This window comes from Vibrio sp. Isolate32 (genome assembly GCF_022397955.1).
Taxonomy (GTDB): domain Bacteria; phylum Pseudomonadota; class Gammaproteobacteria; order Enterobacterales; family Vibrionaceae; genus Vibrio.
This window is the reverse complement of record NZ_JAKEUQ010000003.1, coordinates 57672-173014: the sequence shown is the minus strand read 5'-3', so window position 1 is coordinate 173014 and position 115343 is coordinate 57672. Positions and strand designations below refer to the sequence as shown.

The following is a 115343-nucleotide window of genomic DNA, read 5'->3' as shown; positions in this document are numbered from 1 at the left end:
AGTTCTTTTGTTGGATGAATCTCTATCTGCTCTGGATTACAAACTGCGTAAACAGATGCAAATTGAGCTGAAACAATTACAACGCCAACTTGGTATCACGTTCATTTTTGTTACGCATGACCAAGAAGAAGCGCTGTCTATGTCTGACCGTATTATTGTTATGCGTGATGGTGTGATTGAACAAGATGGAACACCAAGAGAGATCTACGAAGAGCCTAAGAACCTATTTGTAGCGCGTTTCATTGGTGAAATTAACGTATTCGAAGCGACAGCGAAATCTCGTCAAGATGAAAAACGCATTGTTGCGACAATCGAAGGTGAAGAGTCCATTATCTATCACGATAAAGACGTAACACCGGGTCAAAAACTGCAAGTATTGCTTCGCCCTGAAGATCTTCGTATCGAAGAAATCAAAGAGTCTGAACAACGCGGTATTGTTGGCTACATTGTCGAGCGAACCTACAAAGGCATGACGTTAGATTCAGTCGTAGAACTTGAATCTGGTATGCGTGTCATGGTTAGCGAATTCTTCAACGAAGATGACCCTGATGTTGATCACTCACTGGGCCAAAAAGTTGCAGTAACTTGGGTTGAAAGCTGGGAAGTGGTATTAGAAGATGAGCAAGAAGTTTAATTTACAAAACGCAATTGTTGCTTTGATCACAGGTTGGCTAGTGTTGTTCGTGATGATTCCAAACATTATGATCATAGGTACTAGTTTCTTAACTCGTGATGAAGCGAACTTGATCGAGATGACCTTCACTCTCGATAATTACGTGCGTTTGGCTGACCCGCTGTATTTTAAAGTATTGATGCACTCTTTCTATATGGCGATTATCGCGACGCTATTGTGTTTAATTATTGGCTACCCGTTTGCCTACATCGTGGCAAAAATGCCGGTGAAATGGCGCCCTATCATGTTGTTCTTAGTGATTGTGCCATTTTGGACGAACTCTTTGATTCGTACTTACGGTTTGAAGATTGTATTGGGTACTCAAGGTGTCTTGAACAAAAGCCTGTTAGCGCTAGATATTATCGATAAACCGTTACGTATCATGTACACAGAAACCTCAGTAATGATCGGCTTAGTGTACATCCTGCTTCCGTTTATGATTCTGCCGCTGTATTCAGCGATTGAAAAACTGGATGACACGTACCTAGAAGCAGCAAAAGACTTAGGCGCAAACAAGCTTCAAACCTTGTTGAAAGTTGTACTTCCGCTAACGATGCCTGGCATTATCGGTGGTTGTTTATTAGTACTTCTTCCAGCGTTAGGCATGTTCTACATCTCTGACCTATTAGGCGGCGCTAAGAACTTGCTGATTGGTAACGTGATTAAGAGCCAAGTACTCAACGCCCGAGATTGGCCGTTTGGCGCGGCTACGAGTATTGCGCTGACGGTTGCGATGGCAATTATGCTTTATGCCTACTACCGAGCAGGCAAGCTATTGAATAAGAAGGTGGAGCTAGACTAATGGGTCGCACAGTTAAGTTCAGCTTTATGGCGTTGGTATACGCTTTTCTATACCTACCTATTATCGTATTGATTGCGAACTCATTTAATGCCAACAAGTTTGGTATGAAATGGGGTGGCTTCACCACCAAGTGGTATGACGCACTTATTAACAACGACAGCCTAATGCAGGCTGCGTGGCACTCGATTAACGTAGCGGTGTTTTCAGCAACAGCTGCTACGATTGTCGGCAGCCTGACAGCCGTAGCCCTATTCCGTTACCAGTTCAAAGGTAAAGGCGTAGTCAATGGCATGTTGTTCATCGTAATGATGTCACCAGATATCGTAATGGCAATCTCGTTACTGGCTCTGTTCTTAGTAATGGGTGTGCAACTAGGCTTCTTTACCCTGCTTGCTGCGCATATTACGTTCTGTTTGCCGTTTGTTGTTGTAACGGTTTACAGTCGCTTGAATGGCTTCGACGTGAAAATGCTTGAAGCAGCAAAAGACTTAGGTGCAAGTGAATGGACGATTCTAAAACAGATCATCCTGCCTCTTGCTAAGCCTGCGGTTGCTGCGGGTTGGTTATTGAGCTTCACACTGTCTCTGGACGATGTGATTATCAGTTCTTTCGTAACCGGTCCAACGTATGAAATCTTGCCACTGAAGATTTACTCTATGGTTAAAGTGGGTATCTCTCCAGAGGTAAACGCCCTAGCAACAGTGATGTTAGTGGTGTCGCTAGTACTGGTGATTATTTCTCAGTTATTAGCGAGAGAGAAAATTAAGTAAGTCTCCTACTCTATACAGAGACTAACTTGATAAGAAGTTAACAAACTTCATGTTCTACAAAGTGTTAATCATAAACAGAATGGTAAATTGCCATTCTGTTTTTCTATCTACTGCCTTCGGGCAACGTTTAGTTTGGAGCTAACGTCAATGAAAAAATGGGCTACTCTATTAGCTGGTAGTGCATGTGCGCTTTCAATGTTATCTGCACCGTCTTTTGCGAAAGATAACAAAGAATTGGTATTCATGAACTGGGGACCTTACATCAACAGTGAGATTCTAGAACAGTTCACTGATGAGACTGGTATCAAGGTTATCTACTCGACTTACGAGTCGAACGAAACCCTGTACGCAAAGCTAAAAACACACAACAAAGGCTATGACCTAGTTGTGCCGTCGACTTACTTCGTATCTAAGATGCGTGATGAGGGTATGCTTCAAAAGATCGACAAAACCAAGCTGAACAACTTTAAGAATCTAGATACAAACTACCTAGATAAGCCTTACGACCCAAATAACGACTACTCTATTCCACACGTAGTTGCTATTACTGGTTTGGCTGTTAACACAGACATGTACGATCCAGAAGATTTTCAAAGCTGGGCTGACTTATGGAAGCCTGAGCTTGAAGGTCAGCTGATGATGATGGACGATACTCGCGAAGTTTTCCACATTGCACTACGCAAGTTAGGTTACTCAGGTAACACAACTAACGAGAAAGAGATCGACGAAGCTTACGCTGAGCTACAAAAGCTAATGCCGAATGTTCTAGTATTTAACTCAGACAACCCTGGCGCACCATACATGTCTGGTGAAGTTGGCCTTGGTATGCTTTGGAACGGCTCTGCAGCAGCGGCTCAAAACGAAGGTCTACCAATTAAACTGGTATTCCCTAAAGAAGGCGGTATCGGTTGGGTTGATAACTTCGCAATCAGCTCTGGTGCAACAAACGTAGAAGCGGCTCACAAGATGATCGACTTCCTACTTCGCCCTGAAATCGCTGAGCAAATCTCTCGTGATACTGGTTACCTAACCGCAGTGAAAGCGTCTAACGAGAAGTTCAAAGACAGCCCTGCTCTGTTCCCGTCTCAAGAAGACCTTGATCGTGTTGAATGGCAAGCTGCAGTCGGCGATAAGACCGTGAAGTACGAAGATTACTTCATGAAGCTTAAAGCGGGTCAATAACTGGCTTATTTGACGAGTCTTACTCGACAGTTAATTGGTTAAAAACAACAATATCAATGAATAGGCAGCTTAGGCTGCCTATTTTATTATATCGCTGCTATAATATATCGCGATTTTTAGGAATCCTTTTACTTTGGGCTCACTACCCAACTTCAAATCAAACAAATGAACGGAACAGTAATGAAAAAAACACTGTATACCGGCGCATTGTGTGCTGCTACTTTACTTTCTACACCCTCTTTCGCAGCTGACCAAGAACTGTATTTTTACAACTGGTCTGAATATATTCCAAATGAAGTATTAGAAGACTTCACAAAAGAGACGGGCATTAAGGTTTATTACTCTACTTACGAGTCAAACGAAAGCATGTACGCTAAGTTAAAAACTCAAGGTACGGGTTATGACTTAGTGGTTCCTTCTACTTACTTCGTTTCTAAGATGCGTAAAGAAGGCATGCTTCAAGAGCTTGATAAAACTAAGCTAAGCCACTTTGCTGATTTGGATCCAAATTACTTAGATAAGCCATTTGACCCAAGCAACAACTACTCGATCCCTTACATCTGGGGTGCAACGGGCATTGGTATCAACTCAGATATGCTAGACAAGTCTTCAGTGAAAAACTGGGGCGATCTGTGGGATACACAGTGGGAAGGTCAACTGATGATGATGGATGACTCTCGTGAGGTTTTCCATATTGCTTTATCTAAACTGGGTTACTCTCCAAACACGACTAACCCTGAAGAAATCAAAGAAGCGTACGAAGAACTTCGTAAGCTAATGCCAAACGTATTGGTATTTAACTCAGATTTCCCTGCTAACCCTTACCTAGCGGGTGAAGTGTCACTTGGTATGCTTTGGAATGGCTCTGCTTACATGGCACGCCAAGAAGGCGCAACGATTGATATTATCTGGCCAGAGAAAGGTGCTATCTTCTGGATGGACAGCCTAGCGATTCCGTCTGGTGCTAAGAACATCGAAGCAGCTCATAAGATGATCGATTTCCTTCTTCGCCCAGAGAACGCAGCAAAAATTGCTCTAGAGATCGGCTACCCGACCCCAGTAAAAACCGCTTACCCTCTTCTTCCAAAAGAATTTGCTGAAGACAAGAACGTTTTCCCACCACAATCAGTGATGGATAACGGTGTATGGCAAGATGAAGTTGGTGAAGCGAGTGTCATTTATGACGAGTACTTCCAAAAACTTAAAGTGAACAACTAAGTTATTGTTAGTTAATCAGTTAAGTAAATAAAGCGGCGTAAGCCGCTTTATTTTTTTCAGATTCAGAAACTGACGTGCTTTATCAAAGACAAGGCTTAGGCCGTTAAAGAACCTTTCTCTGTACATAATAACTCGCCAACCAGTTTAGGCACCACGATACTCGCTTTGCCGTAACGTTTCTCTTCAAACTCGCTCTCTACTGCACTTGGCTCAAGGTTGATTTCGATCGTATGTGCGCCATGCATTTTTGCATCATGCACAAACCCAGCAGCTGGATAAACTACGCCTGATGTACCGATTGAGATAAATAGGTCGGCTTCTTCCAGTGCGGAATAGATGTCGCCCATTCTCAATGGCATCTCACCAAACCAAACAATGTGTGGACGCATTTGCGCGGGAATTTGACAGCAGTGACAAAGTTCACCAGTTTCGATGTCACCTTTATGCTCGATAACTTGGTTAGATTCGCTGCAACGTGCTTTTAACAGTTCACCGTGCATGTGAATAATGTTGTTGCTACCGCCTCTCTCGTGCAGGTTGTCGATATTCTGAGTTATGATTGTAACTTTGCCATCAAGTTTGTCTTCAAGCTCACCTAGCGCCTTATGGGCTGAATTTGGTTGAATGCTCTCACCTTTTAAGCCATGACGACGCTTGTTATAGAATGCTTGAACCAAGTCGGGATCTTTTGCAAACCCTTCTGGGGTGGCGACATCTTCGATTTTATGGTTTTCCCATAGCCCGTCTTGTGCTCGGAATGTTTGTATCCCCGACTCAGCAGAAATGCCGGCACCAGTAAGAATTACGATATTACGATATGGGAAATGCATATAACGTCCTTTTCAATATGTCACTTTGTAACAGCTTAGCACTGTTCAAATTCCAACAATAGTTTTGGGGATTAGACCATAGTCTTAGCCAACTGAATTCATTGGCTATTTGTGACATAACTCGCTAGTCGTTTACTTAACTTTTCAATAAAACTCTCCGACTGATTTCAATAAACGCAAAAAGCGGCCGCAGACACTTAGGGTAGAGATCCGCTGACAGCTATATTTCTAGACAAGAGACTTAAAAACAAAAAGCCCAGCGAAATAATCACTGGGCTTTTCTTTTAAGCTATAGCTAACGCACTGACGTTACAGGTTTGGTCCTGTAGACAGGTTTTGCGGCAGATTTTGACTTAAACGCTGCATGCCTTGATACATACGGATAAACCAAACCACAATCGCAACACCACCGAATAACATACCTACATATGGAATGTAGTAAGCGATGTCATCGATAATATGGTTTTGATACCAGTAATCGTTCACACCGATTAACACGCCGTTTGAGGTCGCTACCGTCACGATAAGAACCACAAAGAAGGTTAGGTTCAAGAAGAACGAGCGGATTAAGCCATAGTAATGCGTATCAACGACTTCGCCATCTTCACCTTTATCTAAACGATAACCTGCGTAAATAATCGCGATCACACCAGAGATAAGACAAGTAAATGGTGTGAAACAGCTTAGAATATAAGCAACCCAAATGCCTTTATGAGGTTTGTTCATTCTTATTCACCCCTTCGTTTGCCTCTGTTGTTACGTTAGCGTCTTGCTGCACGCCGTTCTTTTCTTGTTCCATCACTTCGTTATACCAAAGGTCATGGTGCTCTTTCGCCCAAGTCTCATCAACTTCGCCTGTTATCATGCCTTTTAGTGCACCTTCCATACCAAACAAGCCGATGTAGATGTGAAACACAAAGCCACAGATTAGGATCAGAGCTGCCAACATATGAACTAAGTTTGAAAGTTCCATATCACGGCGAGTTTGACCAAAGATTGGGAAATCCAATACCAAACCACTGATTGCAGCGACACTACCCATTACGATAAGTAGCCAGAACAGCGCTTTTTCACCGGCATTCGAGAACTCTGCAGATGGGTGAGAGCCTTTATGCTTCCCTACCATACCGCCTAGTTTCAAGAACCACTGGATATCCACTTTCTTAAAGATAGACTTGCGCCACCATTTGATAAGAACAGCCATCAACAACACATAGAAAATTGGGCCTATGTAGTTGTGGTATTGCTTAGCTAGTAGAACAATGAAGCCCCATAGATCCGTTGGTATATAAGGTTTCAAGAAGTGTTTACCATAAACCAACATCAAACCACTGAACGCTAGGGTCAGAAAGGTAAACGCCATGCTCCAGTGTAATGCACGATCCAGTCGAGACCACCGTTTGATCTTGCGACCTGTTCTTGGCGCACTGAGCATCAATGGACCAATCACTACGTACATCAGAGTGACAAAAGCAATACTGCCAAAGATAGCAACGGCACCAGCTGGTGACATCCACTTCTCTTTTAAGATGTACCAAGTTTGACCTGGAGTACTGATGAGTACGCCATGCTCAGGAGACTGAGATGTGGTGTAACCTGATTGTCCATCTCTAACTTGTCGCCAGTAATCCGCACCAGCAAGTTGAACCACTTCTCTTTCAGCTGAGTTTGCTTGAGTTTGTGATGAGTTCGTCTCAGATGCATGACTCATAGGAGAAAGCATTGTTAGTGCTGCCACCATTGGCAGCACAACAAGGAAGAGACGCTTAAACAGTGTAAGCATATGCCTCTCCTACTTAGCTCTTAGTTGCGTCATAAGACAAGTCATTGCCGTTTGTCCAACCAGCACCTTTCGCACCACGTTCAACAACACGTTGACGGAAAACATCAGAAACTTTCTCTGCGTCACCCGCTAGCAGTGCTTTAGTTGAACACAAAGAAGCACACATTGGCAGTTTGCCTTCGGCAATACGGTTCGCACCGTACTTTTGACGCTCTTCAACAGAACCTGGTTCTGTTTCAGGACCGCCAGCACAGAAGGTACATTTGTCCATCTTACCGCGCTCACCAAACGCTTCCTGTTTAGGGAATTGAGGGGCGCCAAATGGACAAGCAAACAAACAGTAACCACAACCGATACACAGATCTTTGTTGTGAAGGACGATACCGTCTTCTGTATGTTCAAAACAGTCTGCAGGACAAACAGCCATACATGGCGCATCAGTACAGTGCATACACGCAACTGAGATAGAGTTTTCACCCGGTTCGCCATCGTTCAATGTGACAACGCGACGACGTTGAATTCCCCATTCCAGAGCATCATCATTTTCATTCTTACATGCAGTGACACAACCGTTACATTCGATACAACGCTTGGTGTCACAAAGAAATTTCATTCTAGCCATTTTAAGACTCCTTACGCTTTACGAATATTACAAAGGGTTACTTTCGTTTCCTGCATCAACGTGACAGGGTCGTAACCATAAGTGGTTGCTGTGTTAGCAGCTTCACCAATAACGTAAGGATCAGTGCCTTCTGGGTACTTAGAACGCAAATCTTCGCCTTCAAACTTCCCACCGAAATGGAATGGCAAGAACGCTAAACCCGGTTTCACACTACGTGTTACCATCGCTTTCACCTTAATTCGGCCTTTCTCCGCACCTTCAACCCAAACGTCATCGCCATCTTTAAAGCCAATGTCGTTCGCGTCTTTCGGGTTCACTTCAACATACATTTCTTGTTGTAGCTCAGCTAGCCAAGGGTTAGAACGGGTTTCTTCACCACCACCTTCGTATTCAACCAGACGGCCAGAAGTTAGAACTAACGGATATTCACCAGATTTGTCTTGCTCTTGAATCGACTTGTAAAGCGTAGGAACACGGAAGATAGCTTCTTTGTCGTCCCACGTTGGATAATCAGCAACTAGGTCGCGACGTGGCGTGTAAAGCGGCTCACGGTGCAGTGGTACACGGTCTGGGAATGTCCAAACAATCGCACGTGCTTTCGCATTACCAAATGGGATACAACCGTGTTTAATTGCCACACGTTGGATACCACCTGAAACGTCAGTCTTCCAGTTTTTGCCTTCAGCAGACGCTTTCTCTTCTGTAGTTAGGTCATCCCACCAACCCAGTTGTTTAAGTAGTTTGTCACTAAATTCTGGGTAACCGTCTTTGATCGCACTGCCTTTCGAGTAGCTGTCTTCAGCAAGTAGGCTTTGACCTTCAAACTCAACACCGAAACGAGTACGGAAGTTACCACCACCATCAGCAACCGTCTTAGACGTATCGTAAAGGATGTGCGTGCCGGGGTGTTTCATCTCTGGAGTGCCCCAACATGGCCAAGGCAGACCGTAAGTCTCACCATTTGCTGGACCGCCTTCTGCTTCTAGAGACGTTTTGTGGAACGTGTGCCAGTTCTGTTGGTGTTCTTTCAAGCGCTCAGGGCTTTGGCCTGTGTAGCCGATCGTCCACATACCTTTGTTGAATTCACGTGTGATGTCTTCAATAAGAGGTTGGTTGTTCTCAACTCGAATGTTTTTGAACAGCTGCTCAGAAAAACCAAGCTTCTTAGAAAGCAAGTACATGATTTCGTGGTCAGGTTTAGATTCGAATAGAGGCTCAACGACTTTGTCACGCCATTGTAGAGAGCGGTTTGACGCCGTTACACTGCCGTAGGTTTCAAATTGAGTCGTTGCTGGTAGCAGGTAAACGCCATCGGTACGATCGTTCATTACCGCTGCAACCGTTGGGTATGGGTCAACAATAACCATCATATCCAGTTTCTGCATCGCTTTTTTCATCTCTGGACCACGAGTCTGAGAGTTCACCGCGTGACCCCAGTAGAACATGGCACGGATATTTTCGCGCTGACGAATCTTGTCTTTGTCTTCAAGTACGCCATCTACCCAACGAGATACAGGAATACCTGCACTGTTCATTGGTTTTTGACCACCGTATGCATTGTCATCGAAACGGCCTTTCACCCAATCAAAGTCGATATCCCAAACTTTTGACCAGTGACGCCAAGAACCTTCAGACAAGCCGTAGTAACCTGGAAGTGTGTCAGAAAGTACGCCAAGGTCAGTTGCGCCCTGTACGTTATCGTGACCACGGAAGATGTTTGCACCGCCGCCTGATTTACCGATGTTACCTAGCGCAAGCTCAAGTACACAGTAAGCACGTGTGTTGTTGTTACCAGTCGTGTGCTGAGTACCACCCATACACCAAACGATACAACCCGGACGGTTTTCAGAAAGTAGTTTCGCTGTGTGGTATACATCTTTTTCACTAACACCGGTTACGCGTTCAACTTCTGCTGGGTTCCATTTCGCCACTTCTTCACGGATCTCGTCCATGCCGAATACGCGTTGTTTAATGAACTCTTTGTCTTCCCATTGGTTTGCAAAAACGTGCCATAACACACCCCAGATAAACGCAACGTCAGAACCAGGACGAAGAGAAACGTAGTGATCTGATTTCGCAGCAGTACGCGTGCGACGAGGATCCGCAACAACGATCTTACAGTTGTTCTTCTCTTTCGCGATCAAGATGTGCTGCATCGCTACTGGGTGAGCTTCTGCAGGGTTTGAACCAATGAACAGCATCGATTTACAGTTGTGCATGTCGTTGAACGAGTTTGTCATTGCACCGTAACCCCAAGTGTTCGCAACACCGGCTACTGTGGTTGAGTGACAAATACGCGCTTGGTGGTCGACGTTGTTCGTTCCCCAAAGCGACGCCATCTTACGGAATGCGTAAGCTTGTTCATTACTGTGTTTCGCACTACCTAGGAAGTAAACTGAATCAGGGCCAGACTCTTTACGAAGTTCTAGCGCTTTGTTACCGATCTCTTCAATCGCTTGTTCCCAAGAAAGCTTCTTCCACTTACCGCCTTCCAATTTCATTGGGTACTTAAGACGACGTTCACCGTGGCCGTGCTCACGAAGTGCTGCACCTTTCGCACAGTGTCCACCAGCGTTGAATGGGTGATCGAATGCAGGTTCTTGACCTGTCCAAACACCATTTTGAACTTCAGCGTAGATGCCACAGCCCACAGAACAGTGAGAACAGATAGTACGCTTTACTTCTGTTTTCGCTTCTGGATCGACTGATTTAGCCTGTGCTTTCTTCATCATGCCTGGTGCAAATAGACTTGCGCCTACGACTGCACCACCAGCAGCTAATGAAGTATTTTTCATGAAGGCACGTCGAGACACACCTAGCTGATTGGTTTCTTTGCTCACACTATCGGAGCGTTTGACAAGTTTCATCTGTTATCTCCTAAAGTGTGTCGTAGTAATCGCGAATATGTTGCGTTTCACGATAGCCAGTCTTCTTCACGTCTTCTTTCGAAATTTCAACTGTTTCTGAAGCGGTTGCCACTTTAGTTGTACCAGCGACAACGGCTCCAGCAACGGCTGCAGTCGTCAAGCCTTTGAGTAGATCCCTACGGCTTGTATTTATATCTTTATTATCTTTCATCATTGCTTCCTTACCTTACGGTAGATCTTTTTTGGAGGCTTAATGCCCCTCTATCGATATAATCGCGTACTGCTCGATTACTCGTAATCAGTGACGTTTTTCACATCAATCTTTAATTTGTGCTTACTGCTTTTTGTATTCACGCTAAAACGCACTTGTTCTAACGTTAAGAAGGCTTCACATAACTGAGCGGCCGATTTGTAGAAGTTTGCACTTTCTGCCTCTTCAAGCTGACGCGTGAAAGAGTTAAACCAAGGACCAAGGTGCTTATTGAATACCGTTTGTTGCAGTGCTTCTTCCTCAGCCGTTAGCATCGCCATCACTTCACAAAGCGCCGCGACGTGATCTTCTGGCTCTTTCACTTGATCATCACGCTCAATGCCTAAAAGATCTAAATCATGACGAATGTCAGCCAATGGTTTTTCCATCATGGCGCCAGTGCGATGCCAAGAACCAAATGGAACGACCTCTCCGCGACCAATGCCGATGAACAGGTCTTGATATTCATCTTCTAGTGCTTCTCGGTTTGATTCTGTTGCTGCTTGTTGAATGGCAATCCAAGCTTTCTGCATCGAGCTTTCAGACGCTTCAATATCTAGCGTTTTTAGAAAGTCGATCACCTCTTCAGAAGGTGCGCTACGAAACAGTGCAGACAGAACCAAATAGATCTCAGTTCTTAGTGTCTGTTCTTGTGCCTGACCCAAATTCGTTTCCAAGGCTAACTCCTAGTATTTCAATTGTTTCAATGGGTCTTGAGCCATTGAATCAAACATATCCACCACACGGCAGTCTTCACACATTGCAATACGATTAATCGCTGCTTCGTCTGAAAAGTGAGAGTGACCGCGTAACTTGTTCTGTAGCATGTCAATCATAGACTGAGGTGCGAATGGTTTATGGCAACGTACACATTCCGCTGCTTTCTCTTCATGAATCACAACCGCTTTCTGACGCTCCTCTTTCACCCAGTTCATACGAGGCGTAAGAGTCAGAACATTTTCAGGACATGCCTTTTCACACAGACCACATTGAATACAGTCTTGTTCTACAAACTTAAGTGATGGAGAAGCTCCGTCGGTATGAAGTGCACGTGTCGGACATACAGCCACACAACTCATACATAACGTACAATCTTTGCTATCACACGAAACATTGCCGTAAGGTGCGTTTGACGGAAGCTCAACAATATTTTCAACAGGAATACGAGCTGAAGACATCGCATCAAGTGCTGTGAATAGACGCTGACGCTTGTTGCCTTGAAGATCGCCAAGCGCAAGGTCGAATGAATCCACACAAAGTGTTGGAGGACCTTCACGTAGAGATTCTAAGTACAGAATATCGATCGTTTCTTTCGGAATACCGATTTGGTCTAGTAACTCTTGAGCGATCCCTACTTCGTTATTCAGAACACGAATGATCGTTTCTGGCATAAAGCGAGATGCTGCAAACAGAACTTGAGTCGCGCCATTAACTAATGCTGCAAACCAAGTATCGATACCAATAGATGGCAGCTCTTCGACAACAATAGGAATCACGTTGTCTGGTAGCGCTTTAAGTGCCATCACGTTGTAAGTTTCATGACGTGAGCTACAGATAAGTACGATCGGATCCAAACCGCCCGCTTGCTCGTAGTTAGCTAGCGTACGTTCAATGAATTTTTGAGTATCATCAGGATTAGGCAATGCGTAAGAGATAGCTTCTGTCGGACAGCTCGTTGCACAAGTGCCCACGCCTTGGCATAGGTAAGGGTTGATCTCAATCTTGTGACCCGTCTTATCAGAGCCTTCACTTGAAAGTGCGCCAGCAGGACAAGCGTCAACACAACGCTCACAACCTTTAACACCACGAGAACTGTGTGCACATAGGTCAGTGTCCAAACGGAAGAACTTAGGCTTATCAAACGTGCCCATTAACGTAGGAATTTCTTCTAACGCTTCAGCCAGTTTTGGATAGCCACGCCCTACCGGGTAATAACCTGGAACAGGCACTTCTTCTGTCATGCAGCTATTCAGACATAAATCCAAAACCACATCAAAACAGTCATGATTGATTGCCACTTTTGCAAGGTTATTGGTTAGGCCTTTGTTTTCGATCAGAACTTCGAACGTACCAAGGAATCCAGAAACCTGAACAGCATTTGCGTAGTAAAGCGCTGACTCAGTGTTGGTCGCTTTCGCACCGTCTGTTGAAAGTAGTGTCAGGCTTGTTAAATGAGGCAATTGAGCTGCAGCACTTTCAATGATCGCAGTTGGACCAATAATTAGCGTATTACCACCACTTTCATAACTTACTGTCGGTGGAATTAGGTTTGTTAACTCAACGGTATTCTCAAACGCATACAGCCTCGCCTTTGCGTTATTTGAAGTTGCTTGTTCTAATAATTGTTTAAGCATTGCTCAGTTCCATTTTTGGATATGGATAATCTGTTCAATCTTCATTGTAGTTAACGTTGGAGAACTTGCTGAGTAATCAGTTAACAACTTATGGTCTCGTTAACTATTCATTCACTCGTCAAGCTTACGCGAGTTATCTACAAAAAAGTCGATAGTGGACTATTTTATGCAAATTCCACGCCAATTTAATAGTTAAATATTTTCAAAGAATTAGATTGAATTTAAAGAGATATTAATAATAAAAAAACCGCTTGGGACATTTTGTCGCAAGCGGTTCGTTGAGTGTTTAGTCAAAATGTACCTATTCTTTGCGTGGTATATTTTGTTCCACCTCTTTTGGGTCATTTTCAATAGCGTCAGTGTCGATATCATTCGATACTGTGTTTTTACACAGTCCTTTTTGTTGCCCCGCAATTTCACCACTTTCAACAAGATCTGATTCCGCTTCTTCAGCGTTGTTAACCGAATCTTTTTCTCTACTTTCAGTGACTTGCTCTTGTTCGCTTGACATTTCTTCTTCTGACTTCTCTTTTAACCAATCGCGTAAGCTTTCAGCGACACCTTCGGAAAGTGACTTAAGATTACTGTAATCGTCATCGTAATCGTCTAAGCCATCACGTACGTTAAATTCTTCTGAGAGAAATAATTTACGTAATGCGGCTTTTTTTACGCTTTCTGATGCTTCTGATACCAATAATTGAGCCATAGACAGCTCTTCAGTAGCCTCTGATGCCGGCCCTTCAGTGTCAGCAGCGTCTTCTAAAGCTTCAGTTAGCTCAGTAGAAGCTGGGTCATCTGGTGCTAGTTCTTCAGCAGAGGTTCGTATTTGAAGTGCAGACTCAGAAGAAGTAACCGAGGTTTCCTCAAGAGGCTGTTCAGCTTCAAGCGCTTTATCAGTCGATTCATCGAGCTTTCGTTGAGACCAACGGCTAAAAAAGTTAGTTGCCATTAGAACGACCTGCTCCTTTGCGCTTCTTGCGTCTCGCTTCTAATAATTCACCATGACGACCAATAAAGGCTTCCATCCACGCTTGTACAGGTAAAGGCATGTCGTAAGACAATACTTGGTTATCTCCGTCCATGTATTGGCCTGCGACCGTTTGTGATGCTGTCAGTAATTGAATAATAGGTTTACCGGAGTCAACATTATCCATAACTAAGAATAGCTTAGGTTGCTGAGAGCTTAAATTGAAGCGGTAGTCGGTGCGTTCATCTTTGTGTAGTTGGAGCAAACATACGTCTAGGGTTTCATTTTCAGGTGATAATTCAAAACCGATGAGTTCCCATTGAGTCGTTACCCAAATGCCCGTTTTGATCTCTTTCTCTATTCTTTGGACACCTATTGGCCAAACTGATTCTGTTTTTTCATAGTGTTCTTGGAATTCTTTTATCTCAGACATACTGCACCCAATTGATTTTCTTTATTCTGATCGTACGTAGGACATTTTGTACTTCGCATAATCATATACCCTCTAGCATAGCAATAAACCATAGCAATAAACACGCCAATACAGCTTAAGTCCTGCGGCGTCTTTAGTGCGTTTGTCGTAGAGTTACCCTTATAACGTTAGTCGATTGCGCTGGTTTGAGACAGTTAGTCTCGGTGAACTCTCATATTTTGCGTTATTTTAATCTAATGCTTCATGTTTTAACGAATCCCCGTTATTTTGGAATAAGATTTGCAGCCGCTCTTCGCCGTGCTGTCACATGTTTAATAATTGAAGCATGAACGATAACGATATATACAAACTAGCGCATTGATGAATGAGAGCTTTATTGCTCCTGTTGACTTCTTATCTCATAAAATCGCTATCTCATTAAGTAGGAAATGACTGTGGTAAAACCAAACATAATAAAAACCAGTGAGAATCCACTTCAGACCATCGAAGTTGAAGTGTTTGATGAATATGGCGAAAAGCTAACAAAACAGATCGCGTGTGAGCGTCCCCTTACCGTAATGCTGAACTGGAAAGAGATCGTAACCTTAATGACATTGGGTTCTCGTCCTGAGTCATTAGTATTAGGCTATTTAAAAAACCAAAGCTTCCTTTCTGATCCAGAAGCCGTTGAATCTATTATCATCGATTGGGAAACCAGCTCTGCAGCGGTTATCACTAAAGAAGACACAAGCCAACTGGAGCAAGCATTGAAGAAGAAGACGGTGACGTCTGGCTGTGGTCAAGGCACCATGTACGGCAATGTGATGAAGCAGTTGGAAGATTACCAAGTGCCTAAAACCAAGGTTAAGCAATCTGAAATCTATAAGGCTCTAGAGGCTTTGACCCACTACAACGATACTTACAAGAAAGCCGGTGCCGTGCACGGTTGTGCTGTTTGCAAAGATGACCATGTGTTGTCGTTTGTGGAAGATGTTGGTCGTCACAATGCCGTTGATACCCTAGCGGGTGAGATGTGGCTCAACAAAGAAGATGGCGCAGACAAGATCTTCTACACCACAGGTCGCCTTACCTCTGAAATGGTAATCAAAGTGGCGCAGATGGGAATTCCTGTTCTTCTATCACGCTCTGGCGTGACCCAAATGGGTTTAGACTTAGCGCAGAAGTTTGGCATCATTACGATTGCTCGTGCTAAAGGCTTGCGCTTCCAAGTCTTTACAGGTGCAGACAAGATAGACTTCGATGTCAAAGGCGAGCAATAAGCGTAAAGGTGCGCCTTTACTTAATTCCAGTGATTTATGTCGGAGCTCGTTCAAAGGTACTTGGCTTCTCAGGAACCGTTGCATGGTTTGGGGCTTCGGCAGCAGATGAAGGCCTTAACCTTCCTTTTCCTGAGTTGTTAGCTTTCTTAGCTGCAGCAACCGAAGTACTGGGGTGTATCTGTATCGTATTAGGGGTCTATTCACTCGTTTTATTTCAATTCCGATGATTTTCATGATGAGTGTGGCAAGTGCCATGGTTCACTGGAAACACGGTTGGGACGCAATCGCGACTGGCGGTATGGAAGCGACCATAAGACTGAATGGTTTCATCGAGTGGTTGGCTGTTAACTTCCCAGGCCGCTAAAACTACATCACTGAACTTGACGACCCGGTAATGGTGAACAACGTCATGGAGTTCGCAGGCACCTATTTTGTAATGCTGTTGGTTCTTCTTGTCTTCGGTGGCGGTCGCTACGTAAGTGCTGATTACTGGCTACGTAAACAGTTCTCAAAAAACAAGACAAAGCACTTCGTTGGTAATCAACCTCAATTACGTCTAACGCCATAGCGCTATATATAACCTCCTAATTAACTCTCTCTAATTATCCTTTTATTTTTCCATTATCTTACCCGTCACACACGTGGCGGGAAGGAGTTTTTATGCTTACAGATGTCGTCAATCTGTCGCGGTTTCAATTCGCGAGTACCGCGCTTTATCATTTTATATTCGTTCCCCTAACGATAGGCCTCTCCTTTTTACTTGCAGTGATGGAATCGCTGTATATCATGGCCAATAAGACAATCTACAAGGACATGACTAAGTTCTGGGGTAAATTGTTCGGTATTAACTTCGCGGTTGGTGTGGCAACCGGCTTAACGATGGAATTCCAGTTTAGTACTAACTGAGCGTACTACTCTCACTACGTGGGTGATATTTTTGGTGCCCCGCTCGCGATCGAAGCTTTGATTGCGTTTTTCTTGGAATCCACCTTAGTTGGCATGTTCTTCTTTGGTTGGGACAAGTTATCTAAGCGTCAGCACTTGTCTGTAACTTGGCTAACAGCCTTGGGTTCTAACTTCTCTGGTCTATGGATTTTGATGGCCAACGGTTGGATGCAAAACCCTGTTGGTGCGGAGTTTAACTTCGAAACCATGCGCATTGAGATGACAGACTTCATAATTGTGATGTTTGATGACTTACTTCTACACAACTACGAAACCTATCCTGTACTTTGGATTATTCCAGCGTTAGGCATCATTGGGATGTTGGGCTGCGCAATAATGACTCGACTGAACCGTGCAGGGTTAGCCTTTGCGTCTTCAAGCTTATCTATTGCAAGCATTATATCAACGGCAGGCGTCGCTTTGTTTCCAATGATCATGCCATCTGCCTTGGTGCTATCTCATAGTTTGACGCTGTGGGACGGAACCTCTAGTCAGCTGACTCTAAGCATTATCTCTGTTGTCGCGGTAATCGTTATACCTATTATCTTGGGCTACACAATTTGGTGTTACTACAAGATGTTCGGTCGATTAGAAAGCAAATACATTCACGATAACAGTTCATCACTGTATTAATTTAGGTGAACCAAGAGGATAACTTATGTGGTATTTATGTTGGGTTCTGGGAATCTTGCTCGCTTGTGCGCTTGGCATCATTAATGCGCTATGGTTAGAAAACACAGACCTTCTAGATGAGACGGATTAACTGATATCTCGTTTTATACAAACGAGCATATTGTCGGCAATTTTCATTTCTATATATTGAAAATTCCCCGCTAATGTTTGTGGAAAGCCTTCGTTCTCCTGTGGAATGGAGGCTTTTTTGATCCTACATGAAGCACTCGTACCATCTAAACCTGCACGTATTATGTCTTGAATTAGCTTTTCCTTAAATGAATCTTGATTTAACACCTCAATAAGCTATTAGTTACATATTCATCAATTTAATGAATCTATTAATACAAACTAAAGATGAATATCAACGTCACCGGCTTAAAGGGAATTAACCATGAACAATCCATCGAAATCTCAGCACCGTTTGCTGTCTCTTTCTATTCGCAGTAAGTTTATTTTAATCAACCTCACCCTGTTTGTTTCTGTTTCTGTCTATGCGATTTACGAGCAGTTCAGCTTAGACAAATTAGAATCATTGGAGGTCGCAGCGATCGAAAACCTTAAAAGCTCAGTCGACTTATTAACGCTTAGGCGATATGAGAAAGACTTCTTATCTCGACACGATCAAAAATACGCAGACCGTTTCGATAAAACCGCCGACACACTGAATCAAAGATTGGTGACGTTGAACCAAACCCTAACTTCGCATGAGCTCCACCTGACCGAACAAATGACGAAGATCTTCGATACCCTTCATCAGTACCAGAAACAGTTCGACCAAGTCGTCAATCAAGTTAATGACATTGAACGCACAACCGCACCTTTTGGCTTTGTCGCAGCTCTCGATGGAAAAAGAACAGCGCTGAAATCAGCAATCGAATCAGAGTCAAGTTTGGCACTGGAACTTGCGTTGTTAGAGCTGATCGAAAAAGACTTCCATTACCTTGCACATATCAATAACCAAACGAATGCGGCGTTAACCAATGCTCTTATTGAGTTTGAACCCTACGCCCAAACTTCGATTGCGACTGAACAAGCCTATTCCGAATATAAGGCTGCAGTTGAAACTCTGTTGGTTGCTAACAGCAATCTAGGTTTGTCTGCGGAGTTGGGGCTCAGAGGCGCCTTACGTAGCAATGTCCATCAAACGGAACAAGCCATTGAAGAAGTGCAGAATGAGATAAGCCAAGCGATTACAGCGGCAGTTAGACACACACAAAATATGTTGCATCTGTTTGGCGCCGCTATTGTTGTTCTGCTTTCGTTGTTGTTTGTGTTCATTGGTCGCAACATACTCGCGCGTATTAAAGCGATTAACGTCATGATGGAGTCGATTGCCAATGGCGATGGTGATTTAACCGTAAGAATGAACGCTAAAGGTAACGACGAGCTCGCTCAACTTGCTCACTCGTTTGATACCTTCATCAACAAGCTGCACGGCAACATTAAAGAGTTGTCGGGAGTTATGACTGTGTTGACAGAGAGTTCATGTAGTTCTGAAGAAGCGGCGATCAAAAGCATGAGCAATGCAGAGAAACAGAAACAACAATCGGAGTCTGTCGCAACGGCAGTTAACGAATTGGTGATGACCAGTAACGAGGTCACAGCCAATATAGAAAACGCAGCAACTAATGCAGAGAAGATTAAAGACAACGCACATCAAGCACTACAAGAAACACATTTAACGGATGCGAGTATCAATGTGTTGGTTGAGAACATTGCAGAGTCGCAAGACTTAATTGTACAACTTGAACAACAGAGTCGTGAAATCAATCAAGTGGTGACGACGATTCAAGGGATTGCCGAGCAAACTAACCTACTCGCGCTTAACGCGGCAATTGAGGCTGCACGTGCAGGTGATCATGGACGAGGCTTTGCGGTGGTCGCCTCTGAAGTGAGAGAGCTTTCTTTGATGACTAACGACTCAACTCATCAGATTGAATCGACTATCCATGGTTTGACATCCGGTATTGCGAAGACAGTCGCTAAGATGTCGGCAAGCTTGGAACAAACCGAACAAGTTAAGCACCAGACTAAAGATGTGGTCAATGCGATTGAAGGTATCCACTTCCAAGTTGGAGAGATGTTTGACCTTAACAGTCAAATAGCGACTGCGTCTGAAGAACAATCCATGGTATCTGCGGAGATCGACCGAAACATCAGCGACATCGCTCATCTAGCTAGTGATACACATACCCTGGTATCAGGTTCAGTGCGTTGTAGTGAACAGGTATCGAGCGTGAGTGTAAAATTAGAGAAGATTGTGGCTCAGTTTAAATACTGATGTGTATTCCACTTTGTTGTGGACTATCACCACCTCTGAATAAACTGCAGGTAATAAAAAACGCCCTTATCGCTTTATGCTGATAAGGGCGTTTTAATTCTATAAGGACATTTTCCGTTACCTGTAGACTATCGATGTCTACAAACAGCGGTTGTCCGAAGCACTAGTCTTAATTAGCCACGTGCTTTTAGGAATTCAGCGTAAGTACCACGGAAATCATTGATCTTGCCATCTTTGATTTCAAGAATACGTGTTGCTAGAGAGTCTACGAATACGCGGTCGTGAGATACGAAGAACAATGTGCCTTTGTAGTTCTCAAGAGCCAAGTTAAGCGCTTCGATAGATTCCATATCCATGTGGTTAGTCGGTTCATCCATAAGTAGGATGTTTGGCTTGTGCATCATGATTTTACCAAGAAGCATACGACCTTGCTCACCACCAGAAATTACCTTAACTGATTTCTTAATGTCGTCTTGACCAAACAGCATACGACCTAGGAAGCCACGAACAACCTGCTCGTCTTCACCTTCTTGACGCCATTGGCTCATCCAGTCGAACAGGTTCATGTCTTCTTCGAAGTCATGAGCATGGTCTTGAGCGTAGTAACCGATGTTTGAGTTTTCAGACCACTTGTACTCACCTGTACGAGCTTCAAGTTCGCCAGCTAGTGTGTTCAGTAGTGTTGTTTTACCCACACCGTTCTCACCGATGATAGCTACGCGTTCACCTACTTCGAAGATTGCATCGAACTTGTTGAATAGGTCTTCTTCAAAACCTTGAGATAGGCTTTCAACCACAAGTGCGTTACGGAATAGCTCTTTAGACTGTTCAAAACGAATGAATGGGTTTTGACGGCTAGAAGCTTTCACTTCTTCAAGCTGAATCTTATCGATTTGCTTAGCACGAGACGTAGCTTGCTTCGCTTTAGATGCGTTAGCAGAGAAACGAGAAACGAACGTTTGAAGTTCAGCGATTTGCGCTTTCTTCTTAGCGTTGTCAGACAGTAGACGTTCACGCGCTTGAGTTGCTGCAGTCATGTACTCATCGTAGTTACCTGGGAACAGGCGAAGCTCACCGTAATCTAGGTCAGCCATGTGTGTACATACAGAGTTTAGGAAATGACGGTCGTGCGAAATGATGATCATTGTGCAGTTACGTTGGTTTAGTGTCTCTTCCAACCAGCGGATAGTGTCCATGTCCAGGTTGTTCGTTGGTTCGTCTAGAAGCATGATGTGCGGGTCTGCGAATAGAACTTGCGCTAGAAGCACACGAAGTTTCCAACCTGGTGCAACTTCGCTCATCAGACCGAAGTGTTGTGATTCTTCAATACCAACAGCAAGAAGAAGCTCACCCGCTTTCGCTTCAGCCATGTAACCGTCCATTTCAGCGAACTGAACTTCTAGGTCAGCAACTTTCATGCCGTCTTCTTCGCTCATTTCTGGCAAAGAGTAAATGCGGTCACGCTCTTGCTTGATTGCCCATAGCTCTTTGTGACCCATGATAACCGTGTCGATTACCGTGAATTCTTCGTAAGCAAATTGGTCCTGGTTTAGCTTAGCTACGCGCTCGTTTGGATCGTAGCTTACGTTACCAGAAGTCGGCTCTAGTTCACCAGATAGGATCTTCATGAACGTCGATTTACCACAGCCATTCGCGCCGATTAAACCGTAACGGTTACCTTCGCCGAACTTAACTGAAATATTTTCGAAAAGTGGCTTAGCGCCGAATTGTTGGGTGATATTTGCTGTGGAGATCAATGCCTTTACCTTTTTAATGTGAAAAACGCCGCAACGTTACTTGTTCAGTGCTTGAACTGCAAGTATTGATTGCAATTACACGCTAATAAGTGAGCGATAACCTAGCTAAATCATAGTTTGAGGTAACTCACATTTTTGATTTCTATTTATGGAGTGATAAATAAGCCAATAATCTCTGATCACTAGTTCCGTCACATTACCAACGTTCTCGACCGTCAACATTTATTGGTGAAGTAAAATGAAGAAGTTATTTATCCTATGACTTGCTGGCTTAGCGACGGCGGTAAGTTTCCCGACTTACGCGACAGAAGATTAGCCAATGTAGAAAACATTGCTAAGATTGCGAGTTTGGTGCGCTGGAATGGCGTGTTCTTCTCTATTATCGTCATTGCAGCGATGTGGTTATTATTGAAACTCATTAACTCAATGGTGACGAACTATAGCCAGTTCATTCAATATCGAATGCTGTTGCAAAAGCTTCAATCGTTCATGCAGTTCTTTATTTACGTGAGCACTGCTCTATCGTGTTCATGATGAGTTTCCGCATCAACGACCTAATCTTGGCTCTGATTGGCGGTACCCTAGCGGTGTCGGTTGGCTTTGCCTTAAAAGATTTGGCGGCCTCTTTCATCGCGAGCATCACCGTAATAATTGATAGACCACCTCACACAGGTGACAGTGTCACACTCAAGGGTAACTACGGTGACATTATTACTATCGGTTTACGCTCGGTACGTATCAGAACTTTGAAAGACGACATCATCACAATTCCTAACAACAAGTTCTTAAACGATGTCACCACCAGTGGTAACTATGGCGCGTTGGTTATGCACGTGGTGATTCCGTTTTACGTCGGTATGGATGAGGACATCACCCTCGCCCGTGATCTAATACAGGAAACGGCATCATCAAGCCGTTACATCCACCTACCTAAGTCAGTGATAGTATTGTGAAACAGACTATTACCGACAACTACCTAGCAATACAGCTAACCTGTAAGGCTTATGTGGTCGATACAGCCTATGAGAAACTATTCGAGACTGACATTACGCTTCGTGTCATGAAAGAGTTTAAGAAACACAATATCAACCCACCTAAAATCTCAGTGGCTGCCACTCGTAGCTTTAGTTTGATAACTAGATTGTTCGAAACAAGAACACCTCCGCATTTGAATAAGGTTCGGAGGTGGTTTTTATGGTTGCCGCCTATTTAACAGCTATTGGTTCTAAGATTCTATGAGTTTAATGGTGAGCAGCGTTAAACCTTAAAGTACTTCAACTGTTCAGTGAGATGTTCAGTGGTGTTTGCCATCTTCTGACTGTCTTCAGCAAGCGATTGGGAAGCCTGTAGTACCTCGTTAGCGGCCAAATGAATACCAGTTACACTCTCACTCATCTCTGTTGCTACTGTGCTCTGCTGTTCAGACACTGCAGCAATTTGAGAGACCAGGTCATTAGCGTTGTGTAGCTCATTTACAATCACATCGAGTTGCTGGCGTGTCTCGTTAGATGCAACCACGCTGTGGTCCACTTTTTCATTGCTGCTTTGCATAGCATTAAATGTGCGTTCGGCTTGTTGTGTTAGCTTTTCGATGGTTGATTGTACCTCGTTAGTCGAGTTCTGCGTGCGACTCGCTAGATTACGAACTTCATCAGCAACCACAGCAAACCCACGGCCCTGCTCTCCTGCGCGTGCTGCTTCAATAGCTGCGTTTAATGCTAATAGATTAGTTTGCTCAGACACATCACGAATCACACCAACCACTTGGCTTATCTCGGTGACGCCAGATTGAAGATCTCTAACCAAGTTATTTGACGTCGAAATATTCTCAGACACTTGAGATATCGTCGTTGCCGTTACCTTCATATTTTCATCATTTTGGTTAGCGTGAACCACTACTTTGTTGGTACTTGCGGCTGTGTTTTCTGCATTCATAGCGACATCTGAAATGGTCGCGCTCATCTCTGTCATTGCAGTCGACAACAACTCAAGCTGCGCGTGTTGTGAATTCACGCTGGTTGCTGCTTCTTCACTGGCCTGTGCGATATGACTTGCCATATTACTAGACAGGTCCGCAGACTCGTTTGCTGTACGAACCGTGGTTTGCAGTTTGTCGAGCATGGTATCGATCTGGTGGCTCATATCGCCCAACTCATCTTTGCGTGTCATGTTCATACGAACACGAAGGTCACCATCGGCAATCTTATGCGTGTTATCGATAAGCTTGTTAAGCGGGACAAGGATGTTATTCGAAATCGCATACCCCATCGCAAACAGTAAGCCTGATAGAATAACCTCGACCACGCCTTCATTCAGTGCTAATGCGTAGAAAGCCTCTTGAATATCAGCGACCAGTATTCCCGAACCAATAATCCAGTTCCATTCTGGGAAGAGTTGTACGTAAGAGATTTTATCTTCGAGTTCACCTTGAGGGCTCATCCACTGGTAATCGAGAAAGCCTTTCTCTTGAGGAGAGCGCGAGATCGTCACCATTTCACGCCAATGGTGTTTTCCGGCTCCATCTTTCAAGTTACCTGCGTTAGTGCCGTTTAACTCTGGTTTTAATGGGTGGCTAATAATGTTGAGTTGCTGGTTGAGGACCCAGAAGTAATTGGTGTTGTCGTAACGAAGCGTTTCAATCGCTTGCAGCGCACGCTCCTTTGCGATTTCTTCACCGAGCAAGCTGCGTTGGCTGTAGTAATAGCTAGCTAAGCTAACGGCCGTTTCAACTTGAGCGCTGAGCTTATCTTGCCGTTCCTTCATAGAACTGGCTCGTTGTTGCATCAAATTAAATGTTGATGCCATTACCAGTAATACAACCGCTAGGACGACAATTGAGGCGAGTTTTAACTTGATAGATAAATTACTTAATTTCATAGCTGACTGACTTTAACATTTGTCTTGATTATGTATTTTGAACCAAGTTATCAAAATTTCGTACAGTTCACGATGAAACGCATCAAGATTAATAAATATACATATTATTGCATAACAAAAAGAGGTATAGGTCAAACCGGTAAAGGTTGAGGTTTGGTCGGTGCTGAATTAATAGTGCGGGATTTTCGTGCTTGAGCTGAAAGTTCAAGTAACAGCCTAAGTACTTAAAGTAAATATCGAGTGACAGTTACTTTAATTAACTTAGAGGTTTGAAACCAATAATTGAGGTGTCGCTTTTTGTTGCAAGTAAATACTAAAGCGGCTTCCTTTGCCCACTTCTGATTCTACGCGTATCTCACCCCCAATTTGGCTCAAGATACTTTGAGATACGGATAAGCCTAAGCCAGTACCGTCGCGTTTCGTTGTATAGAATGGTGAGAAGATTCGTTTTAATTGCTCTGCTTTAATGCCACAACCTTCGTCTACAACATGCACGATAGCACCATGAGATATGCCGTTCTCAACCCAGTCTTCACTCGAAATCGTTAATGTTCCCTGTCCGTCCATCGCATGAATCGCATTCATTTGTAGGTTAACCAGAATCTGCAACAGTTGGTTTCTATTTACTTCAACCGATGTTTTAGCGTTTAAGTTCGAAACGTAAACCATATCGCGCTTTTTCGCCCCGGTTTTCACGAGCGTGATACTTTCATCAACGATCGGGTTGATGTGTTGCCACGTAATCTCATCTTGCACGCCGCCGTGGCGGCTGTATTGAAGTAGGCTTCGCGTAATGTTTCGAATTCGGTCTATCTGCTCCATAATGGAGTGGACTTCTTCGTCTACACGGCTCACGTCATCGCCTAGTTCAAACTTCATCAATTCAACGTTGCCAAGAATCACTGCAGTTGGATTATTGATCTCATGAGCAATGCCTGCCGTTAATTCACCTAATGCGGCTAGCTTTTCATTGACCACCAGCTTATCTCTGGCTTGATTAAGCAGTTTGATGTGCAATTCGAGCTCTTCAGTTTTCTCTTTTAAACTCGCGGTACGAGAATGCACTTTACACTCTAGCGATAGCGCTGCTTGTTGAATCTCTTGATTGCGTTCATGCAGCAGATCTAACATTTTGTCGAACTGCTTAGCGAGTAACGTAAGTTCGTGTTGATCATCCAAACCTAGTGTACCAATTCGCTTGTCTTGTCCCATCTGTACGAACTTCACCACTTTATGAATGCGTTCGATTGGGTTGAAAAGATCGCGTGCCCCTCGGTAAACGATGAACCCTGATACAAGCAACAACAGTACAATGGTAATGCTGATCTCGCCTAGGTTGGTCAGATAGGTTTCAATGAGCGGCCAAATTAGGTAACCGGTATAAAGCATGCCGATCACGTTACCAAATTGGTCGTGAATAGGCTGATAAGCTGTAATGTACCAAGCATCGTATACATACGCTCTGTCGAGCCACTTTTTGCCTTCGTTCAAGACTTTAGAATGAACCTCATGAGAAACGCGCGTGCCAATCGCACGCCCTACACTGTCTTCACTGCTCAATGGCACGTTGGTGCTCACGCGGAGATCATCAAGAAATACGGTGACCGTTCCTACATGACGGTTGAAACCCTCTCTGTGGGGATAGATCAGGTTTCTGATCTGATCGACCAACTGAGTGCTGTTATTCAGCAAAATCCCACCATCAAGAAAGCCGATCACATGGTCGTGTTTATCTTTAATGGATACGACAGTGCGGCTCACCAAGCCACGTGTTTCGACATCATACCCATTGAGCATCGGAACCTCTGCCTTTTTAGCAAGATCCCGATCTAAGTAATTGAGCTCATCACTGTCTAACACACTGAAAAAATGAGATTTGTAAGTGAGATTCAGGTACTCAAGTTTCTTATTCATGCTTTCGACACGATGCCAACGCAAAAAATCCAGTTCATATCGAGATTTGTTATCTGAAACCCAACGGATGAGTTCATCTTGAGGCACGTCGCTCGCAAGCTTCATTTGAAAATTGTAAGACTCAGCAAACGCACGCACGTTGTAAGCTTGCTGGTTTTGAATCAGATGAATACTGTTGTCTGCCACGTCTAGGCGCTCATCTACATCGGTCAAAGCCCCTTGCCACGTGTAGTGCACAGACCAATACAAAGTAATAGCGACAAGAGCAAAAAGCGTTAAAAAAATTGGGGCTGACGTGAGAAACAGTAAACGGTAGCGAACCATAGTTTTGAAACGGAACGCCCACTTGGCCCACCACTGGCGTCTAATCGGCATATTCAGAGCCTTCTGTGTTCCAGTCTTTGTATTTGCGTTCTAAGGTTTTACGAGCAACACCAAGATCTCTTGCCGCTGCAGACTTATTGCCCTCGCGGAAACTAACAATTTGTTCTATATGTGCTTTCTCAACTTCCTTAAGCGTCCATGTGTTTGGATACCCCTCAACAGTGCCATTGCTATTTAAGTTAGGCACTTCTGCTTCGTGTGACGCCGTCACTGAAATGTTAGCAGGTACCGGGTCACCATTAATCTCTCGCCAATAGTGAGCTGGTGGCTTGTCTAACAGAATGCAGCGTTCAACTAAGTTCTTAAGTTCACGAATATTGCCAGGCCACTCGTACTCATTCATCGCCAAGATATCCTCATGAGCCCAGTTTGGAATAGGCATACCAAGTTCACTTGATAATAAGCGTGTGAAGTAAGGAACAAGCTCAATCAAATCCGATGGTCGTTCTCTCAACGGAGTCACGTCTATCTTGAGTACATTCAGACGGTAAAATAGATCACGACGGAAGTGTCCTTTCTCGACTTCTTCTTGTAGATTTCGATTGGTTGCCGCGACAACGCGTACATCCACAGAGATCTCTTTCTCACTGCCAACTGGACGAATGGTGCGTTGCTCGAGCACTCTCAGTAATGCAGCTTGCATTGGCAGTGGCATTTCGCCAATTTCATCGAGGAATAACGTACCGCCATTAGCAACTCTGAATAAACCTTCACGATTCTTCTTCGCACCAGTAAAGGCACCAGAAGTATGGCCAAACAATTCACTTTCGAGAAGCTCTGGAGCAATCGCACCACAGTTGATTGGTACAAATGGTCCAGTTCGTTTACTGGCTTCATGAACACCACGTGCAACCAACTCTTTACCGGTACCTGACTCACCTTCAACCAAAACTGACGCTCGTGATGGTGCAAATTGGCTGATAAGCAGTTTAAGTTGTTTGGTCTTATCTGAGTTACCAATGATCTCAGTTTTGATGTGGCGGCTGACATCACGCTTCAACGCGTACTGCATTCTTTGGTCAAGGCGCTTATCCATACAACGCAGTACAGCTTGTATCATCTGTCCTAAGTTAAATGGCTTTAAAATGAAATCTGAGGCACCAAGCTTGAGTGCTGATATGGTCATCTCTAGATCGGCATAGCCAGTCATAAAGATAACGTCTGCCTTTCGGTCGCTATCACTGAAGGCTTCTTCCCACTCAATACCAGAGCGGCCCGGAAGGTTGATATCGAGAACAATCAGATCGAAATGATCATTGCAACGTAGCGTTTCTGCTTCTTCTACAGAACCGGCACTCGACACCTTGCCAAAGTACTTACATAGTGCTTTCTTTAAAATTGCCTGCATACCAATTTCATCATCGACCACCAGGACCGAAAACGCCTGATATTGAGTCAAGGGGTTTAGATTGAGGTTAGAGGCGTTTGAACTAGGTAAAGACATAATGATCAGTTGATAGAGAAAGTTGGGACAGAGTGTACCAATTAACCTTTTATCTAGCAGGGACAATATGCGACATTTTGTCCTTGCTCATGTTTTATTTCATTTTAATGGGTTAAATGACGAAATTTCACCCAAACAACCGCAATTTAATGAGATCCGGCGCATGATTTGTTGGCATTAAGATTGCTTATGAGGTGTAGATTTCTAATTAGAACAATTAGCGTCTTATGCACATGCCCTTCTTTGAGTCGTTTAAAGCTGAAGGCATGTCATTCATTTATAACAGAATGGACATAGTAATAATGAAAGCAATTCCCCTAACTATTGCAGCTTTATCTTTCGTCAGTTGCACGGCTAGCAGCGCGGAAAACACCACTCATATCAAGTTGGCGACAACCACAAGTACTTATCACTCTGGTCTATTGGACTACTTATTACCTGAGTTCGAAAAGGATTCTGGCATCAAGGTTGATGTTCTTGCCGCTGGTACAGGTAAATCCCTTCGCATGGGCGAAAACGGCGATGTCGATTTAGTGATGACTCACGCACCAAAAGCGGAAGAGAATTTTGTAGAAAAAGGTTACGGCGTTCTACCTCGTAAGTTGATGTACAACGACTTTGTCATCGTCGGTCCACAAAGTGACCCCGCGAAAATTGAATCTCAAAAAGCAGTTACTGATGTGTTTAAAGCGATCGCGAATAATAATGTGACATTTGTATCTCGTGGTGACGACTCTGGTACTCACAAAAAAGAGATGGGCATTTGGGAACAAACTAAAATAGAACCAAACTTTGGTGGTTACCGCAGTGTTGGTCAAGGTATGGGCCCTACTCTTAACATGGCGTCTGAGATGCAAGGCTACACAATGACAGACCGTGGTACTTGGCTGGCTTACCAAAACAAATTGCATCTTAAAATCCTCTTCCAAGGCGACAAGAACCTGTTTAACCCTTACCAAGTAATTCTTGTTAACCCAGAACGCTACCCAAGTATCAATTATCAAGCTGCGAAAGTATTCAGTGACTGGTTAGTTAATCCTAAGGGCCAGGAACTGATTAATAACTTTAAACTGCACGGCAAACAACTGTTTGTTGCAAGCGCAGAATAGTTTGTTCTAAGTAATGAGTCATTAGTTGTAAGTAAAGAGTAGCGTTGAAGTGGTCGTCCAAACCAACAAGCACTACACTTAACAAAACAGTTAATGAGCACGCTTAAAAAACAATAGCTGACCAATACAGGCTCAAATATATTGTGTCGGCTATGATTAACATTAGTCACCACCGATAAAACCCTATTATCGATTCACACGAGATACTTCATGACCCTATGGCAAACAACGATTGATGCAATGAACCTACTCGTAAGTTTTGACCTCGAATTGTGGCAAATCGTCGCGGTATCCTTTAGCGTATCTTTGTCCGCCATCTCGTTAGTGATTGTTCCTGCAATCCTTATGGCTTTCTTATTGGCTTATACCGAGTTCCCCGGGAAATGGGCTCTGCTTTCAGTAATAAACACGCTGCAAGCGATCCCTACCGTGGTTATCGGTTTGTTGATGTACATGATGCTTTCTCGCTCTGGTCCGCTAGGTGATTGGCAATTACTGTTCACACAAAAGGCGATGATTTTAGGTCAAATGCTGATCTGTTTCCCTATTCTAGTTGCGATGATGCATGGTGCTCTGCAGGCCAGTGACCGCCGAGCGTTAGAAACAGCGCGCACACTTGGCGTATCAACAACACGCGTGGCGTGTACCTTGATTTGGGAAACACGTTTTCCTCTATTGGCCGCAACCATTGCCGCCTTTTCTCGTATCGTCACAGAAGTAGGTTGTTCAATGATGGTCGGTGGCAACATTATGGGGATGACAAGAAACATCCCAACAGCTATCGCCATGGAAAGCCACAAAGGCGCATTCGCTCAAGGCGTGGCCCTCGGTATGGTGTTATTAGCATTGGCATTAGCCCTTAACTTTTTCCTTTCCAGTGTGAGAGGAAAAGGCTATCTAAGAACTTAGGAATGCTGTCATGAGTATAAAAATAACAACGCAGCAAATTTCAATGCGCTACAAAGAGCGTGTTTTGTTCCACATTCCCGAATTGTCGATCGGCCCCAACGATGCCATTTATCTCAAAGGAGACAATGGTGTTGGTAAAACGACCCTACTTAAAATCTTGTCTGGATTAATTCAGCCGAGTTCTGGCCGTATTCAGTCCCCGTCACAGAGTTGGCAGCAGAAATTATTTCATCGGCTCAAGTTCAAAGACATCATCTACTTGCATCAAACCCCCTATCTTTTTGATGGTTCGGTGTACCAAAATGCCGCTTATGGCATTCGCTTTAACAAAGAGAGCCCAAAAGATAAGCGAGCTCAAATAATTAATGCACTGAGAATGGTAGGTTTAGAGACCTTGGCAGATGAGCACATTTCTGTGTTGTCTGGCGGTGAGCGTCAACGCGTAGCAATGGCTCGAGCTTGGATTCTTAAGCCTTCAATCTTGCTTATGGATGAACCAAGTGCTTCTTTAGACAAAGAATCTATTGAAAGATTGGTGATTATGGCCGAAGATCTTCTTCAGAGAGGCGCGAGTTTAGTCATCACAAGTCACCAAACTAACGCGTTAACCGATTTATGTAAGAAGCAGTGGTGGATCAAAGACAATACTTTGACCGAATCCCCGCTTCTGCAAGTTATTCAGAAAGATAAAGCACAAGAGAATATTTATGCTGCTTCCAACGCAAACTAGTTGGGTTATTTTGGCTGGTGGACAGGCTAGCCGTATGGGCGGAAAAGATAAAGGGCTCGTTGAGCTCAACGGTTCTCCGCTTATTCAATACGTTATAAACAAGCTGTCACAACAAGATGTCAGCATTACTATCAATGCCAATCGTAACCTAGACAGTTACCAAGCATTTGCTCCGGTTGTTTCCGATTCTTTCCCTGACTACCCAGGCCCATTGGGTGGCATTCATGCTGGCCTTAAAAACGCGAACACAGACTGGGTTGGCTTTGTCCCTTGTGACAGCCCACAAATCAGTGACGACCTTGTAGAGCGTTTTTGTTCTGCAGTTAAAGAAGACAGCGACATTCTTGTCGCGCATGATGGCAAATTTAAGCAGCCTGTATTCACCCTATTCCACAAGCGTGTCCTACCAAAGTTAGAATCGTTTTTGGAACGTGGCGATCGTAAAATCATCTTGCTATACAAAGAGTGTGTCACCGAATACGTTGATTTTAGCGACTCTCCTAACTGCTTTGTCAATCTCAACACGCCAGAAGAACTCACCCAATTCGGAACGCTTCAATAATGAAAGATTCTAAACAACGCCCTAACCTTCCTCTATTGGGCTTTGCTGCTTATAGCGGTACAGGCAAAACAACCGTACTTGAAGCACTGCTTCCTTTACTGACTGGCGCGGGTTTAAAAGTTGGCGTGTTAAAACATGCTCACCACGATTTTGATGTCGATAAGCCGAGTAAAGACAGTTACCGCCTACGTAAAGCGGGCGCGAACCAAATGTTGATCGCTTCGCTTAACCGTCATGTAATGATGACAGAAACACCAGAAGCCGAAGCTGATTTTGATTACCTGCTGACTCGCTTTGATACCAACACGCTTGATCTGATTTTGGTTGAAGGCTGTAAGAATATCGCTTTCCCTAAAATTGAATTGCACCGAGATGAAGTGGGTAAACCTTGGTTGTACCCGAACGATAGCAACATTATCGCTATCGCGGCAGACAGACACGTTGAATCCGATCTGCCACAAATGACGATCAGCGACTTAGAAGCGATTCGTGATTTCATCATCGATTACGCGAAGTGCTTTGACCTTGCCTCTACAACAGGCAAAGCCGTGTCATGCTCGTCTTCAAAAGACGCAACACCAGCTGTTTGTTGTGATTCGTTCTCTCCTGCAGGATTAACCGTCACTCAAGGTCAGCAAAAGATTGTTGATAGCATTGACGCGATTGCTCTAACAGAGAGTGTTGAATTACTGCAAGGCTACGGCCGCGTGCTGGCTGAAAATGTTATCTCGCCAATCAATGTACCTCAGAACACTAACTCTGCAATGGACGGTTACGCCATTCGTAGTGAAGACTTAGAACTGGATAGCTACCACGTTGTTGCTGAAGTTATGGCAGGACACAGCTACGACAAGACAGTTCAACAAGGTGAAGCGGTTAAGATCATGACAGGTGCACCAATGCCAGAAGGTGTTGATGTGGTTGTTATGCGTGAGCAGGCTGTTCAAGAAGGTGAAACAGTTAGTTTCCCAGACGCAAAAATCTCAGTAGGACAAAATGTCCGTATGGCGGGTGAAGACCTTGAAATCGGCCAACCTGTCTTTACTCGTGGCACGCGAATCGAAGCGCCAGAAATGGGCATGATGGCATCACTGGGTTTCGGTACCTGCCCTGTTCTACGTAAAGTGAAAGTTGGTGTATTCTCGACAGGTGATGAAGTTCAAGCACCAGGTAGCGAGCAGAAACCAAACTCTATATACGATTCAAACCGTTTTACTATTATCGGTATGCTTCAAAAGCTTGGCTGTGACATCGTCGATTACGGCATCATTGAAGATGACGAACAGAAGATGCTGGATGTCCTTCATGCTGCGTCGTTAGAGACTGACATGGTATTAACGTCTGGCGGTGTATCTGTTGGTGATGCTGACTACATCAAACTCGCGCTAGATAAACTGGGTGAGATTAACTTCTGGCGCATCAACATGCGTCCGGGCCGTCCTCTTGCTTACGGTAAAATTGAAGATAAACCATTCTTCGGTTTACCAGGTAACCCAGTCGCTGTAATGGTGTCGTTTATTAACTTTGTCGAGCCAGCGATACGCAAGTTGCAAGGTCAAACAAACTGGACACCAGTAAAAGCGAACGCGGTAGCTACTGAGCAACTACGTTCTCGCCAAGGCCGTACTGAATTTATCCGTGGTGTATTCACTATGAACGAATCTGGCGTACTTGAAGTTAAGACGACTGGTAAACAAGGTTCAGGCATTCTGCGCTCAATGAGTAAAGCAAACTGCTTAATTGAAATTTCACCATCGGTTGATACCGTGAAAGTTGGTGAAACAGTGACGATCATTCCACTGCAAGGCCGCGTTTAATTAATAAAGCTGCCTAAGGTGTCTGATTGCACTAAAGTTCGAACGCTCGAAGCCCCTTCTGCGATGGTTTAGTCGCAAGGGGCTTTTATATTTCTGAGCTAACCTTAATAAGTAACCCATTAACTAAGTTAATCTTAAGATTTCTTACCATTACCTTGAGCGACGTACGGTTTTTATGTAGAGTGCCCCCAAAGTAAAAATTCTATTGGAGCGCATCATGGCTCGTACCATTCTGTACACGTACAAAGACGAAGAAAAAGAGTTACTGTTTTCAAAACAAGAACACCGCACGATCCAAGAAGCGGTTGCTGATGCTGAAGGCATCGACATCACTGAATACCTAAAAACAGAGCAGCAGCTTGAGTTGATTTCAGATACTAAAGCGGTTCGTAATTACCAAGATAATTACTTCCGTAAGCTAGGTTTTTCAAAGCTTACACTGAAGCAAAAAGAAAACCTTGGTGTTGGTAAAAAGAAGAAGTAATTTCTTAGCGATCCTCGCTCTTAATAACGAGTTACTGGCTCTAATCACCAAACAATAAAAAATGCCGCAACCTCTTTCGAGATTGCGGCATTTTTTATTTATTCTGCGTAATGTGTTTAGCTGAAAACCATCACTATTTGATGTTTAGAAATGCAGCACCACGAACGCCGCCTGAATCACCGTGTTTTGCTTTGATGATCTTCGGACACTTAGCAACAGACAGTAAGTATTTAGGCAAGCGCTTTGGCATTTCTTCGTAGATAAGCTCGAAGTTTGAAAGACCGCCACCCAGTGCAACAACGTGTGGATCTAGGCCAGTAAACAGGTTCGCAAAGCAGATCGCTAAAAGCTCCATGAAGCGGTCAACGTGCTCAGCCGCTTTAGCCTCACCTTCGTTGTAAGCTTGGATGATCTCAATCGCTTTCTTCTTCTCACCAAAGTAATGCTCGTAAATCAATTCGAAGCCACGACCCGATAGGTAGCTGTCTAGACAACCTTTTTTACCACAACCACAACCTAAAAGTGGTGCGTTGTCACCAAGGTGGAACCATGCATCCAAAGGCAGACGCATATGGCCTAGCTCACCGGCAACGTGGTTACGACCAGAGAATACCTTACCTTCGTAAACTAAACCGCCGCCAAAACCTGTACCTAGAATTAAACCAGCAACCGATGGTTCGTCTTTTAGCTCGTCATCCCAAGCTTCAGAAAGCGCGAAACAGTTCGCATCGTTTTCGATTTTTACGCTACGTCCGATTAGCGCTTCTAAATCTTTACGTAGTGGCTTGCCTGTTGATGCTGGAACATTAACAACCAGCATAGTGCCGTCGTCTGCGTTTTCCATACCAGGAAGGCCAAGGCCAATTTTGCCTTCACAAGAGAATTCGCTATCGTATTTCTTTACTAAACCAGTAATCGTATCAAGCAGTAACTGATAGTCATCTGTTGGTGTTGGAACGCGCTCTGTCGCTACTCGCTCAAGTTTCTCATTGAATGCACCAAATTCAATTTTAGTGCCGCCAACATCGAAGCCGTAATACATGAAATCTCTCCAATTTTTCCCTAAATTCGGGCGAATAAACTCTTTAAATAAAACAACTGAGGAACATTATCCATAACACTCCCCCTACAAACCGTGATAGATAACAAACTTATCTCGTGTTTGAGCCTGTTTGAACAACAAGTCAGCACAAAGCGGTTAAAGGTTAGAGTGACGTCTCATTTTTACTGTGCTCTATGAAAGCATTCAGGCTTGGTTTGGTCGGATCCGACTTGTAACGAGTCTTACTTAGCATGTAGCTTTCACGAAATGCTTCAAACCATAGCTGTAATGTTTTTGCGCCTAGCTCCTCACCAGCCTGTTTTAATACTAAGCTCGCGACTTCTGCAGTTGAAAGGTGTTGCTCATTGTCTGACTTTCGCATCATGTATTGAGAAACGGATTCAGGCTCAATCGACAATACAGGTAAATCTTGTAGGTACTCAGAACGTCTAAAGATACGTCTCGCTTCACGCCAGCTACCGTCGATGAAAATCAGAAGTAGCTTTTTGTTTGGATCACGCATTAGTGGCAGGTCTTGAACCACTCGTGATTTGTCATCGGTATAGTCTTCTGGGAACACAATCACAGGTTGATACTTTTCGTCCTTAAGAACATCAAGCATCTCTGTGTTTGGCTCAGTTCGATGCCAAAGGTAAACATGGCTGTCTTTCACCGTGTCTACAATCAAACGGCCTGTATTACTTGGCTTTAAGATTTCGTTATCAGACAAGATCAACATGGTCGCGACGTTCGTATCTATGTCTGGTTGATGCTCACAGATACAACTATCTTGTTTGATTTTGCAATACTCACATCGCACCACTTTACATCCACGCGCGTTAAACGGCTTTGTAGAAAGTGATAAACGGTGTTGGTACAAACGGTGGAAGGCGTGAATTCTCATGGACAATAACGATAGATAGAACTAGAAAAGTGGCACGATTGTACTTACAGTGGCTTGATAATGATAGAAGGAATTCTTATGCAGGACCCATCACTACTTCGCCTTGTCTGTTTTATCACCGCTTTTGTCTTGTGTGCTTTGTGGGAATACCAAGCACCTAGAAAAACACTAACGCAAAACAAGTGGCTTCGGTGGGGAAATAACTTCTCATTAATGGCGCTTAACAGTGTTTTATTGGCGACATTAATACCTGTTGCGGCATTTCAAGCGGCACAGATTGCGGAACAAAATCAATGGGGTCTGTTCAATAACATCAGTCTACCCTTTAAAATCACCGTGTTCCTTTGTGTCGTGTTACTAGATCTTGCCATTTACACTCAGCATCTCGTCTTCCACCGTATCCCGGTTCTGTGGAAGCTTCATCGCGTACATCACGCTGATCTAGATATAGACGTAACAACGGGTACCCGCTTTCACCCAATTGAGATGATTTTGTCGATGTTGATTAAGGTCGCATTGATTTTCATATTGGGCGTGCCGGCGCTAGCGGTGGTGATATTTGAAGTCGTACTGAATGTGAGTGCCATGTTTAATCACAGCAATGGTCGTTTACCTTTATGGTTCGACAATCAGCTTCGTAAATTGATTGTCACGCCAGACATGCATCGAGTGCACCATTCAGTCATCGTCAAAGAGAACCACTCTAATTTTGGTTTCTTCCTATCAGTGTGGGATATCTGGTTTAAGACGTATCGTGCTCAACCCAAGCTTGGTCACGATAAGGTAAGCATTGGCGTGCCAGAGATACGTGATGGGAAGGAACAAAGGCTAGATAAACTGATTACCCAGCCACTTAGATACAACCAGAACAAATAGAATGAGATTTAGCTAACCAACAAACGTTAGGCTTTTAGCTCACGTAGGTAGCGGTAGATGGTATGGATAGAGATATCGAGTCCTTTTGCCGCAATTTGGGCGCTGTCTTTCAAATCGAAAATCCCCATCTCATGTAATCGAGTGACAATCTCTCGGCTCATCTTCGATGGCGCGATGTCTGCGTCATTACTTACCTGTTCTCTTACCGTTTCAATTGAGCTGTGCATCATCTCTTCATTAGTACGCGCAAAGGGTTGAGGTTTTCACTTTCATTGCTCAGGTAGACTTAGCTCCATCACACACCATACCTGAACAATCACCCAGGACATTTTGAATCGCGTAGCAGCCTTGCTCAAACGATCCTTTAGCTAGATATACCATCGCCATAGCCGCTGAAGCGCTAGTGACTGTGTTCCCACAAAATGCAGACAATGGTGGGTAATGCGACTTAATATAAATCGCACCTAAGTGACTCATGATTAAGGCTTGCGCCAATTGCTCTTGAGTCGCTTTAAAGTGCTCTGCAATTACCGCGACAGGGATTGTTGCTGCTATCCCTTGGTTACCGTTACCAAAGTTACTCATAGCAGGTAGAGTCGCACCGCCCATTCGAGCATCAGACGCGGCAGCCGTTTGCATGACGATCTTATTCATCAAGTCTTCTGCCATCAGGCCTAATTGGATGCTTTGTGCCATAGTACGCCCGACTTCAAGGCCATAGGCATGAGCCAATGCTTCGAGTATAAAAGCAATATCGTCGAAATCTGCACTGGTGGCAAAGTTGTAGATGCTACCAATATCAATATCAATATCGGTTCCGTCACAGATAGAACCCGTTGGTATTGTTTGATCGCAATCTTAGCTAAATAGAACGGTGCCATTTAAGATTTTTTGATGATCTGAGTATGATCGCCGCTGATTTCCACCGCCGCTGATTTCCACCGCCGCTATTTGGCCTTCCGATTCTACTTCCGCATAGCAATAGATAAATTCGTCTACATCTTTACGGTGTGCGCTGACTTGGCCTGCGTCAATCAATGCTTATGCTTTTTCGACATCTTTTCTCTGATGTTCGCCAGCACTTCCAAGCCAGCGTTTGGGTCCCCACCAATCGCACCCACGGCTGCAGCTATGGGTAGGCCAATTTTTCCTGTCCCCGCAACAGAACAAGCGTAAGCTGCGGAGATGGGTTCTGTACAGCCAAGCGTTGGCTTCACGACGGTATTCAAAATCTCTTTATACTGTTGCCATTGGTGTTTTTCGCAGAACTTCCCTACTCTCTCGGCCTCGTAATTGCCGCCGTTGTTGGGGTTTACGCAGGCTACCGCATGGACTTATCGACTGAACAAGCGGAACAAGAAGCGACGCAAAATGACCGAGTAACTCAAGAACGTGGATTGGCATAACAATGAATACTACGACTTTTATTCTTATTACTCTTGCGATGGCAGCGGCGACCTTTGTTATTCGATTTTCAGTGATTGGTTTAGCTGGTAAGTTTGAGATGTCGGAGCGATTAAAAAAGACGCTGCGCTTTGTCCCGGTTACAGTTTTACCTGCGATTATTGCTGTCGAGATATTAGGTGCAGGGCCAGATATGGAATTTGATCTACACAACCCAAAAGTATTGGCCGCAATTGTTTGTACGCTTGTGAGCCTGCGCTTCGATTTGATTTGGGTGGTAATCAGTGGTGTTGCATCGCTGATATTTTTCCAGCACGTCATACCTACCTTTTTCATGTATGTATTCCAACACTAGCTAATCGAGTAGGAGGAGGCCTCGCAGCCTCCGTCCTCTCACACCACCGTACAAGCGTGGGTCGCATACGGCGGTTCCGAATATACTTTCAGTGACTCGTACCCATCTCTTAGTGAGTACAGCCCCAACCCCTCGAACCATTTTATTGGCATGGCGTGATTAAMCTGTGGCGTTGAAGATAGATGCCACCAACCCTTATCTGACATCGCTAGCTTCCACGCATTACGCTCCGTTACACCTTGTCGCTGTAACCATATCGCTATGCTGTGTCTGCGTTTGCGCTGCTTTAGTCGGTAGCACCTTAATCTACGCCGTATCCATTCATCTAAGCGCTGCATTGCACTTTTACGAACAGTAAGCTTGAAGTAGTGTTGCCATCCTCTTAGATATTGAGTTAACTCCGTGATTATCACNCTGTGGCGTTGAAGATAGATGCCACCAACCCTTATCTGACATCGCTAGCTTCCACGCATTACGCTCCGTTACACCTTGTCGCTGTAACCATATCGCTATGCTGTGTCTGCGTTTGCGCTGCTTTAGTCGGTAGCACCTTAATCTACGCCGTATCCATTCATCTAAGCGCTGCATTGCACTTTTACGAACAGTAAGCTTGAAGTAGTGTTGCCATCCTCTTAGATATTGAGTTAACTCCGTGATTATCACCTGTAACTCTCGTCCTCGATTTCGCTTCGTTATCTGACGTACTCGCTTCTTCATTTGAGCTTGTGCCGCCTTCGATATCCCGATTCTTCCGTCTATCTGGAAGCGATGGCTTAGGTAAGTTCGCTTTGTCACTCTCGTTGCTGCACTTTTCTTACGGTTTACCGTCAGCTTTAGTTTCTGCTCCAAGAACTCCGTTATCGACTCTTTGACTCGATGAGCGGCTTCCTCACTACGCACGTAGATTTGGCAGTCAYCTGCATATCGACAGAACTTATGCCCTCTACGCTCTAGCTCTTTATCCAGTTCATCTAATACAATATTTGATAGTAGCGGAGATAATGGCCCACCCTGGGGTGTGCCTCGTTGTCTCTGCTCAACTAGTCCATGTCGCATTATGCCTACCTGTAGGTATGACCTAATTAGCTTTAACACGCGTTTATCAGCAATATCTTGTGACAGCCTGTGCATTAGCCTATCGTGATTCACTGTATCGAAATATTTTGCTAGGTCGATATCTACTACATAACCTCGCCCCTCTCGGATGTAGCGACTGGCGGCCGCCAATGCATGGTGCGCACTGCGGTTGGGTCTAAACCCGTAACTACTGTCGGAGAACTTCGGCTCATAGATACATGACARCACTGATGTGATTGCCTGTTGGACTACCCTATCAAGGACTGTTGGGATACCTAATTGCCTTACGCCACCACTAGCTTTGGGGATTTCTACACCAAGAACAGGTTGAGGTTGATAGCTTCCATCCAGAAGACTCTGGCGAAGCTCTTGCCCGTTTGATGCCTGTCGAAGTCTTGAGATAGTGGCGTTGATGTCGAGCTTGTCGACTCCTGCACACCCTTTGTTYTTCTTCACGCGTCTAAGAGCTTGATTCAAATTGGTTGAGGAGCAGATTTGCTCCATCAACGAAGTTGAGGTCACCAAGACTCGCCCTCCTGTCTACGCCGACCATGCTTGTCATTCTTCGTATCCATGAGCTTTACTTGCGGTATTGCCCTTTGGGACGTAGAGATGAGTTTCATCTTGCTATGACTCCACATGATTGAGTGTCTAGTGACTGCTTCTTGATATATTCAGTTCAGGCCTTCCTTTGAGTTGTACATTCTCAAAGTACTATGCCTTCTGCTGACTTCTTATTGCTCATCACACAACATCACTGCTGGATTAGTCTCTATTGAGACAAACAATAAGATCTCCCGAGGTAAGGCGTTGTTCTTTCCCTTGGCTGTGCCTGATTTACCACTACACACTTCCCGTCGAGGCATTGGACTATTCTATCTATGGCTAGGTTGCCCAAGTTGTAATGGCCTACTATCAGATTTCTGTTCGTCACAACCAAGTTTTGCCATTTGCTTCCTTCAGATTTCACCTCACGGTGAACACCCTTGCATAGGCTAACGGTTCTCGCTCGACTGAGCCCGTAGAGGACTTTCACCTCCTAGATCAACGCCATGCTCGGCGCACCANTCCCTTGGCTGTGCCTGATTTACCACTACACACTTCCCGTCGAGGCATTGGACTATTCTATCTATGGCTAGGTTGCCCAAGTTGTAATGGCCTACTATCAGATTTCTGTTCGTCACAACCAAGTTTTGCCATTTGCTTCCTTCAGATTTCACCTCACGGTGAACACCCTTGCATAGGCTAACGGTTCTCGCTCGACTGAGCCCGTAGAGGACTTTCACCTCCTAGATCAACGCCATGCTCGGCGCACCATAAAAAAACCGCTGACGAATCAGCGGCTTTTAAAAACATTAGCGAGTGGCTAAAGGAGAATTACTTCTTCTTTTTCACTGCTTTCTTATTTGGAAGGTCAGTGATTGAACCTTCGAATACTTCCGCAGCAAGACCAACAGACTCGTGTAGAGTTGGGTGAGCGTGGATAGTAAGAGCGATATCTTCTGCGTCACAACCCATTTCGATTGCTAGGCCGATTTCACCAAGAAGCTCACCACCGTTAGTACCAACAACAGCACCACCGATTACGCGATGAGTATCTTTATCGAAGATCATCTTAGTCATACCATCTGCACAGTCAGAAGCGATTGCACGACCAGAAGCAGCCCAAGGGAAAGTCGCCACTTCGTAGTTTAGGCCTTCCGCTTTCGCTTCTTTCTCAGTCTTACCTACCCAAGCAACTTCTGGCTCAGTGTACGCAATTGATGGGATTACTTTAGGGTCGAAGTAGTGCTTCTTACCAGAGATAACTTCAGCAGCTACGTGACCTTCATGCACACCTTTGTGAGCAAGCATTGGTTGACCAACAACGTCACCGATCGCATGGATGTGAGGAACGTTTGTACGCATTTGCTTATCAACGTTGATGAAGCCACGCTCGTCAACTTCGATACCTGCTTTTTCAGCATCGATAAGTGCACCGTTTGGAACACGACCGATAGCAACAAGAACAGCATCGTAGCGCTCAGCTTCAGCTGGTGCTTTCTTGCCTTCCATTGAAACGTAGATACCGTCTTCTTTCGCTTCAACTGCAGTTACTTTAGTTTCAAGCATTAGCTTGAACTTGTTCTTGATACGCTTAGTGAAGACTTTAACGATGTCTTTATCCGCAGCAGGGATAACTTGGTCGAACATCTCAACTACGTCTACTTTAGAACCTAGAGAGTGGTAAACCGTACCCATTTCAAGACCGATGATACCACCGCCCATGATAAGCAGTTTTTCAGGAACTTCTTTCAGCTCAAGTGCATCCGTAGAATCCCAAATACGTGGGTCTTCATGTGGAATGAAAGGAAGTTTGATTGGGCGAGAACCCGCAGCGATGATTGCGTTATCGAAGTTAACTGTTGTTGCTTCGCCTTCGCCTTCAACTAGGATGCTGTTAGGACCAGTGAACTTACCGAAACCGTTAACAACTGTCACGTTACGCATCTTAGCCATACCGCCAAGACCGCCAGTTAGTTGGTCTACTACTTTTTCTTTCCAGATACGGATCTTGCTGATGTCCGTTTGTGGCTCGCCGAATACAACGCCGTGCTCTGCCATCGCTTTCGCTTCTTCGATTACTTTAGAAACGTGAAGAAGTGCTTTCGATGGAATACAACCAACGTTTAGACATACACCACCAAGAGTGCTGTAACGTTCAACTAGTACTGTTTCTAGACCTAAATCCGCACAACGGAATGCAGCTGAGTAACCAGCAGGACCTGAACCAAGTACAACAACTTGGGCTTTAATTTCTTTGCTCATTGTGACCTCTTGTAGTCATTATCCCTAACAGGCTGAGTAGATGTTCTTAAAATTATTGGGCTTTCAAACAGCCAACATTTTACAGAGATGTTAACAGTGTGAAAGTAGCTTTAAGTTAGCCTGTGAGCTAGACAACACTTCCCTTTCGCTTTATGAGAAAAGCGGGAACTGTTCTCTAAAAATAGTCTTTATATAAAGAATTAAGGTGACCCGAAAGCCACCTTAATAATTACTTTCTCAATTACAGTACTAGACGACGGATGTCAGATAGTGCGCTGTTTAGGAAAGTAATGAAGCGTGCACCTTCAGCACCATCGATCACACGGTGGTCGTATGATAGAGATAGTGGAAGCTGAAGACGTGGCTGGAACTCTTTACCATTCCAAACTGGCTTAATTTCAGACTTAGATACACCTAGGATACCTACTTCTGGAGCATTTACGATTGGCGTAAATGCAGTACCGCCGATGCCACCAAGGCTAGAGATTGTGAAACAACCGCCTTGCATGTCAGCTGCAGTTAGCTTACCAGCACGTGCTTTCTTAGACACAGCCATTAGCTCTTCAGATAGCTCGTAAATGCCTTTCTTGTTCACGTCTTTGAATACAGGAACAACTAGACCGTTTGGAGTATCTACCGCGATACCTACGTTTACGTACTTCTTAAGAATGATGCTTTCGCCATCTTCAGAAAGAGAAGAGTTAAACGCTGGGAACGCTTCTAGTGCTTTAGCAACAGCTTTCATGATGAACACAAGAGGAGTGATCTTCATGCCAGTGTCTTTCTTAGCTTCGATTGCGTTCTGCTCTTTACGGAATGCTTCTAGCTCAGTGATGTCTGCGTTATCCCACTGTGTAACGTGAGGGATCATTACCCAGTTACGGTGTAGGTTTGCACCTGAGATCTTCTTGATCTTAGAAAGCTTCTGAACTTCAGTTTCACCGAACTTGCTGAAGTCAACTTTTGGCCATGGTAGTAGACCAAGAGCAGAGCCGTCACCGCCTTTGCCAGATGCAGCAGCACCAGACTCTAGACGCTTAAGTGCATCTTTAACGTAAGACTGAACGTCTTCTTTAAGTACACGGCTCTTACGACCAGTACCTTTAACTTTCGCTAGGTTTACACCGAACTCACGAGCTAGACGACGAACAACCGGAGACGCGTGTGCGTACTCACCGTTTTCTTGGAAGTCGTCTGCAGCTGCAGGAGCTGCTGCCGCTGGAGCTTCAGCTTTAGGTGCAGGTGCCGCCGCTGGAGCTGCTGCTTGTGCAGGTGCTGCAACAGGAGCTGGAGCTGCGCCTTCAACCGGAGTGCCGGCCACAACGAAAGTCATGATTAGAGAGCCAGTTGACACTTTGTCGCCAGCTGCAATCTTGATCTCTTTAACTGTACCAGCGAATGGTGCAGGAACTTCCATTGAAGCTTTGTCGCCTTCAACAGTAATTAGAGATTGCTCTTCTTCTACTGTATCGCCAACCGCTACCATTACTTCAGTAACTTCAACTTCGTCACCGCCGATGTCTGGAACGTTTACTTCTTTTTCAGCTGCGGCAGGCGTACCTGACGCTGCTGGAGCCGCTGCAACTGGTGCTGCAACTGGTGCTGCTGCAGGTGCTGAACCAGCAACCTCGAATACCATTACTAGAGAACCAGTAGACACTGAGTCACCAGAAGCGATCTTGATTTCTTTAACTGTACCAGCGAATGGTGCAGGAACTTCCATTGAAGCCTTGTCACCTTCAACAGTTAGAAGAGATTGCTCTTCTTCTACTGAATCACCGATAGCAACCATGATTTCAGTAACTTCTACTTCGTCGCCACCGATATCTGGAACGTGAACTTCTTTAAGCTCTGCCGCTGCTGCCGCTGCTGCCGCTGCAGGAGCAGCTACTGGAGCTGCCTCTGCTGCTGGAGCAGGCGCAGCTTCAGCTGCACCCTCGGCTTCGAAAATCATGATTAGAGAACCAGTAGAAACTGAATCGCCTTCAGCTACTTTGATTTCTTTAACGATACCTGCTTGAGACGCTGGAACTTCCATAGAAGCTTTGTCGCCTTCAACAGTGATCAGAGACTGTTCTTCTTCAACCTTGTCGCCAACGCTTACAAGAATCTCAGTAACTTCAACCTCATCCGCACCGATGTCAGGTACATTAATTTCGATTGCCATTGCTTATTTACCTTCTAGTTAAGCGCTGTATTAAGCGTATTGTGGGTTTGTTTTTTCAGTGTCGATATCGAATTTAGCAATTGCTTCAACAACTACAGATTTCTCGATATCACCACGTTTAGCCAGTTCAGTTAGAGCTGCAACTACGATGTAGCCAGCGTTAACTTCGAAGTGACGACGTAGGTTTGCACGGCTGTCAGAGCGGCCGAAACCATCAGTACCAAGTACTTTGTAAGACTCGCTTGGCATGTAAGCACGTACTTGCTCAGCGTAGTTCTTCATGTAGTCAGTCACTGCGATTGCAGGTTCTTTACCAAGTACAGTTGTGATGTACGGTACTTTCTCTTCAGCTTCTGGGTGAAGCATGTTGTCACGCTCTACCGCTTGGCCGTCACGAGTTAGCTCGTTGAACGACGTTACAGAGAATACGTCAGATGCTACGCCGTACTCTTCGCTTAGAATTTCAGCTGCTTTACGCGCTTCGTTCATGATAGTACCAGAGCTCATTAGTTGAACTTTGCCCTTAGCACCTTCATGAGACTCAAGCTTGTAGATACCCTTACGGATGCCCTCTTCAGCGCCTTCTGGCATTGCTGGCATTGCGTAGTTCTCGTTCATTACTGTTAGGTAGTAGTAAACGTTCTCTTGCTCAGGGCCGTACATGCGACGGATACCGTCTTGCATGATTACTGCTAGCTCGTAAGCAAATGTTGGATCGTAAGAGATACAGTTCGGGATAGTGTTCGCTTGGATGTGCGAGTGACCATCTTCGTGCTGTAGACCTTCACCGTTCAGTGTTGTACGACCAGCTGTAGCGCCTAGTAGGAAGCCACGCGCTTGTTGGTCACCTGCTAGCCATGCCATGTCGCCAATACGTTGGAAACCGAACATAGAGTAGTAGATGTAGAACGGGATCATTGGTAGGTCGTTCGTGCTGTATGAAGTTGCCGCTGCAACCCATGAAGCCATAGAACCTAGCTCGTTGATACCTTCTTGAAGAACTTGACCAGATGTTGCTTCTTTGTAGTAAGAAACGATGCCTTTATCTTCAGGTGTGTATTCTTGACCGTGTGGGTTGTAGATACCAACCTGACGGAATAGACCTTCCATACCGAATGTACGCGCTTCATCACAGATGATAGGAACGATGTTCTTACCGATGTTCTTGTCTTTCAGTAGGATGTTTAGCGTACGTACGTAAGCCATAGTCGTTGAAATTTCACGCTTCTGTGCACCTAGTAAAGGAGCAAACTCTTCTAGCTCTGGTACTTTGAATTCTTGAGTGAATTTTGGCAGACGTGCAGGCGTGTAACCTTGTAGGGCTTTACGACGAGCATGTAGGTATTCGTATTCAGCAGAACCTTCTTCCAGTTTCAGGTAAGGAAGCTCAGACACTTTCTCATCAGAAAGGATGTCTTGTAGGCCTAGACGGTCACGTAGGTATTGTACGTGAGTCATGTCCATCTTCTTAACACCGTGTGCGATGTTCTTACCTTCTGCTGCTTCACCCATGCCGTAACCTTTAACTGTCTTAGCTAGGATTACTGTTGGCTTGCCACCTGTCTCTTTTGCATTGTTGAATGCAGCAAACAGTTTAGAAGAATCGTGACCACCACGCTTCAGTTCGAAGATTTGGTCGTCAGTCATGTCTGCAACTAGTGCAGCTGTTTCTGGGTACTTACCAAAGAAGTGCTCACGTACGTATGCGCCATCTTTAGATTTGAATGTCTGGTAGTCACCATCGATAGTTTCGTTCATTAGTTGAAGAAGCTTACCAGTAGTGTCTTTAGCTAATAGAGAATCCCAGTTGCTACCCCAGATAACTTTAACAACGTTCCAACCTGCACCTTTGAATAGGCCTTCAAGTTCTTGGATGATGCTACCGTTACCCATAACAGGGCCATCTAGACGCTGTAGGTTACAGTTGATTAGGAAACATAGGTTATCTAGCTTTTCACGCGCAGCGAAAGAGATAGCACCACGTGATTCTGGCTCATCCATCTCACCGTCGCCTAGGAAAGCGTATACGCGTTGAGCTGAAGTATCTTTAAGACCACGGCCTTCTAGGTACTTAAGGAAACGAGCTTGGTAGATCGCAGAGATCGGACCAAGACCCATAGATACTGTAGGGAACTGCCAGAACTCAGGCATCAGTTTCGGGTGCGGGTAAGAAGGGATACCTTTACCATCCACTTCTTGACGGAAGTTATCTAGCTGCTCTTCAGTTAGACGACCTTCAACGAATGCACGAGAGTAGATACCAGGAGAGATGTGACCTTGGTAGTAAACTAGATCGCCACCGTCCGTCTCGTTTGGAGCACGGAAGAAGTGGTTGAAACAAACTTCGTAGAACGCTGCTGCTGACTGGTAAGAAGCCATGTGACCACCTAGGTCTAGGTCTTTCTTAGAAGCACGCAATACGATCATGATCGCGTTCCAGCGAATAATCGAACGAATACGACGCTCAAGAGTTACGTCACCAGGGTAAGCTGGCTCTTGCGCTGCTGGAATTGTGTTGATGTAGTTTGTGTTGATACCTGTAGCCATATCAACGCCATCTAAACGCGCTTTGTCTAGAACTTGTTCTAGTAAAAACTGTGCACGTTCTACACCTTCTTCACGTACTACTGACTCAAGAGCTTCTAACCAATCTTGAGTTTCCAGAGCATCAACGTCATGCTTCATGTCAGACATGGCGATCTATCCTTTTTGTTAGTTGGATTCTACTAAACACGTAAAAAGCCGAAGTATTACGGCTATTTACCCTGTTGAATTCGACGTAGAGAACGTTCGCGGCGCGATTCTTCCTTCGTCAAATCCAGCAATGTTTCTTCGATGTAAGCTAAATGAGAGTGTGACATTTCACGCGCCTTCTCAGGCTGGCCAGAAACGATCGCATCTACGATATTAGCTCGATGTATACTCACTTTCTCCACAACGTCTTTACGACGATGCAACAGCTTTAAATTTTCCAAGACGTTTTGTTCGAGTAACGGAGCCAAGCTACGAACAATGTGCAATAACACCACATTGTGTGCTGCCTCTGTTAAAGCAATAAGAAAAGCCATCACTGCTGCAGATTCGGCTTCAATATCACCCTTATCTTGCGCGCCGTGAATTTTTTCTTGGCAAGCTTGAATACGAGCAAAGTCTTCATCAGTACCACGTAATGCCGCGAAGTAAGCCGAAATCCCTTCCATCGCATGACGCGATTCCAACAAGTCTAGTTGGGTTTCAGAATGGGATGACAACAAATTAAGCAAAGGATCTGAAAAGCTTTTCCAGATATTTTCGCTAACAAACGTACCTCCACCTTGACGGCGAGTAAGCAAGCGTTTTGCTTCTAAACGTTGTATCGCTTCTCGGATTGAAGGACGAGACACATCGAACTGTTTCGCCAGTTCGCGCTCAGGCGGCAGTTGCTGCCCTGGAGCCAGTGTTCCTTCCACAATCAACCTTTCTAACTCTTGTTCGATTACATCGGAGAGTTTTGGCTGACGAATCCTTTGATAAGCCATAGTTTGTTATTCTTCTTTTCTTCGCTGACAATTGGTAATACCAATTTTAAGTTGGGCAGAAATTAACATAATTAAAACGCCACTGTCCAGTATAAAATTGACCTGCATCATAGAACTAAAAGTGAATTAACCATGATTTAACAAATGAAATTTAAAACAGCAACCAAATTGGTCTTACCATTTACAGAGCTAATACTTTTGGGTAAGTTTCGTGCTAGAAAGTTTCAGGATAAAAATGAATTGTTTCAGAAAGATGTGTGTCACTTGATTAAAAATCGAACCAAGCGCACATTTAAGAGGTAAATACTGTTCATAAGTTTTAATATTTGAGCGTTTGATAAGCTCGTCACACTCTCGATTAATTCGTTCGCTCCCTTTAACCACTTTATTTACACAGCAACAACAAAAATTCACAAGTGGTTATGCTAAGCGTTGATTAAGCAAGGCTCTGCAATTGGCAGAGCCATAAATAAGATTAAGGATTAGAAGCGCAATTTGCCTTTAAATTTTGTCCAGTCGAAGACCAACCCAGGGTCTGTTTTGCGTAAAGGTGCTATGTATTGATGGCCAGTGATACGTTCATTAGTGATCTGAGGAAAACTTGAGACCAGTGTTTCCGTTAGCTCAGTCAAGGCTTGATACTGCTGCTCTGTATAGGCAACAAAATCGCTGCCCTCTAATTCGATACCAATAGAATAATCATTACACCTTTCACGACCGGCAAAGCTCGATTGGCCAGCATGCCAAGCCCTGTCTAGGAAAGAAACGAACTGCACCACTTCACCATCACGGCGAATCAAGCAGTGAGCAGATACCCCCATTTGATGAATCACTTTGAAAAACGCGTGTTCCGCTGGATCGAGCTTGCCCGTGAAAAACTGCTCGATATAAGGCCCACCAAATTGCCCCGGTGGCAGGCTTATATTGTGGACCACCAGCAGAGAGATATCATCGACACTCGGCCGAGCATCAAAATACGGGGAAGGAACATGCCGAGCGTTTTCGTACCATCCTTTGGAGCAGATCGTCATCTTGGTCTCGCTTTCTTTTTTTGCTAGCACAGTAGATTGTGACCTCGCCCATGGAGCAGTCACGCTAGCCTCTTTAATTTGAAGTTAAGCAAGAGTATCATTCCATTCCCACTCCCTTTCAAGATTAGATTTGCGATGAAAAACACACATAACAGCCACCAACGCCTTGACTACTTAAAAGAGCAACTGCCTTTCGAGATTACTCGAGCAGTCGCAGAAACAATCAAAGAAGACCTAGGCGGTACGTTAGATCCAGCGGCTGACATCACAGCAAGTCTAATCCCAGCAGACGCGATCAACAGCGCAACCATCATCACTCGTGAACACGGCGTATTCTGTGGTAAAGCATGGGCTGATGAGGTGTTTAAGCAGCTAGGCGGTGAAGTGACTATCGAGTGGAACGTCGAAGATGGCGATAAGGTTGAACCAAACCAAACGCTTTGCACCCTAACCGGTCCAGCGCGCGCACTATTAACGGGTGAGCGTAACGCAATGAACTTCATTCAAACGCTATCTGGTTGTGCGACCGCAACCGCCATCTATGCTGACAAAATCAAACACACAGAGTGCCGCCTGTTAGATACTCGTAAAACCATCCCAGGCCTACGTAGTGCACTAAAATACGCTGTGGCTTGTGGTGGCGGTTTCAACCACCGTATCGGTGTTTTCGATGCCTACCTAATCAAAGAAAACCACATCATCGCATGTGGCGGTATTGAAAAAGCTATCTCAACAGCAAAAGAGCTTAACCCAGGTAAGCCTGTTGAAGTGGAAACTGAGAGCCTAGAAGAGCTAGAGCAAGCTATCAATGCAGGGGCAGACATCATCATGCTAGACAACTTCACCACTGACATGATGCGTGAAGCTGTGAAGATCAACGCTGGCCGTGCTGCACTAGAAAACTCTGGTAACGTGACACTAGATACTATCGCTGAGTTCGCTGAAACGGGTGTTGATTACATCTCGGTTGGCGCATTGACCAAGCACCTAAAAGCAATGGATCTATCAATGAGATTCAAAGCGTAATTTACTGAATAGTAAATAGTTTCCCTAAAGGCACTGTTAATGACAGTGCCTTTTTATTGCCTTAATTATCAGTATTTCAAACCGTTATTTAAGTTGATCGCATAAATTTGCGTGCTATATGCAACAGCTATTCAATAAATTCAAAACCACTCGCGACCGCACCTGAACACCATTCCACTTCCCCATCTCGACTTCTATTCTCTCTACCATCTTGTGCTTGCACTGAAACAAACTAAAGAATGGAATGAAAAGAATGAATAACAAGAACAAAAGAACAAATCAGAAAGGTTTTACGCTGATTGAATTGATGATTGTAGTGGCGATTATTGGTGCTTTATCAGCTATAGCTGTGCCTGCATATAAAAACTATGTAGCGAAAAGCCAAGCATCCTCTGCGTTAGCAACATTAAAAGCGCTAATTACACCTGCTGAATTATTAATTCAAGAAGAAGGCAGTATTAGTGGTGGTGTAAGTGCATTAGGTGTTTCAGCAGGATCAAACACGTTAGGGACAATCTCAGCCTCAGGAACGACTATTTCATTTTCATTTGTGGACGGTAGCCTTGATGGTGACAGCATGACAATGACAAGAAACGCAGATACTGGTTGGTCATGCTCACTATCAGCCTCAAGCGCGATTCCTTCAATAGAAGGTTGTAACTAATTTGAGGCTAACCAACCTCCCTACAGTTCTCCGTCAGGCTGACTTACTTAGCCTGACTCAAGAACAAGCCGTGGCGGAACATGTACAAGCTTCAGGTATTTCAACACCTGAAGCTTTACTCGTTCTTGATCTCTTCACGAGCGACTCCTTAGCAAACAATATACAAACCATCTTCGGCTTACCCTTAGTACAACTTAACAACACAGATTATGAAGCTTTGTGTGACCAACTAGGGCTACGTGAACTGATCACTAAATATCGAGCTATCCCGATTTCAGTCTCTAACTCGACGCTCACACTTGCTTCAGCCGACCCGACCGACTTACAAGCGGAAGATGATTTTCGTTTTGCAACCGGGCTTCAGATAGAACTGGCAGTCGCCAATTACTCTGAATTAGAAGGCGCGATACGCAAACTGTATGGTCGTTCTATTTCCGGACAAGACTCCAAGCGCAAAGAGATCACCCAAGATGAACTAGCTAACCTAGTTGAAGTATCTGATGACGAGCTCGCGTCGATTGAAGACCTTAGTCAAGACGACTCTCCAGTTAGCCGATTTATCAATCAGATACTGGTCGATGCGGTACGTAAAGGCGCATCCGATATCCATTTTGAACCTTACGAAGAGCATTACCGTGTGCGCCTACGTTGTGACGGAATATTGGTTGAAATCCAGCAGCCCGCCTCTCACTTAAGCCGTCGTTTATCCGCCCGTTTAAAAATTCTCGCCAAGCTTGATATTGCCGAGCGTCGTTTACCTCAAGATGGACGCATCAAGTTGCGCCTGAATGATGAGCTTGCGATTGATATGCGCGTCTCAACATTGCCTACCTTGTGGGGCGAGAAAATTGTACTGAGGCTACTCGATAGCAGCGCAGCCAACCTCGATATCGATAAGCTCGGTTACAGCGACGATCAAAAAACACTGTATCTCAATGCACTAAAACGCCCGCAAGGAATGATCTTAATGACAGGCCCTACTGGCAGCGGAAAAACCGTCTCGCTTTATACCGGCCTTCGAGTGTTGAACACCACAGAACGTAATATCTCCACCGCGGAAGATCCGGTAGAGATTAACCTGTCTGGTATCAATCAAGTGCAAGTGATGCCAAAGATCGGCTTCGGGTTTGCTGAAGCCCTACGCTCGTTTTTGCGACAAGATCCAGATGTGGTGATGGTCGGTGAGATCCGAGATTTAGAAACTGCAGAGATCGCTATCAAAGCATCGCAAACGGGTCACTTGGTGCTTTCGACTCTTCATACTAACTCTGCAGCGGAAACCGTCACTCGGCTCGCCCACATGGGTATTGAACCATTTAACTTAGCGTCCTCGTTAAGCTTAATTATCGCTCAGCGACTGGCAAGACGGTTATGCAGCCATTGCAAAGAAAATGACGACTCTCCGGACATCTTTCTGCGTCACTCTATCCCTAACAGCCAAAGCATCTATAAACCCAACCCTCAAGGGTGTAATGAGTGTAATCAAGGCTATTCAGGTCGAGTCGGTATCTATGAAGTGATGCCTTTTACCGACAAACTCAAAAGCAGCCTTATCAATAAACCCAATGCGTTGGCAATTGAAGACCTTGCGCGTCGAGAAGGCATGCGAACACTGCAAGAGTCCGGTCTGGATAAATTGCTTGAAGGCACCACCAGCTACCAAGAACTGCAACGTGTTCTGTACATATAACCCAATGGAGCACCAATGAGTAGCAAGTCCAAACAATCACAATTAAAAAGCTATCACTGGAAAGGCATCAATAGCTCAGGCAAGAAAGTGTCAGGACAAACCTTAGCGCTTACCGAATTAGAAGTGCGAGAAAAGCTCAAAGAACAACATATTCAAATTAAGAAAATCAAAAAGAAAAGTATTTCAGCCGTCACTCGTCTAACACATCGCGTCAAAGCCAAAGACATCACAATTTTAACTCGGCAACTTGCGACTATGCTCGCCACAGGTGTACCCATCGTACAAGCGATAAAGTTGGTTTCAGACAATCACCGCAAAGCAGAAATGAAATCAATTCTATCGCACATCTGCAAAGGTGTAGAAGCCGGAACACCAATCTCAAAAGCGATGCGAACCGCAAGTCGCCACTTTGATGACCTCTACACTGATTTGGTTGCCACAGGTGAGCTTTCCGGTAACCTCGCACAAGTATTTGAACGCTTAGCGACATATCGAGAAAAGAGTGAGCAATTAAAATCTAAAGTCGTCAAAGCACTGATTTACCCCGCGATGGTGGTCACCGTTGCACTGACCGTTTCTTATTTAATGCTGACTATGGTCATTCCGGAGTTTGAGTCGATGTTTTCAGGCTTTGGTGCCGATCTCCCTTGGTTTACCCAACAAGTACTCTACCTTTCCCATTGGATGCAGGCTTACAGTTTTTATGCGGCTGTAGGCATCGGGCTTCTTGTTCTGATTATTTACCAACTGTGTCAGCGCTCCCACTCGTTCAGACTGTCTGTCAGTCGGCTAGGATTGCGTTTCCCTGTTCTCGGTGGCGTATTAGCTAAAGCCTCAATAGCCAAATTCAGCCGAACCTTATCAACAAGCTTTAGTTCCGGTATTCCTATTTTAATGAGCCTAAAAACTACAGCCAAAACCTCAGGCAACCTGCATTATGAATCAGCAATCATTGAGGTTCACCGTGAAACTGCAGCAGGCATGCCGATGTATATCGCGATGCGCAATACCAATGCCTTCCCTGAAATGGTGTTGCAGATGGTGATGATTGGTGAAGAGTCGGGCAACCTTGATGATATGCTCAACAAAGTCGCTTCCATTTACGAGTTTGAAGTAGACAACACCGTCGACAATTTAGGGAAAATTTTAGAACCATTGATCATCGTATTTTTGGGGACGGTTGTTGGCGGGCTTGTAGTTGCGATGTACTTACCGATCTTTAATCTTATGAGTGTGTTAGGATAGTTAAAGCGACTAAACACCCATGAGCAGCAATCTCTGCTCACCTTGATTAAGTGGTAAAGGACACTATGGAAGTATTTCACTACTACCCTTGGCTATTCCCCGTATTAGCTTTCATTTTTAGCCTCCTTATCGGCAGCTTCCTCAACGTCGTCATACATCGTTTACCGATTATGATGGAGCGTGAGTGGCAACAAGAGTGCTCGGAGTATTTCTCTCAATATAAAATTCCGGCACCAGAGGGAAAGTTTAATCTCAACATTCCTCGCTCTACCTGCCCGAAATGCAACACTCAATTAAGAATTATCGACAATATCCCAGTATTAAGCTGGTTATTCTTGAAGGGCAAGTGTCACAGTTGTGCCACCCCGATCAGCATTCGCTACCCTCTGGTTGAACTGCTGACCGCAATACTGTGTACAGTTGTCGCGAGTCACTTTGGTTTCAGCTTTTACGCTATTGCACTGATATTTTTCACCTTTGCGTTAATTACTGCGACTTTCATCGATCTCGATACTATGTTACTGCCGGATCAAATTACCTTGCCTTTGGTTTGGTCTGGTGTCGCTTTAGCTCTGTTTAATGTCAGCCCTGTATCACTTCAAGACTCAGTGGTTGGCGCTATGGCAGGCTACCTAGCTTTATGGTCTGTTTATTGGCTGTTCAAACTGCTAACAGGCAAAGAAGGCATGGGGTACGGTGACTTCAAGTTGTTGGCTGCTCTTGGGGCATGGCTTGGTTGGCAGCACCTACCGATGATCATCCTTTTATCTTCGCTTGTTGGGCTTGTGTTTGGTTTGATTCAACTTCGCTTAAAACAACAAGGCATAGACAAAGCCTTTCCGTTTGGCCCCTACCTTGCGATTGCGGGTTGGGTAAGCTTGATGTGGGGCAACGACATCATGGGTTGGTATTTTACTTCTGTACTAGGAATTTAACCATGGCAATCATTATCGGATTAAGCGGTGGTATCGCCAGCGGCAAAACCACCGTCGCTAACCTATTCAACGAACACTTTGGCATTGATATTGTCGATGCCGATATTGTGGCACGTGAAGTAGTCGCTCTGGGTAGTGAAGGCCTAAAGCGGATTACCGAACACTTTGGCGAGGCTATCTTACTTGAAGATGGAACACTCAACCGAAGTAAGCTGCGAGAGTTGATCTTCTCTGATCCCAAAGAGAAGCAGTGGCTCAATGATCTTCTTCATCCCATGATCCGTGACAAAATTGACAGTGACCTGTCTAAAGTTACCTCTCCCTATGGTTTATTAGTCGCACCTCTATTAGTTGAAAACCAGATGCAAGGCATGACGGATCGCGTATTAATTGTTGATGTGCCTACCGAAGTGCAGATTGAGCGAACGATGAACCGTGACAATGTTTCTAGGGAACAAGTTGCATCAATTTTGAAATCACAAGCTTCAAGAGAACAACGTTTGGCAGTTGCAGATGACGTGATTAATAACCATACTATAAACCAAGAACTTTTGCCGAAAATCACAGATTTACATAAAAAGTATCTGGCAATCAGTACAGTAGATGGGTCAGAATAGAACTATGTTGAATGAAGGCTTGCTCGATGATCACCCACAAATTTGAACATCCTCTAAATGAGAAAACACGCATCTACCTAAGAGTGGAATCGCTCTTGAGGCAGTTACACCTGTCTTCTACATTTTCCGATGCTCAACAGTATCAACTCTTTTTCCGCTCTATCTTCGATCTGATTGAAATCTTCGAACAGATCCAACTCAAGAGCGAACTTGCAAAAGATCTTGAGAAGCAACGTGTCACCTACAAAAGCTGGTTAGACGTTGAAGGTGTCGATCAAGAGATGCTTACGTCACTGCTCAATGACATTGGCAACATCTATCGTGATTTAATGCACGCGGAGCGTTTTGGCCAATCTCTTAAAGAAGACCGCTTCCTAAGTGCCATTCGCCAGCGTTTTAATCTGCCTGGCGGTTCATGCTGCTTTGACCTACCAGCGCTGCATTATTGGTTGCACCTCCCTCTTGATAAGAGAATGAGAGATGCCAAGGCGTGGATGGATAGCCTACAGCCTCTGTATGAAGCGCTAACACTATGGTTAAAGCTAACCCGAGAGACTGGTCACTTTAAAGAGCAAATTGCTCGCGCTGGCTTCTTCCAGAGCGATGCTGAAGAAGCGAATATCCTTCGCCTATCCATTCCGATGCAATACGGTGCCTACCCTATGATCTCAGGGCACAAAAACCGCTTTGCTGTTAAATTCATGAGTTTTGAAACAGGACAAGCCTGTACTCAAGATATCGAATTTGAGCTGGCTATCTGCACCTAATTAATTTCCTTTAGCGTTTGGCTTGAGTGAACACTTGAGCCTAAACTCTTTGTTATTACACTCTCTAATTAAGAATCACTATGTCGAACAAAATCACCATCGTTAAATGCCCTCAATGTAATACTGACGTTGAATGGGGTGAACAGAGCCCACACCGTCCGTTTTGCAGTAAGCAATGTCAGATGATTGATTTCGGTGAATGGGCAGACGAAGAAAACAGTATCGCTGGCGCACCAGATATGTCTGATAGCGATGGTTGGTCGGAAGACCAGTACTAAGGTTCGAGGTTCGAGGTTCGAGGTTCGAGGTTCGAGGTTCGAGGTTCGAGGTTCGAGGTGAATTATTAAGGGTTGGCGTTTTGCGTCAATCCTTTTTTATTGCCGACAGTTTGGCGTTTGCCAAAAGAGATTTCCTACTCCTTGCTTCGTCAGTCTAGGGAATGACGACCAAAGTAGTCCTAGTATCAACTCATCTAGTTTCATGCACTAACTCAGTAATTCAAACCTCCCCGTCATCCACAAGAGCGAGTAACGAACGAATTGGGGATCGCTTACTTTCAAAGCTCTAAACAGCAGGCACAAAAAAGCGGAGCCAAATGGCTCCGCTTTTATCGATAGAATGCAAAAAGAATTACTTCTTAGCAAGCTTCTCTTTAATACGAGCAGACTTACCAGAACGCTCACGTAGGTAGTACAACTTGGCACGACGTACTGCACCACGGCGTTTAACTTCGATGCTATCAACCATTGGAGAGTGAGTTTGGAACGCACGCTCTACACCTTCACCGTTCGAGATCTTACGAACTGTGAATGCAGAGTGAAGACCACGGTTACGAATAGCGATTACTACGCCTTCGAAAGCCTGTAGACGCTCACGGTCACCTTCTTTTACCTTAACCTGAACTACAACAGTGTCACCTGGTGCGAATTTAGGAAGGTCTGATTTTAGTTGCTCTTCTTCAAGAGCCTTAATGATGTTGCTCATTTGTATAAATTCCTAGAATAAACTGATACTAAATTTAATAGGTTACTGCTTGCTTTTCGTTAAGAGCGTTGCTCTTTAATGAATTCAGCCAGTAATTGTTCCTGTTCGTCAGTCAGAGCTAGGTTTTCCAGGAGTTCTGGTCTTCTTAGCCAAGTTCGGCCCAACGATTGTTTTAATCGCCAGCGACGAATGTCCTTATGGTTTCCAGACTTGAGCACCGAAGGCACTTCTTTGTCGTCTAGCACCTCAGGGCGCGTATAGTGAGGGCAATCTAGCAAACCATTTGCAAAAGAATCTTCTTCTGCTGATGCGAAATCTCCAAGTACACCCGGTACAAACCGAGAGACTGAATCAATCAGCGTCATGGCTGGCAGTTCACCACCCGTCATCACAAAATCCCCAATCGACCATTCTTCGTCGACTTCAGATTGAATGATGCGCTCATCTACCCCTTCGTAGCGACCACAAATAAGAAGTAAATTCTCGTTTATTGCCAGCTCTTCAACACCTTTCTGGTCGAGTTTACGACCTTGAGGTGAAAGGTAGATAACTTTCGTCTTTCCCGGTGATGCTTGTTTGGCAGTTTGGATAGCGTCGCGCAAAGGCTGAACCATCATTAACATGCCAGGACCACCACCGTAAGGTCTGTCATCAACAGTGCGATGCTTATCATGAGTGAAATCGCGAGGATTCCATGTCTCAATAGATAAAAGACCTTTCTTTACCGCTTGACCCGTTACTCCAAAATCAGTAACTGAACGGAACATTTCAGGAAATAGGCTAATTACGCCAACCCACATGTGTTCTCTCGCTCTATGATTTTAAAGTTAGAATCCAGGATCCCAGTCAACTTCGATCCGTTGAGCTTCGCGATCAACTTTCTTGATCACTTGCTCTTCAAGGTACGGTACTAACCGTTCCTTTTGTCCGAAAGCATCCTTAAGATTTGCTTTGATTACTAGAACATCGTTTGAGCCAGTTTCTAGCATGTCGGTAACGACACCTAGATCGTAACCTTTGGTGGTTACTACTTGCATACCAAACAATTCACGCCAGTAGAATTCCTCTTCTGACAATTCAGGTAATGAAGCAGGGTCAATAGCAATTTCAAAGTTAGTCATCAGTTGCGCGTCTTCACGAACGTCTAATCCCGCTAGCTTACATACATAACCTTGGCCATGACGTTTCCAGCTCTCAACTTTGTACTCGACCCACTTACCCTTTAGGTTTAAATACCAAGGGCTGTAATCAAATATGCTTTCAGCGTTGTCTGTGTAGGAGAACACTTTAAGCCAGCCACGAATACCATAGGTAGACCCAAGTTTACCCATGACAATTCTATTGTTTTGCTCGCTCATAGTTTCTTTACCCTTCATCGACATAAGCTATTTCTCTTTAAAAAAGAATTAAGCCGCTTTTTGAGCGTCTTTAACTAGCTTAGCTACACGATCAGATAGAGATGCGCCTTGACCAACCCAGTGGTTAACACGATCCAGGTCTAGACGTAGACCTTCTTCTTGACCTTGAGCAGTAGGGTTAAAGAAACCTACTTTCTCGATGAAACGGCCAGTTGCAGCGTTACGGCTATCCGCAACTACGATTTGATAAAATGGGCGCTTCTTTGCACCGTGACGTGCCAAACGAATGGTTACCATGTCGTCCTCTTTGCTTTCTTAATAAAATAATTAACCCCAAGTATAAGTAATAGCTTGGGGTCTCGTGCCAAATTAAAGCCCCGGAATTTTACTCTTATTCCGGTGCAATGCAAGGGCTTTAGCTATTTTTTCACCAACATAGCTGCCGTACACTTTCTGTGACACGGCTAACACTATGAAAAGTAACGTAGCTAAAGCTTACATTTGTAGATTATCGACCAAACGGGTTAAAGCCACCACCCATTCCGCCCATACCTCCACCGCCGCCCATCATGCCTTGCATGTTGCGCATCATGCCTTTCATGCCACCTTTCTGCATCTTCTTCATCATCTTCTGCATTTGGGTGAACTGCTTAAGCATACGGTTTACATCTTGTACCTGTGTACCAGAACCAGCGGCAATACGCTTTTTGCGTGAGCCTTTGATTAGATCAGGGCGTTGACGCTCTTTCATGGTCATGGAGTTGATGATCGCTTCCATTTGCTTGAACATCTTGTCATCAACTTTATCTTTAACGTTATCTGGTAGCTGAGACATGCCTGGAAGCTTATCCATCATGCCCATCATGCCGCCCATGTTTTGCATCTGACCTAGCTGTTCACGGAAGTCTTCAAGATCAAAGCCTTTCTTCTCTTTGAACTTCTTAGCCAGTTTCTCTGCTTTCTCGGTATCAACGTTTTTCTGTAGGTCTTCAATAAGAGACAGTACGTCACCCATCCCTAAGATACGAGAAGCAACACGATCTGGGTGGAACGCTTCTAGTGCGTCAGTCTTTTCACCAACACCTAAGAATTTAATCGGCTTGCCTGTGATATGGCGAACAGACAGAGCAGCACCACCACGCGCATCACCATCAACTTTCGTCAAGATAACGCCGGTTAGTGGTAACGCATCATCAAAGGCTTTTGCAGTGTTCGCAGCATCTTGACCTGTCATTGCGTCAACAACGAACAGTGTCTCTACTGGTTTAATTGCAGTATGAAGCTCTTTGATCTCGCCCATCATCTCTTCATCGATAGCCAAACGACCCGCAGTATCGACAAGTAGCACGTCATAGAATTTCTTCTTCGCGTGGTCGATTGCAGCGTTTGCAATATCAAGAGGCTTTTGATCAGCTGAAGATGGGAAGAAGTCTACGCCCACATCGCTTGCTAACGTTTCAAGCTGTTTGATCGCCGCTGGACGGTAAACGTCGGCAGATACAACCAAGACTTTCTTCTTGTCACGCTCAGTTAGAAGCTTAGATAGCTTACCTACCGATGTGGTTTTACCCGCACCTTGTAGACCCGCCATTAAGATAACTGCTGGCGGCTGCGCTGCTAGGTTAAGAGCCTCATTAGACTCACCCATTACCGCTTCAAGTTCCGCTTGAACGATCTTAATGAATTCTTGACCAGGCGTTAGAGACTTAGAAACCTCAACACCCACAGCGCCTTCTTTTACGCGCTTAACAAAATCGCGGACAACTGGCAGAGCAACGTCGGCTTCAAGTAGCGCCATACGTACTTCACGCAGCGTATCTTTAATATTGTCTTCGGTCAGACGACCTTTACCGCTGATGTTCTTCAGCGTTTTGGATAGACGATCCGTTAAATTATCAAACATAGTTTTCTCTTCGCTCAAAACTGCGACTATTACTGTGAGTATACATTAGCGCGGATTAGAGTCATACCCGTTGTAGAGCCTTAATCATCCGTGCTTGTGATGTGAGACATTATTCACTTGGAATTGAATGAGGTTCGCCATAGCCCCAAAGAGCGATGCGAGGTATAATTCGCCAATTAGTAATCATTAAAATGGATACCATGGACAGTCTTATTGCGATCGCAGCAGCCTTTCTTTATACAATGGCGATTTCCACGATCATTCCAGGTCTCGTGCACCAAACAGGGATCCGTGTAAAAACGGTGTTTATCAGCGCATTACTTGCTCTAGCTTTCCATGCTTGGTTGCTTGGCGATTTGATTTTTAATGCCAGTGGCCAAAACCTCAGTATCTTGAACGTTGCTTCACTCATCAGTTTAATCATATCAGTGGTAATGAGCGGTGCTATGCTCAAAACCCGTCTGTGGTTCATTCTTCCTGTGGTTTATAGCTTCGCAGCCCTAAACTTGATGGCGGCAACAGTTCTTCCAAGTACCTTCATCAAACATTTAGAGAATGACCCAAAACTGCTGATGCACATCTCTTTGGCGCTTTTCTCTTACGCGACGCTCACTATAGGTGCTCTATACGCACTGCAGCTTGCTTGGCTAGATCACAAACTTAAAAAGAAGAAAGCACTGGTTATCAACCCTAACCTACCTCCATTAATGATGGTCGAAAGACAACTTTTCAAGATCATCCTAATCGGTAATGGCTTATTAACGGGTACCTTACTGACTGGTTTTATCTTCGTACAGGACATGTTTGCTCAAGGTAAAGCGCACAAAGCCGTGTTGTCTTTTATTGCTTGGGTTATCTACTCCATTCTTCTTTGGGGTCATTACCAAAAAGGTTGGCGTGGGCAAAAGGTAACTTGGTTCGCCCTTGCCGGTGCCAGCATGCTCACATTAGCCTACTTCGGTAGCCGCTTCGTTCAGGAAATTATCCTGAGATAACACCCAAATTGAAGGCAAGGGAACGCATACCTTGCCTTTAAAATATTGGTCAGATAGATTCAATTGACATCTCGACCATGTTCGGTCATAAATTAATCAAGATATACAAATAGGAAAAGAATAGTTTTGGACGACATATCAACGGGTATCTTATTTGCGCTACTCGCGTGTCTCATTGTAATTTCTGGTTATTTCTCTGGTTCAGAAACGGGCATGATGTCCTTGAACCGCTACCGTTTAAAGCACTTGGCCAACACGGGTCATAAAGGTGCAAAGCGCGTAGAAAAACTTCTGAACCGCCCCGACAGGTTGATAGGCCTCATTCTCATCGGCAATAATCTTGTCAACATTCTCGCTTCTGCGATTGCAACCATTCTTGGTATGCGTATCTACGGGGACATCGGTGTGGCTGTCGCAACCGGTACCCTGACTCTCGTGATCCTCGTATTCGCTGAGGTCACACCAAAAACCATCGCCTCTCTGTTTCCTGAACGTGTCTCCTACGCCAGCAGCATCTTGCTAATGATTCTGATGAAGGTGCTGTCGCCACTGGTGATATTAGTCAACTTCATTACCAATGGCTTTATTCGTATTCTGGGTGTCAAAGCCAGCCACGACGCGACCGATCATTTAAGTTCTGAAGAGCTAAGAACTGTAGTTAATGAAGCGGGTAACCTAATACCTCAACGTCACCAAGATATGTTGGTGTCTATTCTAGATTTAGAGCACGTTACGGTGAACGACATCATGGTGCCTCGTAACGAGATTACCGGTATCGACATTAATGATGATTGGAAATCCATCGTCCGTCAGCTGACTCACTCCCCTCATGGTCGTGTGGTTTTGTACCGTGACCAAATTGATGAAGTGGTTGGCATGCTGAGGCTGCGTGAAGCATATCGCTTGATGCTGGAAAAGAACGAATTCAACAAAGAAACTCTGCTACGCGCTGCAGACGAAATCTACTTCATCCCGGAAGCAACACCACTCAACATTCAGCTGCTTAAATTTCAACGCAACAAACAGCGTATCGGACTAATCGTTGATGAGTACGGTGACATCAATGGCTTGGTTACATTAGAAGATATTCTAGAAGAGATTGTCGGTGAGTTTACCACTTCAATTGCGCCAAGTTTGTCTGATGAAATCACCCCGCAGAGCGACGGTAGCTTCCTAATTGAAGGCAGTGCGAACATTCGTGATATCAACAAAGGGTTGCAATGGGCACTCCCAACCGATGGCCCAAGAACGTTGAATGGTTTGATACTAGAACATCTGGAAGACATTCCAGAGAGTCACCTAAGTGTTCAAGTGGCTAGCCATCCAATGGAGATAGTGGAGCTTGAAGAGAACCGCATCAAGCTAGTACGTGTGTTTCCACAGATCGTAAATGGATAACAGGTTCAGATAGTACTCGCTATTGATCTGCTAAGTGAGAAAATAGAAAGGCCCGGTTCAATGAACCGGGCCTTTTCATATCTTACTCATTGAGAATTAACTCAAATAATTAATCAACTTTAAGCTCTTTAAGCATCGACTCTGGCAGTGCTAGCTCTTCGTTCTTGTTTACTGAGATACCAGCAGCGATGATGGCATTCGCAATCTCTTTCGCTTCATCTAAAGAGTGCATTGCCGCTGTACCACACTGGTATTCGTTCAGCTCAGGGATTTTATTCTGGCTCTCAACTTTCAGCACGTCTTGCATTGCCGCTAACCAAGCATCAGCCACTTGCTGCTCTGAAGGTGTACCAATCAGGCTCATGTAGAAACCAGTACGACAACCCATAGGTGAAATATCGATGATCTCTACGTCTGAACCGTTCAGTTGAGCACGCATGAAGCCAGCGTATAGGTGCTCTAGAGTGTGGATACCTTTCTCAGATAGGATATCTTTGTTTGGTGCCGTGAAACGCAGGTCAAATACCGTGATGGTATCCCCTTTTGGAGTTTGCATTGTTTTCGCAACACGAACTGCTGGTGCGTTCATACGAGTGTGATCTACAGTAAAACTATCTAATAAAGGCATTGCTATTCTCCGTGACGGTTGGCTTTAGAAAAACCAACTTCGATTGTCTTCTAGTTCTTTGCGGCACTGTTTCAGTTGCCAGCCATAATCTTTTGCTTGCTGTTCGACTTTACGAGCCACCTTAATTAAAGATGGTTTGCTGTTATACGATTTTCGCTTATAACCACCACGACCTTCATGGTAAGCCAAGTACTGGTTATATGGGTCCCACAGCGATATACCGAGTTGACGACGCGTTTCGCTGGTGTACCAGCCTATAAACATCAGCGCATCATCAAAGTTGGTTCTTGAACCGCCATTGTTGGTCGCTTTTTGGAAATCTTCCCAAGCTGGGTCCTGAGCTTGAGCATATCCATAAGCGCTGCTTACACGACCCCAAGGAATAAACCCAAGGATGTAATCTTTTGGCGGGCGCGCATCATGACGGAAGCTACTCTCTTGTTTTACAAAAGCCATAGCTACGTTGATGGGAGTACCCCACTCTTCTTGCATATCTAAGGCATCTTCGTACCACGATGGATGCTCTCTGAAGATGCTACATAGGTTGTCTTGTTGTTTCGGCGGTGGTGTTGCACAACCAACCAAAAGGCTAGAGACAACGCCGCCAGTGACTACAGGTAACCATTTACTACTCGCTCGAGTAGGCTTACCTAATAAGGCTTGCTTCCTTTCCACCAACGTCTCGCTATGCTTTTAAATACGAAAAATAATACGCTAAGAAGCTGTCAAAATCTTGAGTGCTCGCTTCTTCACTTTTTTGCTGAGCAATCACAGAGCGTTGAACCTCTGCTTCCATCAGCTCAGCTGAATACACCTTGTATTGGTGTGCTTTGTGCTGTTGTGCATACGTTTTACCTAGCGCACAGCCAACTTTACCTAAGCCACCTAACTTTTTAGTCTCTTGTAGCAATTGGCCAGAAATGGTTAACTCTGGGTTATCAATCCAAGCTTCAAGCGTATCGCAGGTTTCTTGGTAAGCTCGACCGCCTTGTTCAACATCCATCATTTCAGCAATTGAGCGTAGATCTTTGAACACGCGCTTCGCCCAATCTTGCAGAGATAAGCGCTCACCGTGACAGCCAATTTGCAGTTCTAGACCAACTTGACGACCTTCTAGGATCACCTTGTTCCAGTTGTCGCGCCAGCATTCAAGCTCACAGTTATCCATCTCAGCAGAGTCAGTTAGCACACTCCAGGTTAGGAATAGATCTAAGAAGCGAACTTGTTGCTCCGTGATACCGATTGAGCTGAATGGGTTTACGTCTAGAGAGCGAACCTCGATGTACTCAACACCGCCACGAGCCAGCGCTTCAGATGGTTTCTCGCCACTCTTCGCCACACGCTTAGGACGGATAGGTGCGTAAAGCTCATTCTCAATTTGCAATACGTTGCTATTAAGCTGACGGTATTCGCCCTCAACCTTAACGCCAATTTCAGCAAACTCTTCTGATGGAGTGCGAATCGCTTGATTCAAGCCCTCAAGGTACTGCTCTAGGCTATTAAAGCCAATCTTCAATACGCTTTGCGCGCTGTTAGTGTAACCAAGATCACTCAGACGAAGAGCCGTTGCTTTTGGTAGATACAGTGTCCCACCAACCTTTTCAAAAGGTAAATTCGTTTCTCTTCCTTTGATGAAAGATGAACACAATGCTGGTGAAGCACCGAAGAAAAATGGGATTAACCAACCAAAGCGGTAGTAGTTACGAATCAAACCGAAGTAAGCATCTGATTTTGCGTCACTACGCTCTTGTTCTGTTTGTTCACCAAACAAGCTATCCCAGAAGCTTTCAGGGAAAGAAAAGTTAAAGTGAACGCCAGAGATAATCTGCATCAAGCTACCGTAACGGCGTTTTAGGCCCTCACGATATAACGTTTTCATTTTACCGTTGTTAGACGTGCCGTATTGCGCAAGCTGAATGTCGTCTTCACTACCAACATAACAAGGCATAGAGAGCGGCCACAGTTTTTCACCGTCTAACTTGGTTTGTGTGAAATGATGAATATCAGACAACTGATTCAAAAGAGTAGGAACGTCGTTTGAAACAGGTGTAATAAATTCCAGTAGCGACTCAGAGAAATCGGTCGTTACCCACTCGTTCATCAACGCAGATCCTAAAGCCTTAGGGTGCGGCCCAGTAGCAAGGTGCCCATCTTCCGTGTAGCGCAATGTTTCCCTTTCAACACCACGACCAAATTGAGAGAAGGTCTTAGGGTTGGTTGCAACTTGCTTTATTCGCGCAGCAAAATCAGTCAAAATTCAGTTCACTTATCTTATATCGTTCTGATTAGAACTATCATAAATTAGGTTGGAGGAGAAAAGTAGAGTCTCTTCCCTCCCCCTTTAATGTGTACTCTAACGAATGATTTCAAGCTCTTCTATTGGAATATCTAACTTTTCTAATTGCGGGCGAAGCGAAGCCGCATCACCAACCACAATTATTTGATAATCATTCGGGTCGAACCATTTCTTCGATAGTTCATTCAATGTCTCTTTTGAGACCGTCTCAACTATCTGATTACGCTGTTGTAGGTAATCTTCATCAAGGCTCAATGCAACAATATTACTCAACAACCCTGCTTTCTGACTTAGCGTTTCGTATTTGAGTGCATCTTGTTGACCGACGGCAAGGCGCATAAATTTCACCTCTTCGTCAGTTAATCCACTTTGGCTAAACTCATTCAGTTCATTAATAAACTCTTGAATCGATGGCACTGTCGCGTTGGCTCTTACCTGTGCGCTAAATACTACTGCCCCCGTTTCACGAGTACTGGCAAAGTAACCACTCGCACCATAAGTGTACGCTTTGTCTTCGCGTAGGTTCTGGTTGATGCGGCTATTAAAATTACCCGCTAGGTTAAAGTTAGCCAATTGGCTCTTATACAACTCTCCCGTAGCATCAAAAGGCAGACCTTTACGAACTAAGCGAACGATACTTTGTGGCGCGCCCGGCTTATCAACTAAATACAAACGCTGCTCAGTTAGATCTTTGACAATTTGTGGGCGTGTCATCGATGCCGCCTCGCCTTGCCACTCCTCAAAGAATTGTAGCTGCTTTCCAACCTCTTTCTTCGAGATGTCCCCTACAATAACAATATTAGCTCCCTCCGGAGTATAGTGTTGACTGTAAAACTGTTTTACATCGCCCAGAGTTAACGATTCTAGAGACTCTTTAGTTCCATCACTCGCACGAGCAAAAATACTATCGCCAAACAGCACTTCACGGGTTGCTTGAGATGCCATCCAGCTTGGTTGTTGATGCTGATACACCACCCCTTCTAGCATCTGTTTCTTAACACGTTCAAAGTCTTGCTCATCGAACTTAGGCTCAAGCAAAACCTCTTGCACGATCACTAAGGTTTGAGGCAGGTTTTTCTCTAGCGTAGAAATTGAAATATCTGTGGTGTAACTACCAGCACTGATACTCACGCTGCTACCCAACTTATCTAGGGTCGCCTGTAGCTCTTCAACCGTTCGTTTAGTAGAGCCTTCTTCCATCATAGCGGCAGTTAGGTTTGCTAGGCCCTCTTGTCCTTTACGAACATAACGCTCACCTGCAGGTAGTTGGATTTGCATTTGTACGGTTGGCGTTTCGTTGGTTTCAGTACCAATCAAATCAGTACCATTTGCAAAGTGCATACGATACAGCTCTGGCATTGTCGCTTCGACACCAAAGGTTACCTCAGGCATAACACTGCGTTCAAAGGTGTCTGTTGCTCTTCTGAAGTTCAGTTGGTCTTCCGTTACTTTACTGTATTCAGGCAAAGTACGTGGTGGCGTGGTAAATGTTGCTTCTCGAACGGCTAAATCAAGCTGTTTTTTCGGAACCACACTCAAAGTAACCTTATGCTTACCTTCGATGAAATTTTGGTAGGCCTTGCTCACGCTTTCAGGCGTGACGGCACGGATTTGATCCAACTGGGACTCAATGCGATCTGGCTGACCATAGAAAGTTTGGTTAGATGCCAATTGCGACACCTTACCTTTAACACTTTGCAGTGCAAAAACCGCATCCGCTTCGGCCATTCCAGTAATCTGGTCAAGGCGTTCTTGTTGAACACCCTCTTTCGAGAACTTATCTAAGGTATCCATTAACTCTTTGTTGAGAGCCGTTAAGTCACCTTTTTTACCAGAATTACCCATCGCATATACGTACATAATACATGCCAACTCAGCACAATCGTGGAATGAGCCTGCACTCACTGCTTTTTGTGTTTTCACTAAGTTTTGGTAAAGATAACTGTTGGTACCGGAGCCCAAAACGTTAGACAGCGCATTCAGTGACGCTTGGGTCTCTTCGCCGCGATAAGTTGTCGGCCAACCGACCAATACCATTGGCTGACGAATGTTATCTTCTAGAGTGATGTACTTATCTTCCGTTAGTACCGCAGGTTGTTTCACGGCAGGCTTAACCTCTGGGCCTTTCGGGATCGGACCAAAATACTTATTAACCCACTCAAGCGTATCATCAACGTCGATATCACCACCGATAGTCAGCACCGCATTATTTGGGCCGTACCAACGTAGGAAGAACGCCTTGAGGTCGTTTACATCAACACGATCTAGATCTTCGACATAGCCGATTGGTTGCCATGAGTAAGGGTGGCCTTCTGGGTAAAGCGCTTCACCCATTCGCTCCCACATTAGACCGTAAGGGCGGTTTTCATAGCTTTGAGCACGTTCGTTTTTCACCGTGCCTCTTTGTACTTCGAATTTCTTCTGAGAAACCGCGTCCAACAAGAAACCCATTCGGTCTGACTCTAACCACAACATTTTCTCAAGCTGGTTTGAGGGAACCGTCTCAAAGTAGTTAGTACGATCGCGGTTAGTGGTACCGTTTAACGAACCACCCGCTTCTGTAATGATCTTAAAGTGCTGTTGATCGCCAACATTCTCAGAGCCTTGGAACATCATATGTTCGAAGAAATGCGCAAAGCCTGACTTGCCTATCTCTTCACGTGCAGAACCGACATGGTAAGTCACATCCACATGCACCAATGGATCAGAATCATCAGGAGAAAGAATAACGGTTAAGCCATTATCCAATTGATACTTAGTGTAAGGAATCACCACTTTATCTTTAGAGGGCTTAACCTCTTCTAAAAGAGTGACACCTTCTGGTAATGAGGAAAAGAAGGATGTTGAGCTAGGTACATTGTAAGAACAGCCAGCAATGGCGATAAGAGAAAATGTACCAAGTAAAACCTTTTTCATAGGTTCTCCTTAGAAAAAACCGAAATAGATAGCAGCAAGTAAGCTATAGCGAGCAGCTTTGCCAATCGCAATCAAGATAACGCTAGGGATGAATTTCATTCTCAGCCAACCAGCAGCTAGACACAGAGGCTCACCGATAACGGGCAACCAACTGAATAGTAAAGTCCAGTAACCATAACGGCTTAGCCAAGCCATAGCCTTATGACCATGCTTTTCTGATTGAGTTCGATTAGGCAACCACAAACCAATCCAATAGTTGGTGAGGCCACCTAAGGTGTTACCGAGAGTCGCTATCAGAATGATCGACGATGTTGAAAATTGATCTAAGCTCAATGCCGCGACCAGGCTCGCTTCAGAGCCTCCGGGCAACAAGGTGGCACTCAAGAAGCCACTGATAAATAAGACCCATAGCGCTGAATCAGAGAACCACAGCGCTATGTTTTCGAAAAGAGAATTAAAGAACTCTAGCACTGCATATTAACCTTCTTGCATCTTAAGCAGTACCTTGCCTCTGGTGTGTCCGGTTTCTACCTGCAGATGAGCCGACTGTGCCTCTTCCAGCGGGTAAATACCTTGAACTTCTGTTTTTAGCAATCCAACACTCACCATATAAAGCATGGTATCCATTTGCTCTGGATTAGGTTCCACCAACATACCTGATGCTGTGAAACCTAAAAGTTTTGCCTTCTCACAGATTAACTCTGCTGATAGGGTCGGAACGGTAACCACTCTTGCGCCATCCTTCAGGCACTTCAACGCATCAAGCGCCGTATCGCCACCCACCAAATCAATCAGCACATCAACATCCGATACACGTTCAGACGCTGGAGCAAATTTATAGTTGATAGCATGGGCACCTAGCGTTGCTAGGTAATCAAGGTTTGCTTCACTACAAGTGGTGTAAACCTCAGCTTTGGCTGCAACGGCGATTTGAACGGCAATGTGACCAACACCACCCGCACCCGCTAAAATGAGTACGCGATCGCCCTCTTTCACTTCCGCTTTATTGAGCGCTTGTGCCGCCGTTTGACTCGCTAGAGGGAGAGCCGCTGCCGCTTCTAACGTTACAGAGTTAGGAATGATGCTCAGCGCAGTTTCAGGTACACACACATATTGGCTGTAGCCACCACCTTGCAATGGGAAGCCGATAAAGCCCGCCACATTATCACCAACAGTAAAACGCTCAGCCTGTTCGCCTAACGTAACCACTTGCCCCGCGATATCATAGCCTGGTACCCAAGGTAAGTTATCTTTGTTTTGTGCAGCCGCCCAACCTAGCCCTGCACGGGTTTTAACATCTATCGGATTGACGCCGGAAAAAGAGACCTTAACCACTACTTCGCCAGCTTTAGGCTCTGGTATTGAACTGGTTTGAAGTACAAGGTTTTCTACCCCACCAAACTCGGTAATCGCTATCTGTCTATTTCCCATTTAAACACGTCCCTAATTAGTTAAAACCTAACGAATAAAAGAAAGGGATGCACAAGCATCCCTTCGACTATAAACCATTTAATAAGGCTAAGTTAACCGCTCATTCGTAAATTGACGACCAATTAACGTAACGATACATGACCTAGCTATCCATTAGCCGACTAGCGCTAATAGAATACCAGCCGCAACCGCACTACCTAGTACACCTGCTACGTTCGGCCCCATTGCGTGCATCAACAAGAAGTTCTGAGGGTTCGCCTCAAGACCAACCTTGTTCACAACACGAGCCGCCATTGGAACCGCTGATACACCAGCAGCACCAATCAGTGGGTTGATGTCCTCCTTCGAGAAACGGTTTAACAGCTTCGCCATCAACACACCACCCGCAGTACCGATACTGAATGCTACCGCACCTAAGCCTAGAATACCTAGCGTCTCTAAGTTCAAGAAGGTATCCGCTTGAAGCTTAGAACCAACACCGAGACCAAGGAAAATAGTCACAACGTTAATCAGTTCGTTTTGCGCTGTTTTCGATAGGCGATCAACCACACCCGCTTCACGCATCAAGTTACCCAGACAGAACATACCCACTAGAGGTGTTGCTGAAGGTAGGAACAAAATCGTCATCAGTAGAACAGCAAGCGGGAAAAGAATTTTCTCTGCTTTGCTAACATGACGAAGTTGAGCCATCTTAATTTTGCGCTCTTCTGGAGACGTTAACGCCTTCATGATTGGCGGCTGAATAATAGGAACTAAAGCCATGTAGCTGTATGCAGCTACGGCAATCGCACCTAACAGATCAGGAGAGAGCTTACTCGCTAAGAAGATAGCCGTTGGACCATCTGCACCGCCAATGATTGCGATTGAAGAAGCATCTGCCATCGTAAATTCCATGCCTGGAATGTAGTTCAGCAAGATCGCACCAAATAGTGTTGCGAAAATACCGAACTGAGCAGCTGCACCTAACCACAAGGTTTTAGGGTTAGCGATCAATGCACCAAAGTCCGTCATCGCGCCCACGCCCATAAAGATCAGCAGTGGGAAAATGCCCGTTTCGATACCAATGTAGTAAACGTAGTACAGCAAACCACCGGGATCAGTAAACCCAGCATTTGGAATGTTTGCTAATACAGCACCAAAACCAATAGGTAGTAGCAGTAACGGTTCAAATCCTTTACGAATTGCCAAAAACAACAGTAAGCAACCAACCAACATCATACAAATCTGGCCGAACTCAAAGTTCGCAATCCCTGTTTCAGACCATAAGGTCATCAATCCTTCCATGGTACTCCCTTACGCTAAGCTAAGTAGTGGAGCGCCTACAGTAACTGCATCGCCTTCTTTAACATTCAATTCTTGAACGATACCACCACGAGCAGCACGAACTTCCGTTTCCATCTTCATCGCTTCTAGGATTAGCAGAACGTCGCCTTCAGCAACTTCAGCACCCGCCTGAACGTTCACTTTGAAGATGTTACCCGCCAATGGTGCTGGAACTGCTTCAGCGTCAGAAGCTGCTACCGGAGCAGCCTGAGCCGCTTGAGTAGGTTTTGCAGATGGTGCTACCGATGTCAGTTCACCTTGTGGGCCAACTTCAACATCATAAACCTGGCCATCAACCTTCACGCTGTAGCTTTCAATACCACCAGAAGCTTGTACAGGAACTGCTATAACTGGAGCCGCAGCTTCTAGCGTTGGTGCAGGTTCAAATGCTTCAGGGTTACGGCGGTTCTTGAGGAACTTAAGACCCACTTGTGGGAAGAGTGCGTAAGTCAGTACATCATCAACCGTATCTTCAGCTAGAGAGATTCCCTCGGATTTCGCTTTCTCTAACAGATCCGTCGTTAACGTATCCATTTCAGACTTAAGTAAATCTGCAGGACGACAAGTAATCGGCTCTGCACCATCGAGAACTTTCGCTTGCAGTTCAGCATCCACTTCAGCAGGGGCTTGACCGTATTCACCTTTCAGTAAACCAGCAGTCTCTTTCGTGATGCTCTTATAGCGTTCGCCCGTTAAGACGTTAATAACCGCTTGAGTACCGACAATCTGAGAAGTTGGTGTTACTAACGGAATGTACCCAAGCTCTTTACGTACGCGTGGGATCTCTTCTAGAACTTCATCCATACGATCGGCTGCGCCTTGCTCTTTAAGCTGGCCTTCCATGTTAGTTAACATGCCGCCAGGAACTTGAGCGATCAGGATGCGAGAATCGACGCCTTTTAGCTGACCTTCCCATTTCGCGTACTTCTTACGTATATCACGGAAGTAAGCTGCGATGGGTTCGATTTGGTCTAGTTTGAGATTCGTGTCGCGCTCTGTACCTTCTAACATCGCAACAACCGTTTCAGTTGGCGTATGGCCGTAAGTACAGCTCATTGAAGAGATAGCGGTGTCTAGAATGTCGATACCCGCTTCAACGGCTTTAACCGCTGTTGCAGTCGATAGACCTGTTGTCGCGTGACTATGCAGCGCTAGAGGAACGTCACACGATGCTTTGATACGTGTAATCAGCTCTTCCGCTTCATACGGCTTTAATAAGCCTGACATATCTTTGATACATAGTGAGTGACAACCTAGGTCCTCTAGACGCTTAGCCAAATCAACCCAAGTATCTGAGTTGTGGACCGGACTAGTTGTGTAAGACAACGTACCTTGAGCGTGGCCACCAACGTCGATCGTTGCTTTCACTGCTTTTTCAAAGTTACGTACGTCATTCATCGCATCAAAGATACGGAATACGTCCATGCCGTTTTTATGGGCACGTTCAACAAATTTTTCAACTACATCATCCGCGTAGTGACGGTAGCCCAATAGGTTTTGACCACGCAGTAGCATCTGCATTGGTGTGTTTGGCATCGCTTTTTTCAGCTCACGTAAACGCTCCCATGGATCCTCGCCAAGAAAACGGATACACGAATCAAACGTCGCGCCGCCCCAAGTCTCAAGTGACCAGTAACCGACTTTATCCAGTTCTGCCGCAATTGGCAGCATATCTTCGATACGCATACGAGTAGCAAATAGTGACTGGTGCGCGTCACGAAGTACCACATCTGTGATAGCTAGTGGTTTAGACATGCTCATAAACTCCTTTTTAATCCTTTAAATGCTACTTAGCAGTAGACGCACGGTATTGATGAACCGCGGCCGAAATTGCTGCCACTACCTGTGGACTAACAGCTGAAGGGTTTGATTGTGATTTTTGAATTTTTTTAGGTGCTGCGATCGGCTCTGGTACTTCTTCTGGTACCAGTTTTGACATCAACCGAACGAGGTAAACTAGAATAGTTAGGAAAATAAAGACAACGGACATCCCCGTTATCATTAGAGTCGCCGCATCTCCTAGCAGGCTTCCAATATTAGTCATGTTGCTTCCTTTCTTCGTCATCCTGACATGTGTACAGGATTTCAGCGAATAGTGATCCCGACCCTTGGATTATCTCGATTGGTAAAACTTTGTCAATTTTGTTTAAGGTTCTGTTACGGATAACGCACACATTAGGTTGATTATTCGCCTGCCAGATCACATAAATCTGTCAAACATGTAATTTTTAGAGAATTAAACTGTGACTTAAACGGGGCTTTTCTAAGAAATGATATGAAAAAGGTGGAATAACAAGGAAGTACTCGATAACCACTTAAAATACAACAAGTTAAATGTTAAGTAATTTTAACACTTGATCAACATTTATGCATCGGACATAAAAAAAGCCTCGTAAAAACGAGGCTTTTTTTAATAATGTGGCGCGCTCTGGAGGATTCGAACCTCCGACCGCCTGGTTCGTAGCCAGGTACTCTATCCAGCTGAGCTAAGAGCGCACGGTTTTCGATATCAGTATTCCCAATATCAGGAGTTCACAAGGAAACCCTAAAGAGTGGCGCGTCCTGGAGGATTCGAACCTCCGACCGCCTGGTTCGTAGCCAGGTACTCTATCCAGCTGAGCTAAGGACGCACGGTTTTCGATATCAGTATTCCCAATATCAGGAGTTCACAAGGAAACCCTAAAGAGTGGCGCGTCCTGGAGGATTCGAACCTCCGACCGCCTGGTTCGTAGCCAGGTACTCTATCCAGCTGAGCTAAGGACGCGCAGTTTTCGATATTGGTATTCGCAACATCAGGAGTTCACAATGGAAACCCTAAATAGTGGCGCGCTCTGGAGGATTCGAACCTCCGACCGCCTGGTTCGTAGCCAGGTACTCTATCCAGCTGAGCTAAGAGCGCACGGGTTTTAGTATCAACTTAGTCAATACAAGGATCAATAGAACCTTAAATAGTGGCGCGTCCTGGAGGATTCGAACCTCCGACCGCCTGGTTCGTAGCCAGGTACTCTATCCAGCTGAGCTAAGGACGCACGGTTTTGATATTAATTCTCGACGAACGATTAATCAACATCAGGATTCACATTCTTATTAGAACTAAACCCAAAATAGTGGCGCGCTCTGGAGGATTCGAACCTCCGACCGCCTGGTTCGTAGCCAGGTACTCTATCCAGCTGAGCTAAGAGCGCACGGTTTTAGTATCAACTTATAGCCAATACAAGGATTTTCATTCTCATGAGAAGAAACCCTTAAATAGTGGCGCGTCCTGGAGGATTCGAACCTCCGACCGCCTGGTTCGTAGCCAGGTACTCTATCCAGCTGAGCTAAGGACGCACGGTGTTCATTCATTAAGAATGAAGTTGTGAAATATATCACATTCTTCTTGCTACGAAGAAAAAAAAAGGCCATCGGCCTGTAATGAATGGCGGTGAGGGAGGGATTCGAACCCTCGATGCAGCTACAAACCACATACTCCCTTAGCAGGGGAGCGCCTTCGGCCACTCGGCCACCTCACCTAATTCATTATTCTAAAATCACTTACAAGTAAGAGAAGAGAGAATGGCGCGTCCTGGAGGATTCGAACCTCCGACCGCCTGGTTCGTAGCCAGGTACTCTATCCAGCTGAGCTAAGGACGCACATTTACATTGCCTAAGTTGCTAACTTTAGACTCGCAAGAAATGGCGGTGAGGGAGGGATTCGAACCCTCGATGCAGCTACAAACCACATACTCCCTTAGCAGGGGAGCGCCTTCGGCCTCTCGGCCACCTCACCGTCTTGCGGAGGCACATATTACGTTTTACCGAAAATATGTCAAACACTTTATTGAAAAAAATGGGACAAAAACACTCAACCGTTTGCTATTTAATCAAAGCGCCTGCAATTTGAACTTATAACATCAAAAGCGCGCTTTTTCCCTTAAAAATTAAGGCGAAAGATTGGCAATAATAAACCGCTAAAAACAATTATCTAATTTCTTCAGCAGCAAGTGCTACCGCTGGATGAACAATACTACGGGATGCGTATTTGCGCTATAGGGGAAGCCAATAAATCTTGAAGTGTGGCAGATAAATATCGCTACGAGCTTGATCATGCAAAAACTCAGATAACACTCCGCTTACTGGAGTATTCACTCAATGGAATCAAAACAAACGCACTATCCGATGAATCAATACCCCAACATCGATTTCTCATAATCCAAGATCAAAAAAGGCTAGCAATAATGCTAGCCTCTTCTCTACGCAAAGTATTAGTAGTTGCCAGTTGCAACGTTACCATTACCTTTTTCAGCTTGAATGCGCATGTAGATCTCTTCACGGTGAACAGATACTTCTTTAGGTGCGTTAACACCGATACGTACTTGGTTACCTTTAACGCCTAGTACAGTAACTGTTACTTCATCACCAATCATCAGTGTTTCGCCAACGCGGCGAGTCAAAATTAGCATTCTTTGCTCCTTGAGTAATCTCTAAATTTATCTAGCTACGAGAGCATTATCCAACAAAAGTTATATTTTCGTAAACTATCGATTGAGTTTATTTAACCAAAATGCACTTCTTTTTTAGGGTAACCCTGTGCTTCACGCGCTACGATGTATGCATTATGTAATATGTTAGCAGCCATATCGACTTGCGTTGGTGATACCACCAAGGTTAAAGACTGCTGCTGCAATAAGTGATGCTGTACACCAATTTCGCCTTCAGACAACAATCCATGTGAACTGACCACAATTTCTTGTGTTCGGCTTCCTACCACAGTTAACAAACTAACCCGTTCACTATTACGGATTTTCTCATCAAAAACTAGTTTTAATTTGGCACTTATGTCTTGTTTGATAATGAGTGCTGCCCGATCTGTTTCCTCGATCACACTACAGACTTCAATTCCTAACAGTTGGCAATGCGATAAGAAAGAATCGAGGTCCTCATTCAAACACTCAATACGCACCATATCTCTTTGTATAGCCAGGCCTGAAATATCATTCAAACACTGGTCGCCTGCAATCAGTGTGCCCTCACCTTGTTCAAAGCTTGAAAGTACGCGCAATGGCACATTGTGTTGCCAAGCATACTGAACGCAAGGAAGGTGTAACACCTTAGCGCCACGTCGAGCCATCTCTTCCATCGATGGAAAGTCTAAGGTATCTAACTTCTTCGAATGTTTAACAACGCGAGGGTCACACGAGTATACGCCATCGACATCAGTATAGATCTGGCACTCTTTAGCTTGAAGGGCGCCAGCTAACGCAACCGCTGTGGTATCGGAACCACCACGGCCTAATGTCGTAATGTCGCCTTTAGCGTTCATACCTTGAAAGCCGGCCACAATCACAATCTGATTGTCGTCTAGCAAGGCTTGAATAGGAGTAGTATCAATACGCTCGATCGTCGCATTGTTATGATTCGAATCGGTGTGAATCCCAGCTTGATAGCCCGTCATCGATGTCGCTTCATAACCTAACTTGTGCAGCGTCATCGCCAACAGTGCCATGGAAACTTGTTCTCCAGCCGTTAACAACACATCCAATTCTCTAGCATTTGGTACGCTATCGATTTGAGTGGCTAAGTTAACCAACCGATTCGTTTCACCTGACATAGCAGAGACCACAACCACAACCTGATTGCCTTCATTTTTCGCTTCAATGATTTTCTCTGCTACATGTTGGATTCTTTCTATTGAACCCACCGACGTTCCGCCAAACTTCTGCACGATAAGAGGCATTTTCACCCGTCCTCACCTTCCCAAGACCAATGTCTATATATGACAAAAAAACACACGCTCCGCGTCATGGCGAAGCAATAAAAAATTAACCAAGAAGTGTAACGCTGACATTAAACTTCTTGGTTAATCTCAATCAAACCTGGTTGAGACACTCTTCCAATAGGCAAAATAAAAGATGCCCAATCAACTGATTGGGCATCTTTGTGTCAATTATTTAAGCTTAAAGACGCTCTTCTAGCCAAGTACGAACAGATTTAAGCGCTTCAGGTAGTGCTTCAACGTCAGTACCGCCCGCTTGAGCCATATCTGGACGACCGCCACCTTTACCGCCAACTTGCTCAGCAACCATCTTAACTAGGTCACCGGCTTTTACTTTGCCGATAAGGTCTTTAGTTACACCTGCAATCAAGCCAACTTTACCGTCTGCTACGTTAGCGATCAGGATGATGCCGCTACCCACTTGGTTTTTAGCGTTATCAACCATAGTACGTAGGTTCTTGTTGTCTGCACCTTCAATGGCAGCAACCAGTACCTTAGTACCAGAGATTTCTTCTACTTTGCCCATGATGTTTGCGCTTTCTGCTGCAGCCATCTTTTCTTTAAGCAGTTGGATTTCTTTCTCTAAAGATTTTGCTTTCTTAGCTGACTCAGCCAGTTTCTCTTCGTAAGCGTTAGCTTGAGCTTCTACTGCATCTAGTGCAGCTTCACCCGTTACCGCTTCAATACGACGAATACCCGCAGCGATACCACCTTCAGAAGTGATCTTGAACAGGCCGATGTCACCAGTGTTGCTTGCGTGGATACCACCACAAAGCTCAGTAGAGAAATCGCCCATAGATAGAACGCGCACTTCATCATCGTACTTCTCGCCAAACAGTGCCATTGCACCTTTTTCTTTCGCTGACTCGATATCCATGATGTTGGTTTCAATCACGTGGTTCTTACGAACTTGTGCGTTAACCAAACGCTCTACTTCTTTAATCTGTGCAGGTGTTACCGCTTCAAGGTTAGAAAAGTCAAAACGTAGGTTGTCTGGCTTAACTAAAGAACCTTTCTGAGCAACGTGCTCACCTAGAACTTCGCGCAATGCAGAGTGAAGTAAGTGAGTTGCAGAGTGGTTTAGTGAGATAGCAGCACGACGCTCAGCGTCAACCGTTGCTTCTACTTTATCGCCCTTAGCAAATACACCTTCAACTAGCTCACCGTGGTGCGCAAATGCGTTACCTAGCTTCTGAGTATCTTGTACTTTGAAAAGACCCGACGCTGTTTTTAGTGTACCAGCATCACCACATTGGCCGCCTGACTCAGCGTAGAATGGTGTCTCTTCAAGGATGATGATTGCTTTGTCGCCAGCCGATAGTGAAGATACTTCTTCGCCGTCAACAAATAACGCAGAGATTTCACCAGCACCTTCTGTACCTGTGTAACCACAGAACTCAGTGTTGGTGTCTACTTTGATCGTCGCGTTGTAATCAGTGCCGAATTGGCCAGCTTCACGTGCACGCTTGCGCTGTGCTTCCATCGCCTTCTCAAAGCCTTCTTCATCGATAGTAAAGTCGCGTTCACGAGCTACATCGTTAGTCAGGTCAGCTGGGAAGCCGTATGTGTCGTAAAGTTTGAAAACTGTTTCGCCGTCAAGCTCTTTGCCTTCAAGTGCATCTAGTGCATCATTAAGAATAACCATGCCGCGCTCTAGAGTACGACCGAAGTTCTCTTCTTCAATGCGAAGTACTTTTTCAACAAGCTCTTGCTGTTTCTTAAGTTCATCTGCCGCAGAGCCCATCACTTCAGCCAGTACACCCACAAGTTTGTGGAAGAACACGCCTTGTGCGCCAAGCTTGTTACCGTGACGAACTGCACGACGAATAATACGACGTAGAACGTAGCCACGACCTTCGTTTGAAGGCATAACACCGTCAGCGATTAAGAATGAACAAGAACGGATGTGGTCAGCAATAACGCGTAGTGATTGGTTAGATAGATCGTCATGACCCACAACTTCCGCTGTCGCTTTGATTAGCTTTTGGAACACATCAATTTCGTAGTTAGAGTGAACGCCCTGCATGATTGCAGAAATACGCTCAATACCCATACCTGTATCTACAGCAGGCTTAGGTAGCGGTTCCATTGTGCCGTCAGCGTGACGGTTGAACTGCATGAATACGTTGTTCCAGATCTCGATGAAACGGTCACCATCTTCTTCAGGTGTACCAGGACGGCCGCCCCAGATGTGCTCACCGTGATCGTAGAAGATTTCAGTACATGGACCACAAGGACCTGTGTCACCCATCGTCCAGAAGTTATCAGACTCGAACTGTTTACCGCCTTCTTTGTCGCCAATGCGAACGATACGGTCAGCAGGAACACCTACTTTTTTGTTCCAGATATCGAATGCTTCGTCATCTGTCTCGTATACTGTTACCAGCAGACGGTCTTTTGGCAGTTGCAGAGTCTCAGTCAGGAATTCCCAAGCAAAACCAATCGCTTCTTCTTTGAAGTAGTCGCCAAAGCTGAAGTTGCCTAGCATTTCGAAGAACGTGTGGTGACGAGCCGTGAAACCTACGTTTTCAAGGTCATTGTGTTTACCACCCGCACGTACACAACGCTGAGCCGTAGTTGCTCGAGTGTAGGCACGCTTTTCAGCGCCTAAGAAGCAATCTTTGAATTGGTTCATACCTGCGTTAGTAAATAGCAGGGTTGGATCGTTATGTGGAACTAACGATGAACTGTCTACGATTTGGTGTTCTTTGCTCTCAAAGAACTTAAGGAACGCGTTGCGAACCTCATCAGTGCTCATGTACATGCAGCTCTTCCTGAAAATAGTCGAGTTAGAATTTTGCCGTATTGTAGATCATGGTTAAGGCTTCGACTAGTTTTCTTGTAGAAAAGACACCCTTGGGCAGGATTTTAGTGGGAATTCGATAAAATGAAGAATATTCCACTATATCTAGCTGTGGAAAAGCAGAACTAAATTGACGACCTAGTACCGAAGAAACTCAGTCAACGAAAGAGAGTTGACCAAATACATGCTCGACGGAACTGCTCCAATAAAAAAGCCCCGCATAAAGTATGCGAGGCTTTGAGTTCTTTCAAAGTGGATGCTTCTTTCAAACATCTACTCTATAAAACGTTAGCTTATAGCTCTTCGTTTTCTTCTTCTTTCTCTACGTCTTTCTCTTCAAGAACAGCAGGAGTCAGTAGTAACTCACGAAGTTTAGTGTCGATCTCAAGAGCAACTTCTGGGTTTTCACGTAGGTATTTACCAGCGTTAGCTTTACCTTGACCGATCTTGTCGCCCTTGTAGCTGTACCAAGCGCCCGCTTTTTCTACAAGCTTGTTCTTAACGCCTAAATCGATAAGCTCACCTTCACGGTTGAAGCCTTTGCCGTATAGGATTTGAGTTTCAGCTTGTTTAAACGGTGCCGCAATCTTGTTCTTAACAACCTTGATACGCGTTTCGTTACCAACAACCTCATCACCATCTTTGATCGCACCAGTACGGCGGATATCAAGACGAACAGATGCGTAGAACTTAAGAGCGTTACCACCAGTTGTTGTTTCTGGGTTACCAAACATCACACCAATCTTCATACGGATTTGGTTGATGAAGATAGCCATACAGTTAGACTGCTTTAGGTTACCAGTTAGCTTACGCATCGCTTGAGAAAGCATACGAGCCTGAAGCCCCATGTGGCTATCGCCCATTTCGCCTTCGATTTCTGCTTTTGGTGTTAATGCTGCTACTGAGTCAATAACAAGTACATCGATTGCACCTGAACGAGCCAGTGCATCACAGATTTCTAGCGCTTGCTCACCAGTATCTGGTTGAGAAACAAGAAGCGCATCGATATCAACACCAAGCTTTTGAGCGTAGATAGGGTCTAGTGCGTGTTCCGCATCAACGAAAGCACACGTCTTGCCCACTTTCTGTGCTGCAGCAATAAGCTCAAGCGTTAGCGTTGTTTTACCTGATGATTCTGGACCGTAAACTTCTACGATACGTCCCATCGGTAGGCCACCAGCACCTAGTGCGATATCTAGAGATAGAGAACCTGTAGAAATAGTTTCTACGTCCATTGTGCGGTTATCACCAAGACGCATGATAGAACCTTTACCAAATTGCTTTTCAATCTGACCAAGGGCTGCGGCTAACGCTTTTTGTTTATTCTCGTCCATCTCTATCTCCACATAATCGGTTGTCTCAACAAGCGATCTAGAATCTATTTCTAACCCACATAGGGGTGACTAATTGGCTTTCATTATACTGTTGATTCATACAGTGTCTATACCTGTGTGAAAATAATTTGTACAAATGTTACTTACCTTCCATTGATAGGTAATCATAAATAACTTGCAGGGCATGGTGCGTGGCTTGTTGGCGTACTTGTGATCTGTCGCCTGTAAATACATGCGTTTCTACTTTATCCCAGCCATTTAGCGCTTTCCACGCGAAGCATACTGTACCAACAGGCTTCTCTTTTGTACCGCCGCCAGGACCTGCAATACCACTAATTGACACCGCGACGGTTCCATTCGAATGCTCTAGCGCACCTTTAGCCATTTCTATAACGACAGGATCACTGACCGCACCAAATTCCAATAAGGTTTCTAACTGTACGCCAATCATCTCTTGCTTTGCTTCATTGCTATAAGTGACAAAAGCGCGGTCAAACCAAGCAGAGCTGCCAGCGATATCCGTTACCGCACTTGCTACACCACCACCAGTACAAGACTCGGCAGTCACCAACACCTGATTGTGCTCTGCAAGCAACAGTCCGAGTTTTTCACTAAGATCTTGAGTCATCTGCATTGTCAGCTTCCCTTTATTTACCATTAGAACATTTGGATACGCATCTTTTCGCTTCAGCCGCTTTTCGCACGAAACGCTTTCACGTATCCTAAGCCGCAATAGAAATAAACGAAAGAAGTTAACTGTGAAAGCCGATCAAAAACATACTCCCATGATGCAGCAGTACCTAAAACTGAAGGCAGAAAACCCAGAAATTCTGCTGTTCTACCGCATGGGTGATTTCTACGAGCTTTTCTACGATGACGCAAAAAAAGCGTCTCAACTCCTCGATATTTCACTGACTAAACGTGGCTCTTCAAATGGTGAGCCAATCCCAATGGCTGGCGTCCCGTACCATGCCGTTGAGGGATATCTAGCTAAGTTAGTGCAACTCGGTGAATCCGTAGCAATTTGTGAACAGATTGGTAATCCAGCACTTTCAAAAGGCCCTGTCGAGCGTGCAGTTGTGCGTATCGTGACACCGGGTACCGTAACCGATGAAGCACTGCTTTCTGAACGCGTCGACAACTTAATCGCCGCTATTTACCACCACAACCACAAGTTTGGTTACGCGACGTTAGACATTACCTCTGGCCGATTCCAACTGTGTGAACCTGAAACCGAAGAAGCAATGGCAGCAGAGCTACAGAGAACCTCTCCGCGTGAGTTGTTGTTCCCTGAAGATTTCGAACCCGTTAAATTAATGGCAAGCCGCACAGGCAATCGTCGTCGTCCAGTATGGGAATTTGAATTAGATACCGCTAAGCAGCAGTTGAACCAACAGTTTGGCACTCGTGACCTTGTTGGTTTTGGCGTTGAAGGCGCGAAACTTGGCTTGTGTGCAGCCGGCTGCCTTATTCAATATGTAAAAGATACTCAACGTACTGCGCTTCCGCATATTCGTTCACTGACAATGGATAAGCAAGATCACTCAGTGATCCTTGATGCTGCGACTCGCCGCAATCTAGAGATCACGCAAAACCTTGGCGGTGGTACCGACAACACTCTTGCTGAAGTGCTGGATCACACAGCAACCGCTATGGGTAGTCGTATGCTTAAACGTTGGTTACATCAACCAATGCGTAATATCTCGGCTCTGGATCAACGCCTAGACGCGATTGGCGAAATGAAAGATTTGGCTCTATTTACTGAGCTGCAGCCAACACTGAAACAGATTGGTGATATTGAGCGCATCTTAGCTCGATTGGCACTTCGCTCTGCTCGCCCACGTGATATGGCGCGACTTCGTCAAGCGATGGAATACCTACCAGAACTTGCAGAAACGCTAACCCAGCTTAAGCATCCATACCTGACTCAACTTGCTCAGTATGCATCTCCTTTAGATGAAGTATCAGAGCTACTAGAGCGCGCCATCAAAGAAAACCCACCAGTGGTTATCCGCGACGGTGGTGTAATCGCTGAAGGCTACAATACCGAACTAGATGAATGGCGTAACCTAGCTGCTGGTGCAACCGAATTCCTTGATCAATTAGAGCAAGAAGAGCGTGAGCGCCATGGTATCGACACACTTAAAGTTGGCTACAACAACGTACACGGTTTCTTCATTCAAGTAAGCCGCGGGCAAAGTCACCTTGTGCCGCCACACTATGTACGTCGTCAAACACTAAAGAACGCTGAACGTTACATTATTCCTGAGCTAAAAGAGCACGAAGACAAAGTTCTAAACTCTAAGTCGAAAGCTCTGGCTATCGAGAAGCAACTATGGGAAGAGCTGTTTGATTTGCTACTGCCACATTTAGAGCGACTACAAAACATCGCCTCTTCTGTGTCTCAGCTTGATGTCTTACAGAACTTAGCCGAGCGTGCAGATACACTCGATTATTGTCGTCCAACCATGACGGAATCTGCTGACGTCCACATCCAAGCAGGCCGTCACCCTGTGGTTGAGCAAGTGATGGATGAACCATTCATTGCTAACCCAATTGACCTTAATGATAAGCGTAAAATGCTAATCATCACAGGTCCAAACATGGGTGGTAAATCGACTTACATGCGTCAGACGGCACTTATCGCGCTAATGGCACATATCGGTTGTTATGTTCCAGCAGAAAGTGCAACCATTGGCTCTATCGACCGTATCTTTACTCGTATTGGCGCATCAGATGATCTAGCGTCTGGTCGTTCAACTTTCATGGTTGAGATGACAGAAACGGCTAATATCCTGCACAATGCAACGCCAAACAGTCTGGTGCTGATGGATGAAATCGGTCGTGGTACCAGTACTTACGATGGTCTATCTCTAGCTTGGGCAAGTGCTGAGTGGCTAGCGAATCAAATTAATGCGATGACACTGTTTGCCACACACTACTTTGAGCTAACCGAACTACCAAACCAGATTCCAACACTGGCCAACGTTCACTTAGACGCAGTAGAGCACGGTGACAGCATCGCCTTTATGCACGCAGTTCAAGAAGGCGCAGCGAGTAAATCTTACGGCCTAGCGGTTGCAGGGTTGGCAGGCGTACCAAAAGCTGTGATCAAGAACGCTCGCGCTAAGCTGACACAACTTGAAGCATTGAGTATTGAATCTCCTATATCGAAGCCGAGCTCAGTTGATGTTGCGAACCAACTGAGCCTTATCCCTGAGCCAAGTGAAGTTGAACAAGCATTAACGAACGTGGATCCTGATGATTTAACGCCACGCCAAGCGCTGGAAGAGTTGTACCGCTTGAAGAGGCTGCTCTAATCAAAGGCAAGCATCTTTAAGCTCGATAAAAACAAAAACGCTGACATTAAGTCAGCGTTTTTTTGATTCGATATCAGTGGATATCGTTTAGTCGTTTTCAACGTTGAATAGGTTTTCCATGTTCAAACCTTGCTTGATAAGGATCTCACGTAGACGACGAAGGCCTTCTACTTGGATTTGACGAACGCGTTCACGAGTCAGGCTGATTTCACGACCAACTTCTTCTAGTGTTGACGGTTCATAGCCTAGTAGGCCAAATCGACGTGCAAGCACCTCTTTCTGCTTAGGATTCAGCTCGTCAAGCCAGAAGATCAGTGAGTTTTTGATATCGCTATCTTGAGTCGAAACCTCAGGATCTGAGTTGTTCACATCTGGAATAATGTCCAGTAGTGCTTTCTCACCATCACCACCAATTGGCGTATCTACCGAGCTCACTCTTTCGTTTAGACGAAGCATCTTACTTACGTCACCAACAGGTTTATCAAGCTTAGAAGCAATCTCTTCAGCTGTTGGTTCATGGTCAAGTTTCTGTGATAGTTCTCTTGCAGTACGCAGGTAGATGTTCAGCTCTTTCACAACATGAATTGGCAAACGGATAGTGCGAGTCTGATTCATCAAAGCACGCTCGATGGTCTGACGAATCCACCATGTTGCGTAGGTAGAAAAACGAAAGCCACGCTCTGGGTCAAACTTCTCTACCGCGCGAATCAAACCTAGGTTACCTTCTTCGATTAGATCAAGAAGTGCTAGACCACGGTTGCTGTAACGACGAGAAATTTTTACTACTAAACGCAGGTTACTTTCGATCATGCGTTTGCGTGCTGCTTCATCACCGCGTAGAGCTCGACGTGCGTAGAGCACCTCCTCTTCAGCGGTTAGTAGTGGTGAGAAACCGATTTCACCCAAGTAGAGTTGAGTGGCATCTAAACTTTTAGACGTAACTTCAACTTCTTCTTTCGCTTCGGCTTTCTTGGTAGCAGTTCGCTTCTCTTGTTCAAGTGTCTCCGATTCCGTGGTCACTTGAACAAGATCGAACTCTTCTTTGATTACTGCATTGCTTATACTCATAACGCCTCCCCCTGGCGAAATTAGCATGACATTACAACTTCATATGTCGCTAAATGACTATGTCACTTAATACAATACGTGATTAGTCCGTATTGTATTTAAGGTAAATATCGTTTTGGATTGACGGATTTACCTTGGTAACGAATCTCAAAGTGCAGCCTAACACTGCTGGCTCCGGAGCTTCCCATTGTTGCAATCTTCTGCCCTGGTTTCACACTTTGCCCTTCAGATACTAATAGTCGGTCGTTATGCGCGTATGCACTTAAGTAATTATCATTGTGCTTCACAATCACTAGATTGCCGTAGCCTCGTAATGCATTACCCGAATAAACAACCGTTCCCCCTGCAGTAGATACTATTGGCTGACCTCGCTGTCCTGCTATGTCTATGCCTTTATTTCCTTGTTCGCCTACAGAGAAATTCTTAATTACTCTCCCCTTTGTTGGCCATAACCACTTGGATACTTTATCACTTGTTGGCTTGGTGGACGGTGTAACATTCTGTTTACCTTTAGACCCAACATACTCCTTTGATTTGGATTGTTCAACCTTCTTTGGTGGATCTTTTTTCGCCACTTTGGCTGTAGTTTGAGCTGGCGCAGGTTTAGAGTTTTTGCTCTGCTGCGGGGTAGCTTTAGGTTTACTTGCCGTCGATGATGCTGTGGACGCGGCAACAGGAGCAGCGACTGCTGCGGCTACAACCGTTGATTTACCATAAGCTGGTGCGTTATAGCTAGGACGCCACAACTTAAGCTTCTGTCCCGGGTGGATGGTATAAGGGGCCGCAAGTTTGTTATAGCTAATCAGGTCTTGTACATCTTTATTGGTGACATACGCGATGAAATAAAGCGTATCGCCTTTTTTCACTTCGTAGTAACTGCCACGATAGCTACCGCGATCAATCGATGAGTAGTTTTTACCTAGGCTTGAAACTGGCGCAGGCGAATTCGCTGCACACCCAACAAGTGCACAGCTAAGCAGTAAGGAGCTTCCTTTTAACAACTTCGAACGCATCGACTCTCTATCCACCTACACCATAAGTCTTTTATTAAGCTAGCTTACCAGGAACCAGAGGTACAAATCGCACCATCTCGATGACACTCGATAAAAACTCATCACCATGACGCACGATCTTCAATAACTGTTGTTCATCATCACCAACCGGAATCAATAGACGACCGCCATCTTTCAGCTGTTGCAAAAGTGCTTGAGGAATAGACTCTGCAGCAGCGGTTACGATGATCGCATCAAAAGGCCCTTTAGAAGACCAACCTTGCCAGCCATCACCATGTTTGGTTGAAATATTATAAAAATCGAGCTGCTTTAGCCGACGCTTAGCGTCCCATTGTAGCGACTTTATCCTTTCAACCGAATAAACATGATCAACAAGTTGAGCTAAAACAGCAGTTTGGTAGCCAGAACCGGTTCCGATTTCCAAAACTCGGCTATCTTGTTGCAGCTCAAGTAACTCTGTCATTTTAGCAACAATATAAGGCTGTGAGATGGTCTGCCCTTGCCCGATAGGTAGTGCATTATTGTCATAAGCCTGATGATACATAGCCTGAGACAAAAAACTCTCTCTTGGCAGTTGGTAAATGGCATCCAGTACTTTTTGGTCTTGGATGCCATTTTCAATCAGAAAAGTAATTAAGCGTTCTGCTTGTGGGTTACTCACTTACTTCTCCCCTAACCATGTTGTCATAGCGCCTAAAGACTCATGTGCTGTCAGATCGACCTGCAATGGCGTTACCGACACAAAGCCATGTTCAATCGCATAGAAATCGGTACCTTCGCCCGCGTCTTGCTCTTTACCAGGAGGACCAAGCCAATAAATATCATGACCACGAGGGTCTTTTTGCTTAATCATATCTTCAGCATGATGACGTGCGCCGAGTCGCGTAACCTGAGTCCCTGATAGCTGTTCTAAAGAGAGATCCGGCACATTGACGTTTAACAGGCGGTTGGTTGGGATTGGTTTTGCTAAATGTTGCTCGACAATACGACGAGCAATCGCTGCCGCTGTCTTAAAATGTTTTTTACCAACCAGAGAAAATGCCACCGATTGAACTCCTAGGAAGTGCCCTTCCATTGCGGCTGCGACTGTACCTGAATACAACACGTCATCACCCAAGTTTGCACCATGGTTAATGCCCGTTAATACTAGATCCGGCATATCACCCTTTAGCAGTTCATTTAATGCGAAATGCACACAATCGGTCGGTGTTCCCTGTACCGAGTAGGTGTTTTCAGCAATCTCTTGAACACGTAAAGGCTGCTCTAAAGTTAATGAATTTGAAGCACCTGAACGATTACGGTCAGGTGCTACAATGATAACTTCAGCAAGATCACGTAGTTCATCTGCTAGCTCATGAATACCTTGAGCATGCACACCATCATCGTTGCTGAGTAAAATCTTCATTCTGTATCCTTTCTTCATATTCCAGTGCTAAGTGACTTAAATACCAATATTAAGTCACTTAGTGCCAAGCAGAATCATTACAGCTCGTAGCTTCTCTCTACGTGTACTTCTTCGACTAATTCACGAACGATAGCTGTTGCAAAGCAGCCAGCATCAAGAGAGAACTTCAGAGTGACGTTATCTTCACTCACCTCCCACGTTAGATCAGTAGGTTTCAGAGACGCTTCACGGCGGTCATGGCGCATACGGTTACCACGAATCAGAGCCATCAGATCCGGTTCAGCATCAAGGTGTTTCTGCTCTAAAGCTTGAGACTCATCAGTCGTTGGCAATGCGTTATCACCGGCCAAAGCAACCGTCACCAATGCAGTACCATTCGCGACATCTTGGCTTACAGCTTCAAGGTTATCAGCCGTCACCGTTAGTTGAGCGCCATCTTTGACCACGATATCGCCAACCAATACCGATGCAAACACATCTTGTTCAATACGGTCAGAAAGGATTAAGTTGTAAATCCATGAACGAGCAGCCGAAAGATACAAGCTACGTTTATTTTGATTACGAGTACGAACATTATCACGGCCCCAACGACGAGCTTCAGACAAGTTATTACCTTCGTTACCAAAACGCTGAGCACCAAAATAGTTTGGTACACCCACTTGAGCGACTTTTTCTAAACGCTTTACGACATCATCGCAGTCTGTTATTTCAGACAAGGTCAACTCGAATTGGTTGCCAACTAAATCACCCGGACGCAACTTTTTGTTGTGTCGCGCTGTCGCAAGAATTTCGATGCTTGGGTGCTGTGCTAAGAACGCTGAAAAGTTAGGCTCACCTTTAGGTAGGTGTACACTCAACCACTGCTCGGTCACTGCGTGACGGTCTTTCAAGCCAGCCCAGCTTACGTCTTTCGACTTAACGCCACAGGCTTTAGCCAACTCATTGGCTACGAAACTCGTGTTTTCACCAGTTTTACGAATGCGCACCATTAAGTGTTCGCCTTCCCCCGTAAACTCAAAACCCAAGTCTTCGATAACGACAAAGTGTTCAGCTTTCGCTTTTAGTTTTGCTTTCGCAGTTGGTTTACCGTTTAGATAAGCCAATGAAGATAAAATATCTGACATGCTGTTCTTTTCGTGTTGGTGCTTATGCACTTTTGGTAATTAGGACCACCGCTTCACATGCGATGCCCTCTTTGCGCCCCGTAAAGCCTAAACGCTCTGTTGTCGTTGCTTTTACGTTCACATTGCTGATGCTGGTTTCTAAATCTTGTGCAATAACTTGACACATAAAGTCTATGTGAGGCGCCATTTTAGGAGCTTGCGCCATGATAGTAATATCGGCATTGCCAATCACATAACCTTGCTTTTTTACTCGGCGGTAGACGTCTTTCAATAATTCACGGCTGTCTGCGCCTTTCCATTCATCGTCAGTATCAGGGAAATGACGACCAATATCACCTGCGGCGATCGCTCCTAACAGCGCGTCACACAAGGCATGAAGGGCAACATCACCGTCTGAGTGTGCGATAAGACCTTGTTCATAGGGGATACTCACACCACCGATAATTACCGGGCCTTCACCACCAAACTTATGTACATCAAAGCCATGGCCAATACGAATCATCATTATTCCTTATTCTGACTTAAATAGAACTCAGCGAGCGCTAAATCTTCAGGCTGAGTAATCTTAAAATTATCTGAACGCCCGGCGACTAAAGCGGGCGAGAAGCCTTTCCATTCAAAAGCAGAGGCTTCGTCGGTAATCGAAACGCCTTGTTGCAGCGCTTCGCTCAATACATTCCACAGAGGTTCAGCTCTGAACATTTGTGGTGTGAGGGCGTGCCATAAATCGGCTCGCTCGACAGTATGATCAATTTGCCCTTGAGCGCCTCGCTTCATCGTATCTCGCACAGGGGCTGCTAATATAGCCCCAACATCATGGCTCATCGCCGTCGAGATTAACTTGTCGATATCACTTCGCTGAACACAAGGCCTTGCTGCGTCATGCACCATCACCCAATGACCGAGCTGTTGCTTCTCGATATAATCTAAAGCAGAAAGAACTGAATTCGCTCTTTCACTTCCACCAGCAACTCGAATCACTTGTGGATCCTGGGTAAGGGGTAGCTCTGGGTAGTATGGGTCATCATTACTGATTGCGACGACAATTTGAGAGACTTGAGGGTGAGCTAGGAGCTTCTCAACGGTATGCTCTAAAATCGTTTTGCCATTGATCTCAAGATATTGCTTCGGACGGTCAGCCTTCATTCGGCTACCGACGCCCGCCGCAGGGACAACGGCAATCACGCTTTGAGGTTGAGTCAACATTAATGGGATTCCTCACCAATGATGCGATAAAACGTTTCGCCTTCTTTAACCATGCCAAGCTCATGACGTGCGCGTTCTTCTATCGCGTCTAAGCCTTGGCGTAGGTCGTCGATTTCCGCAAACATCTCAGCGTTTCGAACTTTTAATTTTTCGTTAACTTGCTGCTGAACTTGGATTTCATTGTTCACACCGTAGTAATCAGAGATACCATTTTTACCGAGCCACAGTGTGTGTTGTAGCCAGCCAAACACTATGAGCAGTACTAAAGCAAAAATTCGCATAACACCTTTCGCCGGTTGAAAAAGAAGGAACTAGAATAAGGCACATATATACCATAATGAGCTTATTGGTGCGAGATATGTGGTGTCAGGGAATCAATAAGCCGGGGAATTATTGTCGTTAGGAATCAGTGATGAGATTCCCGACTCTCTCCTCCGTCGGTCTCGGGAATGACGGAGGAGGAACGAGTGATACAAGCCACTGCAACGAAAGAGCCAAAGACAGAGCGTCTTTCCTTAGTCACGTGCTCCGTCATGCAAAATAAGAGATTCCCTGCTCCTTCCTTCGTCATTCTAGGGAATGATGAACTTTCGGTATCAAAAAGAAAGCTCTAGAACCTGGAGCCTCTTCCTGCCACTTTCTACAGATAAAAAAATGCCCCGCATTAGCGAGGCATTCAAAGCTTAGATTAACAATTCCTTTGGTTTAAAAACCAGAGAGATTATTGACCTTTTACTTCTTTAAGACCATTGAAAGGAGCTTTAGAACCTAGAGCTTCTTCGATACGGATTAGTTGGTTGTACTTAGCAACACGGTCAGAACGGCTCATAGAACCAGTCTTGATTTGACCTGCAGCAGTACCTACCGCTAGGTCAGCGATAGTTGCGTCTTCAGTTTCGCCAGAACGGTGAGAGATTACAGCTGTGTAACCTGCGTCTTTAGCCATCTTGATTGCAGCTAGAGTCTCTGTTAGAGAACCTATTTGGTTGAACTTGATAAGGATAGAGTTAGCTACGCCTTTCTCGATACCTTCAGCAAGAATCTTAGTGTTTGTAACGAATAGATCGTCACCAACGATTTGAAGTTTGTTGCCTAGAAGTTCAGTTTGGTGCTTGAAGCCATCCCAATCTGACTCGTCAAGACCGTCTTCGATAGAAACGATTGGGAAGTTGTTCGCTAGCTCAGCTAGGTAGTGGTTGAACTCTTCAGAAGTGAAAGTTTTACCTTCGCCCTTCATGTTGTAGATGCCAGCTTCTTTGTCGAAGAACTCAGATGCAGCACAGTCCATAGCAAGAGTAACGTCTTTACCTAGTTCGTAACCAGCAGCTGCAACAGCTTCTGCGATAACTTCTAGAGCTTCAGCGTTAGACTTAAGGTTAGGAGCGAAACCACCTTCGTCACCAACTGCAGTACTGTAGCCTTTAGACTTAAGAACTTTAGCTAGGTTGTGGAATACTTCAGCACCGATACGTAGACCTTCTTTAAGAGTCTTAGCACCAACTGGTTGGATCATGAACTCTTGGATGTCAACGTTGTTATCAGCGTGCTCACCACCGTTGATGATGTTCATCATTGGTAGAGGCATAGAGAACTGACCAGCAGTACCGTTTAGCTCAGCAATGTGCTCGTATAGAGGCATGCCTTTCGCAGCAGCAGCAGCTTTTGCGTTAGCTAGAGATACAGCTAGGATAGCGTTCGCGCCGAACTTAGACTTGTTATCAGTACCGTCTAGGTCAAGCATGATTTGGTCAACGTCAGCTTGAGCTTTAGCGTCTTTACCAACTAGAGCTTCAGCGATTGAGCCGTTTACAGCTTCAATAGCTTTAAGAACACCTTTACCTAGGAAACGTGATTTGTCGCCGTCACGTAGCTCAAGAGCTTCGCGAGAACCAGTAGATGCGCCAGATGGAGCAGCAGCCATACCTACGAAACCGCCTTCTAGGTGCACTTCAGCTTCTACAGTTGGGTTACCACGTGAATCGATGATTTCACGACCTAGAACTTTAACGATCTTAGACATTGAATGTTTCCTTCTCGTTGAATATATAAATGTCAAATTTAAAGGTAGCAGCACAACTTACGCAGCTACCTGTATTCCTTTTTACTTTTCTAACTCGCCGCGCTGGAACTCACCAGCCGCTTTAACGAAACCTGCAAACAATGGGTGACCATCGCGAGGTGTTGAAGTGAACTCTGGGTGGAATTGAGCAGCAACAAACCATGGGTGGTTCGGGTTCTCAATAACTTCAACCAGTTTCTTGTCCGCAGATAGCCCCGATACTTTTAGGCCCGCTTTTTCGATTTGTGGACGAAGATTGTTGTTCACTTCGTAACGGTGACGGTGACGTTCATGGATCGTCGCGCTACCGTATAATTCGTATGCTTTAGTCCCTTTCGCTAGGTGACAAAGCTGTGAACCAAGACGCATTGTGCCGCCTAGGTCAGATGATTCTGTACGCTCTTCAACTTTACCTTCGCCATCAGTCCATTCAGTGATAAGACCAACAACTGGGTACTTAGTTTCAGTACAGAATTCAGAAGAGTGTGCCCCTTCCATTTTCGCAACGTTACGAGCGTACTCGATAAGTGCTACTTGCATACCTAGACAGATACCTAAGTACGGTACTTTGTTTTCACGAGCGTATTGAGCAGCAAGAATCTTACCTTCAACACCACGATCACCAAAGCCACCAGGAACTAGGATTGCATCTAGGCCTTCTAAAACTTCTACGCCACGAGACTCAACGTCTTGTGAATCTACGTATTTAATATTGACACTTAGGCGATTTTTCAAGCCCGCGTGTTTTAACGCTTCATTTACTGATTTGTATGCGTCTGGTAGTTCAATGTACTTACCAACCATACCAATCGTCACTTCACCCGTTGGGTTAGCTTCTTCGTAAATTACTTGTTCCCATTCAGACAGATCTGCTTCTGGAGCTGTGATGCCGAAACGCTTACATACAAGTTCATCAGTGCCTTGAGCTTTAATCAGCTGAGGGATCTTGTAGATAGAGTCAACATCGCGCATAGAAATAACTGCATTTTCTTGCACATTACAGAACAGAGCAATTTTCTTACGCTCGTTCGAAGGAATGTTGCGGTCTGAACGACAAACTAGAATGTCTGGCTGAATACCAATAGACAGTAGCTCTTTTACAGAGTGTTGCGTTGGCTTAGTTTTCACTTCGCCCGCAGCTGCTAGGTATGGCACTAGAGTAAGGTGCATGAACATTGCGCGTTCACGGCCTAGTTCTACTGCTAGCTGACGAATCGCTTCCATGAATGGTAGAGATTCGATATCACCAACCGTACCACCAACTTCTACGATCGCGATATCGTGGCCAGCTGCGCCAGAAATAACACGCTCTTTAATAGAGTTAGTGATGTGTGGGATAACCTGAATTGTTGCACCTAGGTAATCACCGCGACGCTCTTTAGCGAGTACGTCTGAGTAAACACGACCTGCAGTGAAGTTGTTACGCTTAGTCATCTTGGTGCGAATGAATCGCTCATAGTGACCAAGGTCAAGGTCTGTTTCAGCGCCATCTTCCGTAACGAACACTTCACCATGCTGAGTCGGGCTCATAGTGCCTGGGTCAACGTTGATGTAAGGGTCAAGCTTCATCATAGTCACTTTAAGACCACGAGCTTCTAAAATAGCCGCAAGAGATGCTGCAGCAATACCTTTACCTAGAGAGGATACAACCCCGCCAGTAACAAAAATGTAATTTGTCGTCATGTTTAACCTGAAATTGGTTGAATGAGGGAAATGGACTACTTCTGGACGGGATGAAAATATACCAGAAGCCCCTTATCGCCACAACGTGAAATCTATCACACTGCTATTTTTTATTTTTTGCTTCAAATCAATTCATGATAAAAGCTTTGGTTATCTTTTCTCCGCCACCTTGACTTCATCCCAAATGGAATCAAGCTGTTGTAGTGAAAAATCGGTCAAATTTTTATCTTGCTGACGAACTTTTTGTTCCACCCCTTTAAAGCGACGTGAGAATTTCAGATTGGCTTTATTGAGAGCTGACTCTGGATTTTTACCCAAATGTCGCACCAAATTGACCGTCGCAAACAGCAAGTCACCCAACTCTTCTTCAACCAAATCTTCATTTGGCGTCACTTGAAGTGCTTCTTCCAGCACCTCATCAACTTCCTCTAAAACCTTATTCGCCACAGGGCCAATGGAGTCCCAATCAAAGCCATATTTCGCTACCTGCTTTTGAATCTTTGTAGCACGAGAAAGTGCAGGTAGAGAGTTTGGTATTGAGTCTAGAATACTTTCTTGAGTTTTGCCTGCTTGTGCTTTTTCTTTGGCTTTTTCAGCTTCCCAGTTGGCATTAATTTCTTCATCGCTCGCAAACTCGGTATCAGAGAACACATGCGGATGGCGGCGCGTTAGCTTCTCGTTAATGCCGTCGACCACATCAGAAAACTCGAAAAGCCCCTTTTCTTTTGCCAATTGACTGTAGAAAATCACCTGAAATAACAGATCACCCAACTCTTCTTGTAGATTTGGCCAATCTTTATTGTGAATCGCATCCACCACTTCGTACGTCTCTTCAATAGTATGCGGCACAATTGTTTCAAAATTTTGTTTTAAATCCCAAGGACAGCCACCTTCAGGATCGCGCAGCTTAGTCATAATCTGTTCAAGTTGTTCAATCGGGTGATTCATCATTTTCTTCCTATTCACTGTCTTTGATTTTTTAAATTTATAACGTCTTCTAAAACTAAAAAAGGTGAGCAGCCAAAACCACTCACCTTTGTTGATACTGTCTAATTCTCTAAATAATTGAAACTGTGGCTAGGCGACAAGCAAGCGAGACTCCTGAGCATAGCTTGCCTATGTGATTGAGCGAGTGCGCGCAGGCAACAACGCCATCAGCTTCAAGTATGACGAGAATTTTAGCCTAAGCGTTTAACACTCATTACATCTTTGATTTGCTCTACTCGACTGGTCACTCGACTCAGAATCTCAATATTGGTCACTTCCAAATCGAAATCCATTACTGATAGCTGACGTTTGTAGTCGATACGGCTCTTCATTGTCGTCACACTGATCTTTTCATTCGAGAACAGTGAGGTGATGTCTTTCAACAAACCATTACGCTCTAGCGCTTCAACACGCAGCGTTAGGATGTATGAACCGACAAAACCATTGCCCCAAACGGTATCAATGATACGTTCTGGTGCATGCACGCTTAACTCACCCAGTTGTTCACAATCAGCACGGTGAACTGAGATACCACGCCCTTGAGTGATGTAACCTTTAATCACATCACCTGGGATTGGCTGACAGCAACGCGCTAGGTGCGTCATTAGGTTATCAACACCCTCCACGACAACTGCGTCTTTCTTCGGGCGACTTTGTTGTGCTGGCTTATTTTCCGACTCAAGCAGCTTCTCTAGCGCTTTCTTGTCTTCCTCTTCCGCCGTAGGCTTATTCACCAACGCATTGATGTGATTAACCACTTGGTTGATACGCAAGTCGCCACTGCCGATACCCGCATAAAGCTCGTCCGGTGTATTAACGTTAAAGCGTCTTAGCGCGTATTGGTCAGCATCTTTTAGGGTTGCGCCGACTTTCGCTAATTCAACCTCAAGGATGTCACGCCCCGCTTCGAGGTTCTTCTCTCGGCTTTGCGCACGGAACCAAGCATTGATTTTCGCGCGAGCACGACCAGAGTGAACGAATCCTGTGGTTGGATTTAACCAATCACGTGATGGGTTCGGCTCTTTCTGAGTAATGATTTCAACCTGATCACCCATCGATAGCTTGTGAGTAAACGGTACGATACGCCCTGCTACTTTGGCACCAATACAGCGGTGTCCAACCATCGAGTGGATGTGGTAAGCGAAGTCCAGTGGAGTTGCACCCATCGGTAAATCGACCACGTCACCGCGCGGTGTAAAGGCGTATACGCGATCATCGAAGACTTGGCTACGAACTTCATCCAGCATCTCCCCAGAGTCCGACATCTCCTCTTGCCAATCGATAAGTTTACGCAACCAAGTAATTTTCTCGTCGTAGCCACTGCGTCCGCTTGAAGCACCTTCTTTGTACTTCCAGTGCGCCGCTACACCCAGCTCCGAATCTTCATGCATCTGCTTGGTACGGATTTGAATCTCAATGGTCTTGCCTTCAGGACCGAGAACCACGGTGTGAATCGACTGGTAACCATTGGGCTTAGGGTTTGCCACATAGTCATCAAATTCACTTGGTAGGTGTTTGTATTTGGTGTGAACCACACCTAGGGCTGCATAGCAGTCCTGAAGCTGGTCTGCGATGATACGCACTGCTCGTACGTCAAAAAGCTCATCGAAGTCCAAGCTTTTCTTCTGCATCTTACGCCAGATACTGTAGATGTGTTTTGGTCGACCGCTGACTTCAGCATTAATGCTTGAACGGTTCATTTCCGCCGTTAAGTCCTCAACGAAATCGGTGATGTATTGTTCGCGAACGATACGACGCTCAGATAGCTGTTTCGCAATTTGCTTGTAGGTATCTGGCTGTTGGTAGCGGAATGCGTAATCTTCAATTTCCCACTTAAGCTGACCAATACCTAAACGGTTAGCAAGCGGAGCGTAGATGTTAGAACACTCTTTTGCTGCCGCACGGCGCACAGCATCAGGGGCCTTTTTCACCTCGATGAGGTTACAGATTCGCTCCGCAAGTTTGATAACTACGCAGCGGAAATCGTCAACCATAGCCAACAGCATGCGTCGAACGTTATCAACCTGACCCGAGGCAGCACTGCCTTCAAGGGTTACGTTTAGCTGACCCAAGGCCGCCATTTCTTCAACACCATCAATCAGCTTAACTATTTCTTTGCCGTAGCTTTCTTCGAAGGCTTCGCGCCCAAAAACGCCACTTGATACCACTGGGAAGAGTTGTGCAGCGACTAATGTTGCACGATCCATCGACAACGTGACCAAGATTTCAATCATCTCGCGTCCACGCCATAGCAATAGTGATGCTTGCTCGTGATCTTTTAATAGCTCTTCACAGTGACGATAAACTTTGTTCAGTTTATTCGAGGTTTTTGCGTCTTGCTTTAATGACGCAATCCAACGTTCTAGCTCAAACTGTTCGCTTGGGTTTAAATGTGCGCTTCGTACCGCAACCATCGTGCCTTCCTAGTTATTCTGTTTTATACCCAATTCAATATGACTAACTGGTTCCAAGTTAGTTCGACCATATTGATATCAGCGCAAGTGTCCCTGCGCCTTTGTCATTCATTTTTAAGCCTTATTTACGGGCCTTTGAGCCTTGATAAAGAGAGCCATCGATTCGAGATGGCTGGTGTGTGGGAACATATCCAACATACCAAGTTTGGCTAATTGGTAGCCTTGCTTTTCTAAGCTCTCTGAATCTCTAGCTAGAGTAGCAGGATTACACGAAACATAAACCACACGCTTCGCTCCTAATGCTGAAATTTGATCAACAACACCACTCGCTCCAGCACGAGCTGGGTCCAGTAAGATTTTATCAAATTTCTCTTTCGCCCAAGCTTGTGCAGATAGGTCTTCTTCAAGGTTCGCTTGGTAAAATTCGGTGTTACTCAACTGGTTCAATTTGGCATTCGATGTGGCTTGCTGAACCATCTCATCGACACCTTCAACACCAACCACAAACGCCGATTGTTGAGCGATAGGCAGACTGAAGTTACCTAAGCCACAAAACAGATCCAGTACTCGCTCATCCGCTTTAGGTTCTAACCATTCAATCGCTTGAGCCACCATCTTCTGGTTGACCTTCTGGTTCACCTGAATAAAGTGGTTTGGCTCAAAAGGTAAGGTGACGCCTGTTTCGCTGTAACTCGGTGCATCACCAACCAGACGAACTAACTTGTCGGTCTCTGGGATTGAGTACAGTATCGAACCTTCTTCTTTCGCCAACGCAATCAATGCTTGCTCATCTCTTTCAATCAAAGGCTTGAGATGGCGTAACACCATTACCGGGCCAGTATCACCCAATACCAATTCAACGTGTCCTAAAGACGTAAGGTTGCTGAAAGTGTTGAGTAAATTTTTCACCTTTGGCAGCAATACATTTAGGCGAGGATCAAGCACAGCACAAGCTGTGATGTTTTCTATCTGCTTGCTCTGCTTCTTACGAAAACCGAACTGAAGCTTGTGCGTTTTCTTATCAACAAACAAGCTGATACGCGCACGACGACGATAACCAGTTTCATCACCAACAATCGGTTGAGCCATCTCTGTCTCATCCGTCTTATATTGGTTCATCAAGTGCGTAAGAGATTGTGCCTTGTGTTCTACCTGAGACTGGTAATCAAGGTGCTGAAGATGACAACCGCCACACTGATTAAAGTGTTTACAAAAAGGCTTTAGACGTTGCTCGCTTGGCTTCAGCAATTTGATGAGTTTCGCGCGTGCAAACTTACTTTTGCTCTCAGTAAGCTGAATAACCACCTGTTCACCAGGCAATGCACCATCAATGAAAACCGGTTTGTTTTTCTGATAAGCGATGCCAGCGCCATTGTGATCCATTCGTTCAACCAAAACCGATTGATGCTTGGTCTCGAGTTGAGTTTTCTTTTTTGGTTGGAAAAAACGTGCCATTGCTTGTGCCTAATGTATCTTTTAATAAGTAATTGGTATCCAGGACTCACTATTCTGTCTTGGAATCATTGTCGAACGTCACGGCTTTGATTAAGCTTACCGTTCACTTAACCGCCATTGTGTGCGTTATTTTCCCATATCCAGACCTCGATGTAATTAAAGAACATGACCAGATATGGCTTAAGAGCCCGTGTAATTACCTTAACTCTAGCTCCAACCCTGATTATTGGGCTGCTATTGAGTGCATTTTTCTCATTTAACCGCTATCAAGACCTTGAAGGTCAAGTGGTGAACACAGGTACTAGCATCATTGAACCACTGGCAATTGCGAGTGAATCTGGCATGCAACTCGAAAGCCGAGAGTCTGTTCGTCAGCTAATTAGCTATGCACATCGAAAGAACTCTAAGTTGGTACGCAGTATCGCGGTGTTCGATGAGCGTCATGAATTGTTTGTAACCTCAAACTTCCACCCTGATTTCGAAAGCCTGACTTATCCAAAAGATAAACCGATTCCACATTTAAGCTCTTCTGACCTAATCGATAACACACTGATTCTTCGAACTCCGATTATTTCAGAAGGCCAGTACATCAACTCGGCTAACGGCCAGTCTCAAGCAAACCAAGCGATTGGTTATATTGCAATTGAGTTGGACCTTTCTTCACTTCGTTTGCAGCAATATCAAGAAGTGTTCTCTGCCTTCTTAGTGCTAATTCTTGGGCTAGGCCTTTCTGGTGTATTCGCTTTCCGCTTGATGCACGATGTGACTCAACCGATCACTCACATGAAGAACATGGTTGACCGAATTCGTCGTGGTCACTTAGATGTCCGTATCGAAGGCAAAATGCACGGTGAGTTAGACTCACTGAAAAACGGTATCAACGCGATGGCAGTATCGCTGTCGGAATATCACGTCGAGATGCAGCACAGTATCGACCAAGCCACTTCGGATCTGCGTGAAACTCTTGAGCAGCTAGAGATTCAAAACGTTGAGTTAGACATTGCGAAAAAACGTGCACAAGAAGCGGCACGAGTTAAGTCTGAGTTCTTGGCAAACATGTCTCACGAGCTAAGAACACCACTTAACGGTGTGATTGGCTTTACTCGCCAAATGCTTAAAACACACCTATCGAACAGTCAAACCGATTACCTACAGACTATTGAACGCTCTGCGAATAACCTACTCAGTATCATCAACGATATCTTGGACTTCTCGAAACTTGAAGCCGGTAAACTTGCGCTAGAAAACATTCCATTTGAGTTCCAAGCGAGCTTAGAAGAGGTAGTGAACCTACAAGCGACCAACGCTCATGAGAAAGGCCTAGAACTTACACTTAAGATTGATCCAAAAGTGCCTGCAGGCGTTGTTGGCGATCCATTACGTATTCAACAAATTCTCACTAACCTAGTGGGTAACTCAATCAAGTTTACCGAGCGTGGTAACATCGATATTAGCGTTGAATTACGTTCACAAAGCGAAGACAACATCGAACTACAGTTCATGGTTCGTGATACGGGTATTGGTATATCTGAGCGTCAGCAAGCCCAGCTATTCCAAGCCTTCAGCCAAGCAGATGCAAGTATCTCTCGTCGCTATGGTGGTACAGGTCTAGGTCTGGTTATCACCCAGAAACTTGTGAGTCAAATGGGCGGTGAGATCAGCCTAACCAGTCGCCTACACCAAGGTTCAACTTTCTGGTTTACGCTAAGGCTATCAACCACTGATATGCCGATGACAGAGCTAATTGAGACTCAATGCCTGCAAGACAAGCAACTACTGCTTATCGAGCCAAACATGCAAGCAGCTTCGATTACTCAACAAATCCTGACCCAAGAAGGCTTAGTCGTTACCTACCGTTCGGTGATGCCTGACGAATCGACTTCGTACGACTACGTACTGCTGAACCTCGCAGCTAACCAAGATTATCGGTTTGATACGGTCAGCGGCTGGGCAATTGGCGCGAAGAAAATTGCTCAGAACGTAATTATAGGTACACCAAGTACTGAGCTCGCACTTGGTGAACAATTAATGAAAGAAGTCGATGTCCAATGCATCACCAAACCTCTTTCACGTAAGAAGCTGCTGCAAACTCTGGTGTCGAACCAAGCGCCAACCTTGATTACACCAGCGATTGAAACACATTCAGAAGAGAAACTACCGCTTACGGTATTGGCGGTCGATGATAACCCTGCCAACCTTAAACTGATTACTGCGCTGCTAAAAGAGCGCGTAGAGACAGTTATCAGTTGTACGAGTGGTCAGAAAGCTATCGACAAAGCGACAGAGACACCATTTGATGTCATTTTTATGGATATTCAAATGCCGCAGATGGACGGTGTAACCGCGTGCCAAAAAATTAAGGCGTTGGCGAACAATGCAAACACGCCGGTGATTGCCGTCACTGCGCATGCAATGATGGGGGAGCGTGATCGACTACTTGAAGCCGGTATGGATGACTACCTAACAAAACCCATTGAAGAGCATGTATTACAACAGGTTCTTATTCATTGGAGCCCTACCTCTGAGATTGAACACATTGAAAAAATAGATCCAGACCACCCAGTTGTCTCTGTTGAAATAGACAACAGCTCAGTGTCAGAAATTGAAGCAAGCGAGCACAAAAACATCATCATTGATTGGCAAGCTGCTTTGAAACAAGCCGCCAATAAAGAAGACCTCGCTCGCGACATGCTGCAAATGCTCGTAGATTTTATTCCAGAAGTTTATGAAGCAGCAGACAAGGCGATAGAAGACAGTGACTACCCCGTTGAAGTGCTGACACACATTATCCACAAGATGCATGGCAGCAGCTCATACAGCGGTGTACCAAGGCTAAAATCGGTATGTGCGACGATAGAGAAAGAACTTCGTTCAGGCACTTCTGTTGAAGAGATTGAACCGGAGCTTTTTGAACTTCAGGATGAATTAGACAAGGTTCAAGCAACAGCAATTCATTATTTAAAACCAGCCAAGACCTAGCGAATATTTCTTACTCACAAATCTTCGTTAAACAGTTTACCAACTAATAAAAAAGCAGAGTTCATGAGCTCTGCTTTTTTCTGTCTAGAGCCTAGGACACTAGATATAAGGTAGCGATATCTGTTTACGATTCGAGTAACACCGTTGCCACAGCGTAGTGACGCTCATCCGAGATAGTCAGATGAATCGATGTTGTGCCATTCGCCTCTGCGATTTCACGCGCTTTTTTATGCAGGCTCAGAACTGGCTTGCCATGCTCATCGTTGGAAATCTCAAAGTCGTGGAAGGTCACACCAAGCGCGATCCCCGTGCCTAACGCCTTAGATGCCGCTTCTTTGGCTGCAAAACGTTTTGCAAGGTAACGCCCTTTTTGCTTCAGTTGCTGGAATACTTCAAATTCAGCATCGGTCAAAATACGCTGAGCAAAAGCGTCACCACTTCGTGACAATGCCTTTTCAACACGTTCAATTTCTGCGATATCTGTACCTAATCCAACAACAGCCATGTTTACCCTACTACCAAACTTCTATCTATTAATTCTACTAAATTAGTCGCTTAAGACTTAACGCTTACTGTTTAGAAAACTAAACGTTGTTGCGTGCTGTTTCCATCACGGCTTTCATGTCTGCAACGGCTTTGTTCAAACCATCAAACACTGCGCGTCCCATGATCGAGTGACCGATGTTCAGCTCGTAGATCTCTGGAAGTGCCGCAATCGGTGCTACGTTGTGGTAAGTCAGACCATGGCCAGCATTGACGGTGATACCAAGATCGTCTGCGTAACTTGCGCCTGCAGCAATCTTTTTCAGCTCATCTTGTTGATCCTCTTCTGTTTTCGCATCGGCATAATGGCCAGTGTGCAGCTCAATGAACGGTGCGCCACACGCTTTTGCTGCATCGATTTGCTCACGATCAGCATCGATAAACAGAGATACCTTAATGCCAGCAGCAGACAGTTTTTCCGTCGCCGCTTTGATCTTTTCAAGTTGACCCACAACGTCCAAGCCGCCTTCAGTCGTCAGCTCTTCACGCTTCTCAGGAACCAGACAAACAAACTCAGGATTAGTATCAAGGGCAATTTGAACCATCTCGTCCGTCACAGCCATCTCTAAGTTCATACGAGTTTGGATAGTTTCAGCCAGAATACGCACATCGCGGTCAACGATATGACGACGGTCTTCACGTAGGTGAATTGTAATACCGTCAGCACCAGCACGCTCAGCAATTTCAGCTGCGTGTACTGGATCTGGGTATTTAGTACCACGTGCATTACGTAGTGTTGCAATATGGTCGATATTAACGCCTAAAAGAATTGAGCTCATTTTCCAATACTCCGTGCTCTAGAGAGGGCTATTGTTGGCATAAATAGCTCTCTACTTTTTAATGGTTTGCCGCCAAGATACGGCTTTAAGGCTATGCGTGTAAAGCGTTTTGCCGCTTTTAACTGCTCTTTAGTGATAAACCGACGTTCACTGATTGCGATAAGTTCATCGCCCATAAAAGTCAGGTTGTCTCGACGTACCGAAGCGATGAAACCTTTCTGCTCTCGATAGCGATAAGTCATGCTCGGGTCAATCGCTTCACCAGTGCCTGCGCAGTGTAAAAAGTCAACGCCATAACCCATAGCGGATAATAGAGCCAACTCAAAACGACGCAGCGCTGGCTCAGGATTTTCATTATGCGCCAGCTCTGTTAAAGCATGAAGATAGTCGTGAAAAAGTGCAGGCATCGGTACTTCCGCCATCAATACACGGCCTATTAGCTCGTTCACATACATGGCTGAATACAGATTAATACCGGCGAGAGGAAGCCCCAAGCTAATAGGTTCAGCTTGGCGTAAGGTTTTCATCGAACCATTACCAGACCACTTAAGCAGTAGCGGCGTAAAAGGTTGTAATGCCCCTTTCAAATTAGAACGCTTGCTGCGAGCACCTTTAGACATCAACGTCACCCGACCGAACTCTTCACTGAAGACGTCCAAGATCAGGCTCGACTCACTGTATGGTCGACGGTGCAACACAAAGCATCGCTGTAACCCTTCGCTCAATCACTTACCCTTATTACAGATACAAAAAGAGAGAGTTCGCACTCTCTCTTGGATTTATCTTCAGTTCAACTTTCTTAATCTCAGAAAGTGACGTTCAATATATTATAGATCGTCGATGTAGCCTAACGAGCGAAGTGCACGCTCATCATCAGCCCAGCCAGATTTAACCTTGACCCAAGTCTCTAGGTAAACCTTACGGCCGAATAGCTCTTCCATATCGATACGCGCTTCACGACCAATCGTTTTGATCTTCTCGCCCGCTTTACCAATCACCATTTTCTTCTGACCTGTACGCTCAACAAGAATCAGTGCATTGATGTGGAAGCCATCATTATCTGGGTTGTAATCGAAACGTTCAATTTCAACCGTTACCGAGTAAGGTAGCTCATCACCCGTAAAGCGCATCAGCTTTTCACGGATAATTTCAGAGGCCATAAAACGTTGCGAGCGATCTGTCACGTATTCTTCCGGGAAGTGGTGTGTCGCTTTAGGTAAATGTTCACGTACGTGCTTACGCAGTACATCAATGTTTTTACCTTGCTTCGCTGAGATTGGCACAACGTCAATGAAGTCCATCTTCTTAGAGACTTCCATCATGTGCTGCATCACGTTAGTACGGTCTTGAACGTTATCTACTTTGTTGATGCAAAGTACAACTGGGAAGTCAGTCTTCTTCAGTTTGTTCAGAACCATCTCATCGTCGTCAGTCCAGTGAGTACCATCAACAAGGAAGAATACTAGGTTCACATCACTCAGTGAACTGTTCGCCGCACGGTTCATCAAGCGGTTAATTGCACGCTTTTCTTCAATATGAAGTCCAGGAGTATCAACAAAGATCGCTTGGTAATCACCCTCAGTTTCAACGCCCATAATACGGTGACGTGTCGTCTGTGGTTTACGTGATGTAATAGAAATCTTCTGACCCAGAATATGGTTCAGAAGCGTCGACTTACCTACGTTTGGGCGACCGACAATAGCGATGAAGCCACAGTGTTGGTTTTCCGGTAGGCCTGTTTTTTTGCTATCAGATGAAAAGAATGCATCGATATCGAAATCTTGGTTGTTATCAGACATTGCTTAGTTGCTCTAATGCTGTTTCAGCAGCCGCTTGTTCTGCCTTGCGGCGGCTAGTGCCTTTACCGATAACAGGTTTATCCACACCTGCCACTTCACACTCAACCGTAAACTCTTGGTTGTGTGCTTCACCTTTAATATTAGTCACTGTGTAGACAGGTAGAGGATTTCTTCGACCTTGCAAAAACTCTTGTAGGCGAGTTTTCGGATCTTTTTGAGATACTCCAGGCTGAATAGCATCTAGGCGAGATTGGTACCAGCTTAAAATAATGCCGCGAACCGTCTCGGTATCACTATCTAAATAGACAGCGCCGATGATCGCTTCAACCGCATCCGCTAGAATAGAATCACGACGGAAACCGCCACTCTTCAACTCACCTGGACCTAATTTTAAGTAATCTCCTAGTTCGAATTCACGACCTAGTTCTGCCAATGTATGACCACGTACTAATGTTGCACGCATGCGGCTCATATCACCTTCGTTTACTTTAGGGAAACGGTGGTAAAGATCATCAGCGATAACAAAACTTAAAATTGAATCGCCCAGAAACTCAAGACGTTCATTATGTTTACCTGCGGCGCTGCGGTGAGTCAGCGCCAAGTGGATAAGATCGGCATCATTAAACTGATAGCCAATCTTTCTCTCTAGTTTATCAATTGGAGAATTCATGCTCTCTCGATGTGTTAATTGATCGATTAATGAATCCCACCGATGCGATTAAAACGCACACCAGTAGGAATCCATGTTGGAAGTACACTGTCTGAGCCACGTTCGAACTCGAAACTGATCCAAATAGCAACGGCCTTACCAACAAGGTTTGCTTCAGGGACAAAGCCCCAATAACGGCTATCGGCACTGTTATCACGGTTATCACCCATCACAAAGTACTGGCCTTCTGGAACGACCCACTCGTTAACACCATTGCGAGGCTGATATGCTTGCACACGATCACGACGCAGTGGGTTAACTAAAATTTGGTGCTCAACATCTCCAAGCTGTTCGTTCAGCTGAATCAGAGGCACACCATCTTGAATAAATTGGCTCTCTTCAACGTGACTTAGTTTCACTGGTTCACAGCTACTTGTACCCTTCGCCTGAATACAGATCTCTTTACGACTGCTGTAGCGAATAGTGTCACCAGGCATACCAACAACACGCTTAATGTAGTCGATGTTTGGTTGAGGTGGGTACTTAAATACGATTGAATCACCACGTTCTGGCTTGCCTGTTTCTATCAATTGAGTGCGCCATACTGGATCTTTTAGACCATACGCGTACTTCTCTACCAAGATGAAATCACCAACCAAAAGGGTTGGCATCATCGAGCCAGAAGGGATTTGAAACGGTTCATAGATGAATGAACGCAAGATCAAAACAAATGCAATTACCGGGAAAATGGACACACTGTTCTCAACCCACCAAGGCTGAGCCGTAACTTTTGCGCTGGTTTCAGCGTCTAGGCCATTCGATTGTGCTTCAACGTCAGCAAGCTTTTGCTGGCGCTTCTTCGCCCACACAAACTTTTCCAACGCCCATACAATGCCGGTCACTAGAGTTACGATCACTAAGATAAGCGAAAATGTATTAGCCATTGATATCCCTTAAATTTCATTTCTTTAAAAATAACGAAAGTGAAAGAATAGCGATCTACTCTTCCACTTTCAATTATTCGTTTACCGCTGGATAAAGTTAATCTTTTCCAACGTGAAGGATTGCAAGGAAAGCTTCTTGAGGCAGTTCAACGTTACCGATCTGCTTCATACGCTTCTTACCTTCTTTCTGTTTCTTAAGAAGTTTCTTCTTACGACTGATATCACCACCGTAACATTTTGCGATTACGTTCTTACGCAGTTGTTTCACTGTAGAACGAGCAATGATGTGGTTACCAATCGCTGCTTGAATCGCGATATCGAACATCTGACGAGGGATGAATTCTTTCATCTTCTCTACCAATAGACGGCCACGAGACTGCGAAATATCTTTATGCGTAATGATTGCAAGTGCATCAACGGTTTCGCCATTCAGCAATACGTCTACACGTACCATGTTTGATGGCGCGTAGCGTTGGAAGTTGTAATCCAATGATGCATAACCGCGAGACGTTGACTTCAGACGGTCGAAGAAGTCTAGAACTACTTCAGCCATAGGAAGGTCGTATGTCACCGCAACTTGGTTACCGTGGTAAACCATGTCTACTTGTACGCCACGCTTCTCAACACACAGTGTGATTACGTTACCTAGGTAATCCGAAGGTACCAGAATATTACAGCGTGCAATTGGTTCACGAATTTCGTCTAGGTCATTAACCGCTGGCAGTTTAGCTGGGCTATCAACGTAAAGAACCGTTTTATCTGTTTTTACAACTTCATACACTACTGTTGGAGCAGTTGTGATTAGGTCTAGGTCGTATTCACGCTCTAGACGCTCTTGGATGATCTCCATGTGAAGCATTCCTAAGAAGCCACAACGGAAACCAAAACCAAGTGCTGCTGAACTTTCTGGTTCAAAGAACAGTGATGCATCGTTTAGGCTTAGTTTGCCTAATGCGTCACGGAAGTTTTCGTAGTCATCAGATGATACAGGGAATAGACCTGCGTATACCTGAGGCTTCACTTTTTGGAAACCAGGAAGACGTTCAGTGCTGCCGCCTTTCGCAAGCGTCAACGTATCACCAACTGGTGCACCTAGGATGTCTTTAATACCACAAACAACCCAACCTACTTCGCCAGTATTTAGCTCTGTAGTGTCGATTTGCTTAGGCGTGAAGATACCTAGACGGTCAACACCCCATACTTGGTCTGTCGACATTACTTTGATCTTGTCGTTCTTCTTCAGCGTACCGTTCTTGATACGAACCAAAGAAACTACGCCAAGGTAGTTATCAAACCAAGAGTCAATGATCAAAGCTTGTAGAGGCGCTTCAGGATCACCTTCCGGTGGTGGAATAGCTGTTACGATGTTTTCTAGTACATCATCAACACCCAAACCTGTTTTAGCAGAACAGCGAGTCGCTTCCATCGCATCGATACCTACGATCTCTTCGATCTCTTCAGCAACACGTTCTGGTTCAGCTGCAGGTAAGTCAATCTTGTTCAAGATTGGCACTACTTCCAGTTCCATTTCGATTGCTGTGTAACAGTTTGCTAAAGTTTGTGCTTCAACACCTTGGCCAGCATCCACTACAAGTAGTGCGCCTTCACAAGCCGCTAGAGAACGAGATACTTCGTAAGAGAAGTCTACGTGTCCAGGAGTGTCGATAAAGTTAAGTTGGTAAGTTTCACCATCTTTAGCTTTGTAATCTAAAGTCACACTTTGCGCTTTAATTGTAATACCACGCTCGCGTTCTATATCCATAGAATCGAGGACTTGAGCTGCCATCTCACGTTCACTTAATCCCCCACAAACTTGGATTAAGCGGTCAGAAAGGGTCGACTTACCGTGGTCGATGTGGGCGATAATCGAAAAATTACGAATGTGCTTCATAGGCTTGGTGTGACTAAACTCTTTGAATAGGGATAATAAGAAAGCCGCAACGCGTCCAATCTACAGTCAGCATTGGTGGCGGCATTTCAATCAAGTTGGCAGATTCTACCCAATTTAAGGGCAAGAAGCATCATAAATTAGACGAGAGACTCACCTAGGATTCGAATCAAGACGACTTCTTGCTTGGATTTGTCTTCCATAGGTTTGGCTAACCGCTTAGCTAAAGCAATACCACCAGCAGTAAACAGCGCTGCACTTAAGATAACAATGCCCTCGCCCCCTTGGAGTAAGGGTTGTAACAAGAGTTGTCCAAAACCCGCGCCAATCATCAACATGAAAAGTGGGATGAGATAAACGATGGCTGCCGACTGAAGTAGACTTTTTTCTGGAAAGCCAATTTCTACAATTTGTCCTGCCTTAACTAAGCTTTTGGTTTTAAGCTGCCAAAACAAAAATTTATTGCCAACAGCCTTGGTCACAATCCCCGTACCACAGCTTTTTTGAGAAGAACAGCTGCTACAACTGGTTTGTTGTTCGCAGCTCAGCTGAACAAAGTATTGCTTACCTTTTTGTTCAACCGAGCTAACGGTCGCCAGTGCGGTCATCATTGCGCTGGTACCGATTTGTTAAACGTAACTGATTGAGCGATACGTTTAGCGGTTGCTGGCGGAATGTCACCAACTACAGAGATTTCTTTGTCGCCAATCACTAAGCTATGCAAGGTTCTACGTCCTTGACGTACCAATTGACCTTTCAATGAATGTTCGTCTTTTTCAGCGATATAAACCGAAAAGCTAAACAATCCATCACTGAAAAGCTGGCTTTCAACCATTTTATCGGTCGCAGCCATTTGATAGCGACTAAGCTCTTTTGACTTGAACCCTTCAGGAATCCAAGAGGCTTGCCAGTTGGTTTCACTCACTAAGCCTTCCGGTAATGATAAGACTTTCGGCAATTGAGCTTGGTTCAAGCCCCCCATAGCTTCGGCAATCTTATCGTTCACCACGTAAGAGATCGTACGATACTGTTCAAGCACTTCACCATCACGATCCAAAAGGTCGGCACGCAAAGGAAGGCTCGTTTTTTCGTCTACCCAAACCACGTAAGAATAGCGAAGGCCATCTTTCGGCACGACGCGCAGAACTTGAGTGGTGCTGCCCGCTTCACGAGAACGCCCAACTTTCACAAAGTCGTAGTACTGATTCAGGGATTCGATATCTCGATTAATCATCGGAATAACGGGGGCTACCATACTGCCAGACTTAATCGTAAATGGCTCTGTACCCGGTTCGATGTAGCTCACTTCATTGCCACGTCGAATCACTTCGCGAACAGGGCCGCTTAGGTAAACAAGGTGTGCAAGTTGTTGGTCGTCGTTAACTGCATGGCGATAAACAAGAGGTTCAATACTGCTCTTCTTTATCAATATGTAGGAGAGTTCGTAATTTAGATGCTGACTGGCCTCGTTCATTTGATGCAACAAGGCCTTTGCAGTGGTTTCCTCTGCAAAGGCTGTTGGAGACATCAAACTGAACAGTGTCAGTGCACTGACCAGGATTTTCTTCATTCAATGTCCGATTCTAGATGTGCATCTTCCATAGGCGACGCATCACTGTTTAATCTTAGTTGTAGCTCATAATCTTCTAGCATTGCATGAACGCGTTTACGCTGCTCTTGCAAGTTTGCTTCAGATGCGGGTCTCTCTACCGACTCGCGCGTTAAGCTTACTGGTTCAGCGGATCCCGCAAATGGAATCGTCTGAAGTACAGGTAACTGCTCTGGAACTGCAGGATCGCTGCCACCATATTGTTGAACACCTAATACAACCGCTAATGAAACACACGCTGCTACGGCAACTTGTCCAAACTGTTGGAACCAAGCCGGAAGCTGGCGCTTCGTTTGCTGAGGTTTAGGCTGCTCTTCAATTGGAGCAACAGTAGGTTCAACATTCACTTGGTGCAGGTTTGTCATGGCACTGTGTGCTGGCTCATCTTCAAGTGCTGCTGCCACACTATCCGCAATGTTCCAATTTTTAGTTTCTGGCGCATCCCCACGCATAACATCACCAATTAAATGGTAACTCTGCCAGGTATCCATGCTTTCTTGATCAGATTCAAGCTCTACAATGAAAGCTTTATCGATCGTTTCACCATCCATGAGTGCCGAAAGCTTTTCTTTATCAGCCATTATTTTCACCATAATTATTACAAGTTCTAGCGTTGTAAAAGAGGTTTAATTTTCTTTTCCACCGCTTCACGAGCTCGGAAAATACGCGAACGTACGGTTCCTACAGGGCAATCCATTACTTCTGCAATCTCTTCGTAGCTCAAACCTTCGAGCTCACGCAACGTCATTGCAGTTTTTAAATCTTCTGGTAGCGCGTCAATCGCTCCAAAAACGACTTGTTTCAATTCTTTTGACAGCGTTAAGTTCTCAGGGTTCGATATTTCTTTTAACGCGCTGCCTGTTTCGTAATATTCTGCATCTTCTGCATCTACATCTGTTGCTGGTGGCCTACGGCTTTGGGCAACGATATGATTTTTAGCGGTGTTCACGGCAATTCGGTACAACCATGTATAGAAGGCACTCTCACCTCGAAAGTTAGGTATCGCGCGGTAAGCTTTAATAAAAGCTTCTTGTGCTACATCAGGTACATCACCGGAATTATTCACGTATCGAGAGATAAGATTACAAACTTTGTTTTGATACTTAACCACTAGTAAGTTAAATGCCTGCTTATCTCCACTCTGAACTCGCTCAATCAACACTTGATCGGTTAGCTGCTCGTTCATTCGAGCGGGTACTCCTATTGTTATAACCCTCACCTTCACAGATATGGGTACTAATTATGCGAAATGTAGTATTGACACCACCGTCTACAAGAGCACTATTGTGACTAAGCCAAATACCGAAAGTTCCAACTTTCTTAAAATTATTTGCCATTATTGTTTCACAATGTGATGTAATAAAAATAGCTATCCCTATCAACTTGGGGAAACTTGAGCAAAAGCAATGGTATTGAGCAATTAAATATTTCTAGATAGCTGTCTATATATTGATTTTGCATAGCGTTTAAGGATGACTCTGGAGAGATTATAACAGTCTTACTCAAACTCCTAAAACAAGACAAAGTCAATTGAGAGTGGACAACTCGACTATAGCCCGGGATTTAATAAGTTTTATGAACGCAAACCGTGAACATCAGTGTGATGTATTAGTGGTAGGAAGTGGTGCGGCAGGCTTGTCATTAGCCTTACGCGTAGCAGAACATGCAAAAGTAATTGTATTAAGCAAAGGACCACGCAGCGAGGGATCGACGTATTACGCACAAGGCGGTATTGCTGCGGTGTTCGATGAGTCTGACAGTATTGAGTCTCACGTTGAAGATACTCAAATTGCCGGGGCTGGGTTATGTGAAGAAGGTACAGTTCAATTCATTGCTGAGAATGCTAAAGAGTGTGTGCAATGGCTAATTGATGGCGGTGTTCCATTTGATAAAGATGAAAACAGCACTGATGGTCAACCTAAGTACCACCTAACTCGTGAAGGTGGACACAGCCACCGCAGAATCCTGCACGCTGCCGATGCAACTGGCATGGCGATGCAAACTTCACTGCAAGATAACGTCAAGAATCACCCGAACATCGAGATCTTTGAGCGCCACAACGCGCTGGACTTGATCACTGAAGATAAAATTGGTGGCTCAAAAGACAAGGTTATCGGTGCCTACATCTGGAACCGTAACCAAGAACACGTAGAAACTGTACGTGCTAAATTTGTTGTACTTGCTACTGGCGGCGCATCCAAAGTTTACCAATACACGTCTAACCCAGATGTATCTTCTGGTGATGGTATTGCGATTGCTTGGCGTGCAGGTTGTCGTGTAGCAAACCTAGAGTTCAACCAATTCCACCCGACTTGCTTGTTCCATCCAGAAGCGCGTAACTTCCTACTAACGGAAGCGCTACGCGGCGAAGGCGCATACCTGCGTCGCCCGGATGGTACACGCTTCATGAAGGACTTCGATGAGCGCGGTGAATTGGCACCTCGTGATGTGGTTGCTCGCGCAATCGACTTCGAAATGAAGCGACTAGGTGCAGATTGCATGTACGTCGACATCAGCCACAAGCCAGAAGAGTTCATCACCGCGCACTTCCCAATGATCCACACTCGATTGATGGACTTGGGTATCGATATGACTAAAGAGCCGATCCCGATCGTACCTGCTGCGCACTACACCTGTGGTGGTGTGATGGTCAATAAAGATGGCCAAACGGATCTACAAAACCTCTACGCGATTGGTGAGGTGAGCTACACCGGCCTCCACGGTGCGAACCGTATGGCATCAAACTCACTACTAGAATGTGTGGTTTACGCGTGGTCGGCAGCAAAACACATCGTTGAGAACATTGAACAATCTCAATTGTGTGCGGAGCTTCCAGCATGGGATGAAAGCCAAGTCACCAACAGTGATGAAGAAGTTATTATCCAGCACAACTGGCATGAACTTCGTCTATTCATGTGGGATTACATGGGTATCGTACGTACAGACAAGCGTCTTGAGCGCGCAATGCGTCGTATTCAAATGCTGCAGCAAGAGACTCACGAGTATTACAGCAACTTTAAGGTGTCGAACAACCTTCTAGAACTGCGTAACCTACTTCAAGTCGCTGAACTAATGGTTCGCTGTGCAATGCAACGTAAAGAGAGTCGCGGCCTGCACTACACATTGGATTACCCGGAGCTTGCTGAAGACAGTGGCCCAACGATTCTGACACCAGAGAAACGTCAATCGTAACTTGGCGCATTCGTCACTCACGAAAAGTAATCAAACGAAAGGGAGCCTAGCGCTCCCTTTTCTTTTATCTCACGGCTTATCGATTACTTTAGTTTAGCGAGCGCATTCGTTGTAAGTTCGCCAAAAAGTGCCGATATTCTTGCTCTTGGCAACTGTCTCGCCATAGCAGTACCGAGTGACCACATTCAAATTGTAATTTTATGAAGAATTGAGCCCAAATCTGATCGACGGACTTTAACTTGTAAAGCTGATCATTAAGCTGGATCTCACCATCATCCTTATAATCAAAACGCCCTTGAGCACTGGTGATAAGCATATGATTGGCACGAAACAGATTGAAGGATAAATAAAGACAATAAAGGCTGACAGCCAGTGGAATAGAAGAGACAACGATGAAAAACAAAAGGCACCCGAAAACAGTGCCTTTTGTTAATAATGCGAAATGCGAAGGGTTAAGCTGGAGCTTAACGAACCTTGCTGAGATTGTGTGCGACAATTTTATCAACCATTGATGCATGACCTAAGTTTTCACTGCGGCCGTGGCCCATCACCCAAGTAAACAAGTCTGGATCATCACACTCTAGTAAAGAAACAAACTCGCGCTGTTCCTGCTCTTGCAATGAATCAAAACACTCTTCGAAAAATGGCATGATGACTACATCAAGTTCTAACATGCCGCGACGGCAACCCCATTTAATTCGTGCTTTCTGCTCTGCAGTGTACATTGGCTATCCTCACCTATAATTTTTCTTTCTTGGAGTTTAACAAGTCATACGCTCTGCAACTACTATGTGGGTCACAGTCCCTATCTCAGCTCACAAAAAAACCTAGGCTGACAAAGAAACAGAACAGGATTAACATAGAGCCAAATAAAATTCTTAGGAAAGATAAAATGGATTGGAAAAACACCTTTCAGCCGCACGCTCATACGCAAAATGACTCGTTTCCAGAACTAATGATGACACATGTGTCAGACTGGAGTGCAATTACCATGGTAGGCGATGACAAAAAATCGTACCTACAAGGTCAAGTAACGTGCGACGTCGTGACTCTTCCTAATGATGAATCCACATTAGGCGCTCACTGTGATGCAAAAGGAAAGGTATGGAGTATCTTCCGCCTATTCCACCACAACGGTGGTTACGCGCTTATGCAGCCTAAGTCTGCGATTGAAGTTGAGCTCGTAGAAATCAAAAAATACGCTGTCTTCTCTAAGGTCGATATTGAGCAAACCAGTGATGTGGTTATCGGTGTGATGGGAGCAGCTGCGGATCAGTACATTGACTCAATCTCAGAGAGCCAAGGTAAAGTACGTGCTATTTCAGGCGGTACAGCCGTTCAAGTTGCAGACAACCGCTGGGCTCTGCTTGTAACAGAACAAGCTGCAGAAGCTATGGTCACTAACAGTTCTGCGGAGAAAGTCTCAGAGGCGCTATGGCAGTATCATGAAATTATCGATGCTCAGCCTAACCTAACAAAAGCAGAGCAAAATGAGCACATCCCTCAGGCACTTAACCTGCAAGCGATTGGTGGCATCAGCTTCACCAAGGGATGTTACACGGGTCAAGAAACAGTAGCTCGCGCTAAATACCGTGGCATGAACAAACGTGAAATGCGCATAGTTTCTGGTCCGACTGCGGAAGTGCTAACACTAGAGAGCCCTATTGATCTAGAGCGTAGCGTGCGTGAAAACTGGCGTGGTGCAGGTCGGCTGATCAACGTATATCAATTTTCTGACAACCAAGCGATTGGTCTAATGGTTCTGCCGAACAACCTGGATGACGAAGTTCAACTGCGCTTGACTGCCCAACCGGATCAAATCTGGAATATCCTGCCACTTCCTTACAGCCTTGACGACGAGTAATTACGTGGAAACACTGATTACACAATGGCTCGATCAGCAGCAGGTAAACTATCACCTGCTGCTGCAAAGCAAGCCAACCACCAGCATCGAAAAAACCGCACAAGAGCGAGGTATTTCCCCCTCTCAAATGGTGAAATGCATTCTACTCAAAGACATGGGCAATCAATACGCCTTAGCTTGTACGACTGGTGATCGCTCGGTAGACCCAAAGAAAG

98 protein-coding genes, 10 tRNA genes and 6 pseudogenes (2 of these 114 cut by a window edge) are annotated in these 115343 nt (G+C 45.0%); 35 read left to right on the top strand and 79 right to left on the bottom strand.

The features are described from left to right. The 5 genes from potA to L1D11_RS03395 form a co-directional block, all read left to right on the top strand. Nucleotides 1–634 carry the 3' portion of a spermidine/putrescine ABC transporter ATP-binding protein PotA gene (gene potA / locus L1D11_RS03415; protein ID WP_239833359.1) on the top strand. Its footprint begins 482 nt before the window's first position, so the window shows 634 of its 1116 coding nt (coding positions 483–1116); its start codon lies off the left edge, out of view; the stop codon is at nt 632–634. Continuing rightward, nucleotides 618–1475: a spermidine/putrescine ABC transporter permease PotB gene (potB, locus tag L1D11_RS03410; protein ID WP_239833358.1), complete on the top strand. Its 858-nt coding sequence runs from the start codon at nt 618–620 to the stop codon at nt 1473–1475. The genes potA and potB overlap by 17 nt, the downstream gene beginning before the upstream one ends. Continuing rightward, complete coding sequence (gene potC / locus L1D11_RS03405; protein WP_008217945.1) at nt 1475–2245, top strand: spermidine/putrescine ABC transporter permease PotC; 771 nt, start codon at nt 1475–1477, stop codon at nt 2243–2245. The genes potB and potC overlap by 1 nt, the downstream gene beginning before the upstream one ends. Nucleotides 2246–2392: 147 nt before the next feature. Beyond that, nucleotides 2393–3427, top strand: coding sequence for an extracellular solute-binding protein (locus tag L1D11_RS03400; protein ID WP_061033410.1), 1035 nt, complete (start codon nt 2393–2395; stop codon nt 3425–3427). Between the two features lie 180 nt (nt 3428–3607). After that, a complete protein-coding gene (locus L1D11_RS03395; protein WP_008217941.1) occupies nt 3608–4645 on the top strand; it encodes an extracellular solute-binding protein in 1038 nt (345 codons plus the stop codon). A 95-nt stretch (nt 4646–4740) separates the two neighbouring features. Here L1D11_RS03395 and cobB read toward each other — a convergent pair whose 3' ends face one another. The 10 genes from cobB to L1D11_RS03345 form a co-directional block, all read right to left on the bottom strand. Continuing rightward, on the bottom strand, nt 4741–5475 hold the full coding sequence (gene cobB / locus L1D11_RS03390) for a Sir2 family NAD+-dependent deacetylase (protein WP_239833357.1): 735 nt from the start codon (nt 5473–5475) through the stop codon (nt 4741–4743). Nucleotides 5476–5784: 309 nt separating this feature from the next. Next, complete coding sequence (locus L1D11_RS03385; protein ID WP_239833356.1) at nt 5785–6201, bottom strand: hypothetical protein; 417 nt, start codon at nt 6199–6201, stop codon at nt 5785–5787. Next, nucleotides 6185–7258, bottom strand: coding sequence for a formate dehydrogenase subunit gamma (locus L1D11_RS03380; RefSeq protein WP_239833355.1), 1074 nt, complete (start codon nt 7256–7258; stop codon nt 6185–6187). The genes L1D11_RS03385 and L1D11_RS03380 overlap by 17 nt, the downstream gene beginning before the upstream one ends. Nucleotides 7259–7271: 13 nt before the next feature. Further along, nucleotides 7272–7880, bottom strand: a complete 609-nt coding sequence (gene fdh3B / locus L1D11_RS03375; protein WP_061017924.1) for a formate dehydrogenase FDH3 subunit beta — start codon at nt 7878–7880, stop codon at nt 7272–7274. A gap of 11 nt (nt 7881–7891) precedes the next feature. Beyond that, the gene (locus L1D11_RS03370) at nt 7892–10747 is read right to left on the bottom strand and encodes a formate dehydrogenase subunit alpha (RefSeq protein ID WP_239833354.1); all 2856 of its coding nucleotides are present in this window, start codon (nt 10745–10747) and stop codon (nt 7892–7894) included. A 10-nt stretch (nt 10748–10757) separates the two neighbouring features. Beyond that, nucleotides 10758–10958 carry a twin-arginine translocation signal domain-containing protein gene (locus L1D11_RS03365; RefSeq protein WP_008217926.1) on the bottom strand — a complete coding sequence of 67 codons (201 nt, stop codon included), beginning with the start codon at nt 10956–10958 and terminating at the stop codon, nt 10758–10760. Nucleotides 10959–11035: 77 nt separating this feature from the next. Beyond that, nucleotides 11036–11674 carry a molecular chaperone TorD family protein gene (locus tag L1D11_RS03360; protein WP_239833353.1) on the bottom strand — a complete coding sequence of 213 codons (639 nt, stop codon included), beginning with the start codon at nt 11672–11674 and terminating at the stop codon, nt 11036–11038. 9 nt (nt 11675–11683) lie between these two features. Further along, nucleotides 11684–13351 (bottom strand): 4Fe-4S dicluster domain-containing protein, encoded by a 1668-nt coding sequence (locus L1D11_RS03355; protein WP_239833352.1) that lies wholly within the window; start codon nt 13349–13351, stop codon nt 11684–11686. 301 nt (nt 13352–13652) lie between these two features. Further along, complete coding sequence (locus L1D11_RS03350) at nt 13653–14300, bottom strand: DUF3306 domain-containing protein (protein ID WP_239832477.1); 648 nt, start codon at nt 14298–14300, stop codon at nt 13653–13655. After that, on the bottom strand, nt 14290–14751 hold the full coding sequence (locus L1D11_RS03345; RefSeq protein WP_239832476.1) for a DUF3305 domain-containing protein: 462 nt from the start codon (nt 14749–14751) through the stop codon (nt 14290–14292). Before L1D11_RS03345 ends, L1D11_RS03350 begins: the two co-directional genes overlap by 11 nt. 434 nt (nt 14752–15185) lie before the next feature. On the opposite strand from L1D11_RS03345, the gene L1D11_RS03340 reads away from it, so the two are divergent. From L1D11_RS03340 to L1D11_RS03320, 5 genes and pseudogenes are all read left to right on the top strand, one after another. Further along, nucleotides 15186–16010, top strand: coding sequence for a formate dehydrogenase accessory sulfurtransferase FdhD (locus tag L1D11_RS03340; protein WP_239862024.1), 825 nt, complete (start codon nt 15186–15188; stop codon nt 16008–16010). An 8-nt stretch (nt 16011–16018) separates the two neighbouring features. Next, nucleotides 16019–16578 (top strand): annotated as a pseudogene (locus tag L1D11_RS03335) (DoxX family protein); the annotation flags it as partial. A 92-nt stretch (nt 16579–16670) separates the two neighbouring features. Then, a pseudogene (cydB, locus tag L1D11_RS03330) lies at nt 16671–17588 on the top strand (cytochrome d ubiquinol oxidase subunit II). Between the two features lie 25 nt (nt 17589–17613). Continuing rightward, the gene (gene cydX, locus L1D11_RS03325; RefSeq protein WP_239832474.1) at nt 17614–17718 is read left to right on the top strand and encodes a cytochrome bd-I oxidase subunit CydX; all 105 of its coding nucleotides are present in this window, start codon (nt 17614–17616) and stop codon (nt 17716–17718) included. Between the two features lie 303 nt (nt 17719–18021). After that, a complete protein-coding gene (locus L1D11_RS03320) occupies nt 18022–19911 on the top strand; it encodes a methyl-accepting chemotaxis protein (protein ID WP_239862022.1) in 1890 nt (629 codons plus the stop codon). A 173-nt stretch (nt 19912–20084) separates the two neighbouring features. Here the strand turns inward: L1D11_RS03320 and L1D11_RS03315 are convergent, their stop codons facing one another. Then, nucleotides 20085–21668: an ABC-F family ATPase gene (locus L1D11_RS03315; RefSeq protein ID WP_239832472.1), complete on the bottom strand. Its 1584-nt coding sequence runs from the start codon at nt 21666–21668 to the stop codon at nt 20085–20087. A 238-nt stretch (nt 21669–21906) separates the two neighbouring features. On the opposite strand from L1D11_RS03315, the pseudogene L1D11_RS03310 reads away from it, so the two are divergent. Then, nucleotides 21907–22782 (top strand): annotated as a pseudogene (locus L1D11_RS03310) (mechanosensitive ion channel domain-containing protein); the annotation flags it as partial. A gap of 143 nt (nt 22783–22925) precedes the next feature. Here the strand turns inward: L1D11_RS03310 and L1D11_RS03305 are convergent. The 3 genes from L1D11_RS03305 to L1D11_RS03295 form a co-directional block, all read right to left on the bottom strand. Next, nucleotides 22926–24545: a methyl-accepting chemotaxis protein gene (locus L1D11_RS03305; protein WP_239832471.1), complete on the bottom strand. Its 1620-nt coding sequence runs from the start codon at nt 24543–24545 to the stop codon at nt 22926–22928. A 261-nt stretch (nt 24546–24806) separates the two neighbouring features. After that, nucleotides 24807–26834: a cache domain-containing protein gene (locus L1D11_RS03300; RefSeq protein WP_239832470.1), complete on the bottom strand. Its 2028-nt coding sequence runs from the start codon at nt 26832–26834 to the stop codon at nt 24807–24809. After that, entirely contained in the window at nt 26824–28287 is a 1464-nt protein-coding gene (locus L1D11_RS03295) for a sigma-54 dependent transcriptional regulator (RefSeq protein ID WP_239832469.1), read from the bottom strand. Before L1D11_RS03295 ends, L1D11_RS03300 begins: the two co-directional genes overlap by 11 nt. A 302-nt stretch (nt 28288–28589) precedes the next feature. Between L1D11_RS03295 and L1D11_RS03290 the strand changes: the two genes are divergently transcribed. The 6 genes from L1D11_RS03290 to L1D11_RS03265 all read left to right on the top strand — a co-directional run bounded on the left by L1D11_RS03290 (nt 28590) and on the right by L1D11_RS03265 (nt 33898). Beyond that, nucleotides 28590–29396, top strand: coding sequence for a substrate-binding domain-containing protein (locus L1D11_RS03290; protein WP_239832468.1), 807 nt, complete (start codon nt 28590–28592; stop codon nt 29394–29396). 210 nt (nt 29397–29606) lie between these two features. After that, nucleotides 29607–30305 carry an ABC transporter permease gene (locus tag L1D11_RS03285; protein WP_239832467.1) on the top strand — a complete coding sequence of 233 codons (699 nt, stop codon included), beginning with the start codon at nt 29607–29609 and terminating at the stop codon, nt 30303–30305. 10 nt (nt 30306–30315) lie between these two features. Then, nucleotides 30316–31035 carry an energy-coupling factor ABC transporter ATP-binding protein gene (locus L1D11_RS03280; RefSeq protein WP_239832466.1) on the top strand — a complete coding sequence of 240 codons (720 nt, stop codon included), beginning with the start codon at nt 30316–30318 and terminating at the stop codon, nt 31033–31035. Next, the gene (gene mobA / locus L1D11_RS03275) at nt 31013–31597 is read left to right on the top strand and encodes a molybdenum cofactor guanylyltransferase MobA (RefSeq protein ID WP_239862020.1); all 585 of its coding nucleotides are present in this window, start codon (nt 31013–31015) and stop codon (nt 31595–31597) included. Before L1D11_RS03280 ends, mobA begins: the two co-directional genes overlap by 23 nt. After that, the gene (locus tag L1D11_RS03270; RefSeq protein ID WP_239862018.1) at nt 31597–33414 is read left to right on the top strand and encodes a bifunctional molybdopterin-guanine dinucleotide biosynthesis adaptor protein MobB/molybdopterin molybdotransferase MoeA; all 1818 of its coding nucleotides are present in this window, start codon (nt 31597–31599) and stop codon (nt 33412–33414) included. The genes mobA and L1D11_RS03270 overlap by 1 nt, the downstream gene beginning before the upstream one ends. Nucleotides 33415–33631: 217 nt before the next feature. Beyond that, complete coding sequence (locus L1D11_RS03265) at nt 33632–33898, top strand: DUF2960 family protein (RefSeq protein ID WP_004742251.1); 267 nt, start codon at nt 33632–33634, stop codon at nt 33896–33898. A gap of 133 nt (nt 33899–34031) precedes the next feature. On the opposite strand, the gene nagK is transcribed toward L1D11_RS03265, so the two are convergent. Together nagK and L1D11_RS03255 are read right to left on the bottom strand one after the other, a co-directional pair. Further along, nucleotides 34032–34940 carry an N-acetylglucosamine kinase gene (gene nagK, locus L1D11_RS03260; protein ID WP_239862016.1) on the bottom strand — a complete coding sequence of 303 codons (909 nt, stop codon included), beginning with the start codon at nt 34938–34940 and terminating at the stop codon, nt 34032–34034. A 163-nt stretch (nt 34941–35103) separates the two neighbouring features. Continuing rightward, nucleotides 35104–35850, bottom strand: a complete 747-nt coding sequence (locus tag L1D11_RS03255) for a tRNA-uridine aminocarboxypropyltransferase (protein ID WP_239862014.1) — start codon at nt 35848–35850, stop codon at nt 35104–35106. A 72-nt stretch (nt 35851–35922) separates the two neighbouring features. On the opposite strand from L1D11_RS03255, the gene L1D11_RS03250 reads away from it, so the two are divergent. Beyond that, entirely contained in the window at nt 35923–36720 is a 798-nt protein-coding gene (locus tag L1D11_RS03250; RefSeq protein WP_239862012.1) for a sterol desaturase family protein, read from the top strand. A gap of 26 nt (nt 36721–36746) precedes the next feature. On the opposite strand, the gene L1D11_RS03245 is transcribed toward L1D11_RS03250, so the two are convergent. Both L1D11_RS03245 and L1D11_RS03240 read right to left on the bottom strand, forming a co-directional pair. Beyond that, complete coding sequence (locus L1D11_RS03245) at nt 36747–36947, bottom strand: helix-turn-helix domain-containing protein (RefSeq protein WP_239832460.1); 201 nt, start codon at nt 36945–36947, stop codon at nt 36747–36749. 52 nt (nt 36948–36999) lie between these two features. After that, nucleotides 37000–37952: pseudogene (locus tag L1D11_RS03240) on the bottom strand (L-serine ammonia-lyase, iron-sulfur-dependent, subunit alpha); the annotation flags it as partial. A 30-nt stretch (nt 37953–37982) separates the two neighbouring features. On the opposite strand from L1D11_RS03240, the pseudogene L1D11_RS03235 reads away from it, so the two are divergent. After that, nucleotides 37983–38126, top strand: a pseudogene (locus L1D11_RS03235) (branched-chain amino acid ABC transporter permease); the annotation flags it as partial. 2 nt (nt 38127–38128) lie between these two features. Continuing rightward, nucleotides 38129–38479, top strand: a complete 351-nt coding sequence (locus L1D11_RS03230) for an AzlD domain-containing protein (protein WP_239862010.1) — start codon at nt 38129–38131, stop codon at nt 38477–38479. Between the two features lie 345 nt (nt 38480–38824). On the opposite strand, the gene ltrA is transcribed toward L1D11_RS03230, so the two are convergent. From ltrA to ampD, 6 genes and pseudogenes are all read right to left on the bottom strand, one after another. Then, nucleotides 38825–40060 carry a group II intron reverse transcriptase/maturase gene (gene ltrA, locus L1D11_RS03225; protein ID WP_345779302.1) on the bottom strand — a complete coding sequence of 412 codons (1236 nt, stop codon included), beginning with the start codon at nt 40058–40060 and terminating at the stop codon, nt 38825–38827. 873 nt (nt 40061–40933) lie between these two features. Further along, nucleotides 40934–42364, bottom strand: coding sequence for a dihydrolipoyl dehydrogenase (gene lpdA, locus L1D11_RS03220; protein WP_004738171.1), 1431 nt, complete (start codon nt 42362–42364; stop codon nt 40934–40936). Between the two features lie 241 nt (nt 42365–42605). Continuing rightward, nucleotides 42606–44531 carry a pyruvate dehydrogenase complex dihydrolipoyllysine-residue acetyltransferase gene (gene aceF / locus L1D11_RS03215; protein WP_239831505.1) on the bottom strand — a complete coding sequence of 642 codons (1926 nt, stop codon included), beginning with the start codon at nt 44529–44531 and terminating at the stop codon, nt 42606–42608. Nucleotides 44532–44561: 30 nt separating this feature from the next. Then, nucleotides 44562–47225 (bottom strand): pyruvate dehydrogenase (acetyl-transferring), homodimeric type, encoded by a 2664-nt coding sequence (gene aceE / locus L1D11_RS03210; protein ID WP_239831504.1) that lies wholly within the window; start codon nt 47223–47225, stop codon nt 44562–44564. Nucleotides 47226–47287: 62 nt separating this feature from the next. Next, complete coding sequence (gene pdhR / locus L1D11_RS03205; protein WP_004738167.1) at nt 47288–48049, bottom strand: pyruvate dehydrogenase complex transcriptional repressor PdhR; 762 nt, start codon at nt 48047–48049, stop codon at nt 47288–47290. Between the two features lie 482 nt (nt 48050–48531). Then, a pseudogene (ampD, locus tag L1D11_RS03200) lies at nt 48532–49132 on the bottom strand (1,6-anhydro-N-acetylmuramyl-L-alanine amidase AmpD). Between the two features lie 83 nt (nt 49133–49215). Between ampD and nadC the strand changes: the two are divergent. From nadC to yacG, 8 genes are all read left to right on the top strand, one after another. Continuing rightward, nucleotides 49216–50106: a carboxylating nicotinate-nucleotide diphosphorylase gene (gene nadC, locus L1D11_RS03195; protein ID WP_239831503.1), complete on the top strand. Its 891-nt coding sequence runs from the start codon at nt 49216–49218 to the stop codon at nt 50104–50106. A gap of 253 nt (nt 50107–50359) precedes the next feature. Further along, the gene (locus L1D11_RS03190; protein ID WP_048659369.1) at nt 50360–50770 is read left to right on the top strand and encodes a pilin; all 411 of its coding nucleotides are present in this window, start codon (nt 50360–50362) and stop codon (nt 50768–50770) included. Nucleotide 50771: 1 nt separating this feature from the next. Further along, complete coding sequence (gene pilB, locus L1D11_RS03185; RefSeq protein WP_239831502.1) at nt 50772–52460, top strand: type IV-A pilus assembly ATPase PilB; 1689 nt, start codon at nt 50772–50774, stop codon at nt 52458–52460. A 15-nt stretch (nt 52461–52475) separates the two neighbouring features. Continuing rightward, on the top strand, nt 52476–53705 hold the full coding sequence (locus L1D11_RS03180) for a type II secretion system F family protein (protein WP_239831501.1): 1230 nt from the start codon (nt 52476–52478) through the stop codon (nt 53703–53705). A 65-nt stretch (nt 53706–53770) separates the two neighbouring features. Next, nucleotides 53771–54640, top strand: coding sequence for an A24 family peptidase (locus L1D11_RS03175; RefSeq protein ID WP_239831500.1), 870 nt, complete (start codon nt 53771–53773; stop codon nt 54638–54640). A 2-nt stretch (nt 54641–54642) separates the two neighbouring features. After that, nucleotides 54643–55257 carry a dephospho-CoA kinase gene (gene coaE, locus L1D11_RS03170; protein WP_239831499.1) on the top strand — a complete coding sequence of 205 codons (615 nt, stop codon included), beginning with the start codon at nt 54643–54645 and terminating at the stop codon, nt 55255–55257. Nucleotides 55258–55283: 26 nt separating this feature from the next. Continuing rightward, the gene (zapD, locus tag L1D11_RS03165; RefSeq protein WP_061032469.1) at nt 55284–56024 is read left to right on the top strand and encodes a cell division protein ZapD; all 741 of its coding nucleotides are present in this window, start codon (nt 55284–55286) and stop codon (nt 56022–56024) included. Nucleotides 56025–56104: 80 nt separating this feature from the next. Then, on the top strand, nt 56105–56302 hold the full coding sequence (yacG, locus tag L1D11_RS03160; RefSeq protein WP_008222354.1) for a DNA gyrase inhibitor YacG: 198 nt from the start codon (nt 56105–56107) through the stop codon (nt 56300–56302). Nucleotides 56303–56654: 352 nt separating this feature from the next. Here yacG and rplS read toward each other — a convergent pair whose 3' ends face one another. The 5 genes from rplS to ffh all read right to left on the bottom strand — a co-directional run bounded on the left by rplS (nt 56655) and on the right by ffh (nt 60269). Continuing rightward, on the bottom strand, nt 56655–57008 hold the full coding sequence (rplS, locus tag L1D11_RS03155) for a 50S ribosomal protein L19 (protein ID WP_004738151.1): 354 nt from the start codon (nt 57006–57008) through the stop codon (nt 56655–56657). A 59-nt stretch (nt 57009–57067) separates the two neighbouring features. Beyond that, on the bottom strand, nt 57068–57808 hold the full coding sequence (gene trmD / locus L1D11_RS03150; protein WP_239831498.1) for a tRNA (guanosine(37)-N1)-methyltransferase TrmD: 741 nt from the start codon (nt 57806–57808) through the stop codon (nt 57068–57070). A 27-nt stretch (nt 57809–57835) separates the two neighbouring features. Continuing rightward, nucleotides 57836–58390 carry a ribosome maturation factor RimM gene (gene rimM / locus L1D11_RS03145; RefSeq protein WP_239831497.1) on the bottom strand — a complete coding sequence of 185 codons (555 nt, stop codon included), beginning with the start codon at nt 58388–58390 and terminating at the stop codon, nt 57836–57838. Nucleotides 58391–58414: 24 nt separating this feature from the next. Further along, nucleotides 58415–58663: a 30S ribosomal protein S16 gene (gene rpsP / locus L1D11_RS03140; RefSeq protein WP_004410028.1), complete on the bottom strand. Its 249-nt coding sequence runs from the start codon at nt 58661–58663 to the stop codon at nt 58415–58417. Nucleotides 58664–58874: 211 nt separating this feature from the next. After that, the gene (gene ffh, locus L1D11_RS03135; protein ID WP_239831496.1) at nt 58875–60269 is read right to left on the bottom strand and encodes a signal recognition particle protein; all 1395 of its coding nucleotides are present in this window, start codon (nt 60267–60269) and stop codon (nt 58875–58877) included. 200 nt (nt 60270–60469) lie between these two features. On the opposite strand from ffh, the gene L1D11_RS03130 reads away from it, so the two are divergent. Both L1D11_RS03130 and L1D11_RS03125 read left to right on the top strand, forming a co-directional pair. After that, nucleotides 60470–61264: an inner membrane protein YpjD gene (locus L1D11_RS03130; protein ID WP_239831495.1), complete on the top strand. Its 795-nt coding sequence runs from the start codon at nt 60470–60472 to the stop codon at nt 61262–61264. Nucleotides 61265–61390: 126 nt separating this feature from the next. Then, complete coding sequence (locus L1D11_RS03125; RefSeq protein WP_008221067.1) at nt 61391–62662, top strand: CNNM domain-containing protein; 1272 nt, start codon at nt 61391–61393, stop codon at nt 62660–62662. A 109-nt stretch (nt 62663–62771) separates the two neighbouring features. Here L1D11_RS03125 and luxS read toward each other — a convergent pair whose 3' ends face one another. The 24 genes from luxS to pncC form a co-directional block, all read right to left on the bottom strand. Further along, complete coding sequence (luxS, locus tag L1D11_RS03120; protein ID WP_239831494.1) at nt 62772–63290, bottom strand: S-ribosylhomocysteine lyase; 519 nt, start codon at nt 63288–63290, stop codon at nt 62772–62774. Nucleotides 63291–63314: 24 nt separating this feature from the next. After that, the gene (locus L1D11_RS03115; protein ID WP_239831493.1) at nt 63315–63965 is read right to left on the bottom strand and encodes a hypothetical protein; all 651 of its coding nucleotides are present in this window, start codon (nt 63963–63965) and stop codon (nt 63315–63317) included. 10 nt (nt 63966–63975) lie between these two features. Continuing rightward, a complete protein-coding gene (gene gshA / locus L1D11_RS03110) occupies nt 63976–65544 on the bottom strand; it encodes a glutamate--cysteine ligase (RefSeq protein ID WP_239831492.1) in 1569 nt (522 codons plus the stop codon). 99 nt (nt 65545–65643) lie between these two features. Further along, entirely contained in the window at nt 65644–68502 is a 2859-nt protein-coding gene (locus L1D11_RS03105; protein WP_239831491.1) for a pitrilysin family protein, read from the bottom strand. 9 nt (nt 68503–68511) lie between these two features. Continuing rightward, complete coding sequence (locus L1D11_RS03100) at nt 68512–68973, bottom strand: YqaA family protein (RefSeq protein WP_239831490.1); 462 nt, start codon at nt 68971–68973, stop codon at nt 68512–68514. A 6-nt stretch (nt 68974–68979) separates the two neighbouring features. Beyond that, a complete protein-coding gene (locus tag L1D11_RS03095) occupies nt 68980–69933 on the bottom strand; it encodes an NADP-dependent oxidoreductase (RefSeq protein ID WP_239831489.1) in 954 nt (317 codons plus the stop codon). A 153-nt stretch (nt 69934–70086) separates the two neighbouring features. Continuing rightward, nucleotides 70087–71217: a sodium ion-translocating decarboxylase subunit beta gene (locus L1D11_RS03090; RefSeq protein ID WP_239831488.1), complete on the bottom strand. Its 1131-nt coding sequence runs from the start codon at nt 71215–71217 to the stop codon at nt 70087–70089. A gap of 9 nt (nt 71218–71226) precedes the next feature. Further along, entirely contained in the window at nt 71227–73011 is a 1785-nt protein-coding gene (oadA, locus tag L1D11_RS03085; RefSeq protein WP_239831487.1) for a sodium-extruding oxaloacetate decarboxylase subunit alpha, read from the bottom strand. A gap of 31 nt (nt 73012–73042) precedes the next feature. After that, the gene (locus tag L1D11_RS03080; RefSeq protein WP_004741884.1) at nt 73043–73300 is read right to left on the bottom strand and encodes an oxaloacetate decarboxylase subunit gamma; all 258 of its coding nucleotides are present in this window, start codon (nt 73298–73300) and stop codon (nt 73043–73045) included. Nucleotides 73301–73675: 375 nt separating this feature from the next. After that, nucleotides 73676–73752 (bottom strand) — tRNA-Arg (locus L1D11_RS03075). A 57-nt stretch (nt 73753–73809) separates the two neighbouring features. Beyond that, nucleotides 73810–73886: transfer RNA gene (locus tag L1D11_RS03070), tRNA-Arg, on the bottom strand. A gap of 57 nt (nt 73887–73943) precedes the next feature. Beyond that, a tRNA-Arg gene (locus L1D11_RS03065) sits at nt 73944–74020 on the bottom strand. A gap of 58 nt (nt 74021–74078) precedes the next feature. Next, a tRNA-Arg gene (locus L1D11_RS03060) sits at nt 74079–74155 on the bottom strand. Nucleotides 74156–74208: 53 nt separating this feature from the next. Further along, a tRNA-Arg gene (locus L1D11_RS03055) sits at nt 74209–74285 on the bottom strand. 79 nt (nt 74286–74364) lie between these two features. After that, nucleotides 74365–74441: transfer RNA gene (locus L1D11_RS03050), tRNA-Arg, on the bottom strand. Between the two features lie 68 nt (nt 74442–74509). Continuing rightward, a tRNA-Arg gene (locus tag L1D11_RS03045) sits at nt 74510–74586 on the bottom strand. Between the two features lie 89 nt (nt 74587–74675). Next, nucleotides 74676–74768, bottom strand: a tRNA-Ser gene (locus tag L1D11_RS03040). Between the two features lie 44 nt (nt 74769–74812). Continuing rightward, a tRNA-Arg gene (locus tag L1D11_RS03035) sits at nt 74813–74889 on the bottom strand. 43 nt (nt 74890–74932) lie between these two features. Beyond that, nucleotides 74933–75025, bottom strand: a tRNA-Ser gene (locus L1D11_RS03030). 475 nt (nt 75026–75500) lie between these two features. Continuing rightward, nucleotides 75501–75698, bottom strand: coding sequence for a carbon storage regulator CsrA (gene csrA, locus L1D11_RS03025; protein ID WP_021712262.1), 198 nt, complete (start codon nt 75696–75698; stop codon nt 75501–75503). A 92-nt stretch (nt 75699–75790) separates the two neighbouring features. Beyond that, nucleotides 75791–76972, bottom strand: a complete 1182-nt coding sequence (locus L1D11_RS03020) for an aspartate kinase (protein ID WP_239831507.1) — start codon at nt 76970–76972, stop codon at nt 75791–75793. Between the two features lie 220 nt (nt 76973–77192). Next, complete coding sequence (gene alaS, locus L1D11_RS03015; protein ID WP_239831486.1) at nt 77193–79775, bottom strand: alanine--tRNA ligase; 2583 nt, start codon at nt 79773–79775, stop codon at nt 77193–77195. 332 nt (nt 79776–80107) lie between these two features. Beyond that, complete coding sequence (gene recA / locus L1D11_RS03010; protein ID WP_017056586.1) at nt 80108–81148, bottom strand: recombinase RecA; 1041 nt, start codon at nt 81146–81148, stop codon at nt 80108–80110. A 139-nt stretch (nt 81149–81287) separates the two neighbouring features. Next, the gene (gene pncC, locus L1D11_RS03005; protein WP_239831485.1) at nt 81288–81782 is read right to left on the bottom strand and encodes a nicotinamide-nucleotide amidase; all 495 of its coding nucleotides are present in this window, start codon (nt 81780–81782) and stop codon (nt 81288–81290) included. 124 nt (nt 81783–81906) lie between these two features. Between pncC and mutS the strand changes: the two genes are divergently transcribed. Continuing rightward, nucleotides 81907–84468: a DNA mismatch repair protein MutS gene (mutS, locus tag L1D11_RS03000; RefSeq protein WP_239831484.1), complete on the top strand. Its 2562-nt coding sequence runs from the start codon at nt 81907–81909 to the stop codon at nt 84466–84468. An 87-nt stretch (nt 84469–84555) separates the two neighbouring features. Here the strand turns inward: mutS and rpoS are convergent, their stop codons facing one another. From rpoS to rlmD, 13 genes are all read right to left on the bottom strand, one after another. Beyond that, complete coding sequence (rpoS, locus tag L1D11_RS02995; RefSeq protein ID WP_239831483.1) at nt 84556–85536, bottom strand: RNA polymerase sigma factor RpoS; 981 nt, start codon at nt 85534–85536, stop codon at nt 84556–84558. Nucleotides 85537–85634: 98 nt separating this feature from the next. After that, on the bottom strand, nt 85635–86549 hold the full coding sequence (nlpD, locus tag L1D11_RS02990) for a murein hydrolase activator NlpD (protein WP_239831482.1): 915 nt from the start codon (nt 86547–86549) through the stop codon (nt 85635–85637). Between the two features lie 34 nt (nt 86550–86583). After that, a complete protein-coding gene (locus L1D11_RS02985; RefSeq protein ID WP_239831481.1) occupies nt 86584–87210 on the bottom strand; it encodes a protein-L-isoaspartate(D-aspartate) O-methyltransferase in 627 nt (208 codons plus the stop codon). Beyond that, nucleotides 87211–87954: a 5'/3'-nucleotidase SurE gene (gene surE / locus L1D11_RS02980; RefSeq protein WP_239831480.1), complete on the bottom strand. Its 744-nt coding sequence runs from the start codon at nt 87952–87954 to the stop codon at nt 87211–87213. Nucleotides 87955–88031: 77 nt separating this feature from the next. Continuing rightward, nucleotides 88032–89078, bottom strand: a complete 1047-nt coding sequence (gene truD / locus L1D11_RS02975; RefSeq protein WP_239831479.1) for a tRNA pseudouridine(13) synthase TruD — start codon at nt 89076–89078, stop codon at nt 88032–88034. Between the two features lie 22 nt (nt 89079–89100). Next, nucleotides 89101–89580: a 2-C-methyl-D-erythritol 2,4-cyclodiphosphate synthase gene (gene ispF, locus L1D11_RS02970; protein WP_239831506.1), complete on the bottom strand. Its 480-nt coding sequence runs from the start codon at nt 89578–89580 to the stop codon at nt 89101–89103. A gap of 2 nt (nt 89581–89582) precedes the next feature. Beyond that, nucleotides 89583–90284, bottom strand: coding sequence for a 2-C-methyl-D-erythritol 4-phosphate cytidylyltransferase (gene ispD, locus L1D11_RS02965; RefSeq protein WP_239831478.1), 702 nt, complete (start codon nt 90282–90284; stop codon nt 89583–89585). After that, the gene (gene ftsB / locus L1D11_RS02960) at nt 90284–90565 is read right to left on the bottom strand and encodes a cell division protein FtsB (protein ID WP_004739050.1); all 282 of its coding nucleotides are present in this window, start codon (nt 90563–90565) and stop codon (nt 90284–90286) included. Before ftsB ends, ispD begins: the two co-directional genes overlap by 1 nt. 440 nt (nt 90566–91005) lie before the next feature. Then, entirely contained in the window at nt 91006–92304 is a 1299-nt protein-coding gene (eno, locus tag L1D11_RS02955; RefSeq protein ID WP_239831477.1) for a phosphopyruvate hydratase, read from the bottom strand. Between the two features lie 81 nt (nt 92305–92385). Further along, nucleotides 92386–94026 carry a CTP synthase gene (locus tag L1D11_RS02950; RefSeq protein ID WP_017629586.1) on the bottom strand — a complete coding sequence of 547 codons (1641 nt, stop codon included), beginning with the start codon at nt 94024–94026 and terminating at the stop codon, nt 92386–92388. A 150-nt stretch (nt 94027–94176) separates the two neighbouring features. Continuing rightward, complete coding sequence (gene mazG / locus L1D11_RS02945) at nt 94177–94974, bottom strand: nucleoside triphosphate pyrophosphohydrolase (protein WP_239831476.1); 798 nt, start codon at nt 94972–94974, stop codon at nt 94177–94179. Nucleotides 94975–95204: 230 nt separating this feature from the next. Further along, the gene (gene relA / locus L1D11_RS02940) at nt 95205–97427 is read right to left on the bottom strand and encodes a GTP diphosphokinase (protein ID WP_239831475.1); all 2223 of its coding nucleotides are present in this window, start codon (nt 97425–97427) and stop codon (nt 95205–95207) included. Between the two features lie 114 nt (nt 97428–97541). Continuing rightward, a complete protein-coding gene (gene rlmD / locus L1D11_RS02935; protein ID WP_239831474.1) occupies nt 97542–98882 on the bottom strand; it encodes a 23S rRNA (uracil(1939)-C(5))-methyltransferase RlmD in 1341 nt (446 codons plus the stop codon). A gap of 165 nt (nt 98883–99047) precedes the next feature. On the opposite strand from rlmD, the gene barA reads away from it, so the two are divergent. Beyond that, nucleotides 99048–101861 (top strand): two-component sensor histidine kinase BarA, encoded by a 2814-nt coding sequence (gene barA, locus L1D11_RS02930; protein ID WP_239831473.1) that lies wholly within the window; start codon nt 99048–99050, stop codon nt 101859–101861. A 124-nt stretch (nt 101862–101985) separates the two neighbouring features. Here barA and acpS read toward each other — a convergent pair whose 3' ends face one another. The 11 genes from acpS to rpoE form a co-directional block, all read right to left on the bottom strand. Further along, nucleotides 101986–102366, bottom strand: coding sequence for a holo-ACP synthase (acpS, locus tag L1D11_RS02925; protein WP_239716655.1), 381 nt, complete (start codon nt 102364–102366; stop codon nt 101986–101988). 79 nt (nt 102367–102445) lie between these two features. Beyond that, a complete protein-coding gene (gene pdxJ / locus L1D11_RS02920; RefSeq protein WP_239831472.1) occupies nt 102446–103183 on the bottom strand; it encodes a pyridoxine 5'-phosphate synthase in 738 nt (245 codons plus the stop codon). Beyond that, nucleotides 103180–103908 carry a DNA repair protein RecO gene (recO, locus tag L1D11_RS02915; RefSeq protein ID WP_048659398.1) on the bottom strand — a complete coding sequence of 243 codons (729 nt, stop codon included), beginning with the start codon at nt 103906–103908 and terminating at the stop codon, nt 103180–103182. The genes pdxJ and recO overlap by 4 nt, the downstream gene beginning before the upstream one ends. A gap of 102 nt (nt 103909–104010) precedes the next feature. Beyond that, a complete protein-coding gene (gene era, locus L1D11_RS02910; RefSeq protein WP_017059042.1) occupies nt 104011–104982 on the bottom strand; it encodes a GTPase Era in 972 nt (323 codons plus the stop codon). Beyond that, nucleotides 104975–105652, bottom strand: coding sequence for a ribonuclease III (gene rnc / locus L1D11_RS02905; RefSeq protein ID WP_017059043.1), 678 nt, complete (start codon nt 105650–105652; stop codon nt 104975–104977). Before rnc ends, era begins: the two co-directional genes overlap by 8 nt. Nucleotides 105653–105678: 26 nt before the next feature. Then, a complete protein-coding gene (lepB, locus tag L1D11_RS02900) occupies nt 105679–106575 on the bottom strand; it encodes a signal peptidase I (RefSeq protein ID WP_239831471.1) in 897 nt (298 codons plus the stop codon). A gap of 97 nt (nt 106576–106672) precedes the next feature. Beyond that, nucleotides 106673–108466, bottom strand: a complete 1794-nt coding sequence (gene lepA / locus L1D11_RS02895) for a translation elongation factor 4 (RefSeq protein WP_239831470.1) — start codon at nt 108464–108466, stop codon at nt 106673–106675. Between the two features lie 137 nt (nt 108467–108603). Beyond that, nucleotides 108604–109074, bottom strand: a complete 471-nt coding sequence (locus tag L1D11_RS02890; RefSeq protein ID WP_239831469.1) for a SoxR reducing system RseC family protein — start codon at nt 109072–109074, stop codon at nt 108604–108606. Then, nucleotides 109071–110033, bottom strand: a complete 963-nt coding sequence (rseB, locus tag L1D11_RS02885; protein WP_239831468.1) for a sigma-E factor regulatory protein RseB — start codon at nt 110031–110033, stop codon at nt 109071–109073. The genes L1D11_RS02890 and rseB overlap by 4 nt, the downstream gene beginning before the upstream one ends. Continuing rightward, nucleotides 110030–110653 (bottom strand): RseA family anti-sigma factor, encoded by a 624-nt coding sequence (locus L1D11_RS02880; protein WP_239831467.1) that lies wholly within the window; start codon nt 110651–110653, stop codon nt 110030–110032. Before L1D11_RS02880 ends, rseB begins: the two co-directional genes overlap by 4 nt. A gap of 26 nt (nt 110654–110679) precedes the next feature. Then, complete coding sequence (rpoE, locus tag L1D11_RS02875; protein WP_239831466.1) at nt 110680–111258, bottom strand: RNA polymerase sigma factor RpoE; 579 nt, start codon at nt 111256–111258, stop codon at nt 110680–110682. A gap of 389 nt (nt 111259–111647) precedes the next feature. Here rpoE and nadB point away from each other — a divergent pair, with 389 nt between their 5' ends. Further along, nucleotides 111648–113264, top strand: coding sequence for an L-aspartate oxidase (gene nadB / locus L1D11_RS02870; protein ID WP_239831465.1), 1617 nt, complete (start codon nt 111648–111650; stop codon nt 113262–113264). A gap of 88 nt (nt 113265–113352) precedes the next feature. Here nadB and L1D11_RS22700 read toward each other — a convergent pair whose 3' ends face one another. Together L1D11_RS22700 and L1D11_RS02865 are read right to left on the bottom strand one after the other, a co-directional pair. Beyond that, nucleotides 113353–113781, bottom strand: a complete 429-nt coding sequence (locus tag L1D11_RS22700) for a protein YgfX (RefSeq protein ID WP_345772733.1) — start codon at nt 113779–113781, stop codon at nt 113353–113355. Next, a complete protein-coding gene (locus L1D11_RS02865; RefSeq protein WP_004735374.1) occupies nt 113729–113989 on the bottom strand; it encodes a succinate dehydrogenase assembly factor 2 in 261 nt (86 codons plus the stop codon). The genes L1D11_RS22700 and L1D11_RS02865 overlap by 53 nt, the downstream gene beginning before the upstream one ends. A 167-nt stretch (nt 113990–114156) precedes the next feature. Here L1D11_RS02865 and ygfZ point away from each other — a divergent pair, with 167 nt between their 5' ends. Beyond that, nucleotides 114157–115128: a tRNA-modifying protein YgfZ gene (gene ygfZ / locus L1D11_RS02860; protein WP_239831464.1), complete on the top strand. Its 972-nt coding sequence runs from the start codon at nt 114157–114159 to the stop codon at nt 115126–115128. A 4-nt stretch (nt 115129–115132) separates the two neighbouring features. Further along, a protein-coding gene (locus L1D11_RS02855; RefSeq protein ID WP_239831463.1) for a YbaK/EbsC family protein crosses the window boundary here: on the top strand, nt 115133–115343 show its 5' portion. Its footprint extends 251 nt past the window's final position; the window shows 211 of its 462 coding nt (coding positions 1–211); its start codon is at nt 115133–115135; its stop codon lies off the right edge, out of view.

Bases quoted from the DNA above. Each gene is read 5' to 3' on its own strand.
- potB (WP_239833358.1), top strand. From the start codon at position 618: ATGAGCAAGAAGTTTAATTTACAAAACGCAATTGTTGCTTTGATCACA.
- potC (WP_008217945.1), top strand. From the start codon at position 1,475: ATGGGTCGCACAGTTAAGTTCAGCTTTATGGCGTTGGTATACGCTTTT.
- L1D11_RS03400 (WP_061033410.1), top strand. From the start codon at position 2,393: ATGAAAAAATGGGCTACTCTATTAGCTGGTAGTGCATGTGCGCTTTCA.
- L1D11_RS03395 (WP_008217941.1), top strand. From the start codon at position 3,608: ATGAAAAAAACACTGTATACCGGCGCATTGTGTGCTGCTACTTTACTT.
- cobB (WP_239833357.1), bottom strand. From the start codon at position 5,475: ATGCATTTCCCATATCGTAATATCGTAATTCTTACTGGTGCCGGCATT.
- L1D11_RS03385 (WP_239833356.1), bottom strand. From the start codon at position 6,201: ATGAACAAACCTCATAAAGGCATTTGGGTTGCTTATATTCTAAGCTGT.
- L1D11_RS03380 (WP_239833355.1), bottom strand. From the start codon at position 7,258: ATGCTTACACTGTTTAAGCGTCTCTTCCTTGTTGTGCTGCCAATGGTG.
- fdh3B (WP_061017924.1), bottom strand. From the start codon at position 7,880: ATGGCTAGAATGAAATTTCTTTGTGACACCAAGCGTTGTATCGAATGT.
- L1D11_RS03370 (WP_239833354.1), bottom strand. From the start codon at position 10,747: ATGAAACTTGTCAAACGCTCCGATAGTGTGAGCAAAGAAACCAATCAG.
- L1D11_RS03365 (WP_008217926.1), bottom strand. From the start codon at position 10,958: ATGAAAGATAATAAAGATATAAATACAAGCCGTAGGGATCTACTCAAA.
- L1D11_RS03355 (WP_239833352.1), bottom strand. From the start codon at position 13,351: ATGCTTAAACAATTATTAGAACAAGCAACTTCAAATAACGCAAAGGCG.
- L1D11_RS03350 (WP_239832477.1), bottom strand. From the start codon at position 14,300: ATGGCAACTAACTTTTTTAGCCGTTGGTCTCAACGAAAGCTCGATGAA.
- L1D11_RS03345 (WP_239832476.1), bottom strand. From the start codon at position 14,751: ATGTCTGAGATAAAAGAATTCCAAGAACACTATGAAAAAACAGAATCA.
- cydX (WP_239832474.1), top strand. From the start codon at position 17,614: ATGTGGTATTTATGTTGGGTTCTGGGAATCTTGCTCGCTTGTGCGCTT.
- L1D11_RS03320 (WP_239862022.1), top strand. From the start codon at position 18,022: ATGAACAATCCATCGAAATCTCAGCACCGTTTGCTGTCTCTTTCTATT.
- L1D11_RS03305 (WP_239832471.1), bottom strand. From the start codon at position 24,545: ATGAAATTAAGTAATTTATCTATCAAGTTAAAACTCGCCTCAATTGTC.
- L1D11_RS03300 (WP_239832470.1), bottom strand. From the start codon at position 26,834: ATGCCGATTAGACGCCAGTGGTGGGCCAAGTGGGCGTTCCGTTTCAAA.
- L1D11_RS03295 (WP_239832469.1), bottom strand. From the start codon at position 28,287: ATGTCTTTACCTAGTTCAAACGCCTCTAACCTCAATCTAAACCCCTTG.
- L1D11_RS03290 (WP_239832468.1), top strand. From the start codon at position 28,590: ATGAAAGCAATTCCCCTAACTATTGCAGCTTTATCTTTCGTCAGTTGC.
- L1D11_RS03285 (WP_239832467.1), top strand. From the start codon at position 29,607: ATGACCCTATGGCAAACAACGATTGATGCAATGAACCTACTCGTAAGT.
- L1D11_RS03280 (WP_239832466.1), top strand. From the start codon at position 30,316: ATGAGTATAAAAATAACAACGCAGCAAATTTCAATGCGCTACAAAGAG.
- mobA (WP_239862020.1), top strand. From the start codon at position 31,013: ATGCTGCTTCCAACGCAAACTAGTTGGGTTATTTTGGCTGGTGGACAG.
- L1D11_RS03270 (WP_239862018.1), top strand. From the start codon at position 31,597: ATGAAAGATTCTAAACAACGCCCTAACCTTCCTCTATTGGGCTTTGCT.
- L1D11_RS03265 (WP_004742251.1), top strand. From the start codon at position 33,632: ATGGCTCGTACCATTCTGTACACGTACAAAGACGAAGAAAAAGAGTTA.
- nagK (WP_239862016.1), bottom strand. From the start codon at position 34,940: ATGTATTACGGCTTCGATGTTGGCGGCACTAAAATTGAATTTGGTGCA.
- L1D11_RS03250 (WP_239862012.1), top strand. From the start codon at position 35,923: ATGCAGGACCCATCACTACTTCGCCTTGTCTGTTTTATCACCGCTTTT.
- L1D11_RS03245 (WP_239832460.1), bottom strand. From the start codon at position 36,947: ATGCACAGCTCAATTGAAACGGTAAGAGAACAGGTAAGTAATGACGCA.
- L1D11_RS03230 (WP_239862010.1), top strand. From the start codon at position 38,129: ATGAATACTACGACTTTTATTCTTATTACTCTTGCGATGGCAGCGGCG.
- lpdA (WP_004738171.1), bottom strand. From the start codon at position 42,364: ATGAGCAAAGAAATTAAAGCCCAAGTTGTTGTACTTGGTTCAGGTCCT.
- aceF (WP_239831505.1), bottom strand. From the start codon at position 44,531: ATGGCAATCGAAATTAATGTACCTGACATCGGTGCGGATGAGGTTGAA.
- aceE (WP_239831504.1), bottom strand. From the start codon at position 47,225: ATGTCTGACATGAAGCATGACGTTGATGCTCTGGAAACTCAAGATTGG.
- pdhR (WP_004738167.1), bottom strand. From the start codon at position 48,049: ATGGCTTATCAAAGGATTCGTCAGCCAAAACTCTCCGATGTAATCGAA.
- nadC (WP_239831503.1), top strand. From the start codon at position 49,216: ATGAAAAACACACATAACAGCCACCAACGCCTTGACTACTTAAAAGAG.
- L1D11_RS03190 (WP_048659369.1), top strand. From the start codon at position 50,360: ATGAATAACAAGAACAAAAGAACAAATCAGAAAGGTTTTACGCTGATT.
- L1D11_RS03180 (WP_239831501.1), top strand. From the start codon at position 52,476: ATGAGTAGCAAGTCCAAACAATCACAATTAAAAAGCTATCACTGGAAA.
- L1D11_RS03175 (WP_239831500.1), top strand. From the start codon at position 53,771: ATGGAAGTATTTCACTACTACCCTTGGCTATTCCCCGTATTAGCTTTC.
- coaE (WP_239831499.1), top strand. From the start codon at position 54,643: ATGGCAATCATTATCGGATTAAGCGGTGGTATCGCCAGCGGCAAAACC.
- zapD (WP_061032469.1), top strand. From the start codon at position 55,284: ATGATCACCCACAAATTTGAACATCCTCTAAATGAGAAAACACGCATC.
- yacG (WP_008222354.1), top strand. From the start codon at position 56,105: ATGTCGAACAAAATCACCATCGTTAAATGCCCTCAATGTAATACTGAC.
- rplS (WP_004738151.1), bottom strand. From the start codon at position 57,008: ATGAGCAACATCATTAAGGCTCTTGAAGAAGAGCAACTAAAATCAGAC.
- trmD (WP_239831498.1), bottom strand. From the start codon at position 57,808: ATGTGGGTTGGCGTAATTAGCCTATTTCCTGAAATGTTCCGTTCAGTT.
- rimM (WP_239831497.1), bottom strand. From the start codon at position 58,390: ATGTCGATGAAGGGTAAAGAAACTATGAGCGAGCAAAACAATAGAATT.
- rpsP (WP_004410028.1), bottom strand. From the start codon at position 58,663: ATGGTAACCATTCGTTTGGCACGTCACGGTGCAAAGAAGCGCCCATTT.
- ffh (WP_239831496.1), bottom strand. From the start codon at position 60,269: ATGTTTGATAATTTAACGGATCGTCTATCCAAAACGCTGAAGAACATC.
- L1D11_RS03130 (WP_239831495.1), top strand. From the start codon at position 60,470: ATGGACAGTCTTATTGCGATCGCAGCAGCCTTTCTTTATACAATGGCG.
- luxS (WP_239831494.1), bottom strand. From the start codon at position 63,290: ATGCCTTTATTAGATAGTTTTACTGTAGATCACACTCGTATGAACGCA.
- L1D11_RS03105 (WP_239831491.1), bottom strand. From the start codon at position 68,502: ATGAAAAAGGTTTTACTTGGTACATTTTCTCTTATCGCCATTGCTGGC.
- L1D11_RS03095 (WP_239831489.1), bottom strand. From the start codon at position 69,933: ATGGGAAATAGACAGATAGCGATTACCGAGTTTGGTGGGGTAGAAAAC.
- L1D11_RS03090 (WP_239831488.1), bottom strand. From the start codon at position 71,217: ATGGAAGGATTGATGACCTTATGGTCTGAAACAGGGATTGCGAACTTT.
- oadA (WP_239831487.1), bottom strand. From the start codon at position 73,011: ATGTCTAAACCACTAGCTATCACAGATGTGGTACTTCGTGACGCGCAC.
- L1D11_RS03080 (WP_004741884.1), bottom strand. From the start codon at position 73,300: ATGACTAATATTGGAAGCCTGCTAGGAGATGCGGCGACTCTAATGATA.
- csrA (WP_021712262.1), bottom strand. From the start codon at position 75,698: ATGCTAATTTTGACTCGCCGCGTTGGCGAAACACTGATGATTGGTGAT.
- L1D11_RS03020 (WP_239831507.1), bottom strand. From the start codon at position 76,972: ATGCCTCTTATCGTGCAGAAGTTTGGCGGAACGTCGGTGGGTTCAATA.
- alaS (WP_239831486.1), bottom strand. From the start codon at position 79,775: ATGTACATGAGCACTGATGAGGTTCGCAACGCGTTCCTTAAGTTCTTT.
- recA (WP_017056586.1), bottom strand. From the start codon at position 81,148: ATGGACGAGAATAAACAAAAAGCGTTAGCCGCAGCCCTTGGTCAGATT.
- pncC (WP_239831485.1), bottom strand. From the start codon at position 81,782: ATGCAGATGACTCAAGATCTTAGTGAAAAACTCGGACTGTTGCTTGCA.
- rpoS (WP_239831483.1), bottom strand. From the start codon at position 85,536: ATGAGTATAAGCAATGCAGTAATCAAAGAAGAGTTCGATCTTGTTCAA.
- nlpD (WP_239831482.1), bottom strand. From the start codon at position 86,549: ATGCGTTCGAAGTTGTTAAAAGGAAGCTCCTTACTGCTTAGCTGTGCA.
- surE (WP_239831480.1), bottom strand. From the start codon at position 87,954: ATGAAGATTTTACTCAGCAACGATGATGGTGTGCATGCTCAAGGTATT.
- truD (WP_239831479.1), bottom strand. From the start codon at position 89,078: ATGTCAGATATTTTATCTTCATTGGCTTATCTAAACGGTAAACCAACT.
- ispF (WP_239831506.1), bottom strand. From the start codon at position 89,580: ATGATTCGTATTGGCCATGGCTTTGATGTACATAAGTTTGGTGGTGAA.
- ispD (WP_239831478.1), bottom strand. From the start codon at position 90,284: ATGTTGACTCAACCTCAAAGCGTGATTGCCGTTGTCCCTGCGGCGGGC.
- ftsB (WP_004739050.1), bottom strand. From the start codon at position 90,565: ATGCGAATTTTTGCTTTAGTACTGCTCATAGTGTTTGGCTGGCTACAA.
- eno (WP_239831477.1), bottom strand. From the start codon at position 92,304: ATGTCTAAGATCGTTAAAGTTCTAGGTCGTGAAATCATCGATTCACGT.
- L1D11_RS02950 (WP_017629586.1), bottom strand. From the start codon at position 94,026: ATGACGACAAATTACATTTTTGTTACTGGCGGGGTTGTATCCTCTCTA.
- mazG (WP_239831476.1), bottom strand. From the start codon at position 94,974: ATGAATCACCCGATTGAACAACTTGAACAGATTATGACTAAGCTGCGC.
- relA (WP_239831475.1), bottom strand. From the start codon at position 97,427: ATGGTTGCGGTACGAAGCGCACATTTAAACCCAAGCGAACAGTTTGAG.
- rlmD (WP_239831474.1), bottom strand. From the start codon at position 98,882: ATGGCACGTTTTTTCCAACCAAAAAAGAAAACTCAACTCGAGACCAAG.
- barA (WP_239831473.1), top strand. From the start codon at position 99,048: ATGACCAGATATGGCTTAAGAGCCCGTGTAATTACCTTAACTCTAGCT.
- acpS (WP_239716655.1), bottom strand. From the start codon at position 102,366: ATGGCTGTTGTTGGATTAGGTACAGATATCGCAGAAATTGAACGTGTT.
- pdxJ (WP_239831472.1), bottom strand. From the start codon at position 103,183: ATGAGCTCAATTCTTTTAGGCGTTAATATCGACCATATTGCAACACTA.
- era (WP_017059042.1), bottom strand. From the start codon at position 104,982: ATGTCTGATAACAACCAAGATTTCGATATCGATGCATTCTTTTCATCT.
- rnc (WP_017059043.1), bottom strand. From the start codon at position 105,652: ATGAATTCTCCAATTGATAAACTAGAGAGAAAGATTGGCTATCAGTTT.
- lepB (WP_239831471.1), bottom strand. From the start codon at position 106,575: ATGGCTAATACATTTTCGCTTATCTTAGTGATCGTAACTCTAGTGACC.
- lepA (WP_239831470.1), bottom strand. From the start codon at position 108,466: ATGAAGCACATTCGTAATTTTTCGATTATCGCCCACATCGACCACGGT.
- L1D11_RS02890 (WP_239831469.1), bottom strand. From the start codon at position 109,074: ATGATGACCGCACTGGCGACCGTTAGCTCGGTTGAACAAAAAGGTAAG.
- rseB (WP_239831468.1), bottom strand. From the start codon at position 110,033: ATGAAGAAAATCCTGGTCAGTGCACTGACACTGTTCAGTTTGATGTCT.
- L1D11_RS02880 (WP_239831467.1), bottom strand. From the start codon at position 110,653: ATGGCTGATAAAGAAAAGCTTTCGGCACTCATGGATGGTGAAACGATC.
- rpoE (WP_239831466.1), bottom strand. From the start codon at position 111,258: ATGAACGAGCAGCTAACCGATCAAGTGTTGATTGAGCGAGTTCAGAGT.
- nadB (WP_239831465.1), top strand. From the start codon at position 111,648: ATGAACGCAAACCGTGAACATCAGTGTGATGTATTAGTGGTAGGAAGT.
- L1D11_RS22700 (WP_345772733.1), bottom strand. From the start codon at position 113,781: ATGCATCAATGGTTGATAAAATTGTCGCACACAATCTCAGCAAGGTTC.
- L1D11_RS02865 (WP_004735374.1), bottom strand. From the start codon at position 113,989: ATGTACACTGCAGAGCAGAAAGCACGAATTAAATGGGGTTGCCGTCGC.
- ygfZ (WP_239831464.1), top strand. From the start codon at position 114,157: ATGGATTGGAAAAACACCTTTCAGCCGCACGCTCATACGCAAAATGAC.